A 114,497-nucleotide genomic window follows, 5' to 3' on the forward strand; every position below is an offset into this window, starting at 1 on the left:
GGACAACGGCTTCGCGCTGTGCGTGTCGGAGGGCGTGCACACCGGCGTCGTGCGCCACGACCACCACGGCATCCGGGCCGCCGAGTTCCATCCGGTGACCCTGACCAGCAAGAACGGGCCGCTGCGCGCCTGGCTGCACGGGCCGGTGCCGAGCGGCGCCACGGACCACGGTGGAACGGGGGCGGGGGAAGCCCCGGTGCCGGGCACGTCGGGGGACGTCCCGGCACCGGGGTCGCCGGCCGCCGGGGCCCCGGCGGCACCCGCCCAGGCGCCGTCCACGCCCGCGTCGCCGGGCGCGGGTGGCGTGGTGTTCGACTTCGGCGGCGGGTCGCCCCGGTTCGGCGGCAGCCTGGTGGCCGGGGACCAGCACGGCGTCTCCGGCGGGCAGGTCACCGGGGACGTGCACCTCGGCGGCACGGCGGGTGAGGGCGCATGACGGCTACCGCCGCCGTCGGCGAGCCGGCCCCCGACGAGCAGGCCCCGCCGGTCCGGCCGGTCCCCGACGAGGACCCGTGGCCCGCCGCCGGCCCGGACCCGGAGGAGGAGAACAGCCACGAGGCACGGGCCGCCCAGCGTGAACTGGTGGCGCACACCCCGGGCTTCTTCCTCGGCGAGGACACCCGTTTCGGCGGCAGCCTGGTCGGCGGCTCCCAGCACGGTGTGTCGGGTGGCCGGGTGGACGGCGACGTGTACCTGGGCGGCCGTACCGAGATCCACCACCACGGGCCCGTGGGGACCACGCCCGACGCCTCCGGCGAGGTGCCCCGCGAGCGGATCGAGGAGCTGGCCGCCGTCTTCGCCGAGGGGCCCGCCTTCGCGGCCGCGCTGGAGCGGCTGCGCGAGGAGCGGGTGCTGGTCCTCTCCGGCGCCCACGCCACCGGCCGCAACGCCGCCGCGCTGATGCTGGTGCACCGCCTGGGCGTCCCCGCCGTGCACGCCCTGAGCCCCGAGACCGCGCCCGCCGCGCTGAGCGGCGCGCTCACCCAACCCGGCGGCTACGTCCTGCGGGACCTGCCGCTCAGCCGCAACCGCCCGCTGCGCGACACCCATCTGTTCGCGGCCCGGGACCAGCTGGCCAGGACCGGCGGCTGTCTCGTCGTGACCGTGGAGAACTCGCCGCATCTGCCCGGGGTCACGCCCTGCCCCTGGGCACCGCCGCCCGCCGAGGACGTCGTACGGGCGCTGCTGCGCCGGCACCGGCCCGAAGAGGCCGACGCCCTGCTCGCGCTGGCACCCGTGGCCCGCTTCCTCGCGGACACCGACCGCCGTCCGGCCGAGGCCGCCGCGTTCGCCGGGGCGCTCGCGGCGTACGACGGCAGTCCGCAGGCGCTGGCACGTCTCGCGGACTTCGGGCAGGCCGCCGTCGAGGAGCAGTGCCGCGCCTGGCTCGGCGATCCGGAGCTGGGGCTGCGCGACAAGGCCTTCATCATCGCGCTGGCCGTCTTCGACCAGGCGCCCTACGTGCTGGCCGCCGAACTCGCAGACAAGCTGTTCCTGCACTTCGAACGGTTGCAGCATCCCGAACGGCCGCCCACCGTCCCGGTGTTCGGACCGGCCGCCGAGGACCGCCTCGTCCTCGCGCGGGCCGCCGGCGAGGTACGGCAGGAGCAGACCGAGTGGGGGCCGGTCCCGCAGTTCATGGCCGCCTTCCACGACGAACGCACCCCGCACGTCCTGCTCACCGAGATGTGGACCGGGCACCCCTCGGCCCGCCCGGCCCTGGTGGAGTGGCTGCGGGAACTCGCCCGCGACGGCCGTCCCCTGGTCCGCACCCGCGCCGCCGCGGCCGCCGCGCTGCTCACCGCCGCCGACCTGCCCTCGGCGATCGCGCTGCTCGTCAACGGCTGGGCCACCGCGGAGGCCGTCGGCCCGCGCGTCACCGCCGCCAACACGCTCGCGCTGGCCCAGCTGCTCGACGTGCCGATCGTCCTGCGGCTGCTCAGCCAGTGGTGCACCGACGGCCACCGGGGACGGCGGTGGACCGCCATCCGCGCCCTCGGCCTGCTCGCCCCGCTCCGCCCCGACCTCGCCGGGCCGGTCCTGGAGGCGCTGGCCGCCCGCGCCCGGATCGACGCCAGCAGCCCGGCCGAGCAGGACCACCTCACCGAGTCCGCCGCCCTGCTGCTCTCCGCCGGTCAGCGCCGCGAGGAGGTGCTCGCCGAGTTCGTACGGCTGTCGCAGCGGGACACGCCGGCGGTCCGCGACCTCGCCCTGGCCGCCTTCGCGCGCGCGTGCGACAACGACGAGGAGGGCGCGCTCGTCGGCTGGTACGCCGAGACCGGCATGTACCAGCAGGACGCCGCCCGGGACCTGGCCACCCTGTGGCGCGCCGCGCTCAACGACCGCACCCACACCAGGGCGGCGCTGACCGCCCTGCGGACCTGGGTGCACGTCGCCACCCGCCGCGCGGACGCCGCCACCGCCCTGGAGCTGCTGCTGCCCGCCCTGGTGGTCAGCGCGGACGACCGCAAGCGCCTCGACCACGCACTGCGCACGATGCGCGCGCAGGACGGCGGCCCCCGCCCTCCGATGGCCGAGCACCTGCTCACGGTGCTGCACCCGGCGCCGACGAGCGCTGAACGACCCTGAGAAAACGAGGAGTTGAGTCATGGCGGACTTCCGCCGCCCACCGGAGTGGTCGCAGAACGCCGACCGGCACACCGCGCTGATCGACCCGGTCCTGACCGTGCGCCCGATCTCGCGGTTCGACTACACCGTGCGCCGGCAGGTCGGCGCGATCGACCACGCCCTGGTCTTCGTCACCGCGGGCGGCTCGTACGACGTCTACATGCCCCCGCACCGCCCGAGCCGCGCGGAGGCCACGGCCCGCCGCTACACCTCCGTGTACGAGGTGGACATGGGCAGCCACCCGGTCCGGCTCGAACTCGAACTGCCCAGCGACGACGACGCGTTCTCCTTCAGCGGCACCGCCGACCTCACCTGGCGGGTGGCGGACCCGAAGGCCCTCGTGGCGAGCGGCGAACGGGACGTGCCGACCCGGCTCGCCCGGGAACTGCACCAGGTGGCGCGCCCGGTCACCCGGGGCTTCTCCATCGAGGACAGCCCGGGCGCCGAACGGGCCGTGCAGCAGGCGGTCACGGCTGAGGGCGTCTTCGCCGCGGGCACCGGTCTGCACGTCACCTGCGCGGTGCGGCTGCGACTGGACGACGAGGCGATCGCCCACCGGCGGCGCCTGCGCACCCTGCGCTACGAGTCGGAGATGCTCGATCCCGAGCACGAGTTCCGGATGCGCCGGGCGCAGCTCGACCACCATCTGGAGGTGCTGCGCGAGCAGCAGGCCCAGGAACTGGCCGCCCAGAAGATCGCGTTCTACCGGTACTGGCTCCAGCACGGGGGCGTCGCGACGTGGGCCCTGCACCTCGCGGCCCACCCCGGGGACACCGGGATGGTCGTCGGCAACCTGCAGAAGGAGCAGCTGGGCGCCATCCGCCAGGAACTCGAACTGATCGCGGGCGACACCCTGGAGGACTACGAGAAGGCCGAGGCGGCCCGCTCCGTCCTGCGCTCCGTCGACGACCTCATGCGCGAGCAGTCGGCACCGCCCCAGGCGCTGCCCCCGGCCCCGCCGCAGCCGTACGTCCCCCCGCAGCCCACCATCCCTCCCCCGCCTCCCGGGGCCCCGGCCCCGTACGCCCCGGCCGCACAGGGGTCGGCCGGGGCGTACGGCTCCCCTCCGGGGCCCCCGCGGGACGGGGCGGCCCCCGCCGCCGCACCGCCCGTCCCGCCGCTGCCGCCCCCGCCGGCCGTGCCGCCGGCACCCGGTGCGGCCCCGTGGCGCACGGACACGGACCCGTCCGAGACGGGCGCGCCATGACCACCCCCGACACCACCGCACCGCCGAGCACGCCCGTACGGCACACCGCGGAACGGCTGCTCGGCGAGTTGCGCGACGAGATAGCGCGGGCCGACGCCAAGGCCTCCGTCCTGGTGGCGGCGCTGGGCCTGGCGGCCGGGCTGTTCACCGGGCTGGTCGCCGGGCGGAACTGGTCGCCGGGCCGGCTCTCCGGTCCCGCGGCCACGCTGTGGTGGGCGGGGGCGGCGGGGCTGGCCCTGTCGCTGCTCGCGCTGCTGCTCGCGGTACTGCCCCGCTACCGCGCCGGGTCCTGGGTGGCGGGGCGCCCCCTGTGCTACTTCGGCGACATCCACCAGGCGGTCCGGGAGGGCCGGCTGGCCGAGGCGCTCGCCGACACCGAACGGGACCCGGGCGCCGCCCTGCTCGCGGCGCTCGCCGAGAACAGCCGGATCGCGGCGTCCAAGCACCGGTGGATCCGTACCGGTCTGGTCGCCTTCTCCGCCGGTGTCCTGCTGTTGCCCACCGCCGCGCTCGTCGGCTGACGTCCCCGCACGCGAAGGAGCCCGCTCATGCCCCAGCCGCCGGACACACCACCGCAGTACCCCGAACCACCGGCCCCGCCCGCCTACCCGAACGCGACCGCTCCGGCGGCACCGCCCGCTCGTCCGGGCACGGCCACCCCGCCGACCGCCCCGCCCGCTCGTCCGGGCACGGCCACCCCGCCGACCGCCCCGCCGGCCTGTCCGCCCCAGGCGGCTCCGGCCGCCCCTGAACCGCGGGACGCGGCCACTCCGCTCGCCCCCGGGCCGTCGGCCCCGGCCACCCCGGACCCGCGGAACCCTGCCGCGCCGCCCGCCTACCCGGGCCCGGCCGCCTCCGCGACACCGCCCCCGTACCCCGGCACGGCCACCCCGGCAGCACCGCCGACCTACCCAGGCCCGGAAACCCCCGCGGCACCGCCTGCATACCCGGGCACGGTCACCCCGACAGCACCACCGGCCTACCCGGGCACCCCGACAGCCGCGCCCTTCACCTCCGGGACGACGGCCCCGACCACCCCACCCGCCTCCGCACCGCCCACGTACCCAGGCCCGACCACCCCCGCAGCACCGCCCGCCCACCCGGGCCCGGCACCGGCTTACCCCGGCCCGCCGGCCGCCCCCGTCGCACCGCCGTATCCGAGCGGATACGCGAACCCGCCGGCCCCGCCTCGGTACCCGGACACCACGCCCCCGCTCGCCCCGCCCGCAGGACCGCCCCACCCGGGGCGACCCCCGGCGTACCCGGGGCACCCCGCGGACACCTCGGTCCCCGCCCCGTCGCACCCGGCACGGCCCCCCGCCCACCCCGAGCAACACGCGCCCGCGCTCCCCGGTCGGCCTCCGGCGTATCCGGTCCCGGGAGCCCCGGCGTCGGTCACCGGTGGCGCCGTGCCGCCGATGCCCGCGCTGCCCCCGGGCGCCACCCCGCCCATGCCCACGTTCGCGCCGGACGACCTCGAATACCGTCACCGCGGTGCCCGGGTGCACGTCGCCGAGCACCAGCGGGGGGCCGACATCACGGCGATCGGGCGGCTGGCCGTGCAGGTGCCGGGGGCCCTGGTCAGCCTCGCCCTGGTCGCCACCGTCGCGGTTGGTCTGTTCGGGACGGGCGTGGGAACGGTGGTGGTCCTGGCCTGGGTCGCATCGGGTCTGCTCGTCTTCCACCGGCCGACCGAGCTGGCCTTCGCCCGCATCGTGCTCAAGCTGCGCCGGCCCTCCGAGGAGGAGCGGGCCCGGCTGGAGCCGGTCTGGCACGAGGTGACGGCGCGCGCGGGCATAGAACCGGGCACGTACCAGCTGATGGTGCAGAACAGCGACGACCTGAACGCGGCCGCGGTGGCCGGTCATGTCGTCGCCGTCACGACGTACTCGCTCAACCGGATCCCGAGCAGCAACCTGGCCGCCGTGCTCGCGCACGAGCTGGGCCACCACACCGGCGGCCACGCCTGGGCCGGTCTGCTCGGCTACTGGTACTCCCTGCCCGGCCGGATCGCCTGGGCGGTGACCCGGACGCTGGCGGCGTTCGCGCTCCTGATCACCGGGTACTTCTCCGTCGTCGCGACGCTGGCCCTGGGCCTGTTCATGGCGCTGGCGGTGTTCTGCGCGTTCGTCATCGCCTGGTACATCGTGATCCCGCTCGTGCTCGCCCCGTTCCTGCTGGCCTACGCCGGCCGGCGCGGGGAACTGCGCGCCGACCAGCAGGCGGCCGAGCTGGGCTTCGCCCGCGAGCTGGCCGAGGTCCTGTACCACCTGGAGACCGAGCAGGCCACGAAGAAGGCCGCCCTGGCCGCGCAGGGCCAGAAGCTCAAGGAGCCCGGTCCCCTGGGCCGGCTGCTGTCCTCCCACCCGAGCCACCAGACCCGGCTGACCGCCCTGGGGCACTACGCGGGTCTGCCCCGCTGACGTCCCCCGGACACGCCGAAGGGCGGCCACCCCCCGAGGGGAGTGGCCGCCCTTCAGACTGCCCGCTTACTGGTTGTACGGACCGTAGTCGTAGTCCTCCAGCGGAACGGCCTGGCCGGAGCCGGTGCCGAACGGCGAGTAGTCGATGTCGTCGTAGCCGACGGCCGAGTACATCGCGGCCTTGGCCTCCTCGGTCGGCTCGACCCGGATGTTGCGGTAGCGGGACAGACCCGTACCGGCCGGGATGAGCTTACCGATGATGACGTTCTCCTTGAGGCCGATGAGGCTGTCGGACTTGGCGTTGATCGCCGCGTCCGTCAGGACTCGGGTCGTCTCCTGGAAGGAGGCGGCCGACAGCCAGGACTCCGTCGCCAGCGAGGCCTTGGTGATACCCATCAGCTGCGGACGACCGGAGGCCGGGTGACCGCCCTCCTGGACCACACGACGGTTCTCGGTCTCGAACTTCGAGCGCTCGACCAGCTCGCCGGGCAGCAGCTCCGCGTCGCCCGACTCGATGATCGTCACACGGCGCAGCATCTGCCGGATGATGATCTCGATGTGCTTGTCGTGGATCGACACACCCTGCGAGTTGTAGACCTTCTGGACCTCGCCGACCAGGTGGACCTGGACGGCACGCTGACCCAGGATGCGCAGCACGTCGTGCGGGTTGGTGGCACCCACGGTGAGCTGCTGGCCCACCTCGACGTGCTCGCCCTCGCGGACCAGGACCTTGGCGCGCTTGGAGATCGGGTACGCCGTCTCGTCGCTGCCGTCGTCCGGGGTGACGATGATCTTCTTCGTCTTCTCGGTCTCCTCGATCCGCACGCGGCCGGAGGCCTCGGAGATCGGGGCGACACCCTTCGGGGTACGGGCCTCGAAGAGCTCGACGACACGCGGCAGACCCTGGGTGATGTCGTCACCGGCCACACCACCGGTGTGGAAGGTACGCATCGTCAGCTGGGTACCGGGCTCACCGATGGACTGGGCGGCGATGATGCCGACCGCCTCACCGATGTCGACCAGCTTGCCGGTGGCCAGCGAGCGGCCGTAGCACATCGCGCAGGTGCCGACGGCGGACTCGCAGGTCAGGACCGAGCGGGTCTTGACCGTCTCCACACCGTGCTTGACCAGTTCCTCGATGAGGACGTCGCCGAGGTCGGTGCCGGCCGGGGCCAGGACCTTGCCGTCGACCACGATGTCCTCGGCGAGGCAGCGCGCGTACACGGACGTCTCGACGTTGCCCGTCTTGCGCAGGACACCGTCCTCGCCGCGCTCGGCGATCGCCAGCTTGAGGCCGCGCTCGGTGCCGCAGTCCTCCTCGCGGATGATGACGTCCTGCGAGACGTCCACCAGACGACGGGTGAGGTAACCCGAGTCGGCGGTACGCAGAGCGGTGTCCGCCAGACCCTTACGGGCACCGTGGGTGGAGATGAAGTACTCCAGCACGGACAGGCCCTCACGGAACGAGGCCTTGATCGGACGCGGGATGGTCTCGTTCTTCGCGTTCGACACCAGACCACGCATACCGGCGATCTGCCGCATCTGCATCATGTTTCCTCGGGCACCCGAGTCAACCATCATGAAGATGGGGTTGGTCTTGGGGAAGTTCTCGTTCATCGCCTCGGCGACCTCGTTGGTCGCCTTGGTCCAGATCGCGATGAGCTCCTGAGTGCGCTCTTCCTTGGTGATCAGACCGCGCTCGTACTGCTTCTGGACCTTCTCGTCCTGCGCCTCGTAGCCCTTGACGATCTCCTTCTTCGCCTCGGGAACGACGACGTCGGAGATGGCCACGGTGACACCGGAACGGGTCGCCCAGTAGAAGCCGGCCGCCTTCAGGTTGTCGAGCGTCGCCGCCACGATGACCTTGGGGTAGCGCTCGGCCAGGTCGTTGACGATCTCGGAGAGCTGCTTCTTGCCCACCGAGTAGTCGACGAACGGGTAGTCCTCGGGCAGCAGCTCGTTGAAGAGCGCGCGGCCCAGGGTGGTGGTCAGCCGGAAGCTGTCACCCTGCTGCCACTCGGGCTCGCCCTCCTCACGGGCCGGCGGCGTCCAGCCACGCGGCGGGATGGTGCCCACCGGGAAGCGGATGTCGACCCGCGACTGGAGCGACAGCTCGCCCGCGTCGAACGCCATGGTCGCCTCGGCCGTGGAGCCGAACGCGCGGCCCTCGCCCTTGACGTCGCGCAGCTCGCCGTCCGTGGTGAGGAAGAACAGACCGAGGACCATGTCCTGGGTCGGCATCGTCACCGGGCGGCCGTCGGCCGGCTTGAGGATGTTGTTCGAGGACAGCATCAGGATGCGGGCCTCGGCCTGCGCCTCCGCGGACAGCGGCAGGTGCACGGCCATCTGGTCACCGTCGAAGTCCGCGTTGAACGCGGTGCAGACGAGCGGGTGGATCTGGATGGCCTTGCCCTCGACCAGCTGCGGCTCGAAGGCCTGGATGCCGAGGCGGTGCAGGGTGGGCGCACGGTTCAGCAGCACCGGGTGCTCGGCGATGACCTCTTCGAGGACGTCGTACACGACGGTGCGGCCGCGCTCGACCATGCGCTTGGCCGACTTGATGTTCTGCGCGTGGTTCAGGTCGACCAGGCGCTTCATCACGAACGGCTTGAACAGCTCCAGCGCCATCGCCTTGGGCAGACCGCACTGGTGCAGCTTGAGCTGCGGGCCGACGACGATGACGGAACGCGCCGAGTAGTCGACACGCTTGCCGAGCAGGTTCTGACGGAAACGGCCCTGCTTGCCCTTCAGCATGTCGCTGAGGGACTTCAGCGGACGGTTGCCGGGGCCCGTGACCGGGCGGCCGCGGCGGCCGTTGTCGAAGAGGGCGTCGACCGCCTCCTGGAGCATGCGCTTCTCGTTGTTCACGATGATCTCGGGCGCGCCGAGGTCGAGAAGCCGCTTCAGGCGGTTGTTGCGGTTGATGACACGTCGGTACAGGTCGTTCAGGTCGGAGGTCGCGAAGCGGCCACCGTCCAGCTGCACCATCGGACGCAGGTCCGGCGGGATGACCGGGACGCAGTCCAGGACCATGCCCTTGGGGCTGTTGGAGGTCTGCAGGAACGCGGAGACGACCTTGAGCCGCTTGAGGGCACGGGTCTTCTTCTGGCCCTTGCCGGTGCGGATGATCTCGCGGAGCTTCTCGGCCTCCTCCTCGAGGTCGAAGGACTCCAGGCGCTTCTGCAGCGCCGCGGCACCCATCGAGCCGTCGAAGTACGTGCCGAAGCGGTCACGCAGCTCGCGGTAGAGCAGCTCGTCGCCCTCCAGGTCCTGGACCTTGAGGTTCTTGAACCGGTTCCACACCTCGTCGAGGCGGTCGATCTCGCGCTGCGCGCGGTCGCGCAGCTGCTTCATCTCGCGCTCGGCGCCCTCGCGCACCTTGCGGCGCACGTCCGCCTTGGCGCCCTCGGCCTCCAGCTCGGCCAGGTCGGACTCGAGCTTCTTGGCGCGGGCCTCCAGGTCGGAGTCGCGGCGGTTCTCGATCTGCTGGCGCTCGACCGAGACGTGCGCCTCCAGGGAGGGCAGGTCGCGGGTGCGGCGCTCCTCGTCGACGTACGTGATCATGTACGCCGCGAAGTAGATGACCTTCTCCAGGTCCTTCGGGGCGAGGTCCAGCAGGTAGCCCAGTCGGGACGGGACGCCCTTGAAGTACCAGATGTGGGTGACGGGCGCGGCGAGCTCGATGTGGCCCATCCGCTCACGACGCACCTTGGCGCGCGTGACCTCGACGCCACAACGCTCGCAGATGATGCCCTTGAAGCGGACGCGCTTGTACTTGCCGCAGTAGCACTCCCAGTCCCGGGTGGGGCCGAAGATCTTCTCGCAGAAGAGTCCGTCCTTCTCGGGCTTGAGGGTGCGGTAGTTGATGGTCTCGGGCTTCTTGACCTCGCCGTGGCTCCACTGCCGAATGTCGTCAGCGGTGGCCAGGCCGATCCGGAGCTCGTCGAAGAAGTTGACGTCGAGCACTATGCGTCAATCCCTCTCAGGGTCGTAAGTCTGTGGTCTGAAACGGGGGCCTGGGGGTCGGCGGGGCCCTGTGGGTGAGGGCCCCGCCGGACTCCCGTCAGACCTCTTCGACGCTGCTCGGCTCGCGCCGGGACAGGTCGATGCCGAGCTCCTCCGCAGCGCGGAAGACGTCCTCGTCGGTGTCACGCATCTCGATGGACATACCGTCGCTGGACAGCACCTCCACGTTCAGGCAGAGCGACTGCATCTCCTTGATGAGCACCTTGAAGGACTCGGGGATGCCGGGCTCGGGGATGTTCTCGCCCTTGACGATGGCCTCGTAGACCTTCACGCGGCCGGTGACGTCGTCGGACTTGATGGTCAGCAGCTCCTGGAGGGCGTACGCGGCGCCGTAGGCCTCAAGGGCCCACACCTCCATCTCACCGAAGCGCTGGCCACCGAACTGCGCCTTACCACCCAGCGGCTGCTGGGTGATCATCGAGTACGGGCCGGTCGAACGGGCGTGCAGCTTGTCGTCGACCAGGTGGTGCAGCTTCAGGATGTACATGTAGCCGACCGAGATCGGGTCCGGGAACGGCTCACCGGAGCGGCCGTCGAACAGCCGCGCCTTGCCGGACGGGAGCACCATGCGCTCGCCGTCGCGGTTCGGGATGGTGTGCTGCAGCAGACCCGCCAGCTCGTCCTCACGGGCACCGTCGAAGACCGGGGTGGCGACGTTGGTGCGCGGGGCGACCTTGTCGGCACCGATGGCCTGGAGGCGCTTGGCCCACTCGTCGGCGAGGCCGGAGACGTCCCAGCCGCGGCTGGCGAGCCAGCCGAGGTGGATCTCCAGGACCTGTCCCGGGTTCATTCGGGACGGCACACCCAGCGGGTTGAGGATGATGTCGACCGGGGTGCCGTCCTCCAGGAACGGCATGTCCTCGATCGGCAGGATCTTGGAGATGACACCCTTGTTGCCGTGGCGGCCGGCGAGCTTGTCACCGTCGGTGATCTTGCGCTTCTGCGCGACGTAGACGCGGACCAGCTGGTTCACGCCCGGCGGCAGCTCGTCGCCCTCCTCGCGGTCGAAGACGCGCACGCCGATGACCTTGCCGGTCTCGCCGTGCGGCACCTTCAGCGAGGTGTCGCGGACCTCACGGGCCTTCTCACCGAAGATCGCGCGCAGCAGGCGCTCCTCGGGGGTCAGCTCGGTCTCGCCCTTCGGGGTGACCTTGCCGACGAGGATGTCGCCGGCGATGACCTCGGCACCGATGCGGATGATGCCGCGCTCGTCCAGGTCGGCGAGGACCTCCTCGGAGACGTTCGGGATGTCCCGGGTGATCTCCTCGGGGCCGAGCTTGGTGTCACGGGCGTCGACCTCGTGCTCCTCGATGTGGATCGAGGAGAGGACGTCGTCCTGCACGAGGCGCTGCGACAGGATGATCGCGTCCTCGTAGTTGTGACCCTCCCACGGCATGAACGCCACGAGCAGGTTCTTGCCGAGGGCCATCTCGCCGTTCTCGGTGGCCGGACCGTCGGCGAGGACCTGGCCCTCGACGACCCGGTCGCCCTCGTCGACGATGACCTTCTGGTTGACCGAGGTGCCCTGGTTGGAGCGGGAGAACTTGTGCAGGCGGTACGTGATGTACGTGCCGTCGTCGTTGGCCGTGGTGATGTAGTCCGCGGAGACCTCCTGGACCACACCCGCCTTCTCGGCCTTGACGACGTCGCCGGCGTCGACGGCGGAGCGGTACTCCATGCCGGTGCCGACGAGCGGGGCCTCCGACTTGATGAGCGGAACGGCCTGGCGCATCATGTTCGCGCCCATGAGGGCACGGTTGGCGTCGTCGTGCTCCAGGAAGGGGATCATGGCGGTCGCGACCGACACCATCTGGCGCGGCGAGACGTCCATGTAGTCCACGTCCTCGGGGCCGACGTAGTCGACCTCGCCGCCACGGCGGCGGACCAGCACGCGGGCCTCGGCGAAGCGAAGCTCGTCCGTCAGCGGGGCGTTGGCCTGCGCGATGACGAAGCGGTCCTCCTCGTCGGCGGTCAGGTAGTCGACGTCGTCGGTGACCTGGCCGTCGATGACCTTGCGGTACGGGGTCTCGACGAAACCGAACGCGTTGACCCGGCCGTAGGAGGCGAGCGAGCCGATCAGACCGATGTTCGGGCCTTCGGGCGTCTCGATCGGGCACATGCGGCCGTAGTGCGAGGGGTGCACGTCGCGGACCTCGAAGCCGGCCCGCTCACGGGACAGACCACCGGGGCCGAGCGCCGAGAGACGACGCTTGTGGGTCAGACCAGACAGGGGGTTGTTCTGGTCCATGAACTGCGACAGCTGGCTGGTGCCGAAGAACTCCTTGATGGAGGCGACGACCGGCCGGATGTTGATCAGGGTCTGCGGCGTGATCGCCTCGACGTCCTGGGTCGTCATGCGCTCGCGCACGACGCGCTCCATCCGGGCCAGACCCGTGCGGACCTGGTTCTGGATGAGCTCGCCGACGCTGCGCAGACGGCGGTTGCCGAAGTGGTCGATGTCGTCGGTCTCGACGACGATCGTCTCGCCGTTGTCACCCGTGGTCTCGGTCTCGCCGGCGTGCAGCTGCACCAGGTACTTGATCGTCGAGATGATGTCCTCGACGGTCAGGATGCCGGCGTCCAGCGGGGCGTCGGCGCCCAGCTTCTTGTTGACCTTGTAGCGGCCGACCTTGGCGAGGTCGTAGCGCTTCGGGTTGAAGTAGAGGTTCTCCAGGAGCGTCTGCGCGGCCTCGCGCGTGGGGGGCTCGCCCGGACGCAGCTTGCGGTAGATGTCCAGCAGCGCGTCGTCCTGGCCCTGGGTGTGGTCCTTCTCCAGGGTGGCGCGCATCGACTCGTAGTCGCCGAACTCCTCGAGGATCTGCTCGGTGGTCCAGCCGAGCGCCTTCAGCAGGACGGTGACCGACTGCTTGCGCTTGCGGTCGATGCGCACACCGACCATGTCGCGCTTGTCGATCTCCATCTCCAGCCAGGCACCCCGGGAGGGGATGATCTTGGCGGAGAAGATGTCCTTGTCGGACGTCTTGTCGATGGAGGAGTCGAAGTAGACACCGGGGGAACGGACCAGCTGAGACACCACGACACGCTCGGTGCCGTTGATGACGAAGGTGCCCTTGTTCGTCATGAGCGGGAAGTCGCCCATGAAGACCGTCTGGGACTTGATCTCACCGGTCTCGTTGTTGGTGAACTCGGCGGTGACGAAGAGCGGGGCGGCGTACGTGAAGTCGCGCTCCTTGCACTCGTCGATGGAGTTCTTCGGCGGCTCGAAGCGGTGGTCCCGGAACGTCAGGGACATCGACCCGGAGAAGTCCTCGATCGGGGAGATCTCCTCGAAGATCTCCTCCAGACCGGACTTGGTGGGGACGTCCTGACCGTTCTCCAGAGCCTCCTCGACCCGACTCTGCCAGGCGGTGTTGCCGAGCAGCCAGTCAAAGCTCTCGGTCTGCAGCGCGAGCAGGTTCGGAACCTCGAGAGGCTCCTTGATCTTTGCAAAGGAAATGCGCAGCGGGGCGGTGCTGGCGCCGTTGTTCGTATTCGCGGTCGAGGCGTTGCGCGAGGCGGCCAAGAGGGGGTCCTTCCGAGGGCTCGGACTCACTACGCGCGTACCGGCCCCTCCCTCAAACACAGAGGCGGAAACCCCAGCTCAAGGGGGTTCGGCCATCGGTGCTCGAGTGAGGGCAGACCCCTGGTGACGGGCAGGGGACAGCTAACAGGCAGCGCAAAGGGTCAGTGTAGCCACTTGGCACACTGATGTCCAGTGCGGGTTTGTCGAGACCCTCGCTGTGCTCACCACTCTTGTCGACGCCTTCGGCATGCTGCCCTCAACGCACGTTCATACTGCCCTCTTCGCCGCCGATCCATGCCTCGGATTCGGATCCTTGTGACGACGCGTCCTGAGAATTGCGCGCTGCGTGCGGTTCGTCAAGGGTCTCCCACCGGAACCGGGCCGTCCGGAGACACGACGAAGATCACCATACCTCTCGACACCGCGAGTGCAAGGCAACCGCGACCGGCCCTCCGGATACGCCGAAGAGCGACCACCCGGATGGATGATCGCTCTTCGGTGCGTTCGCGTTACAGCCCTGGAGGGCCGAAATCAGCGCGCGTTCGAGTCCTGCGGACCCGCGAGGTGTTACTTGACCTCGACGGAGGCGCCGGCGCCCTTGAGGGACTCGGCGGCCTTGTCGGCGGTCTCCTTGTTGACCTTCTCGAGGACCGGCTTCGGGGTGCCGTCGACGAGGTCCTTGGCCTCCTTCAGACCCAGCGAGGTCAGCTCACGCACGACCTTGATGACCTGGATCTTCTTGTCGCCGGCGCCGGTGAGGATGACGTCGAACTCGTCCTTCTCCTCGGCGGCCTCGGCGGCGGCGCCACCAGCGGCACCACCGGCGACGACGACCGGCGCGGCAGCGGCGGCGGTGACGTCGAACTTCTCCTCGAAGGCCTTCACGAACTCGGAGAGCTCGATGAGGGTCATCTCCTCGAACTGGGCAAGCAGCTCGTCCTGGGTGAGCTTCGCCATGATGGCGGTCCTTCCACTCAATCGGCAGGTGCCGGATGTACTGGGTAAGGCGGGCGTACGTCGGCCCGCTGCGACCCGCGCCGGACGGTGCGGGTCAGAAAGCGAGCCGAATTACTCGGCACCGCCCTGCTCGGCCTGCTTGGCGCGCAGCGCGTCCACGGTGCGGACGAGCTTCGACGGCAGCGCCTGGAAGAGGGAGGCAGCCTGCGACTGCTTGCCCTTCATGGCACCGGCCAGCTTGCTGAGCAGAACCTCGCGGGACTCGAGGTCCGCAAGCTTCTTGATCTCGTCGGCGGACATCGCCTTGCCGTCAAGGACACCGCCCTTGATGACGAGATTCGGGTTGTCCTTGGCGAAGTCACGGAGACCCTTCGCCGACTCCACCGGGTCACCGGTGACGAAGGCGACGGCCGTCGGACCAGCGAAGAGCTGGTCGTCCAGCGTGATCCCGGCCTCGTTGGCCGCAATCTTGGTCAGCGTGTTCTTCACCACGGCGTACTGGGCGTTCTCACCGAGCGACCGGCGCAGCGTCTTGAGCTGCGCCACGGTGAGACCGCGGTACTCGGTCAGCACGGCGGCGTTGGAGCTGCGGAACTTGTCCGTCAGCTCCGCAACCGCGGCAGCCTTGTCGGGCCTCGCCATAGAGCCTCGGCCTCCTTCCGGGTGATTCGGACCGCGCGGACCCGAAGGAGGACTGGGGAAAACGAAACGCCCCGGCGCAGGCGCACGGGGCGGACTCGACCGGTCGCACACGCGCTGGACGCGCACTCCGGGAGTACTTCCACAGTCACCTGCGCGGGTCGCCCACTTTTCAGCGGATCCTTCGGCCACCGCACCCTTAAAGCGCGCGGCAACGACCAGCGGTCTTTGGCTTCGGGAATGAGCGTACGGGACCGGGGCGCCGCGGAGCAAATCGGGCCCCGGCCGGGCGTCAGGAGAGCATGCCGGAGCCGCCGGACTTCATCAGGTCGGCGAAGTTCTCGGTGTCGGCGGCCGGCGGCGCCACGGGGCTGACCTTCACGCCGTAGTCGCTGTAGTACGTGGTGTTGGTCATGACGCCGTTGGCCGTGTCGGCCCGCTCGGACTTCTTGACCAGCAGGTTCTGGTCGCTGATCCAGACGTCGAGGGTCTCGGTGGTGACGCCGTTCGCCTGGAGCTGCTTCTTGAGGGCGGCCAGCCGGTCAGCGCTCAGGCCGCCGGTCCTGCGGGCGAGGTCGGCGATGTCCAGGGTGCCGGCGTAGTGCGTGGCCCGGACCCCGGAGACGGTCTCGGCGCCGACCTTGTGCACGTCGTGGGAGGCGAGCAGCGCCTGCACGGCCTGGTTCGGCGTGGTGGAGCGCGCCTGCTGCTGGAGGTTGGGCATGGTCCCACCGGTGATCTTGGTGAGGTCGTCGTAGCTGTAGCGGACCCAGTGCTTGCCGGTCGTCCGGGCGAACTTGTCGCTCATCTTCCCGTAAGCGGCGTCCGGCAGGTACCGGGCCTGCGAGGACGTGTTGCCCGCCTTGCGCAGCGCGTCGCCCAGCTTGCCGCCCGTGTAGGTCAGCGTGAGGTCGCCCTTGAGGCCGCCGGCCCAGGACACCTCGCCGTTCGCGGTGAGCGACATGAGGTCGCCCAGGGAGGTGCTGGAGCGCACCTTGGCCGACTCGGCCTTGTCGGTGTTCTGCTCGACGGTGCGCAGCACGGCGGCGACCGGACTGGCGTGGATCGCCGTGCCGCCCCCCGCGGCGCCCTTCCCGGAGCCCGAGGAGCCGCACGCGGCCACCCCGGTCAGCGCCGCCGCCACGGCCACGGAAAGGGTCACCCGGCGTACGGTCGTGCTCTTCATTCGCGTCCTCCCCCTGTGAATGGTCTGTCCGCAGCCTAGACCCGGCCCCCGACAGTCGTACGACGATCAGCTCGTACACGAAGAAGGACGGGCCCCGCACCTCGAAAGGTTGCGGGGCCCGCCCTTCAGTCACGCGTACCGGACGCGGCTACCGGGGTGAGCGGGAGGCTCAGACGGCGGCCGGGTCCTCCTCGACGAGGAGGTTGCGGGTGCGGTTCGGGTCGACCTGGATGCCGGGGCCCATCGTGGTGGTGATGGCGGCCTTCTTGATGTAGCGACCCTTGGCGGCGGACGGCTTCAGACGGAGGATCTCCTCCAGCGCGGCGCCGTAGTTCTCCACCAGCTTGGTGTCGTCGAAGGACACCTTGCCGATGATGAAGTGCAGGTTCGAGTGCTTGTCGACGCGGAACTCGATCTTGCCGCCCTTGATGTCGGTGACGGCCTTGGCGACGTCGGGGGTGACGGTGCCGGTCTTCGGGTTCGGCATCAGACCACGGGGGCCGAGGACGCGGCCGAGGCGGCCGACCTTGCCCATGAGGTCCGGGGTGGCGACGACGGCGTCGAAGTCCAGGCGGCCCTTCGAGACCTCGTCGATCAGCTCGTCGGCACCGACGATGTCGGCGCCCGCGGCACGTGCGGCCTCGGCACGGTCACCGGTCGCGAAGACCAGGACCCGGGCGGTCTTACCGGTGCCGTGCGGAAGGTTCACGGTGCCACGGACCATCTGGTCGGCCTTGCGCGGGTCGACACCCAGGCGGAAGGCGACCTCGACGGTGCCGTCGAACTTGGTCGTGGAGGTCTCCTTGGCGAGACGGACGGCCTCGAGCGGGGCGTACAGCTTCTCCCGGTCGATCTTGGCGTCCGCAGCGCGGAGAGCCTTGCTGCGCTTGCTCACAACTTGCTCCTGTGTGTTCTGAAAGGAGTCGTGGTCCCTGGGCCGAGCAGGCCCTGCCACGTGCGACCGGTCACGGCCGCATTACCTGCTGGTGGTGGGGTCAGCCCTCGACCGTGACGCCCATGGAGCGCGCGGTGCCGGCGATGATCTTCGCCGCGGCGTCCAGGTCGTTCGCGTTCAGGTCGGGCATCTTGGTCTGGGCGATCTCGCGGACCTGCGCCTCGGTGATCTTGGCGACCTTGGTCTTGTGCGGCTCGCCGGAGCCCTTCTCCACACCCGCGGCCTTGAGGATCATCTTGGCGGCCGGCGGCGTCTTGGTGACGAAGGTGAAGGAGCGGTCCTCGTAGACCGTGATCTCCACGGGGATGACCCAGCCACGCTGCGACTCGGTCGCGGCGTTGTAGGCCTTGCAGAACTCCATGATGTTGACGCCGTGCTGACCCAGCGCCGGGCCGACCGGCGGAGCCGGGTTGGCGGCACCGGCCTGGATCTGGAGCTTGATGAGCCCCGTGACCTTCTTCTTCTTGGGAGGCATAGCTCTCCGGGTCCTTTCGATTCGGGTCCTGCCCGCTCCCGGGGACCACCCGGATGCAGGCATACCGCACAACGATAACGGGTATAGATGCGCGGCCAAAAACCGAGCAGGTCAGACGGGCTGTGACAGCCCGTCTGACCTGGCCGGAAGCGATAGGTCCAGAAAGAACTAGTTCTTCTGGATCTGGTCGAAGGAAAGCTCGACCGGGGTCTCGCGGCCGAAGATCTCCACCAGGCCCTTGACCTTCTTGGAGTCGGCGTTGATCTCGTTGATGGTCGCCTGGAGGGTGGCGAACGGGCCGTCGGTGACGGTGACCGAGTCGCCGACCTCGAAGTCCAGCACCTGGACCTCGACCTTGCGCTGCGGGGCGGGCTTGCCCTCGGCCTCGGCGGCCTCGCGGGCGGCCTTCTCCTCGGCCTCCGGGGCGAGCATCTTGACGATCTCGTCCAGGGTCAGCGGGTACGGGTCGTAGGCGTTGCCGACGAAGCCGGTGACGCCCGGGGTGTTGCGGACGACGCCCCAGGACTCGTTCGTCAGGTCCATGCGGACCAGGACGTAACCGGGCAGCTTGTTCTGCTTGATCGTCTTGCGGTCGCCGTTCTTGATCTGGACGACCTCTTCCTGCGGCACCTCGGCCTGGAAGATGTAGTCCTCGACGTTCAGCGAGACGGCGCGCTGCTCCAGGTTGGTCTTCACGCGGTTCTCGTAGCCGGCGTAGGTGTGGATGACGTACCACTCGCCGGGCAGGGTGCGCAGTTCCTCACGCAGGGCCTGGACCGGGTCGACCGGAGCCGCGGGCTCCTCCTCGGCGGCCTCGGCGGCGGCGTCCTCGCCGTCCTCCTCGGCTTCCTCGTCCTCGTCCGCGTCGTCCGCGTCCTCGGTGTGCAGCGCGGCCTCCTCGGCCGGCTCGCCCGCCTCGGCCTCGGCAGCCTCGAACTCGTCCTGCTCGTCCGCGCCCTCGACGATGTCGAGCTCGTCGTCCACCATCTCGGCAGCGTTCCCGCGAGACTCGGTGGCGTCGTCGTTCAGGTTCGGGTCAGACACGATGGCTGCTTCTTCCTGGTTACATAGGGGTGGAACATGCGAAAAGGGGCGCCGGTGCCACGGCGCCCTTCGCTCTTGGCTCAGCCGAAGACGTACTTGGCGGCGTGGTTGAGCCCATAGTCAATCACGGTCACCAGCGCGATCATGATGGCGACGAAGAAGATCACCACGGTGGTGTACGACGTCAGCTGGTTCCGCGTCGGCCAGACGACCTTGCGGAGCTCCGCGACGATCTGGCGGTAGAAGGTGGCCAGGCGCTTCAGCGGGCCCTTCTTGGCGCGCTTGCCGCCCTTGCGGGCCTTCCTGGACTCGGGCACTTCGTCCCGGGCATCAGGCGTGTCGATGGAGCCCACGGCGTCCGTCATAGTCCTCACCTGATCCCGGGTCGTGGCCGTGCCGCGCCCGGTTTCTGAGCCGCACGGCGGTGCATTGCTGTACGTACATGCGCACACATCCTGGCGGTGTGTGTAGCAGGGCCGGAGGGACTTGAACCCCCAACCGCCGGTTTTGGAGACCGGTGCTCTACCAATTGAGCTACGACCCTTTGTGTGTCCCCAACGTACCGCATCCGGCCAGGTGCTCGGTGTGCACCGACCGTGGCGGTGGCCGCTGGAGGCCAACGAGGTGAGAGTGTACGTGGTCCGGCGCCCGGCGTCGAACAGAAAGTGGCCGTCCGGGGTCACCGGACCGAAGATCGTCCAGGCCGGGGGCCGGATTCGGATCCCTGTTCATGCCTCGACCCCTCGATGTTCAGTCTGTGAAACCCGTGTGCCCCGGACATTTCCGGTCTGGAACCATGGGCTCCATGAGCGCTGCAACCCCTCCCACCGAGCGCCGGGTCTCCGCCCGAGTCGGCGCGATCTCCGAGTCCGCCACCCTCGCCGTGGACGCCAAGGCCAAGGCCCTGAAGGCCGCCGGGCGACCGGTGATCGGCTTCGGCGCCGGTGAGCCCGACTTCCCCACCCCGGACTACATCGTCGAGGCCGCGATCGAGGCCTGCAAGAACCCGAAGTTCCACCGGTACACGCCGGCCGGCGGCCTGCCCGAGCTGAAGGCCGCGATCGCCGCGAAGACGCTGCGCGACTCCGGCTGGGAGCCCGACGTCTCCCAGATCCTGGTCACCAACGGCGGCAAGCAGGCCATCTACGAGGCGTTCGCCGCGATCCTCGACCCGGGCGACGAGGTCATCGTCCCGGCGCCGTACTGGACCACCTACCCGGAGTCGATCCGCCTCGCGGGCGGTGTCCCGGTGGAGGTCGTGGCCGACGAGACCACCGGCTACCGGGTCTCCGTCGAGCAGCTGGAGGCGGCGCGCACGGACAAGACGAAGGTCGTCCTGTTCGTCTCCCCGTCCAACCCGACCGGCGCGGTGTACTCCGAGGCCGAGACCGAGGCGATCGGCCGCTGGGCGCTGGAGCACGGCCTGTGGGTGCTGACCGACGAGATCTACGAGCACCTGGTCTACGGCGACGCGGTCTCCGTCTCGCTGCCGGCGCTGCTGCCCGAGCTGCGCGACAAGTGCGTCGTGGTCAACGGCGTGGCGAAGACGTACGCCATGACCGGCTGGCGCGTGGGCTGGGTGATCGGCCCCAAGGACGTCGTCAAGGCCGCGACCAACCTCCAGTCGCACGCCACCTCGAACGTCTCCAACGTGGCCCAGGCCGCCGCGCTGGCCGCCGTCTCCGGTGACCTGGAGGCCGTGGCGAAGATGCGGGAGGCCTTCGACCGGCGCCGCCGGACCATCGTGCGGATGCTCAACGAGATCGACGGCGTGTTCTGCCCGGAGCCCGAGGGCGCCTTCTACGCCTACCCGTCGGTCAAGGCGCTGATCGGCAAGGAGATCCGCGGCAAGCGCCCGCAGGACACGGTCGAGCTGGCCGCGCTGATCCTGGAGGAGGCCGAGGTCGCGGTCGTCCCGGGTGAGGCCTTCGGCACGCCGGGCTACCTGCGGCTTTCGTACGCGCTCGGTGACGAGGACCTGGTGGAGGGCGTGAGCCGGATCCAGAAGCTGCTGGCGGAGGCGCGGGACTGACGTCCGCCCCACGCGCATGGAGGGCCCACCTGCGGATATCCGTAGGTGGGCCCCGTTCGTCTGTGCGAGCAAGACCTCGACCGGGGAAACGGCTACCGGGACACCGGGTGAGTGAGGCAGCATCTGGGAATGGAGCGCGTACGTGATCTCTCTGAGCTGCCGAAGGCCCATCTGCACCTGCATTTCACCGGCTCGATGCGGCCGGGCACCGTACTGGAACTGGCCGACAAGCACGGCGTACGGCTGCCCGAGACGCTGACGGAGGCGTTGACCAGCGGGGAGCCGCCGAAACTCAGGGCGACGGACGAGCGGGGCTGGTTCCGCTTCCAGCGGCTGTACGACGCGGCGCGCTCCTGTCTGCGCGAGCCGGAGGACATCCGGCGCCTGGTGCGGGAGGCCGCCCAGGAGGATCTGCGGGACGGCTCGGGCTGGCTGGAGATCCAGGTGGACCCGACGTCGTACGCGCCCCGGCTCGGCGGGCTGATCCCGACGCTGGAGATCATCCTGGACGCGGTGGAGAGCACCTCGCGGGAGACCGGGCTCGGGATGCGGGTGCTGGTCGCCGCGAACCGGATGAAGCACCCGCTGGACGCCCGCACCCTGGCCCGGCTCGCGGTGCGGTACGCGGACCGGGGCGTGGTGGGCTTCGGGCTGTCCAACGACGAACGGCGGGGCATGGCGCGGGACTTCGACCGGGCCTTCCACATCGCGCGGGAGGGCGGCCTGCTGTCGGCCCCGCACGGCGGCGAGCTGACCGGCCCGGCGTCGGTGCGGGACTGCCTGGACGATCTGCACGCGGCGCGGATCGGGCACGGGGTGCGGGCGGCCGAGGACCCGAGGCTGCTGAAGCGGCTGGCCGACCGCCAGGTGACGTGCGAGGTGTGCCCGGCGTCCAATGTGGCGCTCGGGGTGTACGAGAAGCCCGAGGACGTGCCGCTGCGCACCTTCTTCGACGCCGGTGTCCCGATGGCGCTGGGCGCCGACGACCCGCTGCTGTTCGGCTCCCGGCTGGCCGCGCAGTACGAGATCGCCCGCCATGTGCACGGCTTCTCGGATCCCGAACTGGCGGAGCTGGCCCGCCAGTCGGTGCGCGGCTCGGCCGCCCCGGCGGACGTCAAGGCGCGGCTGCTGGCGGGCGTGGACGACTGGCTGACGCGCCCGCCGGCCTGATCACGGGGCCCTACAGGCCGACGCCCACCATCACCGGCTCGTTGACGAGGGTGATCCCGAACGCCTCGCGCACCCCGGCGACGACCTCGCGGGCGAGGGCGAGCAGGTCCTCGGTGGTGGCCTCGCCGCGGTTGGTGAGGGCGAGGGTGTGCTTGGTGGAGATGCGGGCGGGCCCGGTGCCGTACCCCTTGGTGTAGCCGGCCTTGTCGATCAGCCAGGCGGCGGAGGTCTTCGTACGGCCTTCGCCCGCCGGGTAGGCGGGCGGCTCGACGTCCGCGCCGAGCCGCTCGCGCACGCGTGCCCGGAACGCCGTGAACCGCTCCTCGGTGAGGATCGGGTTGGTGAAGAAGGAACCGGCCGACCAGGTGTCGTGGTCCTCGGGGTCGAGGACCATGCCCTTGCCCGCCCGCAGCTTCAGCACCGTCTCGCGGGCCCGGGCGAGCGGCACCCGGTCCCCGGGCTCCACGCCGAGGGTCCGGGCCGTCTCCGCGTACCTGACCGGCGCGGACAGCCCGCCCGCGTCCTCCAGCTCGAAGCGGACGCGCAGCACGACGTACCGCTCGGGGTCGGCCTTGAAGCGGCTGTGGCGGTACGAGAAGGCGCACTCCTCGTTGGTGAGGGCGACCGTTTCGCCGGCGCGGCGGTCGTAGGCGATCACCTCGGAGATGGTGGCGGAGACCTCCTGTCCGTACGCCCCCACGTTCTGGATCGGCGTGGCGCCCGCGGACCCGGGGATCCCGGCCAGGCACTCGATGCCGGCGAGCCCGGCCTCCACGCTGCGGGCGACGGCGTCGCTCCACACCTCGCCGGCCGCCAGCTCCAGGGTCGTGCCGCGCAGCTCCACCCCGCGGGTGGCGATCCGCAGCGCGGTGCCGTCGAATCCCTTGTCCCCGATGACCAGGTTCGACCCGCCGCCGATGATCAGCAGGGGCGTCCCGCTGTCGTCGGCCTCCCGTACGGCGTCGATCACCTCGGCATCGGTCCCGGCGGTCACCAACCGCGTGGCGGGCCCACCGAGCCGGAAGGTGGTGAGCGGGGCGAGGGGGGCGTCGTGGAGTACGTGCACGGCCCCAAGACTACGAGAACGGGCCGACGGGGCGGGACGAGCGGGGGGCTGGTGGGGTCTGGGACGCCGACCCGCCGGGCCGGCCGTCCCGCACCACACCATCCTGGTAACCGCCCTGAAAGGGCTCAGCCCGCCGAGGCGTACGACACGAAGCGCGCCCACGCACCGGGGGTCAGCGTCAGCCGGGGGCCCTCGGTGTTCTTGGAGTCGCGGACATGCACGGTACCGGGGGAAACGGCCAGCTCGACGCAGGAGTTGCCGTCGTTGCCGCTGCTGTAGCTGCTCTTGAACCACGCCAGCTCGGAGGCGTCCCCGGCCGTGGTCTTGCGGATCATGTTTCTCCCAGCAGTTGCTCGATGAAGGCCAGCGACTCCCGCGGCGAGAGCGCCTGAGCCCGGATGGTGCCATACCGCAGCTCGAGGATGCGCAGGTGTTTGGGGTCGGAGGTCGGACGGCCGTTGAACGCCCCGTCGGAACGGCCTACCGCCGAACCGTCTGCAAACTTCAGAAGTTCGATCTTGCCGTCCATGCCGGAGTGCATCTCGCAGTTCAACGGCATCACCTGAAGCACGACGTTGTGCAACCGCCCCACCTCCGACAGGCGTTCAAGCTGCCGACGCCGCACCATTGTGCCCCCGATAGGGCGCCGCAGAGCCGCCTCCTCCAAGACGAAGCTGAGGGCAGGTGCGGGGGAACGGTCGAAGACCGAAGCGCGAGCCACTCGTGCGGCCACCATCCGTTCCACCTCGTCCGGGGAGTACGGAGGCTGCATGGCCTCGAACAAGGCTTTCGCATGGTCAGCGACCTGCAGCAGCCCGTTGATGCCGTTGCTTTCGTAGATGCCGATCTCCACCGCTTGGGCCTCCAGCTTGGCCAGTTCCCGAACCTGCTTCGGATACCGGACCTTCTTCACGTCCTCCCACGTCGCCGCGATGACGCCGCCCGCCCCCAGCACCCGGTCGGACTCGGCCAGGTACTCGCGCCGGGGGATCCGTTTTCCGCCCTCGACCTTGTAGACCAGGTCCTCGCCGTAGCCGATGGCCGCCCCGAACTCGGCGGCGCGCATGCCCGACGCCTCGCGCAGCAGCTTCAGCTGCCGTCCCACCATGGTGATCACGGCCACGCCCCACTCGTCGTCCGGATCCACCTCCCACCCGGGTTCGTTCGTCTCCGTGCCGGGTCGTACCGCCTCGCCGTCCACCGACATTCCGCACCCCTCCGTAGTCCCGCGCCCTGTCGCGGCGCCCTACCCGTGACAACGGCGCCGACAGCCCGGACAGCACTGGACAACCCGCCGACAGTCACCGCACGCGACCACCCGTTCACTCCGCACGGTAGGTGTTTCCGGTCACGCTGAGCAGCGTGAACCAGAAGATCGCCGCCGGCACGGCCCAACCGCCCGCCCCCTCCCCCGTCTTCAGCCTGCTGCTGTCGTCCACCCGGCGCGGGGCCCGCCTCGCCCGGCTGCTCGCCGAGGCGCAGTTGCGGCAATGGGGGCTGCCCACGGACCCCGCGACGCACCTCGTGGCCGAGCTGGCGGCGAATGCCGTCACGCACGGCCGGGTGCCGGGCCGGGACTTCCGGCTGACGCTCCGCCGCGTCGGCGACCGGCTCCGGATCGAGGTCACCGACCCGCGCGGCGAGCGGCTGCCGGACGTCCGACGGCCCGCCGTGGACGCCGAGTCGGGGCGTGGGCTGCTCCTGGTGGACGCCCTGGCGGACCGTTGGGGGGTGATCGAGGGCCCGTTTCCGTGCAAGACCGTGTGGGCCGAGTGCGTCCCGGGGTGACGTGCCGGCGTCAGCCCGCCCTGGTCTCCAGGGCCGGTGCGGCCGGTTCCGCCGGTGCCGGCCGGGGGCCGCCGGCGCGTGCCGGGATCACCAGCGCGCACAGCGCGGCGAGGGCGACCACCGAGGCGCCGGTGATCAGGGCCGGGCGCAGACCGTCGACGAAGGACCGGGCGGAGGTGTAGCCGCCGTACGCCGAGAAGATCGAGGACATCACCGCGATGCCGAGCGCGCCGCCCACCTCGCGCAGGGCGTTGTTCGCGCCGGAGGCGATGCCCTGTTCCTGCGGGCGCACGCTGGACATCACCAGGGCGGCGGCCGGGGCGAAGTACAGGGCCATGCCGGCGCCGCTGAGGACGAGGGCGGGCAGCTGGTCGGCGTAGGAGGCGTGCGCGGTGACCACACAGGCCAGGTAGCCGAGGCCGGCGGCCTGGAGCAGCAGGCCGGCGGCGACGACCGGGCGGCCGCCCACGCGGTCGGACAGGAACCCGGCGATCGGCGCGACGAGCATCGGCATCCCGGTCCACGGCAGCATCCTGAGCCCGGCGTCCGTGGGCGAGTAGCCCAGCACGTTCTGCATGTACTGGCTGAGCAGGAAGATCGAGCCGAACATGCCGACGAACATCAGCAGGCTCGCCGCGTTGATGCCGGAGAAGGCCCGGGAGCGGAACAGGCGCATCGGCAGCATGGGGTTCGCGGCCCGTGAGCTCCAGCCCACGAAGGCGAGCAGGAGCACGCCGCCGGCCGACAGCGCGGTCAGCACGACCGGGTCCGTCCAGCCGTCGGAAGGGCCCCTGACCAGGCTGTACACGATCCCGAAGAGGCCGCCGCCGGCGAGCAGGGTGCCGGGGACGTCGAGGCGGGCGTCGGCGCCGTACGACTCGGCCAACCGCAGCCGCGCCAGCGGCAGGACGAGCAGGCCGAGCGGGACGTTCAGCCAGAAGATCCAGTGCCAGGACACGTGTTCGGTGAGGCTGCCGCCGATCAGCGGACCGGAGGCGACCGCGAGCCCGTTGACCGCGCCCCATATGCCGTACACCGTGCCGCGCCTGGCCGCCGGTACCGCCGCGGTCAGCAGGGTCAGCGTGAGCGGCATCATCACCGCGGCGCCCACGCCCTGCACCGCGCGCGCGGCGATCAGCGAGCCGATGCCGGGCGCCAGCGCCGCGGCGGCCGAGGCGCCGGTGAAGACGGTGAGTCCGGCGATGAACAGCCGCCTGCGCCCGAACCGGTCGCCGAGCGCGGCGCCGAACATCAGCAGGCAGGCGAAGGTGAGCGTGTACGCGCTCACCGTCCACTCCAGATCATCCAGCGCGCCGCCGAGATCCTGGCGGATCGAGGGCAGGGCGGTGGTGACGACGAGGTTGTCCAGGGCCGCCATGAAGCCGGCGACGCTGGTGACGAGAAGCGCCCAGGCGGCGCTCCTGCGGGTCTGTGACATCGTTCCCCCGGGGATGAGTCCCGTTCGACTGGTTAGTTATTACTGACTAACTTCTGCGGGCGCGGGTCCGCCCATGGGTGTCGCGCGCCTTGCCTACGCCTCGGGTCCGCCCGTTACGCGCCGGAACGGGTCCGCTTCCGCGTGCAGCCCCTCCCACACCCGGTGCTCGGCCGGGAAGCCGAGGGCCACCAGGCAGTTGATGAGCATTCCGCAGGCCATGAAGTGGGTCGTGCCGGTCACGTCGGCGCCGAGCGGCACATGGACGGCGTCCCACAGCCGCATCCACCCGGCCCGCACGGCCTCGCCGAACTCCCGGTCGCCCTCCTGTTCGGCGGCCGCGACGGCCAGGAACATCTGCATCTGCATCATCAGCCGCGAGGGCTGCTCGGCGATGGCCGCCTTGTAGGCCGTGGCCATGGCGTGCAGGGCCTCCTCGCCCTCCAGCCCCTCGGCCGCCTCCTCGAACATGCGGATGGTGTCCTGGATGCAGCGGTCCGCCGCGGCCAGGAAGATCGCCCGCTTCCCCGGGAAGAGCCGGAAGAGGTACGGCTGTGACACGCCGACCCGCTTGGCGATGGCCTCGGTGGAGGTGCCGTAGTAGCCCCCTCGGCCGAACTCCTCCATCGCCGCTCGAACGACGCTTTCGCGCCGCTCTTCCGCACTCATCCTGGGCATGGAAGTAAGTTAGTACTCAATTACTACTTCCACAACCCCGTGATCCCGCCTGGAGACGCGTAAGGGGCGCCCCCAGGGAGGACGCCCCTTACGTCTACCGCTCAGCCGCCGGACCGCGGGCCTGCCGTCAGGCCAGTCGTACGACCGCCCGCGACATGCCCAGCACCTTCTGGCCGCCGCTGGTCGCCGTGAGGTCGACGCGGACGGTGTTGTCGTCCAGCTTGGCCGCGACCTTGCCGCTGACCTCGATCAGGGCGCCCTGGTCGTCGTTGGGCACGACGACCGGCTTGGTGAAGCGGACGCCGTACTCGACCACGGCGCCCGGGTCGCCGAGCCAGTCGGTGACCACGCGGATCGCCTCGGCCATGGTGAACATGCCGTGCGCGATCACGTCCGGCAGGCCCACCTCCTTGGCGAACTTCTCGTTCCAGTGGATGGGGTTGAAGTCCCCGGAGGCGCCCGCGTAGCGCACCAGGGTGGCGCGGGTCACGGGGAAGGTCTGGGCCGGCAGCTCGGTGCCGACCTCGACGTCGTCGTAGCCGATCTTCGCGGTCATCAGCTGCTCACGCCTCCTCGGCCGCGCGGGCCACGAGCTTGGTCCAGGCGGTCACGACGTGCTCGCCCGCCTCGTCGTGCACCTCGCCGCGGATGTCCAGGATGTCGTTGCCCGCGAGGGACTTGATCGCCTCGATGGTCGAGGTGACCGTGAGCCGGTCGCCGGCGCGCACCGGGCGGCGGTAGGCGAACTTCTGGTCGCCGTGCACGACCCGGCTGTAGTCCAGGCCGAGCTGGGGGTCCTCGATGACCTGGCCGGCGGCGCGGAAGGTGATGGAGAACACGAAGGTCGGGGGGGCGATCACGTCGGAGTGCCCGTACGCCTTGGCGGCTTCCGGGTCCGTGAACACCGGGTTGGTCTCCCCCACGGCCTCGGCGAACTCGCGGATCTTCTCCCGGCCCACCTCGTAGGGGGCGGTGGGCGGGTAGGTCCGTCCCACGAAGGACTGGTCGAGCGCCATGGCCCGGCACCTCCTGATGTCTGGTGTGAGGGTCCCAAATTAGCCGGGCCCGACCGCGGGAACGCCGCGAGGCCGCCCCCTCGGAAGGGGACGGCCTCGCGAACGAGCCTATTTATCGCGTTTCGCGGTGCGCGGTGTGCGCGTTGCAACGCGGGCAGTGCTTCTTCATCTCAAGGCGATCCGGGTTGTTACGCCGGTTCTTCTTGGTGATGTAGTTCCGCTCCTTGCACTCCACGCAGGCCAGCGTGATCTTCGGGCGGACGTCGGTGGCAGCCACGTGAGTGCTCCTAGGACGAACGGATGGACTTATTCAACGCAAGAAAGAGTAGCCGATCGAAGGACCGACCCCACAATCGGCTACTGTCAGTAGCGGTGACCGGACTTGAACCGGTGACACAGCGATTATGAGCCGCTTGCTCTACCGACTGAGCTACACCGCTTTGATGAGATCGGAACCCGTCTTGCGACGGGAACCTCTCACACCAGAGCCCCAAAACGGAATCGAACCGTTGACCTTCTCCTTACCATGGAGACGCTCTGCCGACTGAGCTATTGGGGCGAGCGATGAAGACATTACACGGTCCGCCGCCGTTCGCCCAAATCCGTATCCCCCCGGGGGCGGGCGCGCCTCGTGGCGGGCGGCCGGGGTGCGGGTGCGCGGGTGGCGGGGGTGCGGCGAGGGGGCCGAGCGGGTGCGACGGCGCGGCTCGGGAGGGTGCCTGATGCGCCGGCGCGGGGAGCGGCGACGGGCCGCGTCGCTCCGGGGGCCACGCCGGTACGACTATTGCGCTCCTGCGCCGTCCGCGCGGCTCGCCACCCTAGGCTCGGTCCGCCTTGTGTGATCTTGGGACGCCTCCCGGTCACCGGCCCCCGCCCCCTCTGCCCTCCCTGGAGCGCGATGCCCGACAGCCAGCCGCAGCCGCACCCGCCGTCGAACTGGTCGGGGTCCTCGGGCCCGTCCGGGTCCCGGGGACCGGGCGACCCGGGCGGCCTGCTGCTGTGCGGGGCGCGGCTCACCGACGGACGGACCGTGGACGTACGGCTGGACGGCGGGCGGATCGAGGCCGTGGGCACCGCGGGCAGCCTGGCGTCGGGTCCGGCGCGCGCGGGCGTGCAGCGCGTCGACCTGACCGGCTATCTGCTGCTGCCCGCCCCGGCGGAGCCGCACGCCCACGGCGACACCGCCCTGTCCGCCGAGCGCCCGGGCCCGGCCTCGTACGCCCCCGACGACGTCCAGCGCCGGGCCACGGAGTCCGCGCTGCTCCAGCTGGCGCACGGGGCGACGGCCGTACGGGCGCACGTGCGCGTGGGCGACGTGCAGGGGCTGGGCGCGCTGGGTGCCGTTCTGCGGGCGCGGCGGGCGCTGCGCGGGCTCGCGGAGCTGACGACGGTGGCGATGCCGCGGCTGCTGACGGGGGTGGCCGGCGCGGACGGGCTGGCGGTGCTGCGGGACGCGGCGAAGATGGGCGCGGCGGTGGTGGGCGGCTGCCCGGACCTGGACCCGGACCCCACGGGGTACGTGGAGGCGGTGCTGGAGGTGGCCTCGGAGCACGGCTGCCCGGTGGACCTGCACACCGACGCGGCGGACCCGGCCCGGTTGTCCCGGCTCGCGGCGATGGCGGGTGGTCTGCGCCCCGGCGTGACGATCGGGCCGTGCGCCGGTCTCGCGCACCTGCCCGCGGACATCGCCTCCCGCGCCGCCGACCAGCTGGCGGCGGCCGGGGTGACGGTGGTGTGCCTGCCCCAGGGCGGCTGCGGGGGCGCCGACCGCCGGGGGACGGCGCCGGTACGGCTGCTGCGGGCGGCCGGGGTGCGGGTGGCGGCCGGCAGCGGCGCCCTGCGGGACGTGTCGAACCCCGTGGGCCGCGGCGACCCCCTGGAGGCGGCCTATCTCCTCGCCTCCGCCCACGGCCTCGGACCCGAGGACGCCTACGACGCGGTGAGCACCTCCGCCCGGGCCGCGCTCGGCCTGCCCCGGGTCAGCGTGGAGGCGGGCTTCCCGGCCGAACTCCTCGCCGTGCGCGGCGACCACCTCCCCGGCGCCCTCTCCCTCGCCTACAGCCGCATCGTGATCCACCACGGCCGGGTGGTGGCCCGTACCAGCGCGGTCCGCGAGTACCGCAACTCGGCGGTGCCCGCGGAACCCGGGCTGCCCCGGCAGGGGCGGGGAGAGGCACCGTAGGGCCGGCGGGCACGCGCCGCCGGCCGGCCGGAGCGGGGCCAACCCGTGCGGCGGGCGGGGGCCTTCGGGCGTACGGTCGGAAGCATGCGCATTGTCATCGCTGGAGGGCACGGTCAGATCGCGTTGCGGCTGGAGCGGCTGCTCGCCGCGCGTGGATACGAGGTCGCGGGGATCATCCGCGCGGCGGAACAGGCCGGCGACCTGCGCTCGGCCGGCGCCGAGCCGGTGGTGCTGGATCTGGAGTCGGCCTCGGTGGAGGAGGTCGCCGAGCGGCTGCGGGGCGCGGACGCGGCGGTCTTCGCGGCCGGCGCCGGTCCGGGCAGCGGCACGGCCCGCAAGGAGACGGTGGACAAGGGCGCGGCGGTGCTGTTCGCGGACGCGGCCGTGCGCGCGGGCGTACGCCGTTTCGTCGTGGTGTCGTCGATGGGCGCGGACCCGGCGCACCAGGGCGACGAGGTCTTCGACGCCTATCTGCGCGCCAAGGGCGAGGCCGACGCCCACGTGGCCCGCCAGAAGGACCTGGACTGGACGATCCTGCGGCCCGGTTCGCTGACCGACGACGCGGGCACCGGCCTGGTCCGGCTGGAGGCGCACACCGGGCGCGGCATGGTCCCGCGCGACGACGTGGCGGCCGTACTCGCGGAGTTGGTGGACACGTCGGCGACGGCCGGTCTGACACTGGAGCTGACGGGTGGTTCGACGCCGGTGTCGGTCGCGGTGAAGTCGGTGGCCGGCAACTGAGTCCCCGGCAAGGTTAGTTGACGGCGAGTCAGAACAGCGGCAGCTGGCCGGGGAACTCGGGCACGACATAGCCGTCCAACGTCGGCTGCGCCGCTCCGAGTCGGGCCTGCCGCCGGGAGCCCTCGCAGGAGACGAGCCGCGTGCCCTCGCGCGCCCCGGGCGGGTCGTGCCGGGCGAAACGGCCCGCCACGACGGCGATCTCGCGGTGGCACACAGGGCAGGTTCTGCGTCGGGAGGACATACCGCCAGTGTGCCCGGTTCAGGTGCGCGACTCCGCCTCCCAGCGCTCGGGGCCCACCCCGCGCCAGTCGATCAACGGGGAGTCCGCCACCTGCTCGGGCTCGATCTCCAGCCCCGCCCGGCGCAGGAATTCCACCAGGTCCCGCACGTTGTGCGCGAGCCCGAGGATCTCCCCGTCCACCCGGACCCGGCGGCCGCCGGTCGGGGAGGGCAGGTGCACCACGATGGGTCGCTTGCCGGTCATGGCTCCAGCATCGTCCGGACGCGGCACCGCCGCACCCGCACCCGGATCACGGTCCGGATCCGGCCTTCCATATTCGTTCACTCGTTCGATTCTAGTGAATCCTCCGGGCGGGCCCCGGGTGGGGTGGAGGTATCTGGGCACCCGGCGGCCATGGGCACTTCCGCGCCGCCCGGAGCGCCGTCGCGACGGCTGCCTCCGGAACCGAAAAGCGCCGCGATCGCCCGGCGGTTCGTGCGATCGGCGCTCGGGGACGTCGTGCCCGAGCTGCGGGACACCGCCGAACTGCTGGTCGACGAGCTGGTGACCAACGCGGTGATCCACGCGCGCGCCGAAGTGGAGGTGCAGGTCTGGGCCGCCGAGGACCGGGTGTGCGCGCGGATCGGCGATTCCCGGCCGGAGCGCGGTCTGGTGCCGCACGACCGCCACCCGTACGCCTGCACCGGGCGGGGCCTGGCGCTGGTGGAGGAGCTGGCGGCCAGCTACGGCGTCCACAGCGGGGAGGACCGCAAGACGGTCTGGTTCGAGCTGTGGCCCGAGCCCCCGGCGCCGCCGACGTCCGCGTGGGAGACCATGGGGCCCTGCGGCCGGACCGTGACCGTGGCGCTCGACGACGTGCCGTACGCCCTGTACTGGGCCGCGCAGCAGCAGTGGGAGGGGACGCTGCGCGAACTGGTCCTCGCCCCGTCCGCCGCCGACCGGGCCGGCATCCGGCCGAAGGAGCTGCTGGCCGCCCGGGAGATGAGCCAGGTGATCTCCGCCTGCATGACGGCCGCGGTGAAGCAGGAGACGCCCGACACCACGACCCTCTCGCTGGCGGTGGTCTTCCCCGCGGACGCCGCCGCGGACGCGGCGGCCCTGGGCCAGGTACTCGACAGGGCGGACATGGCCGCACGGCGCGGGGACCTGCTCACTCTTCCGGCCCTCCCGCAGATCCGGGCCTTCCGGCGCTGGCTGCTCTCGCAGATCGTCGGCCAGCTGTCCGGGCGGCACCCCACGGCATGGACGCTGGCCCGCGGCGCGCCGGGCGCGATCCCCGCGAAGCTGGCGCCCTGGGACGCGAGCGAGGTGGAGGCCGCCAACGTGCCGACCATCGCGGCCGACGACGGCAACCGGATCATCGCGGTGAACAACTCGGCGGCGAACCTGCTGGGCTGGTCCGCGCACGACCTCGTCGGGCGGCGGCTGACGGTGCTGATCCCCGAGCACCTGCGCGAGCGCCATGTGGCGGGCTTCAGCGCGCTGCTGCTGACCGGTGAGTCCCGCATCCTGGGCCGTTCGATACCGATGCCCGCGCTCCACCACGACGGGCACGCGGTCCCCGTCCGCCTGGCCATCCAGACGCAGGAGGCGATCGACGGGCGCAGCGTGTTCGTCGCCCAGCTCACCACCACGACGGCCGGGCCCGCTCCGCCGTACGCCCCGCCGGGCAGCCGGTTCGCGACCCGGCCCGCGCCGGGACCGGTGCACCTGCCGACCGCCACGAAGAGGGCGCGCAGGGTGACCGTCGACCGGGCGGTGTCCGAGTGGCTGCCTCTGTTCGCCGACACCAGCGCCGCCCTGAACAGCACCCCCGACCTGGGCGAACGGATGCGGCGGGTGTGCCATGTGCTGACCCAGTGGCTGGCCGACTGGTGCGCGGTGGACCTGCTCGACCACGGCGAGGTGGAACGCGTCTGCATCGTCCACCGCGATCCCCACCTCGTGATCCCCGGCGGTCACCTCGGCCGGCTCCCTCCGAGAACCGACACCACGAAGGCTCCGCTGCCCCGGGTGCTGCGCGGCGCGGGTCCGCTGCTGGTGACCGAGATCCCGGCGCCCGGCCGGACGGACAACCCCCTGGACGCCCGGCAGCTGGAGCTGGTGGGGGAGCTGGGCGGCAGCACCGCGGTCATCGCTCCGCTCCGTGGCGACCAGGAGGTCTTCGGCGCGCTGACCCTGGTCCGCACGGATGACGAAGCGCCCTTCACCAAGGACGACATCCCGCTCGTCGCGGAACTGGTCCGCGGCATCGCGGTGGGACTGGACAACGCCCGCCAGCACCAGAACACCCACGCCAACGCCGAACACCTCCAGCGCGCCCTGCTGCCGGAGCTGCCCCGTGCCCGCCATCTGGAACTGGTCGCCCGCTACGTCCCCTCCAGCACCACGGCCAAGATCGGCGGTGACTGGTACGACGCCTTCGCCCTGCCCGGCGGCGACACCGTGCTGGTCATCGGCGACGTGTCGGGCCACGACCTCCAGGCCGCCGTGGCCATGAGCACCCTGCGCAACATGCTCCGCGGCCTCGCCGTCGACCGCCCCGAGCCGCCCGGCGACGTCCTGCACCGCCTGGACCTCGCGAGCCACACCCTCTCCCCGCGCTCCACCGCCACCTGCGTCTACGCCCTGCTGAAGGACGCCGGCGGCACCGGGCACCCGGACCTGCACCACTCGTCAGCGGGTCACCTGCCGCCCCTGCTGGTCACCCCGGAGGGCGGCGCCCACTACCTGGAGTCCGGCCGGGGGCTGCTGATCGGCATGGACCCCGACATCCCCCGACCGTCCGCGTGCGACCCGCTGCCGCCCCACTCCACCCTGCTGCTCTTCACCGACGGTCTCATCGAGCGCCGCGGACAGTCCCTCGACGTCGGCCTGGAGCTCCTGCGCGAGTACGCCGCCACGCTGGCGCGGGACTCCCTCGACGTCTTCTGCGACGAACTGGTCATCAAGTTCGGCGGCGACGCCACGGACGACATCGCCCTGCTCGCACTGCGCCCGTCGGGGTGCCCGCGATGAAGGCCCTGCGGGGTGAGAGCGCGGGCTGCGCGGCCCACTCGCGGGGAACCGTGGACTCGCGGGCACCCCGGGCTGTCAGTCCCTGCGGGTAAGCTGCCCCGCCGCTTCTCGGCTCCGCGGCGATACTCCGCCCGCCCGCCCGCGCCGCAAACGACCAGTGGCGGCACCTCGGTGCCGCCACTCACTCGTTCAGCTTCTTCATCTTCTGATGTGTCCTCGCAGGTCGGAGGCGTCTCCTCGTGGTCGGGGCCCTCCGGGGCACCACCCCCAGAGGAAGCCCCGACAAGCTGCGCTGGACCGGCCAGGCACAACGTCAGCTCCGTTGAATGTAACGGCGGGACGGTCAGAACCATTCCCTAAAGATCGGGAATCCCGAGAGTTACCCGTTAGTAATCCCAGAATTTTACGGAAATGGTTCTTTGCTTCGACACCACAGAGGGAAGAGCTGCAAATCCCTGCCCCAAGGGTGACATTTCCGCGCCACACCGATCGTGCTATATCCTGCCCGATCAAGAGCGTTCCCTCTTATGCCGTACCTCACCAGTCCGGCTGGGGTTCCCTTATGTCCACGTCGCATCGCTGGACCGGCCAATACCTCTGTACAACTTCAGAAGGAACCGAAGGAATGGACTTCCTTACGGCCGCGGTCATGATCGTCGCGATCACGGCCGCCACTGCCGTCCTCACCGTCAAGCTCCTGTCGTCCGCGCCGGCGCGCATCGCGGCCGTCCTCACGGCGATCACCGCGTTGTTCGCCGTCATCCCGCACGTCATCCAGCCGCTCTCCCCCGCCGCGCCCGCGCCGACGCCGTCGACCACGGCGAACGCGACACCAGTCCAGTCGGGCGACGCCGCTTCGGTTCCGTTCTCCAGCCGCCCGACAGGGCCCTCGGGCATCAGCGGCGCCGGGGGTGCTTCCTGATGGACCGGGCAAGACGCGAGCGCGAAGCGGCAGCCGGCGGCGCCCGCACCAAGGGAACGCTGCAACGCATGGTCCTCGGCAACTCCGTGTACACCTTCGACATGGAGACCGGCCGGGTGGGCCATGGCCTGTCCGGCTCGCGCGCTCTGCGCGGGCTCATCGACCTCAACCCGTTCCTGTCCGAGCTGCCGAGGCCCACCCGCCAGGAGTTCGCCAGCACCTTCACGACTCGATCGAGCAGCCGCAACGACCAGTTGAGGGGTTCCGTGGGCTCGACGGTCCACGTGGTCCTCTCCGGCTGCGTGTACGAGGAGTCCTCCTACGGCGAGGACACGACGGTGCGGCTCCATGGCGCCGGCGCCGTGCTCGGTGCCGCCGAGATCTTCAATCCCGAACTCCACGCGCCCACGGCGCGCTGCCTCAACAGCACGCTCACCCTGGCCGTCCCGCTGTCCCGCATGCGCGGCATCGTCGAACACAGCTCGGTCATCGCGGCCTCGCTCGGCAAGGTGCTGGCGGATCAGCTCCTCGTCGCGGAGCGGGTCTACAACCGCCGGAGCCTGCTCCCGGAGCAGCGGCTCGCCGGCCTCTTCGTGCACCTCCTGGACCGGTGCGCCGTGCCGTGCACGACGTACGGCCGGATGATCGAAGGCCCTTCACAGGGAGACCTCGCCGACGCCTTGTCGGTCAGCCGAGCCACTGTCGAGAATGCCCTCAAGGTCCTACGGGACCGCAACCTCGTCACGACCGGATATCGCCGTTACCGATTCCCGAATGAGCGGGAACTCGCCTCCTTCGGCAGGGTCCGCACACTTTCCCAGACCGTCACCGGGGCGACCAAAGTTCAATAGTCAACATTCCCCCCTCTTCCACGCCTCTGGAAAGAACCTTCCAGGGGCGTTTTTACGACACCCTCTTCACTCGCGATCACGCATGATCGATAATTGCCTTGACGTCGAGATAAGCAGCGTCACGCCAGAGCCGCCCGAGGGTCGCCTTTATTTCGCTTTGGCCGCTTCAAATACATTTATCCTTTGCTCGCCGCGGCAAGTGACTTAGGCAGTTTCGTTTGGATCACCGGGCGGACCAGAGGAAGATGCCCGCGATGTGGAGTCCGGCCAGGTAGATGGTGGCGGTCTTCTCGTAGCGGGTGGCGATGCCTCGCCACTGCTTCAGGCGGTTGATGCACCGCTCGACGGTGTTGCGCTGCTTGTAGGTCTCGCGATCGAAGGCCGGTGGCCTGCCGCCCCGGCTGCCCCGACGTAGCCGGTGTCCGCGCTGGTCAGCGTGGACGGGGATCACTGCCCGGATGCCGCGCCTGCGCAGGTGCTCGCGGATCGCACGCGAGGAGTACGCCTTGTCTGCCAGGACCAGGTCCGGCCTGGTGCGCGGCCGTCCGCGCCGACGGGGAACGCGCAGCCGGGCCATGACCTCGGTGAAGGCAGGTGCGTCACCGGCCTGGCCCGCGGTGAGAACGAACGCGAGAGGCCGGCAGCGGGCATCGGCAGCGAGGTGGATCTTCGTGGTCAGCCCGCCCCGGGACCGGCCGATGGCGTGGTCGTCCGGTTCGCCGGCCGGGGCCCCTTTTTGCGGGTTCCAGCCGCGTGCTGGTGAGCCCGCACGATCGTCGAGTCCACCGAGACGGCCCAGTAGAGGTCCTCGTCCGCGTCGGCCCGGGCCACCAGGGCGGTGAAGACCCGCTCCCAGGTGCCGTCGACGGCCCACATCCGCAGCCGGTTGTAGACGCCTCGCCAGTTGCCGTACTTCTCCGGCAGGTGGACCCATTGCGTGCCGGTCTGGAACTCGTAGGCAATCGCGTCAATCACCTCACGATGGTCGCGCCAGCGGCCACCCCGCTTCGGTGTCCGGTCCGGGAGTAACGGCTCGATCCGCGCCCACTGCGCGTCAGTCAACGGCACACCCGGACCAACGACCGACTGATCCAAACGAAACTGCCTAGGTCACTGATGCGAGACCGGGGCATGACCGGGAGCCGTGCCGCGCCGCTGGCGAACGGCGACCGAGCCGGCCGCCCCGCCCGGTAGAGCCCGGGGAGCCCGGATCGGTGCCGGGAACGATCCCGAGATCGGCCTCTCCTCTCCGGGGGACGCCCGGGGGCACACGCGCCTGGCATCGGAAGCGAGCGACACGGGCGAGCCACGGCCGCGCCCGTCCGGACGACTCGCCCCCGACAACGAGAAACCCCCTCTGATCAGGTCGACCTGATCAGAGGGGGTTTCCCTCCGTGTGGCGGCGCCAGGATTCGAACCTGGGAAGGCTGAGCCGGCAGATTTACAGTCTGCGCGAGGTTCTCGCTCTGACGTGCAGGGTGGCTGCAGTTGCCGCCCCGTCGCCCCACAGCACTCAACGCCTCGTGAGCCATTGCATCAGGGGAGGCACCACCGACATGAAGGCGAGGGCGGTCCCCACCGGTACCGCAATGGAAGGGAAGACGTAGACCAGCACTGCTGCGAGAGCTGCTACACCGAGCACGCCCCCTAGAGCGATGGCCCGTCGCCGCCCGCTCCATCCGTGTGGCGTGCCATTAAGACGCTGATCGGCGTCCGCATCCTTCAGCGATGCTGAAATGGGTCGCTCAGTGGGTACAGTCATTACTGACCTTTCTCAGGCTATGGGTTGGGTCAGGGCGGCTCCCGTTCCAGCGGGGGCCGCCTTCACCACACCACCCTGTGCGATCTATTAAGATGACCCGCCCTAAGAACCCGTCATGCAGTATCACCGTCCTCGGCTATCTCACTCTCGACGGGTTCCGTTTCCGCTTGCGGAGCAATGTCAACTAGCACCTTCATTACTTCCTGAGCTATCCGGGACATCACCTCTTCATTGAGAGGGCGATCTCGTTCCTCTTTCAGGACGGACCGCAACGCCTCGTCTAAGCGTCGCGGGACCTTCGCGATAGATCCTTGCGTCGCACGCTTCCACGACTCAGGCGGATTCACCCAGTAGGAGCGAAAGGGCCAGCGCCGCTCACTCGCCGCCCGCTGACGGATATAGACTTCAATCTCCGCGTCCGGAATCCCGTGTTGGTCACCTAGGCGAAACATCTCCGCAACACCGAGTTCTATGAGCTCGCGGGCTTCTGAAGGCAACCTGCGCACCGCGCCCATGTGCCCCGTTCGACTCCGCCGCTCACGCTCGGCGCGCTGCCACGCCTCATCCCAGGCCGTGACAGCTTCTTCCGCTTCCCCGCAGGCACGGACAAGTTCGGCAACCATCCCCCGGCCGAACCTGAACCGACCCCGCAGCGCATCACTGAGGGTGCTTCTGCGTAGGCGTCCGCCCCGCGCCTGTGCTCGACTTACAAGCTGCCGCAGAGACTCACCTTTCTTCTCTAGCAGCTGCGCTAGGGCTTGCCGCAGTTCGCCATGGGATGTTACCGCTTCCGGACCCATCCTGAATGACGGGATCAAACCCATGGGCAAGTCTTGCAGCATTTTGGCCCACTGCCACTGCTCTTCCGCATCCCCAGGGTCCGACCCGCATCCCTTAATGAAGGCATCAAAAATCTCACGTCTAGGCAAACCGGAACCCTGGGTAGCACGGTGCAATGCCGACTTTGACACGAAAGTTCGAGCAGCAAGCTCACTGAAGCTGAGGCCACTTCGACGCTTCTCCCGTAACAGCCAATTCTGCAACGACTCAGGACTGAAATTGTGATTACGCCGACTGCCTTCTCGCATAACTCCCCCCGAGTCCTGCAACATGCCCACCGAATGACTTAAGGAGCTCTCGTAGGCGGGGCTCCGTGGATACAAGAAGCGTGACGCAAGGCGAATCACCGTGTCCACCGCGCAAGATCACCTGTCCGGGACGGGCGGATATTATCGGTAGTGAGAACCACGGCCAGTCCAACATCACTGCAGGTCACAGACCCGTGTGACGGCAAGTCGTCCCAGATGTGTCCGAGGTCAGCCACTACCAAGGGGGACTCTGGGCCATGACGAATAGTCGTTTTTGGCCCCCGCGGGGTCGTGCCGGACGCGCCGCCCGCGCGGCCCGTGCCGCTGTGACCGCCACGTGGTGGCTCTCTACAGCTGGGCGTTCAACGTGAGCCGTCGGGAGCAGGAACCGCCGGAGGAGGTGGCCGCCGTGCTGGCCTGGTTCGAGCGCAAGTCCCTGCCCACGTCCGCGCTGGCCGATCGCATGAAAGTGCGCCCGCTGCCCTGGACGCATTGACCAAAAAACTGGACGGCACCACGGCGTCCGCGTCGACCATCCGCCGGAAGCGAGTCATCTTCCACAACGCACTCGGCTATGCCGTCGACGCCGGCCGTCTGACGAGCACCCCTCTGCCACGGGTGCAGTGGAAGGCTCCGGAGCAAGTGGCGGAGGAGTTGGTCCCCGCATCGGTGCCGGATCCTCGGCAGGCTCTGGCGCTGCTCGATGCCGTGCGCACGCAGAGGCCCCGTGGGCGCCGCCTGGTCGCATTCTTCGGGTGCACGTACTACGCGGCGGCACGGCCAGCGGAAGTCATCGGTCTCCGCAGGACTGCGAACTCCCCCGCCGCGGCTGGGGGACCTTGCGGCTCCAGGAGACCCGCCCCCGCTCGGGGTCGGTCTGGACCGATAGCGGCGAAGCGCACGACCGGCGGGGACTCAAGCACCGGCCACGGAAGGCCGTGCGCCCCGTGCCGATTCCGCCCGATCTCGTGTCCTTGCTGCGGTGGCACGTCACTGCCTACGGCGTCGCTCCGGACGGACGGCTGTTCCGTACGCAGCGCGGCGGCCTCATCCAGGACACCGAATACGGCGCAGTGTGGGCGGAAGCCCGCGCACAGGCTCTCACCCCCTCTCAGTGGGCGTCGCAACTAGGTTCTGTCTCTTTGGTCAGCGTCGGGTCCAGATGAGGATGCCCGCGAGGTGGAGGGCTGCCTGGTAGGCGATCGCGAGCTTGTCGGTTCGTGTAGCCAGGCCACGCCACTGCTTGAGGCGGTTGATGCACCGCTCGACAGAGTTCCGCTGCTTGTACGCCTCGCTGTCGAAGCTGGGCGGGCGGCCGCCGAGCCGGCCTCGCCGCAGGCGGTGGCCGACTTGGTCGGACGGCTGCGGGATGACCGCGCGGATGCCCCGGCGCCGCAGGTGGCTGCGGATGGCACGTGAGGAGTACGCGCGGTCGGCCAGAACGGCCAGGGGCCGGGTCCGGGGCCTGCCCGGACCAGTGCGGGGCACGCGGATGCGGGACATCACCGTCTCGAATGCAGGTGCATCGCCTGCCTGGCCTGCGGTGACGGTGAAGGCGAGGGGTCGTGCGCGGCCGTCTGCCGGCCAGGTGGACCTTGGTGCTCAGTCCGCCGCGGGAGCGTCCGAGCGCGTGATGGGCGGGCTCGCCGGAGTGGGACGCCCCTTGTTGCGTGCTCCGGCAGCGTGTTGGTGGGCCCGGACGACCGTGGAGTCCACAGACACCGTCCAGTCGAGGTCGTCGTCGGCGTCCGCCGCCGCCAGGACCGCTGCGAGGATCCTCTCCCACGTGCCATCGACGGCCCACCTGATCAGCCGCTTGTGAGCGGTCTGGAACGAGCCGAGTTCGTCGGGCAGGTCTCGCCAGGGCGAGTTGGTGCGGTACTTCCACGCGATGGCCTCAAGAGTGCGGCGGTGGTCGGCCCATCGCCGCCCGCGGACCGGATCGGCAGGCATCAGCGGCTCGATCCGGTCCCACATCGCATCGGTGATCACTAATCAGACGGACATATCCGATCAACCGATCAACCCATCAAAGAGACACGCTCTAGCCAAGCGGCCGTATGATCTTCGTCATGCCGCCGTGTCCACGTGGCTCAGCTCGGGCGTGGAAGCGCAGGAAGTGGCCGCTCGCGCCGGCCACAGCGTGGCCGTGCTCTTCCGCGTCTACGCGAAGTGTCTCGATGGAGCGGCAGCCACGGCGAACGCCCGCATTGAAGCCGCCCTAAGTAGCCCCGGGATTTGCCTCAGGTAGATCCGAGAGAGCCGAAGGTCCCGTGATCGGCGTTTCCGCTGATCACGGGACCCTCGGGCTGATGACTAGCGCTTCTGCCAGAAAATCCAGCAGGTAGCGGCGATCACCCCCTGAACCGAAGCCACGACCGCCGAAGCAGTCGAGTCGATCGGGCTACCCGTGACGCCGAGTGCCGCCGCATAGCCGCTGGCGTAACCGGTAGCGAGAGCGACGAGCAGCGCCTTGGGACGCCGGGGCTCCTCACTCCTCGCGGGCAGCGGCTGCATACTGGTCATGACTGCCGTACACCTTTCTTGAGGTGGGTGGTTAGCCGTCGCCCCCGGATGCTGCTGTGAGAGGTGTGCTTTTGGGGGGCGACGGAGTCTTAGAAAGAACTAGCGAACCGTGGTCGACAGGTAGGGGACATGCCCTCTACGACACCACTGAGTCGGTAGGTGGGTCGACCTGCTGCGCCGGGCTCTGCTGGCCGCGGATGCGCGCGAAAGTGGGCGACTTAGCGTCCTCCAGCGCCGTAGCCGTCTTGGAGCCGTTGTCCTTCACACCCCCGGCCACCGAGAGGGCCCCAGATGCAGTGGTCTTACCCGCGATGCCGTTCCAGATCTCCGGGTCCCGCGTCCAGATGACGTCCGAGAGCAGAGCGCTCAACTCCTCCGTGGATCGGTGCGGGGCTTCACTCCAGGGCATGCACCTGTGTCCGACAGCCCCCAGTGCTGCTAGGACCGCCGGAGCAGCAATGACGGTTGATGTGCGGGACGCGAAGTGGTCGGCGAAGCCCCGGAAGAGGGTGCTGGCGACTTGGACAATCGCATCCTCGACGGCCTGCTTGTTGTAGCCCTCCGGCAGGTCCTGCTGCGTGACCGCCCCACTCGTCTTCTCGAACCCGGAGCGACCAAAGATCATCGTGACCGTGAAGGAGCGGAGCGTCGAAAGAGTCATCCACTCCGGATCTGCAATCTTGAGCTGTCTCTTGTTCGTGGCCACCAGCGACTTCAGGGACACCTCCTGTCCAGTCAGCGGGTGCGGCAGGAGCACGCGGTCCATCAACGCGAAGGTGATACTCGTGGCGGCATCGTTCGAGTCCGAATTGAGTGCAACGTTCTTGTTCGGGATCACCCCGAGCAGGTTGCGGTCGTGAAAAATCTGGCGGGCGGCGCTCAGAGGGATGCCATGGTAGATCTCCACGCACACCAGCCGACTCGTGACCTGCTCTCGTGTAATCCCGTAGAGAGCGGGGTTCTCGGACAAGAGGATGTGCGCCAGGTGTTGCGTCTCGGCGTCCATGAGGACGCCGCTCGCATCGAAGGGCAGGTAGGCGATGTGATCGACGCCGAACGGCCCCGCGGCCTCGACGTGCTCAAGCTCCTGAGGGATCCAGAGAGCGAAGGGTGGGGTCGCCCAGCTTTCACCACGGACGCCAGCGATGCCATTCGCGATGTACTGCGCGTAGTCCTTGGCGTTTTCCTTCTTCTTCGTCCCGTGGATCATGCGCTGGATCTCGTTGCGGATCTCCGCCTGCTCACGCTCGGCCGCGGACAGATACGGGAGTGCCTTCGGGTCCTCCGCCCGGCGAGGATCAGGCACGATCCGTGACAGGTGCCCCCAGGTCACCGTGGCCAACGAAAGATGCTCCCTGACCGGCATCACCCGGATGGGCTGCCCCTTTTCGACCTCGATGCGGGTGGCGTACTTGGCCGCGGGCGCCTCCGACATATCAAGCCTCCCAACTAACCTCAGGCATAACTGAACTGAGTGACCGACAGGAATGCCAAAGCTACAGCCGCGGACGATGAGTTCGCAAGCCGCGGCTAAGGTTTCGAGCAGATGGACTGCCCCGCGGCTAGCTCGCGGAGAGCCGCGGGGGGTCCACAGGCGCCACCTGCAACCGGAAGCGACACACCACGTCAGCCAGACTCGGCGCAGCCCGCCGATCTATGGGACTCGCCAGGAGGAAGGCGCGCGCGGAAGCTCATATGAGGCACGCGAAGCACCTCGATGGAGCTGCCGCCATCACGTACGCCCACACGAATGCAGCCCAAGGAACATCACTTGGACCCCTGACTCCTGCCCCACAGGCGCCCCACAGGTACCGGTCACCACGCGAGCCAGGGTGAGACATGCTGGGAAACGCACCCATAGCGGCAAAATCGACCCAATCAACGCCGAAAGGGCCTGCAATCAGCATTGCTGCTGGTCACAGACCCTTTCGGTCTTGTGGCGGCGCCAGGATTCGAACCTGGGAAGGCTGAGCCGGCAGATTTACAGTCTGCTCCCTTTGGCCGCTCGGGCACACCGCCGGGTTTGCTGCCATTCGAACCCCGCTTGCGGCGGTGTTCCCCGGCAACGACGTAAACAATACCCGATCCGCGGGGGTGCTTCGCCACCCGGTTGATCTCCGGCTCCCGGGTCCCGGGGTGGCTAGGCTGGTGCGGATGCGGCCCGGCAGGATGCCGGGCCCGGCGGCCGCCGCCGCACACGCCGGTACGCATGACACGCACCCCGATACAAGGAGCCACAGGACATGGCCGACTCCAGTTTCGACATCGTCTCGAAGGTCGAGCGGCAGGAGGTCGACAACGCCCTCAACCAGACCGCCAAGGAGATCTCCCAGCGTTACGACTTCAAGGGCGTCGGCGCCTCGATCTCGTGGTCCGGGGAGAAGATCCTCCTGGAGGCGAACTCCGAGGACAGGGTGAAGGCGGTCCTCGACGTCTTCGAGTCCAAGCTGATCAAGCGCGGCATCTCGCTGAAGGCGCTGGACGCGGGCGAGCCCCAGCTGTCCGGCAAGGAGTACAAGATCTTCGCCACGATCCAGGAGGGCATCTCCCAGGAGAACGCCAAGAAGGTGGCGAAGATCATCCGCGACGAGGGCCCCAAGGGCGTCAAGGCCCAGGTGCAGGGCGAGGAGCTGCGGGTCAGCTCCAAGAGCCGCGACGACCTCCAGACCGTGATCGCCCTCCTCAAGGGCAAGGACTTCGACTTCGCGCTGCAGTTCGTGAACTACCGCTAGAAAGAAGGAAGAAGGGTGGGCGTCCCGCACGGGAGCCCACCCTTCCATGCTGCCGGGGCTGGTCGTCGCGGAGTGTGCCGGTCAGTCGCGGGAGTTGCCGAAGACCAGGCGGTAGGCGATCAGCAGCACCAGGGAGCCGCCGATGGCCGCGGCCCAGGTGGGGCCGTCGAAGAAGTTCTTGCTGATCTCGTGGTGCAGCCAGCGGGACGAGATCCAGCCGCCGATGAACGCGCCGGCGATGCCGATGACCGTGGTGCCGAGCAGACCGCCGGGGTCGCGTCCCGGCAGCAGGAACTTGGCTATGGCGCCGGCCAGCAGCCCCAGAATGATCCAACCGATGATGCTCATGCCGCGATCCCTGCCCCTTCGTGCCCTGCGCGCACTGCGGCCGGCGTGAGATCTCCGTGAAGATCGGCGGCCCGCCGGCGCGCTTCCGTGCCGTCTCGGAAGGGAGGACGCCGGGGGGCCGGGACGCGGTTGCCCGCGGGTTCGTACCGGAATGTTCCCGATCCCGCTACAACGGCGTCGCCGTGCTCCCCCGTCCCCCGACCGGCTGATACTTGTGGCAGCAGGCAAGACCGGCGGAGCGACCTGGAGAGGTGCCGATCATGAAGGTGTTCCACCTGCTGCTCAACATCCTGTGGCTGGTGTGCTGCGGCCTCTGGATGGCGATCGGCTATCTGATCGCCGCGCTGATCTGCTTCGTGCTGATCGTCACCATCCCGTTCGGCATCGCCTCGCTGCGCATCGCCGGGTTCGTTCTCTGGCCGTTCGGCCGTACCACCGTGGAGCGGCGGGACGCCGGTGCCGGGTCGGTCATCGGCAATGTGATCTGGGTGATCTTCGCGGGCTGGTGGCTCGCGCTGGGGCACCTGATCACCAGCATCCCGCTGTTCCTGTCGGTCATCGGCATCCCCTTCGGCTGGGCCAACCTGAAGCTCGTCCCGATCTCCCTGATGCCGCTGGGGCGTGAGGTCGTCCCCTCGGACCAGGCCTTCGGCGCCCGCTGACCGGGGTGCGGGGCGCCGGCCGCTGATCCAAGTGCGCCGGCGCCGCACCTCCGGAATCATCGGTGGGGAGGAAGCGGGGGAACGGAAGCCTGCCCAGGCTTGGGGGAAGTGCACATCCGGCATCCGTACGGAGTCCTCAGATGCCCAGGCACCACACCGAGGCAGCGGCCACCGCCGGGCCCGCTGCCAGAGAACACGCCCGCCACGGGGGCGTCACCGCCGCCGACGGGGGGCTGCTGCTCCTTCGGCTGGCCTTCGGTCTGCCGCTCGCCGGGCACGGCGCCCAGAAGCTCTTCGGTCTGTTCGGCGGGCGGGGGCTGACGGCGACCGGCAAGTGGTTCGAATCCCTGGGCTACCGCCCGGGCAGGCTCTTCGCCGTCATCGGCGGCCTCTCCGAACTTCTGGGTGGCCTCGGGCTCGCGCTGGGGCTGTTCACACCGCTCGCGGCCGCGGCGATCGTGGGCGTGATGATCAATGCCATGGTGAGCGTGGCCGCCGCCCACGGGCTGTGGATCGACCAGGGCGGGATCGAGTACAACATCGGCATCGCCGTCGCCGCCCTCGCCGTCGCCGCCATCGGCCCCGGTCGGCTGGCCCTCGACCACTATCTGCCCTGGGGCAGGGGCGGCTGGCCGCACGCGGCGCTCGCCCTGGGCCTCGGGGGCCTGGGAGCGGCACTCGCGCTGGCCCTGTGAGCCCGCGCGGGAGCCTACGGCCGGCGCCCCGCCATGTTCTCCAGGCGGGCGATCCGCTCCGCCATCGGCGGGTGCGTGGAGAACATCTTGGACACGCCCTGCCCGGGGCGGAACGGGTTGGCGATCATCATGTGGCTCGCGGTCTCGATCCGGGGCTCGGGCGGCAGCGGCAGCTGCTGGGTGCCGATCTCCAGCTTGCGCAGGGCGCTCGCGAGGGCCAGCGGGTCCCCGGTGAGCTGGGCGCCGGACGCGTCCGCCTCGTACTCCCGGGAGCGGCTGATGGCCAGCTGGATCAGCGAGGCGGCGAGCGGGCCCAGGATCATGATCAGCAGCATGCCGACGAGGCCGGGGCCCTCGTCGTCGTCCGAGCGTCCGACCGGGATCAGCCAGGCGAAGTTCACCAGGAACATGATCACCGAGGCGAGCGCGCCGGCCACCGAGGAGATGAGGATGTCCCGGTTGTAGACGTGGCTCAGTTCGTGCCCGATGACGCCGCGCAGCTCGCGTTCGTCCAGCAGGCGAAGGATGCCCTCGGTGCAGCACACCGCCGCGTTGCGCGGGTTGCGGCCCGTGGCGAAGGCGTTGGGGGCCTCGGTCGGGGAGATGTACAGCCGGGGCATGGGCTGGCGGGCCTGCGTGGACAGCTCGCGCACCATCCGGTACAGCCCCGGCGCCTCGAACTCGCTCACCGGGCGGGCCCGCATCGCCCGCAGGGCCAGCTTGTCGCTGTTCCAGTACGCGTACGCGTTCGTCCCGAGGGCGACCAGGAGCGCCACGATCAGACCGGTGCGCCCGAAGAAACTGCCGATGACGATGATGAGCGCCGACAGCCCCCCGAGGAGTACTGCGGTCCTGAGCCCGTTGTGCCGGCGGTGCACGGTACGCCCTCCAAGTGGTACAGCAGGGAACCCTTCGGTCCAGTGGACCCTCCCGCTCTGGTCAACGCCAGGCGGTGGTGACAAGTTCCCAGGTGGGCAGGGTCACGCGCGGGGGCCGGACGGGTGAAGGGGTTCCCGTGCCTCCTCAGAACAGTCCGGTGGCCGCGAACCGCAGCACCAGCTGGGGCGCCCCCGACAGGGCCACGCCCGCCATCCCGGTGAGGGCGATCGCGGCGGTGAGCGGGGCCGGGACCCGGTGCCGTACCGCCTCGCCCTCCGGGGCGCGGAAGAGCACGGCCGTCCACTGGAGGTAGTAGAAGAGCGCGATCACCACGTTGACGGCCATGACGACCGCGAGCCAGCCCAGGCCCGCGTCGACGGCCGCCGAGAACACGGTGACCTTGGCGAACAGTCCGATGACGCCGGGCGGCAGGCCGGCCAGACAGAGCAGGAAGAAGGCCAGCAGAAGGGCGGTCAGCGGGTTGGTGGCGTACAGGCCCCGGTAGTCGGAGATCCGGTTCGCGGCGCGGCCGCGGCCCACCACGGCGGCCACCGCGAACGCGCCGAGGTTCACGGCGGCGTACATCAGGGCGTACGCGACCGTCGAACCGATCGCCTTCTGCGCGTCCCGGGCGTACCCGGCGGCCGCGATCGGCACGAGGAGGTAGCCGGCCTGGCCGACGGAGGACCAGGCGAGCAGTCGTACGGCGCTGTGGGCGCGGCCGGCCCGCTGGCGCAGCGCGCCGAGGTTGCCGGCGGTCATGGTGAGCGCGGCCAGGACGGCGAGCGCGGGCCCCCACACATCGGCGTACGAGGGGAACGCGACGACGGTGACGAGGATCAGGCCGGAGAAGCCGACCGCCTTGCCGACGACCGACAGGTAGGCGGCGACCGGCAGCGGCGCGCCCACGTAGGTGTCGGGCACCCAGAAGTGGAAGGGCACCGCGGCGGTCTTGAAGGCGAAGCCGATCAGGGTGAGGACGACGCCGGTCTGGGCCAGGGTGTGCAGCTGGCCGCCGGTGTGCGGCAGGCGCTGGGCGACCTGGGTGAGGTAGAGGGAGCCGGTGGCGGCGTAGACGAAGCTGACGCCCATCAGGCTGACCGCGGTCGCGGTGACCGAGGACAGGAAGAACTTCAGGGCGGCCTCGGAGGACCGCTTGTCGCCGTGCCGGATGCCGACCAGGGCGAAGGCGGGCAGCGAGGCGACCTCCAGGGCCACGATCAGGGTGGCCAGGTCGCGGGCGGCGGGCAGCAGGGCGGCGCCGGCCGCGGAGGACAGCAGCAGGAACCAGAACTCCCCGGCGGGCACGCGCCGCCGGTCGTCGTCGACGTTCGTGATCGACAGCAGGGCCGCGAGCAGGGCGCCGCCGAGGACCAGGAGCTGGATGACGAGGGTGAAGCGGTCGGCGGTGTAGCTGCACGCGCGCGGGGTGCCGGTCAGGCAGAAGGTGGCGCGGTCGCCGCCCAGGAGCGGCAGCAGCGTCAGCGCGGCGGAGGCGAGCCCGGCGACCGAGATCCAGCCGAGGACGGCCTTGCGGGCCTCGGGCAGGAACAGGTCGGCGACGAGCACGGCGAGCGCCACCACGGCGGCGATCAACGGCGGCGCGACGGCGAGCCAGTCGACGGACTGGACCAGTGAACCGGCGGACTCGGCAAGGGGCTGGGGGCTCATCGGGTGCCTCCTGCGAGGAGCTGGTGCACGGCCGGGTCGGTCAGGCCGAGCAGGGCGCGCGGCCAGAGTCCGGCGACGACGGTGAGGGCGACGAGCGGGGTCCAGGCGGCGAACTCGTAGCCGTGCACGTCGGCGAGCCGGTGGCCCGTGCCGTCGGCGGTGGGCCCGGCGGTCTCCTCGGCGGCGCCCATGCAGACCCGGCGGACCACGATCAGCATGTACGCGGCGGTCAGCAGGGTGCCGAACGCGCCGATCGCCATGAAGGTGAGGAAGGCGGGGCGGCCGAGGCCGGCGGCGGGCTCGAACGCGCCGAACAGGGACAGCATCTCGCCCCAGAAGCCGGCGAGTCCGGGCAGTCCGAGGGAGGCGACGGCGCCGAAGGCGAGCAGTCCGCCGAGGCGCGGCGCCCTGCCGTACAGGGCGAGTCCCGTCTCCTTGGCCAGCGTGTCGAGGTCGGTGGTGCCGGTGCGGTCCTTCAGGGCGCCGACCAGGAAGAAGAGCAGGCCGGTGATCAGACCGTGGGCGATGTTGGCGAACAGGGCGCCGTTGACGCCGGTCGGGGTCATGGTGGCGATGCCGAGGAGGACGAAGCCCATGTGGCCGACGGAGGAGTAGGCGATCAGCCGCTTGAGGTCGCCCTTCGCGCCCCGCCTGGCCAGGGCCAGACAGGCCAGGGAGCCGTAGACGATCCCGACGACGGCGAGGGCGGCGAGGTAGGGCGCGAAGGTGCGGAAGCCGTGCGGCGCCACCGGCAGCAGGATCCGTACGAACCCGTACGTGCCCATCTTCAGCAGCACCCCGGCCAGCAGCACCGAGCCGGTGGTCGGGGCGGCGGTGTGGGCGTCTGGCAGCCAGCTGTGCAGCGGCCACATCGGGGTCTTGACCGCCAGGCCGAGCCCGATCGCCAGTACGGCGACGACCTGCACGGACGCGGTCAGGGACCGGCCGTTGTCAGTGGCGAGTGCCACCATGTCGAAGGTGCCGGCCTTGATTCCGATCAGGAGCAGGCCGAGCAGCATGACGACGGAGCCGAGCAGCGTGAACAGGATGAACTTCCACGCGGCCCGGGTCCGCCCCTCGCCGCCCCAGCGGGCGATGAGGAAGTACATCGGGATCAGCACGGTCTCGAACGCGAGGAAGAACAGCAGCAGGTCGAGCACGGAGAAGGTCGCGAGGGTGCCGGTCTCCAGCAGGAGCAGCAGCGCGACGAACGCCTTCGGGGACGGGCCCGCGGGCGGCTTGAAGTAGGAGTACAGCGCGCACAGGAAGGTCAGCAGCGCGGTCAGCACGACGAGGGGGAGGGAGATGCCGTCGATGCCGAGGTGGATCCGCACGTCGAGCGCGGGGATCCAGCTGATGTCGGTCGTGGCCTGCATCCTCGACGGATGGTGGTGGTCGAAGCCGAGCGCGAGGACGACCGCGGCGGCGAGGACCGCTCCGGTCACGGTGACACCGTGGCGCAGCACGGCCTGCTCGGGTGACTTCCCCTTCAGCCCGGGCGGGGCCGGCAGGAGAGCGGCGGCGGCGCCGAGGAGCGGGCCGACGACGACGAATGCCAGAAGGAACTGCATCACGGACTCGTTGATATCGATCACGCCTGCTCACGCTCCCGTGGCGACGAGGACGACGGCGACCGCGAGGACGACGGTGCCGGCGAGCAGCGCGCTCACATAGGTCTGCACATTGCCGGTCTGGGCGCGGCGTACGGCGGCCCCGAGCAGCCGGGGCAGCGCGCCGGCGGCGCCGACGTAGGTGTCCACGACCTCGCGGTCGAGGAACCGGACGAGGCTCGCCCCGGCCCGTACCGGGCGGACGAACAGCGCGTCGTAGACCGCGTCCAGGTGGAAGCCGACGGCCGCGTGCCGGTGCAGCGGGCCGAGCAGCACCCGTCCGGGGTCCGCCGGGTCGGGGGCGTAGGCGATGTCGCCGTAGGCCGGGGTGTGGGTGGCGATGGCCTCGGCCTCGACCCGTCCGGCGTCGGCCCCGGGGTGGGCGGCGACCGCGCCGAGCGGGGGGCTGACCAGGTTCCGGGTGGTGCGCTGCCACACGCCGTAGGTGAGCAGCCCGCCGGCCACGGCGAGGCCGGTGCCGAGGACGGAGGTGAGCGCGGTCGGGGCCAGGGACCGGCCGTCGAACCAGCCGGGCAGCGCCCGGTAGGCGAACCCGCCGAAGGCCAGCGAGGGGATCGCGAGGACCCACAGCACCACGGTCATGCTCAGCGGCCGGCGGCCGTGGTCGGGGACCTCGGCGCCCCGGCCGTGGAAGGCCAGCAGCCACAGCCGGGTGGCGTAGGCGGCGGTCAGTACGGCGGTGACCAGTCCGGCCACGAGGACCAGCCACCCGGCCGCGCCGGGCACGTGCGCGGTGTGGCCGCCGGCCGCGTGCTCGGCGGCGCCGAGGACGGACTCCTTGGAGAAGAAGCCGCTGAACGGCGGGATCGCGGCGAGCGCGAGCAGTGCCACGGTCATCGTCCAGTAGGCGTCCGGGACGCGGTCGCGCAGTCCGCGCATGCGGGACATGGCGGCCAGCGAGTTGGTGCCGGTGGCGTGGATGACCACACCGGCGGCGAGGAACAGCAGCGCCTTGAAGGCGCCGTGGGACAGGAGGTGGAAGACGGCGGCACCGCGGTCGCCGACGGCGAGGGCGCCGGTCATGTAGCCGAGCTGGCCGATGGTCGAGTAGGCGAGGACGCGCTTGATGTCGTCCTGGGCGAGGGCGGCCAGTGCGGAGCCGGTCATGGTGACGGCGGCCATCACGGCCAGCACCAGCATCGCGGCCCCGGAGGCCTCGAACACCAGGAGGAGACGGGCGACGAAGTAGACGCCGGCGGCGACCATCGTGGCGGCGTGGATCAGCGCGGAGACGGGTGTCGGGCCCGCCATGGCGTCCGGCAGCCAGGTGTGCAGCGGGAACTGCGCCGACTTGCCCGCCACGCCGGCGAGCAGCAGCAGGGCGACGACGGTCGGGTGGTGCAGGCCGCCGCTCGCGACGGTGCCGAGGACGCTGGTGACGCGGAACGAGCCGGCGTCGGTGGCGAGCGCGAACAGGCCGATCAGGAACGGCACGTCGCCGAGCTTGGTGACCAGGAACGCCTTGAGGGAGGCGGCGCGGGCCTCGGGGGTCTCCCAGTAGTGCCCGACCAGGAAGTAGGAGCAGATGCCCATGACCTCCCAGCCGACCAGCAGCACGATCAGGTCGCCGGAGTAGACGACGAGCAGCATCGCGGAGGTGAACAGGGAGACGAGGGCGGCGTACGAGGGGTAGCGCGGGTCGTGGCGGAGGTAGCCCGTGGAGTAGATCTGCACGCAGGACGCGACGAAGGCGACCAGGATCGCGACGAGCGCGGCGAAGCCGTCGATGTGCAGGGCCAGCTCGACGGGGACCGAGCCGGTGGGGGTCAGCTCCGTGTGGGCGTCCAGGGCCGGTCCGCCGCCCTGGCGCACGGCGACCAGCGCGGCCGACGCCAGCGAGGCCAGCGGGGGCAGCACGGCGAGCGGGCGGACGAAGCCGGGCGCGGTGCGGCCGAGGAGCAGTCCGGCCGCGGCACCGAGGAAGGGCAGCAGGGGGACGAGTACGGCGAGGGTGGTCGTGGTCACGCGGTGGCCTCGGTCTTCTCCGCCGCGGCGGCACTCGGCTCCGCGCCGTCGGGGCGCTCGGCGGTGTCGCGGAGCTTGTCGATGTCGGAGGTGCCGCGGTTGCGGTACACGGCGAGCACGATCGCCAGGCCGATGCCGATCTCGGCGGCGGCGATGGCGATGGTGAACAGGGTCAGCGCCTGACCGGAGTGCAGGGTGTCGCGGGCGGCGCGGCTGAGCCAGACGTCGAAGGCGACCAGGTTGAGGTTGACGGCGTTGAGCATCAGCTCGACCGACATCAGCACCAGGATGGCGTTGCGCCGGGCGAGGACGCCGTACAGGCCGGTGCAGAACAGGAGGGCGGAGAGTACGGCGGGGTAGACGAGGTGCATCAGCGGGCGCCGTCCTTCCCGGCGGGGACGGGTGCCGGCGTGCCGTCGGCCGCCGCGGTGCCGCCGGCGTCCGCCCCGGCCCTGGCCTTGCGGGACAGGACGATGGCGCCGACCAGGGCGGCGAGGAGCAGCACGGACAGCGCCTCGAAGGGCAGCACCCAGTACCGGAACAGGCTCGCGCCGGTGACGTGGGTGGCGCCGGCGGCCGGTCCGCTCAGGTCCATCCAGGTCGCGCGGAAGGCGTCGACGACCACCCACACCAGGGCGACCGCGGCGGCGACGGCGACGCCGAGGGCGGCCCAGCGGTTGCCTGAGTCGGCGTCCGGGGAGCGGCCGATGGGCGCCCTGGTGAGCATCAGCCCGAACAGCAGGAGGACGACGACGGAACCGACGTAGATCAGGACCTGCACCCAGGCGATGAACTCGGCGGTGAGCAGCAGGTACTCCACGGCGAGTCCGCCGAGCGCGACCACCAGCCACAGGGCGGCGTGCACCAGTTGCCGGGTGGTGACGGTGATCAGCGCGGCGCCGAAGGTGACCAGGCCGACCAGGAGGAAGGCGATCTCGACACCGGTCGGCGAGAGGAAGCCGTGCGGGGCCGCGGCGAGGGCGGGGCTCATGCGTCGCCCTCCTCGGCCTCGGTCTTCCGCGCGGCGGCGAGCTTGTCGGCGGTCTTGCGGGCGGCGGCGATCTCCTTCGGCTCCTCCGCGCCCGGGTCGAGGGCGGGCGGCGCCGGGACGGTCCACATCCACTCACGGAGCTTGTCGCGCTCATGGGTGAGGTCGCGGATGTCGGTCTCGGCGTACTCGAACTCCGGGGACCAGAACAGCGCGTCGAAGGGGCAGACCTCGATGCAGATGCCGCAGTACATGCACAGCGCGAAGTCGATGGCGAACCGGTCGAGGACGTTGCGGCTGCGCTCACGGCCGCCGGGGGCGGCGGGCGGGACGGTCTCCTTGTGGGAGTCGATGTAGATGCACCAGTCGGGGCACTCGCGGGCGCACAGCATGCAGACCGTGCAGTTCTCCTCGAACAGCCCGATCACGCCCCGGGTGCGGGGCGGGAGTTCGGGCAGGACGTCCGGGTACTGCTCGGTGCCGTGCTTCCGTGTCATCGTGCGCAGGGTGACGGCCAGGCCCTTGGCGAGTCCGGAACCGGGAATCGGAGCCATGGTTAGCTGATCACCACCTTGACGATGCCGGTGAGGGCGATCTGGACGAGGGAGAGGGGCACGAGGAGGGTCCAGGACAGCTTCTGGAGCTGGTCCTCGCGCAGCCGCGGGTAGGTGACGCGCAGCCAGATGACGACGAAGGCGAGGACCGCGGTCTTCAGCAGGGTCCACACCCAGCCGAGCCCGCCGTCGCCCCAGGGGCCGTGCCAGCCGCCCAGGAAGAGAACGGTGGTCAGGCCGCACAGCACCACGATGCCGGCGTACTCGGCGAGCAGGAACAGGGCGAAGCGCAGGCCGGTGTACTCGGTGTACGCGCCGAAGATGATCTCCGAGTCGGCGACGGGCATGTCGAACGGCGGGCGTTGCAGCTCGGCGAGTCCGGCGACGAAGAAGACGACCGCGCCGATGATCTGCCAGGGCAGCCACCACCAGTGGAAGGCGTGCAGGATGCCTTGCAGGGAGACCGTGCCGGCCGCCATCGCGACGGAGGCCGCGGCGAGCAGCATCGGCAGTTCGTAGGCGAGCAGCTGGGCGGCGGTGCGCAGGCCGCCGAGCAGCGAGAACTTGTTGGCGCTGGCCCAGCCCGCCATGAGCGAGCCGAGCACGCCGACGCCCATCACCGCCAGCGCGAAGAACACACCGGCGTCCAGGGCCTGGCCGACGGCGCCCTCGCCCGGGCCGACGGGGATGACGAGCAGCACGAGCAGGTAGGGCAGCAGGGCCACGGCGGGCGCGAGCTGGAAGACGCGGCGGTCGGCGTCCGCCGGCACCACGTCCTCCTTCTGCGCGAACTTCACGCCGTCCGCGATCAGCTGGGCCCACCCGTGGAACCCGCCCGCGTACATCGGTCCGAGCCGCCCCTGCATATGGGCCATCACCTTGTGCTCGGTCTGCCCCACCACCAGCGGGAAGACCAGGAACACCAGGAACACCGCGACGACCCGCAGCACGACGTCCAGCACACCGCTCACTGCGGGCCTCCTGTCGGGTCGGTCGGCGGGTCGTCGGGGGTGTCGGGGTCGTCCGGGGTGCCGGGGGTGCCGGGAGCGGGTTCGCGCCCGTCCCGGCCGGGGTCGGGCCGGGGCTCGGGCGAGGGTGAGGTCTGCGACTCGGCCGCCTCCGGAGCCGGACTCGACTCGGACGAGCGCGGCTCGGCTGAGGCCGACTCGGGCGAGCCCGGTTCGGTGGAGGCCGGCGTGGGCTGTGGTGCCGCCGGGGCGTCGGGGGCCGGGCGGGCGTGGTGCCACGGGGCGTCGGAGCTGCGCGGGGCCGGGCGGCGGGCCGTGCCGGCCTGGCCGGGCACCGGTTCCGTCGGTTCCGTGGCGCGCTGGGAGGCCGAGCCCTGGGAGGCGCTGCGGTTGCGACGGGGGCGGGCCGGTGCCGGACCGGGCTCGTGCGCCACCGACGCCTCCGCCGCGGGACCCTCGGTCCGCGCGGTCCGCGCGCCGTCCCCCTCGGCCGCGGCCTGCTTCCGCTCCGCCGCGTCCTCGCCCCGCGCCGCCGTCGACGCCTGGCTCACCGAGCCCTCGTTCGCGCTGCGCGTCCTGCGGGGACGCGCCGGGGCGCCCTCCCCCGCCGGTGCCTGACTCGCCGAGCCCTCGCTCGCACTGCGCATCCGGCGCGGGCGGGCGGAAGCGGCGCCCTCGGGCGCCGTCGTCTGGCTCGCCGAGCCCTCGCTCGCGCTCCGCGTCCGGCGCGGGCCCGCCGGAGCGGCGCCCTCGGTGGCGCCGGGCTGCTGCGCCGAGCCCTCCGCCGCCGTGCGGGTGCGGCGGACCGGGCGGTCCCCGGCGGCGCGGGCGGGGCGGGCCGGGGCCGGGGGCAGCTGGCCCTTGAGGGGGCCCCACTCGTTGGGGTCGGGGACGCCCGGCGGCAGCATCTGGCGGCGCTTGGGTCCGCCGTGCTCGGACTCGCCGGGCTCTTTGGCGCCGGGCCACGCCTTGGCGACCCGGGCGGCGAGGACGAAGTCCTTGCGCAGGGGGTGGCCCTCGAAGTTCTCGGGGAGGAGCAGGTGTTCGAGCGAGGGATGGCCCTCGAAGGTCACCCCGAACATTTCGTGGGTCTCCCGCTCGTGCCACGCCGCGCCCGCGTACACGCCCACGGCGGACGGCAGCACCGGCGCCTCGTGCGGAACCGTCGTGCGCAGCAGAAGGCGCCGCACCGGGTGCAGGGCGACCACGTGGGCCGCGACGCGGAAGCCGACGCCGGGTTCGTCCACCGCGCTGAGCCAGTCGAAATAGGTGCAGGTCAGCGTCGTACGGGCCGTCTCCAGGGCGTCCAGCCAGCTGGACGGCGGGACGTCCACGGTCAGGACCTCGTACGACTCCTCGGCCACCGCCTCGGGCCCGAAGAGTTCCCCGGCGGGGGCGGGCAGCCAGCCGGCCGTGCTCATCGCGCGTCCCCCTCGGAGCCGTCTCCCGCCGGGGCCGGCGGCCGCACCAGACCGCTCTGCAGCGCGGCCGCCGACGGACGCCCGGCGCCGGTGCCGTACCGCTCCCCCAGCGACTCGGCCGCGATCTTCTCCTGGAGCTTGAGGATGCCCTGGAGCAGCGCCTCGGGGCGCGGCGGGCAGCCGGGGACGTACACGTCCACCGGGATGATCTGGTCGACGCCCTTGGTGACGGAGTACGAGTCCCAGTACGGCCCGCCGCAGTTGGAGCACGCGCCGAACGAGATGACGTACTTCGGCTCGGGCATCTGTTCGTACAGTCGCTTGACGGCCGGGGCCATCTTGTCCGTGACCGTGCCGGAGACCACCATCAGGTCGGCCTGGCGGGGCCCCGGCGCGAAGGGGATGACGCCGAGCCGGATGAAGTCGTGACGGGCCATCGACGCGGCGATGAACTCGATCGCGCAGCAGGCGAGGCCGAAGTTGAAGACCCAGAGCGAGTAGCGGCGGCCCCAGTTGAGGACCACCTTCATGGGCTCGGGGGCCAGACGGGCCAGCGCGCCGAGCCGCTTGGGCTCCGGGAGGTACACGGGGTCCGGGGTCACGTCCATGTCAGGACGCCCTTCTTGTATGCGTACAGCAGGCCCACGGCGAGGAAGCCGAGGAAGATGAACATCTCCACGAGGGTCGTCGCGCCGTAGCCGGGGGCGGCGAAGACCGTCGCCCAGGGGAACAGGAAGACCGAGTCGACCGCGAAGATCACGTACAGGAAGGCGTAGACGTAGTAGCGGACCTGGGTGTGGGCCCAGCCCTCGCCGACGGGGTCGACGCCGCACTCGTAGGTCAGGAGTTTCTCCGGGGTGGGCACCACGGGGCGCAGCAGCCGGCCGGCGCCGAAGGCGACCGCGACGAACAGCACGCCGACGACGGCGAGCAGTCCCACGGCCGAGTACGACCGGAAGTAGCCGGCCGCGATGACGTGCGCCGTGGCGGCCGTCGAGTCCCCCAGCGTCTCCCGCACGGTCCCGTCCCTCGCTCCCTGACCTCGTGACCTGTACGCACGGGAGTCTAGGCCCTGATAAAGAGGCGGTAAGCAGGCAGTCACGCCGGGAGAGGTCCGCGGCGGGCGGGCGGCGGCGCCCCGGGGCCCCTGGGTGGTGGGGTTTTCCCCCGTCGGCGCAGGGCGGCGCACCGCATGGCGCGAGGGGTGTCCCACACGGCAGGCTGGCCGTTATGACCGCACCCAGCTCCGCCGGCCACCGGCACGGCACCGGCCCCGTCCGGACCGACGGTGCCGACGGCCCCGACGGCTCCGACCGCCTGCCGCCGATCAGGCCGGCCTACGACGCGCACACCTGGAAGGAGATCGCGCACCTCCTGCTGAACCTGCCGGTGACGGTGTTCGGCTTCTGCTACGCGATCACCGTGCTGGCCGTCGGCGGCACCCTCACCCTCACCGTGGTCGGTCTGCCGCTGCTGGCGCTGTCCCTGCTGGGCTCCCGGCAGCTGGGCAAGCTGGAGCGGGCGCGGGCCCGGGCGCTCCTCGGGGTCCGGGTGGAGGAGCCGTCGCCGCTGCCGTTCGCCCGCGCCGAAGGCGTGTTCCAGCGGCTGTGGATGGCCGTCAAGGACCCGGTGGGCTGGCGGACGCTGCTGTACGACGCGATACGGCTGCCCTGGGGCATCTTCACCTTCTGCACCGTGCTGGCCTCGCTGTTCGTGCTGTGGCCGCTGCTGCCGTACCTCGCCAGGGGCCTGGCGAACGCGGACCGGGCGATGGTGCGCGGGCTGCTGTCCCCCTCCGACGAGCTGGAGCGCCGAATAGCGGAGCTGGAGTCGGACCGGGGCGTGGTGGTGGACACCGCCGCCGCCGACCTGCGCCGCATCGAGCGCGATCTGCACGACGGGGCCCAGGCCCGGCTGGTCAACCTGGCCATGGGGCTGGGCCTGGCCAAGGAGAAGCTGCTGGAGGACCCGGACTCCGCGGCGGCGATGGTGGAGGAGGCGCACGGCGAGGTGAAGCTGGCCCTCCAGGAGCTGCGCGACCTGGCCCGGGGCATCCACCCGGCCGTGCTCACGGACCGGGGTCTGGACGCGGCTCTTTCGTCGGTCGCCTCGCGCTGCACCGTGCCGGTGAAGGTGACCGTGGACCTCGCGGACCGCCCCGCCGCGGCCATCGAGGGCATCGCCTACTTCACGGTCTCCGAGCTGCTGCAGAACGTCAGCAAGCACAGCGCGGCCCGGTCCGCCTCGGTCGAGGTGTGGCGTGCGAAGGACCGGCTGCTGATCCAGGTCCAGGACGACGGCCGGGGCGGTGCCCGGCTGGACGGCGGCAGCGGGATGCGCGGCCTCGCGGACCGGCTGGGCGCGGTGGACGGCCTGTTCGCCGTGGCGTCGCCGGCCGGCGGCCCGACGGTGGTCACGGCCGAACTGCCCTGGCGCGACCGCGAGGAGTAGCCGCGCGGGAAGCCGCACGTGCCGCCGCGCGGCGGCGGGCGTGCCGCGCGGTGCGGTGCCGCGCCGGGCGGCGGCCGGGAGGCCGCGGGACCGGGTGGGGTGGGGAAAACCCCCGCTCGAAGAGGCCGATGGTCTCCATGGTCCGCGGGGGTGCGGCGCACGAGTCTTGAGTCAGGGGCGAAAGCGCCGCTCGACGAGGAGAACGGGACGGATTCGATGGCCACGGAGTACGGACACGGCGGGTACGGGCCCGGGCGGGGGTACGACGACTGGGATTCCGGTTGGTCCACCGGCTCCCCCGGGAGCGGTCGCCGCCACCGGCTGCCCGCCGCGCTGCGGGCGCCGGTGGAGGCCCGCACCTGGCGCGAGCTGGGGTACGTCCTGCTGAGCCTGCCGGTCTCGGTGGTGCTGTTCACCTGGACGGTGACGATGGTGTCGCTGGGCGCGGGCCTGCTGGTGACCTTCCTCGGCGTCCCGGTGCTGGCGGCGGCCCTGGCCGGCTGCCGGGGCTTCGGCGCGCTGGAACGGGCCCGGGCGCGGGCGCTGCTGGGTGTGGACGTGCGGGGCCCGGAGCCGCTGCGGGTGCGCAAGCCGGGCGCGCTGGCCTGGATGGGCGCGGTCCTCAAGAGCGGCGCCTCCTGGCGGAACCTGCTGTACACGCTGGTGCAGTTCCCCTGGGCGCTGTTCTCCTTCGTCGTGGCGGCGGCCCTCTACCCGCTCGGCTGGAGCCTGCTGACCTACCCGCTGTGGTTCTGGGTCTTCCCGACGTACGCGGGGCAGGCCGGGCTCCAGCTCTACGGCGACGAGCACCACCGGATCTACCTGGACAACCCGTTCGAGATCACCGTGACCACGCTGGTCGGACTCGGCTTCACGCTGGCCACGCCGTGGCTGGTGCGCGCCCTGACGACGGTGGACGGGTTGCTGGTGCGGGGGCTGCTCGGCCCGTCGCTGCTGTCGGAGCGGGTGGTGGAACTGGAGTCGGACCGGGGTGTCGTGGTGGACACGGCCGCCGCCGACCTGCGCCGCATCGAGCGCGATCTGCACGACGGGGCCCAGGCCCGGCTGGTCGGTCTGGCCATGGACCTGGGGCTGGCGAAGGAGAAGCTGCGGGAGGACCCGCAGGCGGCGGCCCGCATGGTGGAGGAGGCCCACGGCGAGGTGAAGACGGCCCTGCAGGAGCTGCGCGACCTGGCCCGGGGCATCCACCCGGCCGTGCTGACCGACCGGGGCCTGGACGCGGCCCTGTCCTCGGTCGCCTCCCGCTGCACCGTGCCGGTCCGGGTCGAGGTGGACCTGCCGTCCCGCCCGGCGCCGGCCATCGAGGGCATCGCCTACTTCACCGTGTGCGAGCTGCTGCAGAACGTCTCCAAGCACAGCCGGGCACGGTCCGCCTCGGTCGACGTGTGGCGTTCGGAGAACCGGCTGATGCTCCAGGTGAGTGACGACGGCGTGGGCGGCGCGGACGCCGCGGCCGGCTCGGGCCTCGCGGGTCTGCGGGGCCGGCTGGACGCGGTGGACGGCGTGCTGCTGGTCGACTCCCCGGTGGGCGGTCCCACCCGTGTGATCGCGGAGCTGCCCTGGCGTGGCTGACCTGCGGATACAGCCGCCGTCGACAAGTTATCCACAGGGCACGGCACGCTCCCGGCCGTTTCCTGGAATGCTTGGGTCCCGTAAAGGCGCGTCCCCACGAGGGCGTCGTCACGGGACCGGGTGTACGGGGGCATGAGGCGTGGAGAACAGGGTGCGGGTGGTCATCGCCGAGGACTCGGTGCTGCTGCGGGAGGGTCTGACCCGGCTGCTCACCGACCGGGGGCATGACGTGGTGGCCGGCGTGGGGGACGCCGAGGCGCTGGTGAAGACCATCGCCGATCTGGCCGGCGAGGGCGCGCTGCCGGACGTGGTGGTGGCGGACGTGCGGATGCCGCCGACGCACACCGACGAGGGGGTGCGGGCGGCCGTGGCCCTGCGCCGGCGGCATCCCGGCCTCGGGGTGCTGGTGCTGTCGCAGTACGTGGAGGAGCGGTACGCCACCGAGCTGCTGGCCGGTTCCTCCCGGGGCGTGGGCTATCTGCTCAAGGACCGGGTCGCGGAGGTCCGCGAGTTCGTGGACGCGGTGGTGCGGGTCGCCGAGGGCGGTACGGCGCTGGACCCGGAGGTGGTCGCGCAGCTGCTGGGCCGCAGCCGCAAGCAGGACGTGCTGGCCAAGCTCACCCCGCGCGAGCGCGAGGTGCTGGGACTGATGGCGGAGGGGCGTACGAACTCGGCGATCGCCCGGCAGCTCGTGGTCAGCGACGGCGCGGTGGAGAAGCACGTCAGCAACATCTTCCTCAAGCTCGGCCTGGCGCAGAGCGACGGCGACCACCGGCGCGTGCTCGCCGTGCTCACCTATCTGAACTCCTGATCGGCCCCGTCCCGGCGCCGGCCGGGGGCCACGGCGTCAGGGGCGCGTCAGAGCCTCCGGCTTCCGTGGGAAAGACGGGTACCCGGCAGGGGAGCGGAGGAGGGAAGCGGGGAAGGAAGCCCTGACATGTCAGCGCGACACGCCGTCTCGAAACGTCGTCCCAATCTGCGGATGACCGCGGGAAGGCGACCCTAACCGACGTAGGGTTGATCCTGGGATGGTCCGTGGTGCGACCACGCCCCGGACAGCCGCCTCGAAGGAGGTCCAGTTCAGTGACCAGCCAGGTCAGTAGCCAGGCGGAGCAGGCCGACGGATCAGTAGTCGGGGAGCAGCGCAAACCGGGCGGCACGAAGGACGTGCGCCGCCTGGACCGGGTGATCATCCGGTTCGCGGGGGACTCGGGTGACGGCATGCAGCTCACCGGGGACCGATTCACCTCGGAGACCGCTTCCTTCGGCAACGACCTCTCCACCCTCCCGAACTTCCCCGCCGAGATCCGTGCCCCCGCAGGCACCCTCCCCGGCGTCTCCTCGTTCCAGCTCCATTTCGCCGACCACGACATCCTCACCCCGGGTGACGCGCCGAACGTCCTCGTCGCGATGAACCCGGCGGCCCTGAAGGCCAACATCGGGGATCTGCCGCGCGGCGCCGAGATCATCGTGAACACGGACGAGTTCACCAAGCGGGCCCTGCAGAAGGTGGGCTACGACACCTCGCCGCTGGAGGACGGGTCGCTCGACGGCTACGGCCTCCACCCGGTGCCGCTGACCACCCTGACGGTGGAGGCCCTCAAGGAGTTCGACCTGTCCCGCAAGGAGGCCGAGCGAAGCAAGAACATGTTCGCCCTCGGCCTGCTGAGCTGGATGTACCACCGGCCCACCGAGGGCACCGAGAAGTTCCTGAAGTCGAAGTTCGCGAAGAAGCCGGAGATCATGGCGGCGAACATCGCCGCGTTCCGCGCGGGCTGGAACTTCGGCGAGACCACGGAGGACTTCGCGGTCTCCTACGAGGTCGCCCCGGCCGCCAAGGCCTTCCCGGTGGGCACCTACCGGAACATCTCCGGCAACCTGGCCCTGGCCTACGGCCTGATCAGCGCGTCCCACCAGGCGGAACTCCCGCTGTTCCTGGGCTCGTACCCGATCACCCCGGCCTCCGACATCCTGCACGAGCTGAGCAAGCACAAGAACTTCGGCGTGCGGACCTTCCAGGCGGAGGACGAGATCGCGGGCATCGGCGCGGCGCTGGGCGCGGCGTTCGGCGGTTCGCTCGCGGTCACCACGACGTCCGGCCCCGGTATCGCGCTGAAGAGCGAGACGATCGGCCTGGCGGTCTCCCTGGAGCTGCCGCTGCTGGTGGTGGACATCCAGCGCGGCGGTCCGTCCACGGGTCTGCCGACCAAGACCGAGCAGGCGGACCTGCTCCAGGCGATGTACGGCCGCAACGGCGAGGCGCCGGTCCCGGTGATCGCGCCCAGAACCCCGGCCGACTGCTTCGACGCGGCCCTGGAGGCGGCCCGGATCGCACTGACGTACCGCACCCCGGTGATGCTGCTCTCCGACGGCTACCTGGCCAACGGCTCCGAGCCGTGGCGCATCCCCGAGGTGGACGAACTGCCGGACCTGCGCGTCCGGTTCGCCTCCGGCCCGAACCACACGCTGGCCGACGGCACCGAGGTCTTCTGGCCGTACAAGCGGGACCCCCGGACCCTCGCCCGCCCCTGGGCGGTGCCGGGCACCCCGGGCCTGGAGCACCGCATCGGCGGCATCGAGAAGCAGGACGGCACGGGCAACATCTCCTACGACCCGGCCAACCACGACTTCATGGTCCGCACCCGCCAGGCCAAGATCGACGGCATCGAGGTCCCGGACATCGAGGTGGACGACCCGCACGGCGCGAGGACCCTGGTCCTCGGCTGGGGCTCGACGTACGGCCCGATCACGGCGGCGGTACGGCGGCTGCGTACGGCCGGCGACGCGATCGCGCAGGCGCATCTGCGCCACCTCAACCCCTTCCCGCGCAATCTCGGCGCGGTGCTCGCGCGCTACGACAAGGTCGTGGTCCCGGAGATGAACCTGGGGCAGCTCGCGACGCTGATCCGGGCGAAATACCTGGTCGACGCCCATTCGTACAACCAGGTCAACGGTATGCCGTTCAAGGCGGAGCAGCTCGCCACGGCGCTGAAGGAGGCCATCGATGACTGACACCGCGGGCGGACTGCTGCAACTGGTCCCCAAGGCCGAGGCCAAGCAGTCGATGAAGGACTTCAAGTCGGACCAGGAGGTGCGCTGGTGCCCGGGCTGCGGTGACTACGCGATCCTCGCCGCCGTACAGGGCTTCATGCCCGAACTCGGCCTGGCCCGGGAGAACATCGTCTTCGTCTCCGGCATCGGCTGCTCCTCCCGCTTCCCGTACTACATGAACACCTACGGGATGCACTCCATCCACGGCCGCGCCCCCGCCATCGCCACCGGCCTCGCCAGTTCCCGCCGCGACCTCAGCGTGTGGGTGGTCACCGGCGACGGCGACGCGCTGTCCATCGGCGGCAACCACCTGATCCACGCCCTGCGCCGCAACGTCAACCTCAAGATCCTGCTCTTCAACAACCGGATCTACGGCCTCACCAAGGGCCAGTACTCGCCCACCTCCGAGGTCGGCAAGATCACCAAGTCCACGCCGATGGGCTCGCTGGACGCGCCCTTCAACCCGGTGTCCCTGGCCCTCGGCGCGGAGGCGTCCTTCGTGGCCCGGACCATCGACTCCGACCGCAAGCACCTCACCGAGGTGCTGCGCGCCGCCGCCGAGCACCCGGGCACCGCGCTGATCGAGATTTACCAGAACTGCAACATCTTCAACGACGGCGCGTTCGACGCCCTCAAGGACCGCGAGCGGGCCGAGGAGGCACTGATCCGGCTGGAACACGGCCGGCCCATCCGCTTCGGCCCCGACGGCACGCGCGGCGTCGTCCGCGACCCGCGGACCGGGGACCTGGAAGTGATCACCGTGACCGCGGAGAACGAGGCGGACCTCCTGGTCCACGACGCCCACGCCGCGTCCCCGACCACCGCCTTCGCCCTCTCCCGGCTGGCCGACCCGGACACCCTGCACCACACCCCGATCGGCGTCTTCCGCTCCATCGAGCGGCCGGTCTACGACGTCCAGATGAGCGACCAGCTGGATGCCGCGATCGAGCAGAAGGGCAAGGGCGACCTGGCCGCGCTGCTCGCGGGCGGCGACACCTGGACGGTCGTCGGCTGACGGTCCACAGCCCCACCGCACCACCGGCTGCGCCGCTCGGCGCCTCGCGAGGCCCGGGACCCCCGTCCCGGGCCTCGACGCGTGTCCGGCGGCTCCCCGGGGGTGCCGCTTCTCTCCCGCCCCGCCTGTCATGACCGTATTCCGAAACGGACATGACAGGCGGGGGCGCCCGGCGCTACCTTCGTCCCCGCGCGTACGCCGACGCGTGGAGGAGTCAGAGGGAGGGTCCGTGGCCGGGGCATCCAAGGGTGAGCACCGCATAGGTCTGCTGAACGGTTTCGCCGCCTATGGCGCGTGGGGCCTGGTCCCCCTCTACTGGCCGCTGCTGAAGCCGGCCGGGGCGGTGGAGGTCCTGGCCCACCGCATGGCGTGGTCCCTGCTCTTCGTCGTCGCGGCCCTGCTGTTCGTACGGCGCTGGGCCTGGGTCGGCGAACTGCTGCGCCAGCCGAGGCGGTTGGCGCTCATCGCGGTGGCGGCGGCGGTGATCACCGTCAACTGGGGTGTCTACATCTGGGCGGTGAACTCCGGCCATGTGGTCGAGGCGTCCCTCGGCTACTTCATCAATCCGCTGGTCACCATCGGCATGGGTGTGCTGCTCCTGAAGGAGCGGCTGCGGCCCGTGCAGTGGGCGGCGGTCGCGACCGGCTTCGCCGCCGTCGTCATCCTGACCATCGGCTACGGCCGCCCGCCGTGGATCTCGCTCTGCCTCGCCTTCAGCTTCGCCACCTACGGGCTGGTGAAGAAGAAGGTCGCGCTCGGGGGCATCGAGTCACTGGCCGCGGAGACCGCGATCCTGTTCCTGCCCGCGCTCGGCTACCTGCTGTGGCTCACGGCGCAGGGCCGTTCCACCTTCACGACGGAGGGCGTGGGCCACGGGGCCCTGCTCGCCTCCACCGGCGTCGTCACCGCCCTCCCCCTGGTCTGCTTCGGCGCGGCGGCGATCCGCGTCCCGCTGTCCACCCTGGGCCTGCTCCAGTACCTGACCCCGGTCTTCCAGTTCCTCCTGGGCATCCTCTACTTCCACGAGTCCATGCCCCCCGAGCGCTGGGCCGGTTTCGCCCTGGTGTGGGTGGCCCTGCTGCTGCTGACGGGCAGCGCGCTGCACACGGCGCGCGGGCAGCGGAAGGCGGCGGTCGTGCCGGCCGCCGCGGTGGAGACGTCCGGGGCGAAGTCCCCGGACCAGGCGTCGCTGGAAGCCTGACGGCCCCGGCCGGTCACCCGGCCGCGCGGGCGGCCCGGTCGGTGAGGCGGAGCATGCGGGCGCGGGCGGACTCCAGGGGGCGGGGGTCGTCGGCCGCGGGGCCCGGCTCGGCGGCCAGGTCCGTCCAGAGGCCGATCAGGTCACGCCCCAGCCGCAGGCCCTCCTCCGGGTCGCGCACGGCACGCCAGGCGGTCGACGCGCTCTGCACGTTGCCGTACGCCGCCTCGGCGTCCCCGGCGGTCCGGCGCAGCCGGGCCAGGTCGAGGGAGAGCCGGCAGGCGCGCACCGGCTCGCCCGCCAAGTAGGCGATGTAGGCGGCCAGTTCGCGCAGGTGCAGCACCTCGGCGTGCCGGGGGCCCAGCACGGTGGCGGCCTCCTCGACCGTGCGCTCGACGAGTTCGGCCGCGGCGTCGATCCGGCCCGCCCGCACGGCCTCGTTGATCCGCGTCATCGGCTCGGTGAGCAGTTCCGCGCCCTCCCGCGTCTCCGTGACCGGGCCGTCGCCCAGCACCTCCTCGGCCACGGCGTCGAACCCGCGGGGCGGGGTGGGGGTGGCGGTGGTGGGCGCGGAGGACTCGGTGGGCCAGTCGGTGGTGGTGGGGGACTCGGAGGCCGGGGGTCCGGCGGTGACGACGGCGTCCGTGAGCGGTTCCGGCCCTTCCACGACCGGCACCGGCACGGCGGGCACGGACACGGGCACGGCGGGCACGGCGGGCGGTGGCACGACGGTCACGGCGGGCGGTGGCACGACGGTCACGGGCGCCGGAGAGGCGGGTGCCGGGGCCGAAGAGGCGGGTGCCGGGGCCGGAGAGGCGGGTGCCGGGGCCGCCATGACGGGGGCCGGGCCGAACGCGCCCCTGGGCGTGCGCGGCCTCCCCGAGGGCGCGAACTCCGGGGACTCCGCCGGGGCCACCCGTACGGCCTTCCCCGTGACCCGGCTGGAGCCGTCCGCCGAGACCTCCAGCGGGACGACACAGCCGGCGCGGTCGTCCTGGATGGTGGCGCGTATGGGGGCGCCGAGGCTGATGGCCAGGCGCTGGAGGTGGTTCAGCACGGCCTGCTGGATCTCCTCGCCCGGCTCCGCCACGACGGCCGTACCGCCCACGGAGGCGCCGCCCGCGCCGTACACCCGCACGGGCACCGCCGCCGGGTGGGCCACGGGCCCCGGCGCCCGCTTCTTCTCGAAGCTCAGTCGAGCCATCGGTCCTTCCCTCACTCCCCCGTGCCGCGATCCGGCCGTACGCATCCTGCCGACCAGTGTGCTGGTTCCACCCCGGCCCCCGCGTCACCACGACGTCACAGCCTCGTCCCAACGGACCGGCGCCGCAGGTCCGCGGCTCGCCGGGGGCCGCGCGGGGTACTGCTCAACGACGCGGCGGCGGACCCGGTGCGCCGCCGGGAGGGGCACATGCGAAAGGGAGCCGACGGCGCTGCCTCGGCTCCCTCGCGGACCGCTGCGGGCTACTTGCCCGCGTCCGCCGCCTTCACCAGCGCGTCCTTGGTGACCGCGCCGGCGTAGACCTTGCCGTCGTCGGTGATCAGGGCGTTGACCAGGCGGGTGGAGAAGACGGTGCCCTTGCCGAACGAGCCGGAGACCTTCTCGCCCAGGGATCCGAGGAAGCCGGCCGCGTCGCCGCCCTTGGCCCCGGTGGGCAGACCGCCCTTGGCGCCGGTGTCGAAGGTGGCGATGGAGGTCCAGCCCTTGCCGAGGACGGTCGGTCCCGCGGCGCCTTCCAGACCCTTGCCCCGGATACCCTCCAGCCCCTTGCCGGGCCGCTGCGCGCCCTTGCCCGGCGCGTCCTCGCGCTCGGTGACCTTCGCGCCCTTCGGCGGGGTGAAGGCGAAGGCCGAGGCGGCCGGGCGGGCGAAGGAGACCTCGGTGAAGCCCGCGTCGAGCACCGCGGCGCCGCCGCTCTTCGGGGTCAGCGTGAACTTCAGCGGCATGCCCGTCCTGGCGTCCACCGCGATGCTGATCGCGCCGACCGTGGTGCCGGACTGCCGGGGCTTGATCAGCAGCTTGTAGGCGTCGCGCCCGGCTACGTGGGCGGTGCCGTCGACGGTCACGGACGTGGTGTCGTCCACCGACTTCAGGGCCTCGTCGGCGAAGTCCTTGGGCGTGGCCGGGGGCTCGGCCCGCCGGTCCTGGCCGGCCGGCGCGGTGCCGTGGGAGACCTGGTTGCTCTTGCTGTCGTAACCCCAGACGTCCTTGCCGTTGTGGATGACGCTGTACTCGGCGCCCTGCTCGACGAGCGTCAGCTTCTGCCGGTCGGGGCCGTCGGCGGCGACGCGCAGGGTGTGCGTGCCGGTGACCAGCTCGGTGAGGCGGGACTGCGGGTCGGCGGGACCGGACCCCGCGCCGCGGGTCATGCCGGAGGTGAGGCCGCTCTCCAGGCCTCCGAGGTCGGGCAGGCCCAGGTCGGTGCCGACCTTCACGGTGCCGGACAGCCGCTGCACGTCGGACGCGGCGATCTTCTGGATGAGCTGCTGGGCGGTGATCCGGGGCAGGTCGGGGTCGCCGGAGTCGGCGAGGGCCGGGACCAGCCCGATCGTGGCCGCCGCCACCCCCACCACCGCGACCGGGACGGCGTACCGGGCGGCCCTGCGGCGGCCCGAGCGCGCTTCCTCGGCCCGGTCGGCGCCCTGTGCGTCGTCGGATTCGTACGGTGCCATGTGTGCCTTACCTCCGTCGTCGGCGGCGGCTGCTCTCACGCTGGTCCACCCGAGCCGCCGGTCTCACCCGAATCGGTGAGGAGTGGTGATGTCCGTGGTGTCCATACGACCAAATCCGCGCTGAGGAATCGTCAGACCACGGAGGCAACTCGGCGTACGACTGCGGTATGACACGCAAGGGACACCCCTAGGGGCTCGAACGGATCCCTATGGGCAGGATGGAGCACCCGGGCGGGCACGGCCACCCGGTGGGCGCCGGACGGGTCGGTCCCCGGCGTCCACCGGACCGGCCGGTCACCCGGTGCGGTGCACCACCGCGTCGCACAGCTCGATCAGCGCGACCTTGGCGTCGCACTCGCGCAGCGGCGCCAGCGCGGCGCGTGCCTCCTCGGCGTAGCGCACGGTGTCCCGGCGGGCCTGCTCCAGTGCCGGGTGGGCGCGCAGCGCGGTCAGCGCCTCGGCGTGCCGGGCGTCGTCGCTGAGGTCGGAGTCCAGCAGCTCGCACAGGGCGATGTCCTCCGGCAGGCCGAGCCGGGCGGCGCGCTCGCGCAGCCGGAGCACGGGGAGGGTCGCGATGCCCTCGCGCAGGTCGGTGCCGGGGGTCTTGCCGGACTCGTGGGAGTCGGAGGCGATGTCCAGGTAGTCGTCGGCGAGCTGGAAGGCCACGCCGAGCCGCTCGCCGTACTGGGTGAGCACGTCCACGACCGTCTCGTCGGCGCCGGACATCATCGCGCCGAACCGGCAGGAGACCGCCACCAGGGAGCCCGTCTTGCCGGCGAGCACGTCCAGGTAGTGCTCCACCGGGTCACGGCCGTCGGTGGGGCCCGCGGTCTCCAGGATCTGGCCGGTGACCAGCCGTTCGAACGCGAGGGCCTGCACCCGGACCGCCTCGGGGCCGAGGTCGGCGAGGATCTGGGAGGCGCGGGCGAAGAGGAAGTCGCCGGTGAGGACCGCGACGGAGTTGCCCCAGCGGGTGTTGGCGCTGTCCACGCCCCGGCGTACGGCGGCCTCGTCCATGACGTCGTCGTGGTACAGCGTGGCGAGGTGGGTCAGCTCCACCACCACGGCCGACGGCACCACTCCGGGCGCGTAGGGGTCGCCGAACTGCGCCGCGAGCATCACGAGCAGCGGCCTGAACCGCTTCCCGCCGGCCCGTACGAGGTGCTGCGCGGCCCCGGTGATGAACGGGACCTCGCTCTTGGTGGCCTCTAGCAGGCCTTCCTCGACAGCCGCCAATCCGGCCTGGACATCGGCTTCGAGAGCCTGGTCCCGCACGCTCAGCCCGAACGGCCCGACGACGGTCACGAGGGGTCTCCTGTCTGCTGGTGTCTGCTGGCGATTACACGGTTTGTCGATAGGTCGCTGCCATCACTCAAGTCAGCGTATCCGGTCCGGTTTCGATCACCGATAGCGCCCACCCGTCCAGCCCGGGCGGTATCGGAGCACATCCGGCACCCCTTCGATCGGATGAGAAGAACAGACATTTCTCGACTTAACAGGAAAATCCGAGCTTCGTCGCGAGCCCCGAGGTGAGCGGAGCATCCGCGCCACCCCACCGGGGGACGAATGCCGGGAATCCCCCATGCCCGATTTAACACAGTTTGCCATTTGGTGAATTGGGCCACACCCGCCCCCTGCCGCCGGCCGGCCACCCGGGACCCCCTATCGCCTTGCCCGGCAAGCGAGTTGAACGTTGGCAATCGCAAAGGATCAAGTACCCCATAGGCTAATGATCAAGGTCAAATGCCTCATCGGATGAATCCGGCACTTGTTCCCGACATGTGCTCTCGCATACGTTCCCGACCCATCGGGCGGACGCCGAATCCTGCCGCCGCCCGTACACCCATCAACGAACTCATTCGTACGGCAGGAGCGGGGGACCCAGGTAAGTCGCCGGACCGGACGACACACGTGACGCAGCGCATGCCGCGACACGCGGTCGCACCGGGTCGGCTTGGGGTTAAGCCGTGCCTCTCGCGGGGCACGGCCGGGCACCTCCCCGCCCGAACCCGACAGCTCACCTCGCAGGCGTAGGAGAGGAACGTCCCCATGCCTGCTGCCGTTCAGTCGCGCCGCACCCGCACCAACCGCGTCGTCCGTATGCTCGCCGTCGCCGGCACCGGCGCCGCCGTGATCGCCATGCCGCTCGTGGGGGCCGCCAGCGCCTCCGCGGCCACCGCCACCACCTCGGCCTCCGTCACCACCGCCGGGTACCCGAACAACCTCGACGGCTGGATCCGCGAGTCCCTGGCGATCATGAGCCAGAAGGGCATCCCGGGCTCCTACAACGGCATCTACCGCAACATCATGCGCGAGTCCTCGGGCAACCCGAACGCCATCAACCTGTGGGACTCCAACGCCGCCAAGGGCATCCCGTCCAAGGGCCTGCTCCAGGTGATCGACCCGACCTTCAACGCGTACCACGTGGCCGGAACCTCCTGGAACATCTACGACCCGGTCGCCAACATCACCGCCGCCTGCAACTACGCGGCCCACCGCTACGGCTCCATGGACAACGTCAACAGCGCCTACTGACCGGCGCCCGCCCGGGTCGACGGCACCCCGTCAACCCGCCGGGAACAGTCTTTCGAGGACGACGGCGATGCCGTCGTCCTCGTTCGACGTGGTGACCTCGTCGGCCACCGCCTTCAGCTCCGGATGGGCGTCGGCCATGGCGACCCCGTGCGCCGCCCACCGGAACATCGGGACGTCGTTGGGCATGTCGCCGAAGGCCAGCGAGCGTTCCGCGGCGACACCGAGCCGCTCGGCGGCCAGCGCCAGACCGGTCGCCTTGGTCACCCCGCACGGCTGGAGCTCCACCGTCCCCGGACCCGACATGGTGACCGTGGCCAGCGGCCCCACCACCGAGCGCGCCACCGCCGCCAACTCGTCGTCGGACAGGGTGGCGTGGCGCAGCAGCACCTTGCTGATCGGCGCCCCCCACAGATCGTCGCGCCGGCCCACCCGCACCGCGGGCAGCGTCGGATGGGGCATCCGGTAGCCCGGCTCGATCAGCGTGAGCCCCTCCACCCCGTCCTGGTCGACGGCCGCGTACACCTGCCCCACCTCGGCCTCGATCTTGCCGAGCGCGGCCTCGGCCTGCTCCCGGTCGAGCCGCACCGACCACAGCAGGCGGTCGGCCCCGGCGTCGTAGACCTGCGCCCCCTGCCCGCACACCGCGAGCCCCGTGCAGCCGAGGGCCGCCAGCAGCGGCCGCACTCTGGGGGCCGGACGGCCGGTCACCACCAGGTGCCGGGCGCCGGTCCGGGCCGCCCGCGCGAGCGCCGAGAGCGTGCGCTCGGAGACGGTGTCGTCGCCGCGCAGCAGCGTCCCGTCCAGGTCGGTGGCGATCAGTGCGTACGCGGGGGAGGGTGCCATGAGCAGAGAATACGGATCCCGCGACTCCGCCGACTCATCCGTCGTCGCGCGTACTTGCGTGCCGACCGCCCCCAAGTGCGCGCCGTGGCGCCCCTGATGGGGACCTGCCGCGGGCCGCGGCCGGATGTGCCGCCGGGCGCGCGGCACGGTCCGGGGGCCCGGCCCGGCCGGCCGGGGCGCGGCCGGGGCGCCCCCGGCGGGCACTGCCCAAGAGGCGCGTCGCGGCCGTAACGTGTGGCCGACCACATGGAACAGCGCCATGCATGGCCCGGATGAGAGCGAGGCAGTACCCCATGCCCCCCTTCGACGTCCCCGAGGGCGACCCCTTCGGTCCGCACAACCTTCCCTATGGCGTGTTCTCGCCCTCCGGCAGCCGGGAGCGCCGGGTCGGCGTCCGGCTCGGGGACCAGGTCCTCGACGCGGGCGCCGCGGCCGCCGCCCTGGGCTCGCCGCACCACGCGCTGCTCGCCCGCCCCACCCTCAACCCACTGCTCGCGGCGGGCCGCGCCGCCTGGTCCGAGGTGCGCGCCGCGATCACCTCCTGGGTCACCGACCCCGCGCACCGCGAGACCCTGGAGCCGCTCTTCCACCCGCTGTCCGAGGTGGACCTGCACCTGCCCTTCGAGGTCGCGGACTACGTCGACTTCTACGCCTCGGAGAACCACGCCCGCAACGTCGGCAAGATCTTCCGCCCGGACGCCCCGGACTCCCTCACCCCGAACTGGAAGCACCTGCCGATCGGCTACCACGGCCGCGCCGGCACCGTGGTGGTCTCCGGCACGGACGTCGTACGGCCCTCCGGGCAGCGCAAGGGCCCCGCCGACCCGGCGCCCGTGTTCGGGCCGTCGATCCGGCTGGACATCGAGGCCGAGGTCGGCTTCGTCGTGGGCGTGCCGACCGAGCTGGGGTCCCCGGTCGCGCTCGGCGACTTCCGGGAGCACGTCTTCGGGCTGTGCCTGCTCAACGACTGGTCGGCGCGGGACATCCAGGCCTGGGAGTACGTGCCCCTCGGCCCGTTCCTCGGCAAGTCGTTCTCGACCTCGGTGTCGGCGTGGATCACCCCGCTGGAGGCCTTGGAGCACGCCAAGACGGCCCCGCCCGAGCGCACCCACCCGCTGCTCCCCTACCTGGACGACGCCGCCCCCGGCATCGAGCCCGGCGGCTACGACCTGCGGATCTCGGTCGCCGTCAACGGCCACGTGGTGTCCGAGCCGCCGTTCTCCACCATGTACTGGACCGCCGCGCAGCAGCTCGCCCAGATGACGGTCAACGGCGCCTCGCTGCGCACCGGCGACCTGTACGGCTCCGGCACCGTCAGCGGGCCCGACGAGCGGCAGCGCGGCTCGCTGCTGGAGCTGACCTGGAACGGCCGTGACCCCCTCGACCTCCCCGACGGCAAGCGCGCCTTCCTGGAGGACGGCGACGTGGTGACGCTGTCGGCGTGGGCCCCGGGCCCGAACGGGACCAGCGTCGGACTCGGCGAGGTCACCGGGCGGATCGTGCCGTCGGTCTGATCCGGCACCGGGCGCCGCGCGCGGATGCCGGAGCGGACGGTCTGTGTTCCGGTACCTGACTCGCGGCGCCCCTCTTCGTCATACTGGCGAGGACAGGCACCACACCCCGGCGGGCGCCCGCGCGCACCGCCCCACGCCGCACCACCCGTACCCGCACCGCCCCTTTCCTTCCCGCCCCTCTCGGACCAGGAACCGGAGCCCCGGCATGACCGTCTGCCTGCTCCTGCTGAGCGTCGTCGCACTGACGGCGGCCGTACCGGCACCGCGCGCGCTGACCCGGGCCGACTGGCCCGAACGGGAACCCGTGGTCGCGCTGTGGGTGTGGCAGTGCCTGGTCGCCACCGTCCTGCTGTGCTGTCTGGCCGGGCTGACCCTCGGCGCCGCGGCCGTCTTCCGCACCGTGCGCGACCATGTGTTCGCCCCCGCGCCGCCCGCCGTCACGGCCGCCTACGACCTCTCCGCGGCCCCGGTGTGGGCCGCCCTGCTCACCGTGGGGCTGGCCTGCGGGGCCGCCTGGACGACCGCGATGCTCGGCCGGGAACTGGTGGAGGTCCGCCGCAGCCGGGGCCAGGCCCGCGCCCAACTGCGGGAGCGGGCGCCGGATCTGCCGGCCGGGCTGCCGGCCGCGCGCGGCCCGATGCTGGTCCTGGAGGACGAGTATCCGGACGCCTGGTGGCTGCCGGGCCACCCCCCGCAGCTGGTGGTGACCACCGGGGCGCTGCACCGGCTCACCGGCCATCAGCTGGACGCCGTCCTCACCCATGAACGCGGCCACGCGCGCGCCCACCACGACTGGCTGCTGCACCTGTCCGCCGCGCTCGCCGCGGGCTTCCCCCGGGTGCCGCTCTTCGCCCACTTCCGCGACCAGACCCACCGTCTGGTGGAACTGGCCGCCGACGACGCCGCCTCCCGGCGCTGCGGCCATCTGACCACCGCCCTCGCGCTGATCGAGCTCAACCAGCACCGGGGCGTCCTGTCCTGCGCCTCCAGCCGCCGGCTGCTGGGCGAGCGGGTGGACCGCCTGCTGGAGCCGCCCCCTCGGCTGCTGCGCCGCCACCGGGCCCTGACCACGACGGTGGCCGCGCTGGTGCCGCTCCTGCCGCTGCTGATCACCTTCGCGCCGGGGCTGACGGCGCTGTCCTGAACCGGTCGTGACGAGGGCCCGGCGACTCTTGCCGCCGGGCCCTGACGAAGCGTCACATGCGTGGGGGAAAGCCCTCGGACTACACCGCGGCGTGCATCGTCCGGGCCGCGGAGAGCGCCCCCACGATGTCGTCGACCCGTGCCTTGGCGTCGCCGAAGAGCATCTGGGAGTTCTCCCGGAAGAACAGCGGGTTCTGCACACCCGCGTAACCGGTGGCCATGGAGCGCTTGAAGACGACGACGTTCCGCGCCTCCCAGACCCGCAGCACCGGCATGCCCGCGATCGGGCTGGCGGGGTCCTCGGCCGCGGCCGGGTTGACGGTGTCGTTGGCGCCGATGACCAGGACGACGTCGGTCTCGGCCAGGTCGTCGTTGATCTCGTCCATCTCCAGCACGATGTCGTAGGGCACCTTCGCCTCCGCCAGCAGCACGTTCATGTGCCCGGGGAGCCGCCCGGCGACGGGGTGGACGCCGAAGCGGACGTCGACACCGCGCTCGCGCAGCAGGCGGGTCAGCTCGGCCACCGGGTACTGCGCCTGGGCGACGGCCATGCCGTAACCCGGCGTGATGACCACGCTCGACGCGGCGGCCAGCAGTTCGGCGGTCTCCTCGGCCGAGATCTCGCGGTGCTCACCGTGCGCGCCGCCGTCGGAGGCCGTGGCCTCGATGCCGAAGCCGCCGGCGATGACCGAGATGAACGACCGGTTCATCGCCTTGCACATGATGTAGGAGAGGTAGGCACCGGAGGAGCCGACCAGGGCGCCGGTGACGATCAGCAGGTCGTTGTCGAGCAGGAAGCCCGAGGCCGCCGCGGCCCAGCCGGAGTAGCTGTTGAGCATCGAGACCACGACCGGCATGTCACCGCCGCCGATGGAGGCGACCAGGTGCCAGCCCAGGGCCAGGGCGACCAGGGTGATCAGCCCGAGCACGAGCGTGCCCGTGCCGTCGGTCCGGTCGTGGGAGACGACGACGTAGGCCGCGGTGAGCCCTGCGAAGACGACGAGCGCGCCCACGTTGATGAGGTTCTTGCCCGGCAGCATCAGCGGGGCGCCCTTGATCCGCGCCGACAGCTTGAGGTTGGCCACGATCGAGCCGGTGAAGGTGACCGCACCGATGAAGATGCCGATGGCGATCTCGGCGTTGTGGATGTGCCACAGCGAGATCGGCGACTCGGACGGTGCGCGGGCCAGCAGGCCCTCGCGGTGGCCGACCCAGCCGATCAGCACGGCGGCCAGGCCGACGAAGGAGTGCAGCAGCGCGATCAGCTCGGGCATGCCGGTCATCCGGACGATCCGGGCACGCCACAGGCCGATCACCGCGCCGACCAGGACGGCGACGAACATCAGGACGATGCCGAGCGTGCTGTTGTCGCCGGCCTGGTCGTGGCCGTCCTCGATGACGTGGACGATGGTGGCGACCAGGGCGACGCCCATGCCGGTGACGCCGTAGACCCAGCCCTGCCGGGCGCTTTCGTGTCTGGACAGTCCGGCGAGGCTGAGGATGAAGAGCAGCGCGGCGATGATGTACGCCGCGGTGGCCATGGCGGAGACGGTCATGTCGTCAGTTCCCCCTGCTGAACATGGCGAGCATGCGGCGGGTCACCGCGAAGCCACCGAAGATGTTGATGGAGGCGAGCAGGACGGCGAGGACGCCGAGCGCCTGCATGAGGTGGTCGGGGAACCACACCTTCAGCAGCGCGCCCACGACGACGACGCCGGAGATGGCGTTGGTGACGCTCATCAGCGGGGTGTGCAGGGCGTGGTGGACCTTGCCGATCACGTAGTAGCCGATGACGATCGCGAGCATCAGCACGGTGAAGTGCTGCGGCAGCGGCGCCGGGGCGAAGGCGACCACCAGCCCGAAGACGAGGATGCCGGCCAGGGTCAGGGCGACCCTGGTGCCGGCGCCCATCGGCGCCTTCTCCTCCCTGGCGGGTGCCTCGGGGGCCGGCCGCGGCTCGGCGGCGGGCGCCGCCGAGACCTGCACGGGCGGCGGCGGCCACAGCTTCTCGCCGTCCTTGACCACGGTGATGCCGCGCTGCACGACGTCGTCGAGGTCGAGCACGGTCCTGCCGTCCTTGCCCGGGGTGAGCAGCTTCATCAGATTGACCAGGTTGGTCCCGTACAACTGCGAGGCCTGGGTGGGCAGACGGCCGGCGAGGTCGGTGTAGCCGAGGATGATCACGCCGTTGCCGGTGACGATCCGCCGCCCGGGTTCGCTGCCCTCGACATTGCCGCCCATGCCGGCGGCCATGTCGACGATCACCGAGCCCGGCTTCATGCTCGCCACGTCGGCGGCCGTGATCAGCCGCGGTGCCGGGCGCCCCGGGATCAGCGCGGTGGTGATGATGATGTCGACGTCCGCGGCCTGCTCGGAGTAGAGCTTCGCCGCGGCCTCGTTGTAGCGGTCCGAGGTGGCCTTCGCATAGCCGTCGGACGACCGCTGCGCCTCCTCCTCGACCACCACCGGGAGGTACTCGCCGCCCAGCGACTTCACCTGATCGGCCACCTCCGGGCGGGGGTCGGTCGCGCGCACCACCGCGCCCAGCGAGGAGGCCGCGCCGATCGCGGCCAGACCGGCCACACCCGCGCCCGCGACGAGCACCTTCGCCGGTGGCACCTTGCCTGCGGCGGTCACCTGGCCGGTGAAGAAGCGGCCGAACTCGTGGGCCGCCTCGACCACCGCCCGGTAGCCGGCGATGTTGGCCATGGACGAGAGCACGTCCAGTGACTGGGCGCGGCTGATGCGCGGCACCGCGTCCATCGCCAGCACGGTGATCGGTCTCGCCGCGAGCGCGTCGACCAGTTCGGGGTTGAGGGCCGGCGCGAGTGTGGCGATCAGGGTGGCGCCGTCCTTCGGCTTGTCCACCTCGTCCATCGACGGGCCGTTGACCCGGAAGACGATGTCGGCGCCCCACGCCTCCTCGCCCGTGCCGATCCGCGCCCCTGCCTCCGCGTACGCCGCGTCGGCGAAGGCGGAGAGTGCCCCGGCTCCCGACTCGACGAGCACGTCGTACCCGAGTGCCGTCAGTTGTCCGACCGTCGCCGGTGTCGCGGCGACGCGTGTCTCCCCTGCTGGTTCGCGAGGGACTCCAATGCGCATGGGAGTACTCCAATTCAGCTCGGTTGCGCCTCCGAGCGGAGTGGTGCGCGGTCGGCTCGGAGGCGCCGGCGGGGTCCCGCACAGGATGCAGGTCGGCGGACCCGCGTGTCACTAAGCAGTCACCGTTGCCGGTGACTTCGTGAGGTGCCGCGGGAGGCGGCCGTTGCAGGTGTGGTGGAAGCCCGTGGCCCGCCGGTGGGGCGGGGGCACAGGTCGACGGCGTGGCGGGCGCCGGGGTGCGGGTGTGGCCCGGCGGTGACGTGGTGGGCACGCGGGCGCGCGGCATGCCGGATCTCGTGGGCTGTGCCTGGGCTGTTCGGGGTGGTCGCCCGCTATGGCGCGGGTGGGGCGCGGGCGCCGCGAGGCCGTGCGGACCGCCGAGTCGTCTCGCTGCGCCTCGGCACGGGCGGCCGGGGCCGGCGGCCGGGAGGCGGGCGTGTCGGAGCGGGCCGGGCCGGTGGACCGGCCCGCTCCGTCGCGCGGCGGAGGTGGGAGGGGAGGCGGTTACTCCCAGAAGTCCGGCTCGTCCTCCGGGGCCGGCCAGTCGTCGTCCGCCGGTGCCTCCTCGGGGACGGGCGCGGCGGCGGGCGCGGCGGGGCCGTCCAGGGAGGCCAGCACGGCGAGGACCTCGTCGCCGTACGTCACCAGCTTCTTCTCGCCGACCCCGCTGACCGTGGCCAGTTCCGCGATGGAACGCGGCATCAGGGAGACGATCGCGCGCAGGGTGGCGTCGTTGAAGATGATGTACGGCGGAACGCCCTGCTCCCGGGCCTGCCCGGTGCGCCAGGCCCGCAGGGCCTCGAAGGCGGGGAGCAGTTCCTCGGGCAGCTCGGCCGCGACGGCCTTGGCCTTGCCCCCGCCCGACCCGCCGGCCGGCCTGGACCGGGAGGCGGCCGGCCGCTTCGGCTCCTTGCGCAGCGGCACCTCCCGCTCGCCGCGCAGCACCGAGCCGCTCGCCTCGGTGAGCACCAGCGTGCCGTACTCCCCCTCGACCGCGAGCAGGCCCTGGGCCAGCAGCTGCCGGATGGTGCCGCGCCACTCGCCCTCTTCGAGATCCTTGCCGATGCCGAAGACGGACAGCTGGTCGTGGTCGAACTGGATCACCTTGGCGGTGCGCTTGCCGAGCAGGATGTCCACGATCTGGAGGGCGCCGAACTTCTGTCCGCGCTCGCGCTGCAACCGCACCACCGTCGACAGCACCTTCTGCGCGGCGACGGTGCCGTCCCAGGTCTCCGGCGGGGTCAGGCAGGTGTCGCAGTTGCCGCAGCCCGTCGCGTCCGGCTCCTGGCCGAAGTAGGCGAGCAGCTGGCCGCGCCGGCACCGGGCGGTCTCGCACAGGGCGAGCATCGCGTCGAGGTGGGCGGCCGCACGGCGCCGGAACGCCTCGTCGCCGTCGCCGGACTGGATCAGCTTGCGCTGCTGCACCACGTCGTTGAGGCCGTACGCCATCCAGGCCGTGGACGGCAGCCCGTCGCGGCCCGCGCGGCCGGTCTCCTGGTAGTAGCCCTCGATGGACTTGGGCAGGTCCAGGTGGGCCACGAAGCGGACGTCGGGCTTGTCGATGCCCATGCCGAAGGCGATCGTCGCCACCACGACCAGGCCGTCCTCGCGCAGGAACCGGGACTGGTGGGCGGCGCGGGTGCCCGCGTCCAGGCCCGCGTGGTACGGCACCGCCTCGATGCCGTTGGCGGTCAGGAACTCCGCGGTGCGCTCCACCGAGTTGCGCGAGAGGCAGTAGACGATGCCCGCGTCGCCCTGGTGCTCCTCGCGCAGGAAGGTGAGCAGCTGCTTCCTCGGGTCGGCCTTGGGGACGATCCGGTACTGGATGTTGGGCCGGTCGAAACTGGCCACGAAGTGGCGGGCCGCGGGCAGGTTCAGCCGCTGGGTGATCTCCTCGTGGGTGGCCCGGGTCGCGGTGGCCGTCAGGGCGATCCGCGGGACGTCCGGCCAGCGCTCGCCGAGCAGGCTCAGACCGAGGTAGTCGGGGCGGAAGTCGTGGCCCCACTGGGAGACGCAGTGCGCCTCGTCGATCGCGAAGACGGAGATCTTGCCGCGTGAGAGCAGGTCCAGGGTGCTGTCCAGGCGCAGCCGCTCCGGCGCCAGGTACAGCAGGTCCAGCTCGCCGGCCAGGAACTCGGCCTCGACCGTCCGCCGCTCGTCGAAGTCCTGGGTGGAGTTGACGAAGCCGGCCCGCACCCCGAGGGCGCGCAGGGCGTCCACCTGGTCCTGCATCAATGCGATCAGCGGCGAGACGACCACGCCGGTACCCGGTCTGACCAGGGCCGGGATCTGGTAGCACAGCGACTTGCCGCCGCCGGTCGGCATGAGCACCAGGGCGTCACCGCCCGCCACCACATGCTCGATGATCGCTTCCTGCTGGCCCCGGAAGGCCTCGTACCCGAAGACCCGGTTCAGGGTGGCCAGCACCTCGCTGCCGGCCGCGCCCAGCTCTTCGGTCACCGTTGGCATCTCGCTGATCCCGCCCGTCGCATCCATCGTCCTGTCCCCCGCCGGTCCCCCGCGCGCCGCCCTTCGACCACTGCCTCAACGATAGGGGGCCGCACCGACAGTCCCGCAGTTGTCCACAGCGCGCGAACACCAGTGCGATTCGAGGCGGCGGAAAGGGGCCCGGCGATGGCCACCGCCGGGCCCCGCCCGGCTAGTGCCCGGCCGCCGCGATCTCCCGTACCAGCCTCGTCGTCACCGGCACCGGTACGCCGTGGCGGTCGGCGGCCCGCAGCAGTGCGCCGCCGATGGCGTCCAGCTCCAGGGGCCGGCCCGCCTCCGCGTCGCGCTGCATGGAGGACCTGGTCTCGGGCGGGAAGGCGTCGTAGCGGGCCAGGGCGCCGGCGGGGTCGACGGGGCAACCGCAGGCGCGGCTCACCGCGGCGGTCTCCGCGACCAGCCCTTCCAGCTCCTCCCGGTGGCGGGTGCGGGCCTCGCCGAGCGGGAGGCCGTACCGGGTGGTGAGCAGGGCGAAGGGGGCGAGGAAGGACATCTTCTCCCACAGTGTCCTAGTCTCGTCCGCCACCACCCGGGCCGTCGTCCCCGCCTCCGACAGCGCCTTCGCGAGGGCTTCGAGGCGGGCGCGGTCGGCCGGGCCGGCGGCCAGGTCGATCTCGGCGAACGGGCTGCCGTGTTCGATCACGACGGGGCCGGTGCCGTCGGACGGCAGACGGGTGGACTCCACCCGGATCGCCGCGGGGGCCACCCGGTCGGCACCGTAGCGGGCGCGCAGGGCGGCGGGGTGCTCGACGCCGTTCAGGAACGGCACGACCAGGGCGTCGCCGAGCGCGGCGGGCGTCACCCGGGTGAGCGCGTCGTCCAGCGTGGTGTGCTTCACGGTGACCAGGCAGGCGTCCACCGGCTCGCGCAGTTCGGTGTCCGCCTCCACCGCGGCCCGGAAGTCGCCGAACCGCCGGCTGCGGACCTCGATCCCGCCGTCGCGCAGGGCGTCGGCCGTGGCCTCGCGGGCCAGGCAGACGACCCGGTGGCCGGAGCGGGACAGCAGGGCGGCCAGCAGACCGCCGACGCCCCCCGCGCCCAGGATGGCCACGGTGGGCTTGCTCGTCGTGAGCGTCATGACATCGTCCTCTCGTCGGTCGGCCCCGATGACCGGTGGCCGCCTTCACGGCGATCTTGCCAAAGCCGTGCGCCGTTCGGGTGAGAAGCGGGAGAAACGATCCGGGCCCCGCGTCACCCGAACGGCCGCCCCGGATGGCCCGGTGACCTGCCCCGGCACAAGCTGCTCGGTGCGACCCCGTCTCCTCCCCAAGGAGCCCCGCACGATGCCCGCTCACCTCGTCAAGGCCGCCCTCGCCCTCGTGTCCACCGCAGGCCTCACCCTCGTGACGACCCCCGTCCACGCCGACCAGGGCCCCGTCGACGCCTCCGTCTGGAAGCAGCTGGCGCCCACCGTGTCGGCCACCGCGAAGTACCGGTACATCCCCCTCGCGCTGGCCGCCGGGTACAAGCCCAACCCCTGCACCATGGACATGAACGACGGCAAGGGCGCCATGGGTTACCACTACATCGACCCCAAGCTCTACGGCTCCCTCGACCCGGTGAAGCCCGCCGCCCTGCTCTACGAGGACGACGGCAGGGGCGGGCGCCGGCTCACCGGGGTGGAGTGGATCGTGAAGGCCGACAAGAACACCGCGCGGCCCACGATGTTCGGGCGGAAGTTCGAGGGCCCGGTCACCGCGCACCACAACTCGACCATTCCGACCCACTACTCGCTGCACGCCTGGCTCTACAAGAAGAACCCCAGCGGGCTGTTCTACGAGTGGAACCCCGACGTGAAGTGCCCCTACCCGGGCGCGCCGGGCTGACCGTACGACGGCCGGCCGTACGGCCGCGCGAAGGCCCGTTGCCCCAGGCGTGGTTCCGTAGCGCGCCGCACAGGCCCCCACGGCACGCGAGGGCCCCGGCTCCGCGGGGAACCGGGGCCTTCGCGCCGTGCGGCGGCGGCTCAGCGCACGAACACGCCCGCCTGGCTCGCCAGATCGAGGAAGTACTGCGGCGCCACGCCCAGCACCAGCGTCACCGCCACCCCGATGCCGATCGCCAGCGTGGTCAGCGGTGACGGCACGGCCACGGTCGGGCCCTCGGCCTTGGGCTCGCTGAAGAACATCAGCACGATCACGCGGATGTAGAAGAAGGCCGCGATCGCCGAGGAGATCACACCGATGACCACCAGCGGGACCGCGCCACCGGCCGCCGCCGCCTTGAACACGGCGAACTTCCCCGCGAAGCCGGACGTCAGCGGGATGCCCGCGAAGGCCAGCAGGAACACCGCGAAGACCGCCGCGACCAGCGGGGAACGCCGGCCGAGCCCCGCCCACTTGGACAGGTGGGTCGCCTCGCCGCCCGCGTCCCGCACCAGGGTGACCACCGCGAACGCGCCGATGGTCACGAACGAGTAGCCGGCCAGGTAGAAGAGGACCGACGACACACCGTTCTTCGAGGTGGCGATGACACCCGCGAGGATGAATCCGGCGTGCGCGATGGACGAGTACGCCAGCAGCCGCTTGATGTCGGTCTGGGTGATCGCGACGATCGCGCCGCCCAGCATGGTGACGATCGCCACCGCCCACATCACCGGCCGCCAGTCCCAGCGCAGCCCCGGCAGCACGACGTAGAGCAGCCGCAGCAGCGCGCCGAACGCGGCCACCTTGGTCGCCGCCGCCATGAAGCCGGTCACCGGGGTGGGCGCGCCCTGGTACACGTCGGGCGTCCACATGTGGAACGGCACCGCGCCGACCTTGAACAGCAGGCCCATCACGAGCAGGGCGCCGCCGATGAGCAGCAGCGCGTCATTGCCCATGGTGCCGGCCAGCGCCGGGCTCACATCGGTGACCGAGCCGTCCACGACCCGGGCGATGCGCCCGTACGACACCGAGCCCGCGTAGCCGTACAGCAGCGCGATGCCGAACAGGGTGAACGCGGAGGCGAAGGCGCCGAGCAGGAAGTACTTGACCGCGGCCTCCTGCGACATCAGCCGCTTGCGGCGGGCCAGCGCGCACAGCAGGTACAGCGGCAGGGAGAAGACCTCCAGCGCGACGAACAGCGTCAGCAGGTCGTTCGCCGAGGTGAACACCAGCATGCCGGCGACGGCGAAGAGCAGCAGCGGGAAGACCTCGGTGGTGGTGAACCCGGCCTTGACCGCGGCCTGTTCGCCCTCGCCGCCCGGCACCGCGGCGGCCTGCGCGGCGAAGGAGTCGACCCGGTTGCCGTGGGCCGCCGGGTCCAGGCGCCGTTCGGCGAAGGTGAACAGCCCCACCAGTCCGGCCAGCAGGATGATGCCCTGGAGGAACAGCGAGGGGCCGTCGACCGCGATGGCGCCCATGGCGGCGATGTGCGCCTTGGTGGTGCCGTACCCGTCGGCGGCGAGCCCGACGACCGCCGCGAACGCGGCGCACAGGGCGACGACCGACACGAACACCTGGGCGTAGTAACGGGATCTGCGCGGGATGAACGCCTCGACCAGCACCCCGACCAGCGCGGCGCCGATGATGATCAGCGTCGGCGACAATTGTCCGTACTCGATCTTCGGCGCGCCGATCTGGGGGATGCGGTCCGCCGCGGTTGTCCACAGGCTGTGGACGGCTGGGGTGCTCACTTGGCCGCCTCCACCTCGGGCTTGGGGTCCTTCTTCTGGACGTCGGACATGGTGTGCCGCACCGCCGGGTTGACGATGTTCGTCACGGGCTTCGGATAGACACCCAGGAAGATCAGCAGCACGATCAGCGGCCCGACGACCAGCAGTTCGCGCACCTTCAGGTCGGGCATCGCCGACACCTCGGGCTTCACCGGGCCCGTCATGGTCCGCTGGTAGAGCACCAGGGTGTAGAGCGCGGCGAGGACGATGCCGAAGGTGGCGATGATGCCGATCACCGGGTAGCGCGTGAACGTGCCGACCAGGACCAGGAATTCACTCACGAACGGCGCCAGGCCGGGCAGTGACAGGGTGGCCAGGCCGCCGATCAGGAACGTGCCGGCGAGCACCGGGGCGACCTTCTGCACCCCGCCGTAGTCGGCGATGAGCCGCGAGCCGCGCCGGGAGATCAGGAAACCGGCGACCAGCATCAACGCGGCCGTGGAGATACCGTGGTTGACCATGTAGAGGGTGGCGCCGGACTGGCCCTGGCTGGTCATCGCGAAGATGCCCATGATGATGAAGCCGAAGTGGGAGATCGACGCGTACGCCACCAGGCGCTTGATGTCCCGCTGGCCGACGGCGAGCAGCGCGCCGTAGACGATGCTGATCAGGGCCAGGACGAGGATCACGGGCGTCGCCCACCGGCTGGCCCCGGGGAACAGCCCGAGGCAGAAGCGGAGCATCGCGAAGGTGCCCACCTTGTCGACCACCGCCGTGATGAGGACGGCGACCGGGGCGGTGGACTCCTGCATGGCGTTGGGCAGCCAGGTGTGCAGCGGCCACAGCGGCGCCTTCACCGCGAAGGCGAAGAAGAAGCCGAGGAACAGCCAGCGTTCGGTGCTCGTCGCCATGTGCAGCGAGCCGTTCGCGCGGGCCTCGGCGATCTGCTGGAGGGAGAAGTTCCCGGCGACCACGTAGAGGCCGATCACCGCGGCCAGCATGATCAGACCGCCGACCAGGTTGTAGAGGAGGAACTTCACGGCCGCGTACGACCGCTGGGTGGACGCCGCCTGCTCGCCCTGGGCGTGGGCCCGGTCCCCGAAGCCGCCGATGAGGAAGTACATCGGGATCAGCATGGCTTCGAAGAAGATGTAGAACAGGAAGACGTCGGTGGCCTCGAAGGAGATGAGGACCATCGCCTCGACCGCCAGGATCAGCGCGAAGAAGCCCTGGGTGGGGCGCCAGCGGCGGCTGCCGGTCTCCAGCGGGTCGGCGTCGTGCCAGCCCGCCAGGATGATGAACGGCATCAGCACGGCGGTCAGCGCGATCAGCGCGACCCCGATGCCGTCCACCCCCAGTTCGTAGCGCACCCCGAAGTCGCTGATCCAGGAGTGGGACTCGGTGAGCTGGTAGCGGGCGCCGCCCGGGTCGAAGCGGACCAGGACGGTGATCGCGAGCGCGAGCGTGCCGAGCGAGACGAGCAGGGCCAGCCACTTGGCGGCGGTGCGCCTCGCGGCCGGTACGGCGGCCGTGGCGACGGCTCCCACGGCCGGGAGCGCCGCCGTCGCTGTCAGCAGGGGAAAGGACATCGGTATCAGACCGCCCTCATCAGCAGGGTCGCGGCGACCAGGAGGGCCGCACCGCCGAACATCGAGACCGCGTAGGAGCGGGCGAAGCCGTTCTGGAGCCGGCGCAGCCGCCCGGACAGACCGCCGAAGCCGGCCGCCGTGCCGTTGACGACGCCGTCGACCAGCGAGTGGTCGAGATAGACCAGGGAGCGCGTCAGGTGCTCGCCGCCGCGCACCAGGACCACGTGGTTGAAGTCGTCCTGGAGCAGATCGCGGCGGGCGGCGCGGGTGAGCAGGGAGCCGCGCGGGGCGACGGCCGGGACCGGTTTGCGGCCGTACTGCGCCCAGGCGATGGCCACGCCGATCACCAGGCAGACCATGGTGGCCGCGGTGACCTCGCCCGCGCTGACCGGGGAGTGGCCCTCGCTGTGTCCGGTGACCGGCTCCAGCCAGTGCAGGAAGCGGTCGCCGATGCTGAAGAAGCCACCGCCGAGGACCGAGCCGACGGCCAGCACGATCATCGGGATCGTCATGACCTTCGGGGACTCGTGCGGGTGCGGTTCGGTGTGCTCGCCGCGGTGCTCGGCGGCGGGCTCGGCGCTGGGCGCCTCGGGCGAGCGGGTGGGCCGGTTCTTCCAGCGCTCCTCGCCGAAGAAGGTCATGAGCATCACGCGCGTCATGTAGAACGCGGTGATGGCCGCGCCCAGCAGGGCGGCGCCGCCGAGGATCCAGCCCTCGGTGCCGCCCTTGGCGAAGGCCGCCTCGATGATCTTGTCCTTGGAGAAGAAGCCGGACAGACCCGGGAAGCCGATGATGGCGAGGTAGCCGAGGCCGAAGGTGACGAAGGTGACCGGCATGTACTTCCTGAGGCCGCCGTACTTGCGCATGTCGACCTCGTCGTTCATGCCGTGCATCACGGAGCCCGCGCCGAGGAACAGCCCGGCCTTGAAGAAGCCGTGCGTCACCAGGTGCATGATCGCGAAGACGTAGCCGATGGGGCCGAGCCCCGCGGCCAGCACCATGTAGCCGATCTGCGACATGGTCGAGCCGGCCAGCGCCTTCTTGATGTCGTCCTTGGCGCAACCGACGATCGCACCGAAGAGCAGCGTGACCGCGCCGACCACGGTGACGGCGAGCTGCGCGTCCGGCGCCGCGTTGAAGACGGCCGCCGAACGGACGATCAGGTAGACGCCCGCGGTCACCATGGTCGCCGCGTGGATCAGGGCCGAGACCGGGGTCGGGCCCTCCATCGCGTCGCCCAGCCAGGACTGGAGCGGCACCTGGGCGGACTTGCCGCACGCGGCGAGCAGCAGCATCAGGCCGATCGCGGTGAGCTTGCCCTGGGAGGCGTCACCCACGTGGCCGAAGACCGGGCCGAAGGCGAAGCTGCCGAAGGTGGTGAACATCAGCATGATCGCGATCGACAGGCCCATGTCGCCGACGCGGTTGACCAGGAACGCCTTCTTGGCGGCCGTGGCGGCGCTGGGCTTGTGCTGCCAGAAGCCGATCAGCAGGTAGGAGGCGAGGCCGACGCCCTCCCAGCCGACGTACAGCAGCAGGTAGTTGTCGGCGAGGACCAGCAGCAGCATCGCCGCGAGGAACAGGTTCAGATAGCCGAAGAAGCGGCGGCGGCGCGCGTCGTGCTCCATGTACCCGACCGAGTACAGGTGGATCAGCGAGCCGACGCCGGTGATCAGCAGCACGAAGGTCATCGACAGCTGGTCGAGGCGGAGGGTGACGTCCGCCTGGAAGCCCTCGACCGGGATCCAGCTCCACAGGTGCTGGATCAGGGTGCGGTGTTCGGCGTTCTTGCCGAGCAGGTCGGCGAAGAGGAGCAGGCCGAACACGAAGGACGCGGTGGACAGCAGGGTGCCGATCCAGTGGCCGACGCGGTCCAGGCGCCGGCCGCCGACCAGGAGGACGGCCGCTCCGAGCAGGGGCGCCGCGACGAGCAGCGCGATCAGTTTCTCCACGATTCTCCCGACCCCTTACAGCTTCATCAGGCTGGCGTCGTCGACCGAGGCCGAGTGGCGGGTACGGAACAGCGACACGATGATCGCGAGGCCCACCACGACCTCCGCGGCGGCCACGACCATCGTGAAGAAGGCGAAGACCTGGCCGTCGAGGTTGCCGTGCAGCCGGGAGAAGGTGACGAACGCGAGATTGCACGCGTTCAGCATCAGCTCGACGCACATGAAGACCACGATCGCGTTGCGCCGGATCAGTACGCCGGTCGCGCCGATGGTGAACAGCAGACCGGCGAGGTACAGGTAGTTGACCGGGTTCACTTCGACGCCTCCTCGGGCCGCTTGAACGTCTCCGGTTCGATCGGCGTCCGCTCCAGGCGTTCCTCGGAGCGCTGTTCCAGCGCCCGCAGGTCGTTGAGGGCGTCGGCGGACACGTCCCGGATCTGGCCGCGTTCGCGCAGCGTCTTGCTGACGGTCAGCTCGGAGGGGGTGCCGTCGGGCAGCAGACCCGCGACGTCCACGGCGTTGTGCCGGGCGTAGACGCCGGGGGCGGGCAGCGGCGGCACGTACTTCCCCTCGCGCACGCGCTGTTCGGACAGCTCGCGCTGGGTCTTGGCGCGCTCGGTGCGCTCGCGGTGGGTGAGCACCATCGCGCCGACGGCCGCCGTGATCAGCAGGGCGCCGGTGATCTCGAAGGCGAAGACGTACTTGGTGAAGATGAGGGCGGCGAGTCCCTCCACATTGCCGTTGGCGTTGGCCTGGCCGGTGCCGGCGAAGTCCTTCAGGGAGGCGTTGGCGATCCCGGCGAGCAGCAGCACGCCGAAGCCGACGCCGCACAGCAGGGCCAGCCAGCGCTGGCCCCTGATGGTCTCCTTCAGCGAGTCCGCGGCCGTGACGCCGACGAGCATCACCACGAACAGGAACAGCATCATGATCGCGCCCGTGTAGACGACGATCTGCACGATGCCCAGGAAGTAGGCGCCGTTGGCGAGGTAGAACACCGCCAGCACGATCATGGTGCCGGCGAGGCTGAGCGCGCTGTGCACGGCCTTCTTCATGAAGACGGTGCACAGGGCGCCGATCACCGCGACGGTGCCGAGGACCCAGAACTGGAAGGCCTCGCCGGTGGAGGTCGTGTAGGCGGCGAGCTGCGCGCTCATGCGTCCACCCCCTGGTCCTCTTCCTTCTCCCCCTTGGAGACGGCGACCTGGCGGACCGTGCCGGGCGCGGCCTGGGTGACCAGGCCCCGGTAGTAGTCCTCCTCGGTGGTGCCGGGGAAGATCGAGTGCGGCGTGTCGACCATGCCCTCTTCGAGGCCGGCCAGCAGCTGCTCCTTGGTGTAGATGAGGTTGGCGCGGCTGGAGTCGGCCAGCTCGAACTCGTTGGTCATGGTCAGCGCGCGGGTGGGGCACGCCTCGATGCACAGCCCGCACAGGATGCAGCGGGCGTAGTTGATCTGGTAGACGCGGCCGTAGCGCTCACCGGGCGAGTAGCGCTCCTCGTCGGTGTTGTCGGCGCCCTCCACGTAGATGGCGTCGGCGGGGCAGGCCCAGGCGCACAGCTCGCAGCCGACGCACTTCTCCAGGCCGTCCGGATGGCGGTTGAGCTGGTGCCGTCCGTGGAAACGCGGAGCGGTGGTCTTCTTCTGCTCCGGGTACTGCTCGGTCAGCCGCTTCTTGAACATGGCCTTGAAGGTCACGCCGAAGCCGGCCACCGGGTTCTGGAAACCGGGCTTGATCTCCTTGGGCTCCTCAGCCATCGGACGCCTCCTTTCCATCCGTGGTTCCGTCCGAAGTTCCGTCACCGACAGTGTCGGGCCCGCCACTGACAATCAGCTCCCGCTCCCGGCGCGGGCGGCGCCTGGGCACCGGCGGCAGCTCCTGTCCGGGCATCGGCGGCACCGGGAAGCCGCCCGCCATCGGGTCGAAGCCGCCCGGTGCGGGGGCGGTCCGCCCCTCGGCCTGCCCCCGCTCGCGGAACATGTCGACGACGAAGGAGATCAGCAGCAGGGCGAGCACTCCGCCGCCCACGTAGAGGGCGATGTCGGCGAAGTCGTAGTGCTGGTTGCGCAGCGCCCGCACCGAGGCGACCAGCATCAGCCAGGTCACCGAGACCGGGATCAGCACCTTCCAGCCGAGCTTCATCAGCTGGTCGTAACGGACCCGCGGCAGGGTGCCGCGCAGCCAGATGAAGAAGAACAGCAGCAGCTGCACCTTGACGACGAACCAGAGCAGCGGCCACCAGCCGTGGTTGGCACCCTCCCAGAAGGTGCTGATCGGCCAGGGGGCGCGCCAGCCGCCGAGGAAGAGGGTGGTGGAGACGGCGGAGACCGTCACCATGTTCACGTACTCGGCGAGCATGAACATCGCGAACTTGATGGACGAGTACTCGGTGTTGAAGCCGCCCACCAGGTCGCCCTCGGACTCCGGCATGTCGAAGGGGGCCCGGTTGGTCTCGCCGACCATGGTGACGATGTAGAGCAGGAAGGAGACCGGCAGCAGCAGGATGTACCAGCGGTCGTGCTGCTGGGCCACGATGGTCGACGTCGACATGGAGCCCGAGTAGAGGAACACCGAGGCGAACGCGGCGCCCATGGCGATCTCGTACGAGATCATCTGCGCGCAGGACCGCAGGCCGCCCAGGAGCGGGTACGTCGAGCCGGAACTCCAGCCCGCCAGCACGATCCCGTAGATGCCGACCGAGGCGACCGCGAGGATGTAGAGCAGGGCGATCGGCAGGTCGGTCAGCTGCATCGTCGTACGGGTGCCGAAGACGGAGATCTCGTGGTCGGCGGGGCCGAACGGGATCACCGCGATCGCCATGAAGGCCGGGATGGCCGCGACGATCGGCGCGAGGACGTAGACCACCTTGTCCGCGCGGCGGACGATCAGGTCCTCCTTGAGCATCAGCTTCACGCCGTCGGCGAGCGACTGGAGCATGCCCCAGGGGCCGTGCCGGTTGGGTCCGATGCGCAGCTGCATCCAGGCGACGACCTTGCGCTCCCAGACGATGGAGAACAGCACGGTCACCATCAGGAAGGCGAAGCAGAAGACGGCCTTGACGACGACCAGCCACCAGGGGTCGCGGCCGAACATCGAGAGGTCTTCAGCGGCGAGGTACGGGCTCATGCCTCCACCTCCTGGGGGGCGGTGTCGGCGGGGGCCGCCGGGCCGATGCGGACGAGGTTGCCGGGCTGTGCCCCGGTGTCGGAGGCGACACCGCCGCCGACGGAGTTCAGCGGGAGCCAGACCACCCGGTCGGGCATCTCGGTGATCAGGAGCGGGAGTTCGACGGTTCCGGCGGGGCCGGTGACGGCGAGCACGGCGCCGTCCGCGACGCCGGCCTCGGCTGCCGTGGCGGCCGACAGGCGCGCGCGTGCGGCGTGCCGGGTGCCGGCCAGCGCCTCGTCGCCCTCCTGGAGGACGCCCTGGTCGAGCAGCAGCCGGTGCCCGGCGAGCACGGCCTCGCCCGCGGCCGCGCGGGGCGGCGCGCCCGCGGACTCGCGGGGCTCCGCGGCGCGCGGGCCGTTCCAGGGGCCGAGCCGGTCGATCTCCGAGCGGACGGTGCGCAGGTCCGGCAGCCCCAGGTGGACGTCCATGGCGTCGGCCAGCATGTGCAGGACGCGCGCGTCGGCCGGGGGCAGGCGGCGGGTCATCTGGTCGGGCTTGAGTGCGGCCTCGAAGGAGCGCACCCGGCCCTCCCAGTCGAGGAAGCTGCCGGGCTTCTCGGCGACCGCGGCGACCGGCAGGACGACGTCGGCGCGTTCGGTGACCTCGCTGGGCCGCAGCTCCAGCGAGACCAGGAAGCCGACGTTGTCCAGCGCCTCGCGCGCGCGGGCCGGGTCGGGCAGGTCGGCGACCTCCACCCCGGCGACCACCAGGGCCGACAGCAGGCCGTCGGCGGCGGCCTCGACGATCCGGCCGGTGTCGCGGCCGTAGCCGAGCGGCAGGTCGGCGAGGCCCCAGGCGGCGGCGACCTCCTCGCGGGCGCGCGGGTCGGTCGCGGGGCGGCCGCCCGGCAGCAGCGCGGGCAGCGCGCCGGCCTCCAGGGCGCCGCGCTCACCGGCCCGGCGCGGAATCCACACCAGGCGGGCGCCGGTCGCGGTGGCGGCCCGTACCGCGGCGGTGAACCCGCCGGCGACCGAGGCCAGCCGCTCCCCCACGACGATGACGGCGCCCTCGCCGCGCAGCGCCTCGGCGGCCCGGGTGCCGGGCGCCTCCAGGCCGACGCCGCTCGCGAGCGCGTCCAGCCACTCGGTCTCGGTGCCGGGCGCGGCCGGCAGCAGCGTGCCGCCCGCCTTCTCCAGGCCCCGGGTCGCGTGTGTGGCCAGCGAGAACACCTGCTGCTTGTGCTTGCGCCAGGCCTTGCGCAGCCGCAGGAAGACGCCGGGCGCCTCCTCCTCCGACTCGAAGCCGACGAGCAGGACGGCGGGCGCCTTCTCCAGGGCGGTGTACGTGACGCCCGTGCCGTCGAGGTCGACGCCCCGGCCCGCCACCCGGGAGGCGAGGAAGTCGGCCTCCTCGGCGCTGTGCGCGCGGGCGCGGAAATCGATGTCGTTGGTGTCGAGGGCGACGCGCGCGAACTTGCTGTACGCGTAGGCGTCCTCGACGGTCAGCCGGCCGCCGATCAGCACGCCGGCCCGGGAGCGGGCGGCGGCCAGACCGCGCGCGGCGGTCTCCAGCGCCTCCGGCCAGGACGCGGGCTCCAGGTCCCCGTCGGCGTTGCGCACCAGCGGGGTGTCGAGGCGGTCTCCCAGCTGCGCGTAGCGGAACGCGAAGCGTCCCTTGTCGCAGATCCACTCCTCGTTGACCTCGGGGTCGTTGGCAGCCAGCCGCCGCATGACCTTGCCGCGCCGGTGGTCGGTGCGGGTGGCGCAGCCGCCCGCGCAGTGCTCGCACACCGACGGCGAGGAGACCAGGTCGAACGGGCGGGAGCGGAAGCGGTACGCCGCCGAGGTGAGCGCCCCGACCGGGCAGATCTGGATGGTGTTGCCGGAGAAGTACGACTCGAAGGGGTCGCCCTCGCCGGTGCCGACCTGCTGGAGGGCGCCGCGCTCGATCAGCTCGATCATCGGGTCGCCGGCGATCTGGTTGGAGAAGCGGGTGCAGCGGGCGCACAGCACGCAGCGCTCGCGGTCCAGCAGCACCTGGCTGGAGATCGGCACCGGCTTCTCGTAGGTCCGCTTGCGGCCGTCGAAGCGGGACTCGGCGTTGCCGTGCGACATGGCCTGGTTCTGCAGCGGGCACTCGCCGCCCTTGTCGCAGACCGGGCAGTCCAGCGGGTGGTTGATGAGCAGCAGCTCCATCACCCCGTGCTGGGCCTTCTCGGCGACCGGCGAGGTCAGCTGGGTGCGCACCACCATGCCGTCGGTGCAGGTGATGGTGCAGGACGCCATGGGCTTGCGCTGGCCCTCGACCTCCACGATGCACTGCCGGCAGGCACCCGCCGGGTCGAGCAGGGGGTGGTCGCAGAAGCGGGGGATCTCGATGCCGAGCTGTTCGGCGGCCCGGATGACCAGGGTGCCCTTGGGCACGCTGATCTCGATGCCGTCGATCGTCAGCGTGACGAGGTCGTCCGGCGGGAGGGCCGCCTCTCCGCCACCCGCGGGAGCGTTGGTGGTCACGGTCATGCGTTCACCTCCGGGCGGTCCGCCCAGGCCGTCGACTTGGCCGGGTCGAAGGGGCAGCCCCGGCCCGTGATGTGTTCCTCGTACTCCTCGCGGAAGTACTTCAGCGAGGAGAAGATCGGCGAGGCCGCGCCGTCGCCGAGGGCGCAGAAGGACTTGCCGTTGATGTTGTCGGCGATGTCCGCGAGCTTGTCGAGGTCGGTCTTCGCGCCCTTGCCCGCCTCGATGTCCCGCAGCAGCTGCACCAGCCAGTACGTCCCTTCACGGCAGGGGGTGCACTTGCCGCAGGACTCGTGGGCGTAGAACTCGGTCCAGCGGGTGACCGCCCGCACCACGCAGGTCGTCTCGTCGAAGCACTGGAGCGCCTTGGTGCCGAGCATGGAGCCGGCGGCGCCGACGCCCTCGTAGTCGAGGGGGACGTCGAGGTGTTCGGCGGTGAACATGGGGGTGGAGGAGCCGCCCGGCGTCCAGAACTTCAGCCGGTGGCCGGGGCGCATCCCGCCGCTCATCTCCAGGAGCTGGCGCAGGGTGATGCCGAGCGGGGCCTCGTACTGGCCGGGGCTGGCGACGTGGCCGCTGAGCGAGTAGAGCGTGAAGCCCGGGGACTTCTCGCTGCCCATCGACCTGAACCATTCTTTCCCGTTTTTCAGGATGGCGGGAACCGACGCGATCGACTCGACGTTGTTCACCACAGTGGGGCAGGCGTAGAGGCCCTCCACCGCGGGGAAGGGGGGACGCAGTCGCGGTTGTCCACGGCGGCCTTCGAGCGAGTCCAGCAGCGCGGTCTCCTCGCCGCAGATGTACGCGCCGGCGCCGGCGTGCACGGTGAGGTCGAGGTTCAGTCCGCTGCCGAGGATGTTCTCGCCGAGGTAGCCCGCCGCGTAGGCCTCGCGTACGGCCTCGTGCAACCGCCGCAGTACGGGGACCACTTCGCCCCGGAGGTAGATGAAGGCGTGCGACGACCTGATGGCGTAGCACGCGATCACGATGCCCTCGATGAGGCTGTGCGGGTTCGCGAAGAGGAGCGGGATGTCCTTGCAGGTCCCCGGCTCCGACTCGTCGGCGTTGACCACCAGGTAGTGCGGCTTTCCGTCCCCCTGGGGGATGAACTGCCACTTCATCCCGGTGGGGAAGCCCGCGCCGCCGCGGCCGCGCAGACCGGATTCCTTGACGTAGGCGATCAGGTCGTCCGGCGACATGGCGAGCGCCTTGCGCAGGCCCTCGTACCCCTCGTGCGCCCGGTAGACGTCCAGGGTCCAGGAGCGGTCCTCGTCCCAGAAGGCCGACAGCACCGGTGCCAGCAGCTTCTCGGGGCTGGAGTCCTTGAGTTCGGTGGCCACGGTCATCACTCCCCCTCCTCGGCGGTAGGCCCTGCCGGGTGCGCGGGATCGGAGGCCGAGGTCTGCTGCGGCGCGTCATGGGAGCTGAGGTGCTCGGCCGGGGACGGCTCGTGCACCGCGTCCCGCCGGTCCGCCGGGCCGCCGCGCGGATGGACCACGCGCGCGGACTCGGTCTCCCCCTTGGCCAGGCGGAGGCCCACCAGCGAGGCGGGTCCGGCGCTGCCGCCCTCCTCGACGGCCCCGGGCCGTTCGTCGGGGAAGCCGGCCAGGATGCGCGCGGTCTCCTTGAAGGTGCACATCCGCGCTCCGCGCGTGGGCTGTACGGGCCGTCCCGCGCGCAGGTCGTCCACCAGCCGCTTGGCGCCGGCGGGCGTCTGGTTGTCGAAGAACTCCCAGTTGACCATCACGACCGGCGCGAAGTCGCAGGCCGCGTTGCACTCGATGTGCTCCAGGGTGATCTTGCCGTCGTCGGTGGTCTCGCCGTTGCCGACGCCCAGGTGCTCCTGGAGGGCCTCGAAGATGGCGTCGCCGCCCATCACCGCGCACAGGGTGTTGGTGCACACCCCGACCTGGTAGTCGCCGGAGGGCCGGCGCCGGTACATGGTGTAGAAGGTGGCCACCGCGGTGACCTCGGCGGTGGTCAGGCCGAGCATCTCGGCGCAGAACCGCATTCCGGTGCGCGTGACGTGGCCCTCCTCCGACTGCACGAGGTGGAGCAGCGGCAGCAGGGCGGAGCGGGAGTCCGGGTAGCGCGCGATCACCTCGCGCGCGTCCGCCTCCAGACGGGCCCGTACGTCGTCCGGGTAGGCGGGCGCGGGCAGTTCGGGCATGCCCAGGCTGACGCCGTGCTCCGAAGAAGAGGTGGTCACCGGTCGACGCCTCCCATCACGGGGTCGATGGACGCGACGGCGACGATCACGTCGGCGACCTGGCCGCCCTCGCACATCGCCGCCATGGCCTGAAGATTGGTGAAGGACGGGTCGCGGAAGTGGACCCGGTAGGGGCGGGTGCCGCCGTCGGAGACGGCGTGCACGCCGAGTTCGCCCTTGGGGGACTCCACGGCCGCGTAGGCCTGGCCCGGCGGGACCCGGAAACCCTCGGTGACCAGCTTGAAGTGGTGGATCAGGGCCTCCATGGAGGTGCCCATGATCTTCTTGATGTGGTCGAGGGAGTTGCCGAGTCCGTCCGGTCCCAGGGCGAGCTGGGCGGGCCAGGCGATCTTCTTGTCGGCGACCATGACCGGTCCGGGCTGGAGCCGGTCCAGGCACTGCTCGACGATCCTGAGCGACTGGCGCATCTCCTCGATGCGGATCAGGAAGCGGCCGTAGGCGTCGCAGCTGTCGGCGGTCGGGACCTCGAAGTCGTAGGTCTCGTAGCCGCAGTACGGCTGGGTCTTGCGCAGGTCGTGCGGCAGGCCGGTGGCGCGCAGGATCGGCCCGGTGGCGCCGAGGGCCATGCAGCCGGCCAGGTCGAGGTAGCCGATGTCCTGCATGCGGGCCTTGAAGATGGGGTTCCCGGTGGCGAGCTTGTCGTACTCCGGGAGGTTCCTGCGCATCTTCTTGACGAACTCGCGGATCTGGTCGACCGCGCCGGGCGGCAGGTCCTGGGCGAGTCCGCCGGGGCGGATGAAGGCGTGGTTCATCCGCAGGCCGGTGATCAGCTCGTAGAGGTCGAGAATCATTTCACGATCACGGAAGCCGTAGATCATGATCGTGGTGGCGCCGAGTTCCATGCCGCCGGTGGCGATGGCCACCAGGTGGGAGGACATCCGGTTCAGCTCCATCAGGAGCACTCGGATGATCTTGGCGCGCTCGGTGACGTCGTCCTCGATGCCGAGGAGTTTCTCGACGGCGAGGCAGTAGCCGGTCTCGTTGAAGAAGGACGTCAGGTAGTCCATGCGCGTGACGAAGGTGGTGCCCTGCGTCCACGTGCGGAACTCGAGGTTCTTCTCGATGCCGGTGTGCAGGTAGCCGATGCCGCAGCGGGCCTCGGTGACCGTCTCGCCCTCGATCTCCAGGATCAGCCGGAGCACCCCGTGGGTGGAGGGGTGCTGGGGACCCATGTTGACGACGATGCGCTCGTCGTCGGCGCGGGCCGCGGACTGGACGACCTCGTCCCAGTCGCCACCGGTGACCGTGTAGACGGTGCCCTCGGTGGTTTCCCGGGAGGCTGCTGACTGGGTGCTGCTCACGAGTACGACCTCCGCTGGTCCGGAGCCGGGATCTGGGCGCCCTTGTACTCGACGGGGATGCCGCCGAGCGGGTAGTCCTTGCGCTGCGGGTGGCCCTGCCAGTCGTCCGGCATCATGATCCGGGTGAGGGCCGGGTGGCCGTCGAAGACGATCCCGAAGAAGTCGTAGGTCTCGCGTTCGTGCCAGTCGTTGGTGGGATACACGGAGACCAGGGACGGGATGCGCGGGTCGGCGTCGGGGGCGCTGACCTCCAGGCGGATCAGCCGGTTGTGGGTGATGGAGCGCAGGTGGTAGACGGCGTGCAGCTCGCGGCCCTTGTCGTGCGGGTAGTGGACGCCGCTGACGCCGGTGCACAGCTCGAAGCGCAGGGCGGGGTCGTCGCGCAGGGTGCGGGCGACGCGGACCAGGTGCTCGCGTTCGATGTGGAAGGTGAGTTCGCCGCGGTCGACGACCGTCTTCTCGATGGCGTTGTCCGGGAGCAGGCCCTGTTCCTCCAGGGCGCCCTCCAGCTCGTCGGCGACCTCGTCGAACCAGCCGCCGTAGGGCCGGCTCGCCGGTCCCGGGAGGCGGACCGAGCGGACCAGTCCGCCGTAGCCGGAGGTGTCGCCGCCGTTGTTGGCGCCGAACATGCCGCGCTGGACGCGGATCTCCTCGCCGCCCTGGCCGCGCTGACCGGGGAGGTTGGAGGCGGACAGGTCCTTCTCCGGGTTCACCCCGTTCGCCCCGCCGTGGGTGCCGTTCGCGTCGCTCACCGCAGCAGCCCCTTCATCTCGATGGTGGGCAGGGCCTTGAGCGCCGCCTCCTCCGCCTCGCGGGCCGCTTCCTCCGCGTTGACGCCGAGCTTGGTGGACTGGATCTTCTGGTGGAGCTTGAGGATCGCGTCCATCAGCATCTCGGGGCGCGGCGGGCAGCCGGGGAGGTAGATGTCGACCGGGACGATGTGGTCGACGCCCTGGACGATCGCGTAGTTGTTGAACATGCCGCCCGAGGACGCGCAGACGCCCATGGAGATGACCCACTTGGGGTTCGGCATCTGGTCGTAGACCTGCCGCAGGACCGGCGCCATCTTCTGGCTGACCCGGCCGGCCACGATCATCAGGTCCGCCTGGCGCGGCGAACCCCGGAACACCTCCATGCCGAAGCGCGCCAGGTCGTAACGGCCGGCGCCGGTGGTCATCATCTCGATGGCACAGCAGGCCAGGCCGAAGGTGGCCGGGAAGACGGACGCCTTGCGCACCCAGCCCGCGGCCTGTTCGACGGTGGTCAGCAGGAAGCCGCTCGGCAGCTTTTCTTCGAGTCCCATGTCTTATATGGCCCCTCAGTCCCATTCCAGGCCGCCGCGCCGCCATACGTACGCGTACGCGACGAAGACGGTGAGCACGAAGAGCAGCATCTCCACGAGCCCGAAAAGCCCCAGGGCGTCGAAGGTGACGGCCCAGGGGTAGAGGAAGACGATCTCGATGTCGAAGACGATGAAGAGCATCGCCGTCAGGTAGTACTTGATGGGGAAGCGCCCGCCGCCGGCCGGCGTGGGGGTCGGCTCGATACCGCACTCGTAGGCTTCGAGCTTGGCGCGGTTGTACCGCTTCGGACCGATCAGCGTGGCCATGACCACGGAGAAGATCGCAAAGCCTGCCCCGAGGGCTCCCAGTACGAGGATGGGCGCATACGCGTTCACCGCTCCTCGCTCCTCTCAGTCGGCACTGACTGCTGGCGGTTCACTGGGCTCACGTCCGCCTCACCGGCCCCACGAACCACGCTCGTCCCGGCGAAGATCGAGAACATGTGAAGCAGGTCACAAGCCCAACTGCCTCGCATCTTATGCCCGCCGCTCTGTGATCTGCGACACGGGGTATTCCACAAGCTTTGTGATCTCCACCACCTGACGAAGGATCATGAAGTCGGATGATGGGTGATCTTCATACGCGAAGCGTTCAGTTGATCACCAGAAGTGACAATCCGGCTCGTCGTCGCAGGCTGGAAGGGGCGTCTCAATATCAAGAGAGTTCGCCTGCATGCAAATTCGCCTTGGACGCCCACTCTTGATAGTGGACCGCGTTCACACGTCAGGGGGAGCTGGAGGGGGTGATGTGGACGGAGTGAAACCACGTGCGCGCGTTCACGAGCTCCGCACGCGCGGGACGCCGGCTCCCGGGTGACCGTTCCGTGACCTCCGCCACACCGGTAACAAGCCGTCAACCGCCGGGCTTGGCCAACGACCCCAACCAGTGGTAGGCAGGGGGCAATTCGGGCGTAATGATCAAAGACCGTGATCAAGGGCTTGATCACGGGCGTCCGCAATGTCCGTTACGGCGTCAATAAAGAGCGACACGCCCGGGGTTCAAGGTCTCGATTGGGCAACTGTGGCGCAGGACACGTTTCTTGAAGATACGGAGGAGCCCCTGATACCGGTTGTTCCCATGTCCCACACCGCTCACATACGCAGCCACCGGAAGCCCCGCCGCAGCGCGTCGTCCCTCGCGATGCGGGCCGGAGTTGCCGGTGGCGTCCTCAGCACCCTGGCAGTCGCCGGGGCCGCCGGTTCGGCCAGCGCCGCCGAGCCGGTGACGCAGACCCTCGAACTGCCCACCCTGACGGCCGACCTGGCCGCCCAGGCGGCCCAGTCCGCGGACGCCACGCAGCAGGCCGCCGCGAACTACCAGCTCCAGGCCGAGCGCGACGCGGCCGCCGCGAACGCCGCGAAGCAGGCCAAGGCGGACCTCGCGGACGCCAAGCAGAAGGCGGCCGAGGCCAAGAAGAAGGCCGAGGAGGCCGCCCGCAAGGCCGCCGCCGAGCGCGCCTCGCGCAGCGAGGCCCGTACGACGCTCGCCGCCTCCACGGGCGGCTCCGGCTCCGTCTCCACCGGCGTCGACACCGGCTCCTCCACGGCCACCGGCTCCGCCGCGGCCGTCGTCAGCTTCGTCAAGTCGCAGCTGGGCAAGGCGTATGTCTCCGGCGCCACCGGCCCGTCCGCGTACGACTGCTCGGGCCTCGTGCAGACGGCCTTCAAGCAGGTCGGCGTGAGCCTGCCGCGCGTCTCCCAGGACCAGTCGACCGCCGGCACCCAGGTCTCGCTGAGCAACCTCCAGCCGGGCGACATCCTGTACTGGGGCAGCGCGGGCAGCGCGTACCACGTCGCGGTGTACGTGGGCGGCGGTATGTTCGTCGGCGCGCAGAACCCGTCGGACGGCGTCGCGGAGCACCCGCTCTCGTACGACCAGCCGACCGGCGCCGTGCGGGTGCTCTGAACCGACCCGCACCTCTCACGACGCTTCAGGCGTTCTTTCGCAGGGCCGCAGCCGCTCGGGGGCAGCGGCCCTGCGGCGTTCCCTGGCATGCTCGGGGCCCGGGCCGCCGTCCGGCGGTCCGTCCACGAGCGAAGGAGAAGCCGCGATGCCACGCGTCTTCGTGCAGGGCGGCCCCGTGGCCGCGTTCCCCCGTTACGCCCCCGAGTCCGGGCGCGGCAGGGTCCGCCGGATCACCGAGGTCGGCGAGGAGGTGCTGCACAAGCCGTGCCGGGACGTCACGGAGTTCGGTCCCGACCTCGCCGCGCTCGTCGACGACATGTTCCGCACCATGTACGTCGCCGAGGGAGCGGGTCTCGCCGCGAACCAGGTCGGGGTCGATCTGCGTCTTTTCGTGTACGACTGCCCCGACGACGACGGTAACCGGCATGTCGGACACATCGTCAATCCCGTGCTGGACACGCCCCTGGCCGGGCGGCGGCTGCTGGACGAGGGCGAGGGCTGCCTGTCGGTGCCGGGCGCGGTGATGGCGCTGCCCAGGCCGGCCCGCGCCGTCGTGCGCGGCCAGGACCGGGACGGCAACCCGCTGGAGATCGAGGGCACGGGCTACTTCGCGCGCTGCCTCGCCCACGAGACGGATCACACCAACGGGTACATCTACCTGGACCGGTTGACGAAACGGGAGAAGAAGGACGCGCTGCGGCAGATGGCCGACCGGCGGGCGGAGGTCCATGCCCGCCGGTCGGCCAGGGAAGCCGAGCTGAACGCCTAGGGTCTTTCGTTTGGATCAGGCCGGATCAGGGAGCGGGGTCTGGTGCGTGCAGATGCAAGGCGGAGGAGGGAGTCAACGCGATGGGGGTGCCCCCGCGCGAGCGAAGCCGAGCGTGGGGGAGTTGGCGACCGACGACAACGCCGCAGATGTGCGTGCCAGACCCCGCGAGCCCGGCATGATCCAGACGAGAGGCCCTGGTCAGGCCTTCGGGGTCACCTTCGTCAGGCCGTTGATGATGCGGTCCATCGCGTCGCCGCCCGTGGGATCGGTCAGGTTCGCCAGCAGCTTCAGGGTGAACTTCATCAGGATCGGGTGGGTCAGACCGCGCTGGGTGGCGATCTGCATGACCTTCGGGTTGCCGATGAGCTTCACGAAGGCGCGGCCGAGGTTGTAGTAGCCGCCGTAGGTGTCCTTGAGGACCTGCGGGTAGCGCTGGAGGGCGATCTCGCGCTGGGCGGGCGTGGCCCTGGCGTGGGCCTGGACGATGACGTCGGCGGCGATCTGGCCGGACTCCATGGCGTAGGCGATGCCCTCGCCGTTGAAGGGGTTCACCAGGCCGCCGGCGTCGCCGACGAGCAGCAGGCCGCGGGTGTAGTGCGGCTTGCGGTTGAAGGCCATGGGCAGGGCGGCGCCGCGGATCGGGCCGGTCATGTTCTCCGGGGTGTAGCCCCAGTCCTCGGGCATGGAGGCGCACCAGGCCTTGAGGACCTCGCGCCAGTCCAGCTCCTTGAACGCGGCGGAGGTGTTGAGCACGCCGAGGCCGACGTTGGAGGTGCCGTCGCCCATGCCGAAGATCCAGCCGTAGCCGGGCAGCAGCCGGTCCTGGGGGCCGCGCCGGTCCCACAGCTCCAGCCAGGACTCAAGGTAGTCGTCGTCGTGGCGGGGCGAGGTGAAGTACGTGCGCACCGCGACGCCCATCGGACGGTCCTCGCGCCGGTGCAGGCCCATCGCGAGGGACAGCCGGGTGGAGTTGCCGTCGGCGGCGACGACGAGCGGCGCGTGGAAGGCGGCCTCGCGCTTCTCCTCGCCGACCTTGGCGGTGACACCGGTGATCCGGCCGGTGCGCTCGTCCACGATCGGGCCGGTGACGTTGCAGCGCTCGTACAGGCGCGCGCCCGCCTTCTGGGCGTTGCGGGCCAGGATCTCGTCGAAGTCGTCGCGCTTGCGGACGAGTCCGTAGTTCGGGTAGGCGGCGAGATCCGGCCAGTCGAGCTGGAGGCGGGAGCCGCCGCCGATGATGCGCAGGCCCTTGTTGCGCAGCCAGCCCGCCTCCTCGGAGATGTCGATGCCCATGGCGACGAGCTGCTTGACGGCGCGGGGGGTGAGGCCGTCACCGCAGACCTTCTCGCGGGGGAACTCGGTCTTCTCCAGGAGCAGTACGTCGAGACCGGCCTTCGCGAGGTGGTACGCGGTCGCGGAGCCGGCTGGCCCCGCGCCCACGACGATCACATCGGCGGTGTGGTCGGAGAGGGGCTCGGTCACGGCGGGATCTCCCCAAGTTCGAAATCTGCGTGCCGACGGGCACTGGACATGGGCAGTCTATTCAGCGGACTTGATCACCCGGCTGAAGGGCTGCCCTGTGAACCGATCTCTCCCCGCTGTGCGGCTGCGCGTTCCCACCCACGAGGACGCCCTCGCCTGGCACCGCCTCTTCGCCGACCCCGAGGTGATGGAGTTCCACGGCGGCAAGCCCGCGGCGCTGTCGGTGTACGAGGAACTCACCGCGCGCCAGCGGCGGCACGACGCCGAACTCGGCTTCTGCCTGTGGACGATCCTGGACGAGTCCGGCGAGGCCCTCGGCTTCACCGGCGCCCAGCCCTGGCAGCCGGCCTGGGGACCGGTGGGTGCCACGGAGATCGGCTGGCGGCTCGGCCGGGAGCACTGGGGCAAGGGGTACGTCACCGCCGCCGCGCGCGAGACCCTTCAGCGGGTACGGGCGGCGGGGGTGCCGGAGGTGGTGGCGATGGTGCGGCCGGGCAACGCGCGCTCCATCGCGGTGACCCGGCGTCTGGGCATGCGCCCCGCCGAGACCTACCCGCACCCCACCCTGGACGAGGACGCGCTCTGCTTCCGGCTGAACCTCGACTCGACTGACGCACTGTAGTCGTCTGTCACAGAATGCCACCGGCTCCTTCCGGCCGGTGGGCGCCGGGGCTACCCTGCCAGTACCGCTGGGGGTGACATCTGTGCGCACAACACCCGAAGTGCGTGTGCCGCGGCTGGTCGGGCTGATGGCCGTGGACGCGCGCGAGACCGCCCGGGCGAGGGGCCTGTCATTGGCCGCGCCGGACCGCCCGGACTTCCACCGCACGGTGGTCGACTACGTCGTGCGCCAGTACCCGCGGCCCGGCGCGGAGGTGCCGGCGGAGTCGATGGTGTACGTGTGGTTCGACTTCGCGGAGGGCGAGGGCGGCGGGGGCGTCCGCGAACCACGCGTGCCCGGTCCGCCGACGGGCGGACTCCAGCGGGAACTGGGGGAGCCGGGGGACGCGTTCGAGATGATCGGCCGGTGAGCGGCCCGGGGCTCAGTCCTTGAAGCCCCGGTGCAGCGCGACCACACCGCCCGTCAGGTTGCGCCAGGCGACCCTGGACCAGCCGGCCCCGCGCAGCCGTGCGGCGAGGCCGGGCTGGTCGGGCCAGGCGCGGATGGACTCGGCCAGATAGACGTACGCGTCCGGGTTCGAGGACACCGCGCGGGCCACCGGGGGCAGGGCGCGCATCAGGTACTCGGTGTAGACGGTCCGGAAGGGCGTCCAGGTCGGGTGCGAGAACTCGCAGATCACCACGCGTCCACCGGGCCGGGTCACCCGGTACATCTCCCGCAGGGCCGCGTCCGTGTCCTGCACGTTGCGCAGGCCGAAGGAGATGGTGACGGCGTCGAAGGTGTCGTCCTTGAACGGCAGCCTGGTCGCGTCGCCGGCCGTGAACGGCATCCAGGTGTGGCGCTTCTTGCCGACCTGGAGCATGCCGAGGGAGAAGTCGCAGGGCACGACGTAGGCGCCCGTGCGGGCGAAGGGGAGGGACGAGGTGGCGGTGCCGGCGGCGAGGTCCAGGACCTTCTGCGCGGGGCGCGCGTCGACGGCGGCGGCGACCTCCTTGCGCCAGCGGCGGTCCTGTCCCAGGGACAGCACGTCGTTGGTCAGGTCGTACCGTTCCGCCACGTTGTCGAACATCGAGGCGACTTCGTGCGGCTGCTTGTCCAGGGATGCGCGGGTCACCCGGCCATTGTCGCAGCAGGGTCCGGCCGGAGTCCTCCGGGTCGGGGAGTCGGTGTGCCGGGCACCGCGCGGCTCACCGGCGGCGGTACAGCAGCCGGCCGCCGATGACCGTCGCCACGCACGTCGACGCGCCGCGCTCGGCCAGTTCCGCCTCGTCGGCGACGTCGAAGACGGCGAAGCACGCGGCGCTGCCGGTCTTCCGGGCCGGAGGCGTCCGGGTCGGCAGCCCGGAGGCGAACGGGTCCAGCGAGGGCACCCCGCCGGGGCGTCCCCGCCGTTCCACCACGTCCAGCCCGGTGCGCCGTACCGCGTCCCGGACCGCCCGGTTGCGCAGCGGGTCGCACGCCGCCGCCACCGTGCCGTGCGCCAGCATCCGCTGGACGCCGCGCCGCGCGCTTCCGCCCCAGCGCACGTCGTCCGGCGCCAGCGCGGCGAGCGCGGCGCCCGTCAGCGGCTCGGTGCCGAGGGCGTCGGCCTCCCTGGGATCGGGGTGGTACGCCTCCTCCAGCAGCTCGGTGCCGTGGAGGTTGACGAAGCCGGGCGTGAGGATGCCGGCCCAGCGGCGCACCCGCGCCCGCGGATACCCGACGGTCAGTTCCGCCAGGTCCCCCGCGCCCACGACGACCTCGCCCTCGACGGCGAGCGCGGACCCCCTGGAGTCGGCGTGGATCGTCAGCACGGCGGGCTCAGTTGGCGGGGAGCAGCTTCAGCTCGGGGTGGGCGGTGCCGCCCTCGATGGCGGTGGAGGAGATGTGGGAGACGACGCGGTCGTCCACCGGGTCGTTCGCCGGGTCGTCGTGCACGACGAGGTGCTCGTACGTCGTGGCCCGCTGTGCCGGCACCCGGCCCGCCTTGCGGATGAGGTCGATGATCTCCAGCCGGTTGGAGCGGTGCTTCGCGCCGGCCGAGGACACCACGTTCTCCTCCAGCATGATCGAGCCGAGGTCGTCCGCGCCGTAGTGCAGGGACAGCTGGCCGACCTCCTTGCCCGTGGTGAGCCAGGAGCCCTGGATGTGCTGCACGTTGTCGAGGAACAGCCGGGCGATGGCGATCATCCGCAGGTACTCGAAGATCGTCGCCTGGGTGCGGCCCTTGAGGTGGTTGTTCTCCGGCTGGTACGTGTACGGGATGAACGCGCGGAAGCCGCCCGTGCGGTCCTGGACGTCGCGGATCATCCGCAGGTGCTCGATGCGCTCGGCGTTGGTCTCGCCGGTGCCCATCAGCATGGTGGAGGTGGACTCGACACCCAGGTTGTGCGCGGTCTCCATGATCTCCAGCCAGCGCTCGCCGCTCTCCTTCAGCGGGGCGATGGCCTTGCGGGGCCGCTCGGGCAGCAGTTCGGCGCCGGCGCCGGCGAAGGAGTCGAGGCCGGCCTCGTGGATCCGGGTGATGGCCTCCTCGACCGACACGCCGCTGATCCGGGCCATGTGCTCGACCTCGGACGCGCCCAGCGAGTGGATCACCAGCTGGGGGAAGGCGTCCTTGATGGCCTTGAAGTGCTTCTCGTAGTACTCGACGCCGTAGTCCGGGTGGTGGCCGCCCTGGAACATGATCTGGGTGCCGCCCAGCTCGACGGTCTCCGCGCAGCGGCGCAGGATGTCGTCGAGGTCGCGGGTCCAGCCCTTCTCCTTGTCCTTGGGGGCCGCGTAGAAGGCGCAGAACTTGCACGCCGTGACACACACGTTCGTGTAGTTGATGTTGCGCTCGATGATGTACGTCGCGATGTGCTCGATACCGGCGTACTTGCGGCGGCGCACGGCGTCGGCGGCGGCGCCCAGCGCGTGCAGGGGGGCGTCGCGGTAGAGGGCGACGGCCTCTTCCGGGGTGATCCGCCCACCGGCGGCGGCACGGTCGAGGACGGACTGGAGGTCGGCCTTCTCGGTCACCGGGGGCTTCCCTTTCTGAAGGGGCGAGGACGGACCGGACCAGCCTACGCCAGCGCCCCATACCCGCCGATCAGCACCCCGACCAGCGCTCCGCCCAGCAGGAACGGCCCGAACGGGATCACCGACCCCCGCCCGGCCCGCCGCACCACGACGAGCGCGCCGCCGTACAGGGCTCCGAGCAGGAACCCGGCGAACGTGCCGAGCAGCACCACGGGCCAGCCGTACCACCCGAGGACGGCACCCGCCGCGAGGGCCAGTTTCACGTCGCCGAAGCCCATGCCGGCCGGGTTCACCAGGTGCAGCACGGCGTAACCGGCCGCGAGCACGAGGGACGCGCACAGCGCGGTGGGCCAGTGGCCGCGGTGGCCGGGCAGCAGCGAGGCGAGCCCCAGCAGGGCGAGCGCGGCGGCGGCCAGGGGCAGCGTGAGCACGTCGGGCAGCCGCCGCACCCGGGCGTCGACCACCCCGAGCAGCACCCCCGCCGGGGCGAGCGCCAGCCAGGCCCCCGCCTCGGGCCGGGGGCCGGTCGCGGCGGCGAGGGCGGCGCAGACCAGGGCGGTGACGGCGGGCAGGAGGGGGCCGGTGGCGGACGCGCACCGCCGGCACACCCTGCGGCCCAGCCAGCCCCGGAGCGGGTGGCCCTCTGCGCAGTGCGCGCGCCGGGGTTCTCCCGCCGGTACGGCGAGCCGGTGCGCCGCGCGGGGCAGCAGGGCGCCCGCGAGCGCGCCCCACAGCAGGGCGCCGAGCACGAAGGCCCCGGTCACCCGCCGACCTTGGACATACGGGAGGTGGGGTGGCCCTCGGCCGCGCTGTCGGAGGTGTAGGTGAGGTCGTCGCCGGTCGGGGTCAGTTCGATCTGGTGGGGTGCGGGGTCGCAGCCGGGGTGGTTGTCCTTCGCGCCCACCGAGGTGACGAGGAGCCGGGTGCCGGTGACCTTCTTCAGGGTGAGGAGGTCGGTGCAGACGGCGCCGACGGTGTCGGTCTGGCGCAGCTTCCCCAACGGCCGTCCCGGCGCGGCCTGGTGGACGGTGAGCCGGAAGGTGCCCATGGGCAGGGTGCCGCCGAGGCCGCTGGCCGGGCCCTCCCAGGTGCCGATGTACCGCGCCGGGACGGCGCCGGACGCCGGGGTTCCGGCGGAGGGGTCGGACGCGCCGGGCGGGGGTTCGCCGACGGCGCCGTCGCTGGGGGCCGTGCTCGGGGCCGGGGTGTGGGCGCCGCCCGCCTCGTCGTGTCCGCCGCCGTCGGAGCCGTACCACGGGCGCAGCAGCGTGCCGAGGCCCACCGCCGCCAGGGCGAGGGCGCCCGCGACCGCCAGGGCGACGGTGCAACTCAGCCTGCGGCCGCGGCCGTTCTCCGTGGGGGCCGCGTTCGCCGCGACGCTCACCGAGAGCTTGCCGGGGCGGGGGCCGGGGACGGCGGCCGGGGGGACGGGGGCGTAGGCCGGCCGGGGCGGCGGGGTCTGCGGCGCGGGCGGGGTCATGACCGGGGCCGGGCCGAACCGCCCTGCCGGGGACGGAGGGTGCGTTCCGCTCACCGACGGCCCGTCGAACGCCACCGGTCCCGAGTGGACCGTCTCCCCCGTGTCCAGGTTGAGCAGGTGGACCGCGCTCCTGCTGACCTGCTCCACCAGCGGCCCCGGCAGCCAGCCGCCGGCGACGAGGCGGGCGGCGCCGCCGGGGGCGAGGCGCCGGGCGACATCGGCCGGGGAGGGACGGGCCGCCGGGGACTTGGCCAGGCAGGCGGCGGCGACCTCCCGCAGTTCCCCGCTCAGCGCGCCCAGTTCGGGGTCCTCGTGGACGACCTTGTAGAGGAGCGCGGCGGAGGAGTCGCCCGGGAACGGGGACCACCCCGTCGCCGCGTACGTGAGGACCGCGCCCAGGGAGAAGACGTCCGCCGCGCCGGTGACGGTCCCCCCGAGGATCTGCTCCGGGGACATGTAGCCCGGTGAGCCGACCGACGCGCCGGTGGCGGTGAGGGAGGCGGTGCCGTCCGTGGCGCGGGCGATGCCGAAGTCGATCAGCAGGGGGCCGTCCAGGGTGAGCAGCACGTTGGACGGCTTGACGTCCCGGTGGACCAGGCCCAGGGCGTGGACGGCGGTCAGCGCCTCGGCGAGGCCCGCGGCCAGCGCCCGTACCGTGTGCTCGGGCAGCGGCCCGTTCTCGGTGACGGCCGTGGCGAGGGAGGGGCCGGCCGCGTAGGCGGTGGCGACCCAGGGCACCGGGGCGTCCGGGTCCGCGTCCAGCACCGGCGCGGTCCAGGCGCCGCCGACCCGGCGGGCGGCCTCGACCTCGCGCCGGAAGCGGGCCCGGAACTCCTCGTCCAGCGCGAAGTGCGGATGCACGATCTTGACCGCGACGGTGCGGCCCCCGGCGCTGCGCCCGAGGTAGACCCGCCCCATGCCCCCGGCTCCGAGCCGCCCGAGCAGCCGGTACGGTCCCACGGCCGCCGGCTCGTCCCCGGCGAGCGCCCGCACGACCGGGCCGTCACCGCGGGAACGGTCCACCGGCCCGCCGGCACCGGAGCGGCCCACCGGGCCGTCGGAGGCGGAACCGCTCGCACCGGCACCCGGACCGCTGAACTCACCCTCCCCCGGGCCGAAGGCGCCGGCCCCGGCCCGGTCGGCCGGCCCACCGGCCGCAGCGCCGCCGACCGGGCCACCGACCGCGAAGCCATCCGCGGGACCACCGGCCCCGAAGCAGCCGCCCGGGCCGTCGGAAGCGGAACGAGCCGCACCGGCGCCCGCCCCGGAAAGCGCACCGGGGACACCGGCCCCCGGGCGGCCCACCGGGCCGTCGGAGGCGGAACCGCTCGCACCGGCACCCGGCCCGGTGAACTCGCCCTCCCCCGGGCCGAAGGCACCGGTCCCGGGCCGGTCACCCGGTTCTTCCCGGCCGGCCGGGCCGCCGGGCCTGTCCTGGTCGTTCCCGCCCGTGTGCTCCGGCCGCATGGCGGTCCCCCTCCCCGTTCACCACCCGCAGCGTAGTGACTACGGCTGGAGCAGATCCACCTTCACATCGGCGGGGAAGCCGGTCGTCGGGCCCACCCGGCGGGCGAACTCGGAGACGGCCGCCAACTGGGGGGCGCCGAAGCTGAAGTCGAGGGTGGTGAAGTACTGGGCGAGGGTCGCCGCGTCGAAGGCCTCCCAGTGGGCCGCCTGCTCCGCGACCTTGTCGACCTCCTCCAGGGACAGCGCCTTGGACTCCAGGAAGGCCTGGTGGACCTGGCGGGTGATGTCCGGCTCCCGCTCCAGGTAGTCGCGCCGGGCCGCCCACACCGCGAAGACGAACGGCAGGCCGGTCCACTCCTTCCACAGCGCGCCGAGGTCGTGCACGTCGAGGCCGTAGCGCGGGCCGTCGTGCAGGTTGGCGCGCAGGGCCGCGTCCCCGATGAGGACGGCGGCGTCCGCCTCCCGCATCATCAGGCCGAGGTCGGGCGGGCACGTGTAGTACTCGGGCTGGACGCCGTAGCGCTCGGCGAGGAGGAGCTGCGCGAGCCGGACCGACGTGCGGGAGGTCGAGCCGAGGGCCACCTTCGCGCCGTCCAGCCGGTCCAGCGGGACCTGCGAGACGATCACGCAGGACATCACCGGGCCGTCGCAGCCTACGGCGATGTCCGGGAAGGCGACCAGGTCGTCCGCGTTCTTCAGGAACTCGACCAGGGTCACCGGTCCGATGTCGAGATCACCCTGCACCAGTTGCTCGCTGAGCTTCTCCGGGGTGTCCTTGGTCAGCTCGAAGTCGAGGAGGGTGCCGGTTCTCGCGAGCCCCCAGTAGAGGGGCAGGCAGTTCAGGAACTGGATGTGGCCGACGCGCGGCCGGGTGCGAGAATTGTCCACATCGCGGGACTCTAGACCCCGCCTGGTACGGTGCAGAGACCGGCCCCACCGTCAAACGGGTTACCGCGTTCAAACATCCGGGTGAAGTGATCTTGCCCTCTATTGCTTTCGGCTGCCCGCGTGCTAGGCTCGCCGCAAGTTGCAGTTTGGTTTCCCTTGCAGTACAGAGCCTGCGGAGCATGTGACCGCGGGCTCTCGTCGTTTTCAGACGTATGCAGTGGTGCAGCACGTTTTCGCACTTGCAGGTTCTGGAGCAGGGCAACCCTTTTGAGCCCAAGGAGGGCTTATGGCTACCGGAACCGTTAAGTGGTTCAACGCCGAAAAGGGCTTTGGCTTCATCGCCCAGGAGGGCGGCGGCCCCGACGTCTTCGTTCACTACTCCGCGATCAACGCCACCGGCTTCCGCTCCCTTGAGGAGAACCAGCAGGTGACCTTCGACGTGACGCAGGGTCCGAAGGGCCCGCAGGCGGAGAACGTCACCCCCGCCTGATCACTGCCTGATCGCAGAACCTGAGAGCAGTACCCAAGGAGCCCCACGCCGCTCGCGGCGACGGGGCTCCTGCCTTTGCCCGGATACTGCCGGTGGCCAATTCCGGATGAACTCCGGACGAATTCCACGGGTCCGGGCCCGCTATTCGTTCATGGCGCCCCGGCGAGGATCGCGCGCCGCGCGGGAATCCGTTTGCCCCGCCGCGGCCTGCGGCCGCTACCTTCCATGCGCATGACCGAGACCCGGGACTTCCTGACCGACACCCGCACCTTCTACGACACCGTCGCGGAGGACTACGCCGAGCACTTCCGCGACCCGCTCGCCGGCATGCCGCTGGAGCGGGCCCTGCTCGCCGCGTTCGCGGAGGAGGTGGGGCCGGGCGGCCGGGTGGCCGACCTCGGCTGCGGGCCCGGCGAGGTCACCGCGCACCTCGCCGCCCTGGGCCTGGACGCCTTGGGCCTCGACCTCTCCGCGTCCATGCTCGCCGTGGCCCGCCGCGACCACCCCGGCCTGCGCTTCGAGCAGGGCTCCATGCTGGACCTCCCGTTCCCCGACGGTTCCCTCGCCGGGGCGCTCTCCTGGTACTCCTCCATCCACACCCCGGACGAGCGGCTCCCGGACCTGTTCGCCGAGCTGTACCGCGTCCTCGCGCCCGGCGGGCAGCTGCTGGTGGCGTTCCAGGTCGGCCGGGACTCCCTGCGCCTGGAGAGGCCCTGGGACCACGCCGTCACGCTGGACTTCCGGCGGCGGCTCCCGGAGGACGTGGCGCGGCTGCTGGCGGACGCCGGGTTCCGGTTCGCCTCCCGTACCGTGCGCGAGCCCGACGGCCGGCTCGGCAAGGGCGTCGCCCAGGTCCCGCAGGCCTTCCTGTGGGTCGTGAAACCCAGCTGACACCCATTCCCACCTGCGGGATCGACCAGGAGTACCGACGTCCTACCCGGACCCGGTACCCAGCGGGGAAGGCTTGGGGACCGGGGGCCCGGAACATCGGTCGTGGCGTCGGGGAGGGCCCGGCGACCGGAACACGATCCGTCTCTCTCTGGGGGTCATCATGCGTGCCATCACTCTGCGTACGAAGACTGTTCTGGCCGCTCTCGCCGGCGCCGGCGTCCTCGCCCTGGGCGCCGCCGCCACCGTCCCCGCCACCGGCCTGCACCAGGCCCTGGTGCACGGCAACAGCAGCCACTCCCGCTCCGTTCTGGCCGACGACCGTGGCCCGGGCCTCGTCCACTCCTGACCGCCCGTCCGCCGCGGCGGACGCACACGGCACCCGTCGAACACCCCGTACGCAGCACGCACGAGCACGCCGACGGCACCGGCCGGGTCACACCCACCGGTGCCGTCGCCTTGTCCGGGGCACCGGCGGAACGCCGGGTACGGCGACCGGCACGGAGGGAACCTCCCGCGCAGGTTCTACAGCCGCCGTCCCGCTTCCGTGACCCCCATCGCGTCGTACAGCGCCTTCGCCTGCGCGTGATGCCGCTCCGCCGTCTTCTCGTCGTCGAGCGCCTGCGCGGCCTCCGCCATCCCGTGCAGGGCGTGCGCGATCTCGATCCGGTACCCGTGCCGGGAGGCCAGCTCGTGGGCCTGGCCGTGCAGTTCCATCGCGCGGTCGGGAGCGCCGCTGCGCAGATGCACGAGCCCGACCACGTTGGAGACGGTCGCCTGGCGCAGCGCCGTGCCTTCCGCGGAGACCAGGTCGAGGGCGCGCTCGGCGTGCTCGGCGGCGGAGCGGACGTCGCCGAGGCGCTGGCAGACCCGGGCCCAGTGGGCGAGGACGACGGCGACGTTGGCTGGCTTGCGGGACTCGTCGCACAGTTCCAGGGCCTGGGCGAGACAGGCGCGGGCGCGCTCGTCCTCGCCGGTGCCGAGGTGGGCGAGGGCGAGGAAGGTCAGGGAGTGGATCTCGTTGCTGCGCTCGCCCAGGCGCCGGTTCAGTTCGGTGGCGCGGGCCGCGTTGCGGGCGCCCTCGGCGTAGTGACCGGTCCAGATCTGCACGGTGGACAGGTTGACCAGCGCCTGCGCCTCCATCCGGGACAGTCCCAGCTCCCGGTGCAGGGCGATGCCCTGGTCCAGGTAGGCGCGGGCCTGTTCGAAGTTGCCGAGGGAGCCGTGCAGCAGGCCGAGCACGTCCAGGCACATCGCCTCGGAGCGCCCGTCGCTGCCCCTGGAGTGCTCCAGGCCCTCCTGGGCGGTGGTGATGCCGTCCTGGAAGTCGCCGAGCCACCAGTGGGCGACGGCCAGGTTGCACAGGCTGATGCCGAGCAGCGCGGGGTCGTCCAGCTGGCGGCAGGCGGCGACCCCGATCCGGCCGACCACCCGGAACTCCTCGTAGCGTCCGCGCAGGTCCAGGTAGAAGAGCAGGTTGCGGGCGAGCAGCGCGGCCGGGCGGTGCAGTCCCTGGGTGCCGGCCTGGGCGACCACCGCGAGCAGCGCCTCGTACTCCCGGTCGAACCAGCGCAGCGCCTGCTCGCCGTCGTCCAGCCGGGGCAGGTCGGGCTCCGCGGCGGGGGCGTCGCCGTAGCGGCTGCGGCCGGGGAAGAGGGTGTCGCAGGCCAGGTCCGTGGCCTGGATGTAGTAGGCGACCAGCCGCTCGACGGCGGCCTCCTCGTCGTCCTCCACCTCGCGCACGCTCAGCGCGTACGTGCGCACCAGGTCGTGGAAGCCGTACAGGCCCGCCTCGTGCTGCTCCAGCAGGTGGGCGTCGAGCAGGCCCTCCAGGATGTCCTCGGCGTCGCGGCCGTCGGTGCCGAGCAGGGCGGCGGCGGAGTGCACGTCGATGGCGCTGCCGGGGTGCAGCCCGAGCAGCCGGAACGCGCCGCGCTGGTCCTCGTCCATGGCCTGGTACGACAGTCTCAGCGTGGCCTCGACGCTCCGCTCCCCCGCGCTCAGCTCGCGCAGCCGCCGGGTCTCGTCGGCGAGCCGGTCGACCAGGTACTGCACGGTCCAGCGCGGCCGGTTGCGCAGCCGTGCGGTGGTGATGCGCAGGGCGAGCGGCAGGCCGCCGCACAGCCGGGCGAGCTGGTCCACGGCCCGGGGTTCGGCGGCGGTGCGGCCGGCGCCGAGCATCCGGGTGAGCAGGGTGGTGCTGTCGCCCGCGGAGAGCAGCCCGAGGGACAGCCATTCGGAGCCGTCGAGGTCGAGCATGCGGACCCGGCTGGTGAGGATGGCGAGGCAGTTCTCGGAGGCGGGCAGCAGGGGTCGTACCTGGGCGGCGTCGGCGGCGTTGTCGAGCAGCAGGAGCAGTTTCCGCTGGGCGGAGACGGTGCGCCAGAAGGTGGTACGGCGCTCCAGGTCGTCCGGTATTCGGTCGTCCGGTATGCCGAGCGTGTGGAGTAAGGAGTGCAGCACGGCGCCCGGTTCCTGGGCCTTCTCGCCGGGGCTGAAGCCGCGCAGGTCCACGAAGAGCTGCCCGTCGGGGTAGTCGGGGGCGAGCAGGTGGGCGGCGTGCACGGCGAGCGCGGTCTTGCCGCTGCCGCCCATGCCGTCGACGCCGACGATCCGGGCTCCGCCCCCGGCCGGGGCGCGGCCCACGGTGACCAGCCGGGCCAGCTCGTCGTCGCGGCCGGTGAAGTCGGGCAGGTCGTAGGGCAGGGTGCAGGGCGCGGGCTCGGTGCCGGAGGACTGGGTGGTGTACGGCGCGGGGACCAGCAGCGCGGCCCGGTCGGCCACCGACTGCGGTACCCGGGGCGCCACTTCGGGGCTGTCGCGCAGGATCGCCTCGTACAGTCTGGTGAGTTCGGCGCCGGGGTCGATGCCCAGCTCCTCCACCAGCAGGTCGCGCACCCGGCCGAACTCCTCCAGCGCCTCGGCCTGCCGGCCGGCCCGGTACAGCGCCAGCATCAGCCGGCCGCGCAGGGTTTCCCGCAGCGGGTGCGCCGTGACCAGTTCGCGCAGCGGGCCGACCAGTTCGCCGGACTGGCCCAGTTCAAGCTGGAGTTCGAAGTACTGCTCGGCGACCGCCATGTGGCGCTCCTCCAGCGCCGCCGAGGCCGCGCTGATCACCGAGCCGCCCGCGCCCGCCATGACCGGGCCGCGCCACAGGTCGAGACAGGCCCGCAGATGCCCGACGGCGTCCTCGGGCCGCCCGGCCGCCACCGCCTGCCGGGCCTGTCTGGACCATTCGGTGAACTCGTGCAGGTCCAGCTGGTGTTCGCCGAGCATGGCCCGGTACCCGGCCCCGTCGGTGACGATCAGCGCCGCGCCGTCCGGGATGCGGGTGCGCAGCGCGGCGACGCACTTGCGGATCTGGTGGCTTGCCGTCTGCGGTGGCTCGTCGTCCCAGGCCGCTGCGATCAGCCGGGACATCGGCACCATGCGGCCGGGTTCGAGGAGCAGGGTGACCAGAACACGTTCCTGGGTCGGACTGCCCAGCCGCAACCGGCGGTCGCCGCAGAAGCCTTCCAGCGAGCCGAGGATGTTGAAGCGCACGACAGGACGACCGGATGCCGCCGATTCCACGAACCCGTCCCCTCCGCCCCCGCCGCACCGCTCGGCCCGAGTTGTTCGGGACCACCCTAGGTTGTACCCGAACGAACAGCACGGAGGAGGCGTTTCCGGCTACCTGGGGTTTCCCCCGGTCCTGGCGAACAGGCTAACCACCTCAGGCGATCTGGAGGAGGGTGGAACGCGCATCACCGACGAGCGCGGGATCATGACGGAGTATCGCGCTCTCCACGCGGCGCAGCGCGGGCGAGGGCTGGATGCCGAGTTCCTCGTCGAGCTGGCGGCGCATCCGGCGGTACACGTCGAGGGCGTCGGCCTGCCGTCCTGAGCAGTACAGGGCGACCATCAACTGCTCGCAGAAACGCTCGCGCAGCGGGTGGTTGGAGTGGGCCTCGGCCAGTTCGGCGAGGACGGACGCATGCCGTCCCAGCCGCAGTTCCGCGTCGAAGCGCAGCTCCATGGCCCGCATCCGGTACTCCTCGTACCGCGCCCCGGCCAGCTGGCAGAGGGTGCCTCCGGGGAACCCTCCGAAGACCGGTCCGCGCCACAGCGACAGGGCCTGCCCGAGCATCCGGGCGGTGCCTTCCGCGTCGTACGCCGAG

100 protein-coding genes, 5 tRNA genes, 2 pseudogenes and 1 riboswitch (2 of these 108 cut by a window edge) are annotated in these 114,497 nt (G+C 71.3%); of the genes and pseudogenes, 35 read left to right on the top strand and 72 right to left on the bottom strand.

Annotated elements, in window-relative coordinates:
- The 5 genes from HZZ00_RS33480 to HZZ00_RS33500 all read left to right on the top strand — a co-directional run.
- Positions 1–436 carry the 3' portion of a hypothetical protein gene (locus HZZ00_RS33480; RefSeq protein WP_180329838.1) on the top strand. 419 nt of this gene lie to the left of the window's left edge, so only the last 436 of its 855 coding nucleotides appear in the window; its start codon lies off the left edge, out of view; its stop codon occupies positions 434–436.
- A complete protein-coding gene (locus tag HZZ00_RS33485) occupies positions 433–2,589 on the top strand; it encodes a hypothetical protein (protein ID WP_180329839.1) in 2,157 nt (718 codons plus the stop codon). The genes HZZ00_RS33480 and HZZ00_RS33485 overlap by 4 nt, the downstream gene beginning before the upstream one ends.
- A gap of 19 nt (positions 2,590–2,608) precedes the next feature.
- Positions 2,609–3,835 carry a PE-PGRS family protein gene (locus HZZ00_RS33490; protein ID WP_180329840.1) on the top strand — a complete coding sequence of 409 codons (1,227 nt, stop codon included), beginning with the start codon at positions 2,609–2,611 and terminating at the stop codon, positions 3,833–3,835.
- Entirely contained in the window at positions 3,832–4,356 is a 525-nt protein-coding gene (locus HZZ00_RS33495) for a Pycsar system effector family protein (RefSeq protein WP_180329841.1), read from the top strand. The genes HZZ00_RS33490 and HZZ00_RS33495 overlap by 4 nt, the downstream gene beginning before the upstream one ends.
- Before the next feature lie 897 nt (positions 4,357–5,253).
- Positions 5,254–6,258, top strand: coding sequence for a M48 family metalloprotease (locus HZZ00_RS33500; RefSeq protein ID WP_180329842.1), 1,005 nt, complete (start codon positions 5,254–5,256; stop codon positions 6,256–6,258).
- A 66-nt stretch (positions 6,259–6,324) separates the two neighbouring features.
- Here the strand turns inward: HZZ00_RS33500 and HZZ00_RS33505 are convergent, their stop codons facing one another.
- The 10 genes from HZZ00_RS33505 to HZZ00_RS33550 all read right to left on the bottom strand — a co-directional run bounded on the left by HZZ00_RS33505 (position 6,325) and on the right by HZZ00_RS33550 (position 19,607).
- Positions 6,325–10,224, bottom strand: coding sequence for a DNA-directed RNA polymerase subunit beta' (locus HZZ00_RS33505; RefSeq protein ID WP_070026329.1), 3,900 nt, complete (start codon positions 10,222–10,224; stop codon positions 6,325–6,327).
- A 97-nt stretch (positions 10,225–10,321) separates the two neighbouring features.
- Positions 10,322–13,807, bottom strand: coding sequence for a DNA-directed RNA polymerase subunit beta (gene rpoB, locus HZZ00_RS33510; RefSeq protein WP_070026330.1), 3,486 nt, complete (start codon positions 13,805–13,807; stop codon positions 10,322–10,324).
- Positions 13,808–14,374: 567 nt separating this feature from the next.
- Complete coding sequence (gene rplL, locus HZZ00_RS33515) at positions 14,375–14,764, bottom strand: 50S ribosomal protein L7/L12 (RefSeq protein ID WP_180329843.1); 390 nt, start codon at positions 14,762–14,764, stop codon at positions 14,375–14,377.
- 111 nt (positions 14,765–14,875) lie between these two features.
- Complete coding sequence (gene rplJ / locus HZZ00_RS33520; protein WP_070026331.1) at positions 14,876–15,406, bottom strand: 50S ribosomal protein L10; 531 nt, start codon at positions 15,404–15,406, stop codon at positions 14,876–14,878.
- Positions 15,407–15,695: 289 nt separating this feature from the next.
- Positions 15,696–16,589, bottom strand: coding sequence for a hypothetical protein (locus HZZ00_RS33525; protein WP_180329844.1), 894 nt, complete (start codon positions 16,587–16,589; stop codon positions 15,696–15,698).
- A gap of 169 nt (positions 16,590–16,758) precedes the next feature.
- Positions 16,759–17,484 (bottom strand): 50S ribosomal protein L1, encoded by a 726-nt coding sequence (rplA, locus tag HZZ00_RS33530; RefSeq protein WP_070026333.1) that lies wholly within the window; start codon positions 17,482–17,484, stop codon positions 16,759–16,761.
- A 100-nt stretch (positions 17,485–17,584) separates the two neighbouring features.
- Positions 17,585–18,019 (bottom strand): 50S ribosomal protein L11, encoded by a 435-nt coding sequence (gene rplK / locus HZZ00_RS33535; RefSeq protein ID WP_030747472.1) that lies wholly within the window; start codon positions 18,017–18,019, stop codon positions 17,585–17,587.
- Between the two features lie 168 nt (positions 18,020–18,187).
- The gene (nusG, locus tag HZZ00_RS33540) at positions 18,188–19,063 is read right to left on the bottom strand and encodes a transcription termination/antitermination protein NusG (RefSeq protein ID WP_070026334.1); all 876 of its coding nucleotides are present in this window, start codon (positions 19,061–19,063) and stop codon (positions 18,188–18,190) included.
- A gap of 80 nt (positions 19,064–19,143) precedes the next feature.
- Positions 19,144–19,428 (bottom strand): preprotein translocase subunit SecE, encoded by a 285-nt coding sequence (gene secE, locus HZZ00_RS33545; RefSeq protein ID WP_180329845.1) that lies wholly within the window; start codon positions 19,426–19,428, stop codon positions 19,144–19,146.
- Positions 19,429–19,534: 106 nt separating this feature from the next.
- Positions 19,535–19,607, bottom strand: a tRNA-Trp gene (locus HZZ00_RS33550).
- A 261-nt stretch (positions 19,608–19,868) separates the two neighbouring features.
- Here HZZ00_RS33550 and HZZ00_RS33555 point away from each other — a divergent pair.
- Positions 19,869–21,095, top strand: coding sequence for a pyridoxal phosphate-dependent aminotransferase (locus HZZ00_RS33555; protein WP_180329846.1), 1,227 nt, complete (start codon positions 19,869–19,871; stop codon positions 21,093–21,095).
- A 129-nt stretch (positions 21,096–21,224) separates the two neighbouring features.
- Positions 21,225–22,265, top strand: coding sequence for an adenosine deaminase (locus tag HZZ00_RS33560; protein ID WP_180329847.1), 1,041 nt, complete (start codon positions 21,225–21,227; stop codon positions 22,263–22,265).
- A 10-nt stretch (positions 22,266–22,275) separates the two neighbouring features.
- Here the strand turns inward: HZZ00_RS33560 and HZZ00_RS33565 are convergent, their stop codons facing one another.
- From HZZ00_RS33565 to HZZ00_RS33575, 3 genes are all read right to left on the bottom strand, one after another.
- A complete protein-coding gene (locus HZZ00_RS33565; RefSeq protein ID WP_180329848.1) occupies positions 22,276–23,331 on the bottom strand; it encodes a UDP-N-acetylmuramate dehydrogenase in 1,056 nt (351 codons plus the stop codon).
- Positions 23,332–23,456: 125 nt separating this feature from the next.
- Positions 23,457–23,666: a DUF397 domain-containing protein gene (locus tag HZZ00_RS33570; RefSeq protein WP_180329849.1), complete on the bottom strand. Its 210-nt coding sequence runs from the start codon at positions 23,664–23,666 to the stop codon at positions 23,457–23,459.
- Positions 23,663–24,538 (bottom strand): helix-turn-helix transcriptional regulator, encoded by an 876-nt coding sequence (locus HZZ00_RS33575; protein WP_180329850.1) that lies wholly within the window; start codon positions 24,536–24,538, stop codon positions 23,663–23,665. Before HZZ00_RS33575 ends, HZZ00_RS33570 begins: the two co-directional genes overlap by 4 nt.
- A 155-nt stretch (positions 24,539–24,693) precedes the next feature.
- On the opposite strand from HZZ00_RS33575, the gene HZZ00_RS33580 reads away from it, so the two are divergent.
- Complete coding sequence (locus tag HZZ00_RS33580) at positions 24,694–25,119, top strand: ATP-binding protein (RefSeq protein ID WP_180329851.1); 426 nt, start codon at positions 24,694–24,696, stop codon at positions 25,117–25,119.
- Positions 25,120–25,129: 10 nt separating this feature from the next.
- On the opposite strand, the gene HZZ00_RS33585 is transcribed toward HZZ00_RS33580, so the two are convergent.
- The 7 genes from HZZ00_RS33585 to HZZ00_RS33615 all read right to left on the bottom strand — a co-directional run bounded on the left by HZZ00_RS33585 (position 25,130) and on the right by HZZ00_RS33615 (position 28,807).
- Positions 25,130–26,557, bottom strand: coding sequence for an MFS transporter (locus HZZ00_RS33585; RefSeq protein ID WP_180329852.1), 1,428 nt, complete (start codon positions 26,555–26,557; stop codon positions 25,130–25,132).
- Between the two features lie 93 nt (positions 26,558–26,650).
- On the bottom strand, positions 26,651–27,232 hold the full coding sequence (locus HZZ00_RS33590) for a TetR/AcrR family transcriptional regulator (protein WP_180329853.1): 582 nt from the start codon (positions 27,230–27,232) through the stop codon (positions 26,651–26,653).
- Positions 27,233–27,359: 127 nt separating this feature from the next.
- Positions 27,360–27,788: a MaoC family dehydratase gene (locus tag HZZ00_RS33595; protein ID WP_180329854.1), complete on the bottom strand. Its 429-nt coding sequence runs from the start codon at positions 27,786–27,788 to the stop codon at positions 27,360–27,362.
- Positions 27,789–27,795: 7 nt separating this feature from the next.
- Positions 27,796–28,248, bottom strand: a complete 453-nt coding sequence (locus HZZ00_RS33600) for a MaoC family dehydratase N-terminal domain-containing protein (protein WP_070026347.1) — start codon at positions 28,246–28,248, stop codon at positions 27,796–27,798.
- A gap of 112 nt (positions 28,249–28,360) precedes the next feature.
- Positions 28,361–28,525, bottom strand: a complete 165-nt coding sequence (gene rpmG, locus HZZ00_RS33605) for a 50S ribosomal protein L33 (RefSeq protein WP_003948671.1) — start codon at positions 28,523–28,525, stop codon at positions 28,361–28,363.
- Between the two features lie 90 nt (positions 28,526–28,615).
- Positions 28,616–28,688: transfer RNA gene (locus HZZ00_RS33610), tRNA-Met, on the bottom strand.
- 46 nt (positions 28,689–28,734) lie between these two features.
- Positions 28,735–28,807 (bottom strand) — tRNA-Thr (locus HZZ00_RS33615).
- Between the two features lie 339 nt (positions 28,808–29,146).
- On the opposite strand from HZZ00_RS33615, the gene HZZ00_RS33620 reads away from it, so the two are divergent.
- Together HZZ00_RS33620 and HZZ00_RS33625 are read left to right on the top strand one after the other, a co-directional pair.
- Positions 29,147–30,430 carry an amidohydrolase family protein gene (locus tag HZZ00_RS33620; RefSeq protein ID WP_180329855.1) on the top strand — a complete coding sequence of 428 codons (1,284 nt, stop codon included), beginning with the start codon at positions 29,147–29,149 and terminating at the stop codon, positions 30,428–30,430.
- Between the two features lie 84 nt (positions 30,431–30,514).
- The gene (locus HZZ00_RS33625; protein ID WP_180329856.1) at positions 30,515–31,171 is read left to right on the top strand and encodes an SDR family oxidoreductase; all 657 of its coding nucleotides are present in this window, start codon (positions 30,515–30,517) and stop codon (positions 31,169–31,171) included.
- A 28-nt stretch (positions 31,172–31,199) separates the two neighbouring features.
- Here the strand turns inward: HZZ00_RS33625 and HZZ00_RS33630 are convergent, their stop codons facing one another.
- Together HZZ00_RS33630 and HZZ00_RS33635 are read right to left on the bottom strand one after the other, a co-directional pair.
- Positions 31,200–31,412 (bottom strand): hypothetical protein, encoded by a 213-nt coding sequence (locus tag HZZ00_RS33630; protein ID WP_070026350.1) that lies wholly within the window; start codon positions 31,410–31,412, stop codon positions 31,200–31,202.
- Between the two features lie 18 nt (positions 31,413–31,430).
- Positions 31,431–31,655 (bottom strand): hypothetical protein, encoded by a 225-nt coding sequence (locus HZZ00_RS33635; RefSeq protein WP_177330156.1) that lies wholly within the window; start codon positions 31,653–31,655, stop codon positions 31,431–31,433.
- A 150-nt stretch (positions 31,656–31,805) separates the two neighbouring features.
- Here HZZ00_RS33635 and HZZ00_RS33640 point away from each other — a divergent pair, with 150 nt between their 5' ends.
- The 3 genes from HZZ00_RS33640 (at position 31,806) to HZZ00_RS33650 (ending at position 36,203) form a co-directional block, all read left to right on the top strand.
- On the top strand, positions 31,806–34,430 hold the full coding sequence (locus HZZ00_RS33640; RefSeq protein ID WP_180329857.1) for a SpoIIE family protein phosphatase: 2,625 nt from the start codon (positions 31,806–31,808) through the stop codon (positions 34,428–34,430).
- 625 nt (positions 34,431–35,055) lie between these two features.
- Complete coding sequence (locus HZZ00_RS33645; protein WP_180329858.1) at positions 35,056–35,352, top strand: hypothetical protein; 297 nt, start codon at positions 35,056–35,058, stop codon at positions 35,350–35,352.
- Positions 35,352–36,203, top strand: a complete 852-nt coding sequence (locus HZZ00_RS33650) for a Crp/Fnr family transcriptional regulator (RefSeq protein ID WP_180329859.1) — start codon at positions 35,352–35,354, stop codon at positions 36,201–36,203. The genes HZZ00_RS33645 and HZZ00_RS33650 overlap by 1 nt, the downstream gene beginning before the upstream one ends.
- A 223-nt stretch (positions 36,204–36,426) precedes the next feature.
- Here the strand turns inward: HZZ00_RS33650 and HZZ00_RS33655 are convergent.
- From HZZ00_RS33655 to HZZ00_RS39305, 3 genes are all read right to left on the bottom strand, one after another.
- Positions 36,427–37,298 (bottom strand): IS5 family transposase gene (locus HZZ00_RS33655; RefSeq protein ID WP_374028500.1). Its coding sequence is split into 2 segments (ribosomal slippage): positions 36,427–36,932 and positions 36,932–37,298, totalling 873 coding nucleotides; the frame shifts between segments, so codons are not numbered across the junction.
- 302 nt (positions 37,299–37,600) lie between these two features.
- Positions 37,601–37,707 (bottom strand) — tRNA-Tyr (locus tag HZZ00_RS33660).
- 371 nt (positions 37,708–38,078) lie between these two features.
- Positions 38,079–39,077 (bottom strand): helix-turn-helix domain-containing protein, encoded by a 999-nt coding sequence (locus HZZ00_RS39305; RefSeq protein ID WP_374028575.1) that lies wholly within the window; start codon positions 39,075–39,077, stop codon positions 38,079–38,081.
- Positions 39,078–39,393: 316 nt separating this feature from the next.
- Here HZZ00_RS39305 and HZZ00_RS38910 point away from each other — a divergent pair, with 316 nt between their 5' ends.
- Entirely contained in the window at positions 39,394–39,549 is a 156-nt protein-coding gene (locus HZZ00_RS38910; protein WP_257585513.1) for a hypothetical protein, read from the top strand.
- 650 nt (positions 39,550–40,199) lie between these two features.
- Here the strand turns inward: HZZ00_RS38910 and HZZ00_RS33670 are convergent.
- Positions 40,200–41,030: pseudogene (locus HZZ00_RS33670) on the bottom strand (IS5 family transposase).
- 67 nt (positions 41,031–41,097) lie between these two features.
- On the opposite strand from HZZ00_RS33670, the pseudogene HZZ00_RS38915 reads away from it, so the two are divergent.
- Positions 41,098–41,304: pseudogene (locus tag HZZ00_RS38915) on the top strand (site-specific integrase); the annotation flags it as partial.
- Between the two features lie 65 nt (positions 41,305–41,369).
- Here HZZ00_RS38915 and HZZ00_RS33675 read toward each other — a convergent pair.
- From HZZ00_RS33675 to HZZ00_RS33685, 3 genes are all read right to left on the bottom strand, one after another.
- Positions 41,370–41,579 (bottom strand): hypothetical protein, encoded by a 210-nt coding sequence (locus tag HZZ00_RS33675; protein ID WP_180329860.1) that lies wholly within the window; start codon positions 41,577–41,579, stop codon positions 41,370–41,372.
- 136 nt (positions 41,580–41,715) lie between these two features.
- Positions 41,716–43,014: a DNA sulfur modification protein DndB gene (locus HZZ00_RS33680; protein WP_180329861.1), complete on the bottom strand. Its 1,299-nt coding sequence runs from the start codon at positions 43,012–43,014 to the stop codon at positions 41,716–41,718.
- Positions 43,015–43,516: 502 nt separating this feature from the next.
- A tRNA-Tyr gene (locus HZZ00_RS33685) sits at positions 43,517–43,598 on the bottom strand.
- Between the two features lie 224 nt (positions 43,599–43,822).
- Between HZZ00_RS33685 and HZZ00_RS33690 the strand changes: the two genes are divergently transcribed.
- Positions 43,823–44,311 (top strand): YajQ family cyclic di-GMP-binding protein, encoded by a 489-nt coding sequence (locus HZZ00_RS33690; protein ID WP_070026353.1) that lies wholly within the window; start codon positions 43,823–43,825, stop codon positions 44,309–44,311.
- An 81-nt stretch (positions 44,312–44,392) separates the two neighbouring features.
- On the opposite strand, the gene HZZ00_RS33695 is transcribed toward HZZ00_RS33690, so the two are convergent.
- On the bottom strand, positions 44,393–44,659 hold the full coding sequence (locus tag HZZ00_RS33695; protein ID WP_180329862.1) for a GlsB/YeaQ/YmgE family stress response membrane protein: 267 nt from the start codon (positions 44,657–44,659) through the stop codon (positions 44,393–44,395).
- A gap of 260 nt (positions 44,660–44,919) precedes the next feature.
- Between HZZ00_RS33695 and HZZ00_RS33700 the strand changes: the two genes are divergently transcribed.
- Both HZZ00_RS33700 and HZZ00_RS33705 read left to right on the top strand, forming a co-directional pair.
- A complete protein-coding gene (locus HZZ00_RS33700; RefSeq protein ID WP_180329863.1) occupies positions 44,920–45,321 on the top strand; it encodes a YccF domain-containing protein in 402 nt (133 codons plus the stop codon).
- Positions 45,322–45,461: 140 nt separating this feature from the next.
- Positions 45,462–46,016, top strand: a complete 555-nt coding sequence (locus HZZ00_RS33705; RefSeq protein WP_180329864.1) for a DoxX family protein — start codon at positions 45,462–45,464, stop codon at positions 46,014–46,016.
- A gap of 14 nt (positions 46,017–46,030) precedes the next feature.
- Here the strand turns inward: HZZ00_RS33705 and htpX are convergent, their stop codons facing one another.
- The 11 genes from htpX to HZZ00_RS33760 form a co-directional block, all read right to left on the bottom strand.
- The gene (htpX, locus tag HZZ00_RS33710; RefSeq protein WP_180329865.1) at positions 46,031–46,894 is read right to left on the bottom strand and encodes a zinc metalloprotease HtpX; all 864 of its coding nucleotides are present in this window, start codon (positions 46,892–46,894) and stop codon (positions 46,031–46,033) included.
- A gap of 145 nt (positions 46,895–47,039) precedes the next feature.
- Positions 47,040–48,566: an NADH-quinone oxidoreductase subunit N gene (locus HZZ00_RS33715; protein WP_180329866.1), complete on the bottom strand. Its 1,527-nt coding sequence runs from the start codon at positions 48,564–48,566 to the stop codon at positions 47,040–47,042.
- The gene (locus HZZ00_RS33720) at positions 48,563–50,161 is read right to left on the bottom strand and encodes an NADH-quinone oxidoreductase subunit M (protein ID WP_180329867.1); all 1,599 of its coding nucleotides are present in this window, start codon (positions 50,159–50,161) and stop codon (positions 48,563–48,565) included. The genes HZZ00_RS33715 and HZZ00_RS33720 overlap by 4 nt, the downstream gene beginning before the upstream one ends.
- 6 nt (positions 50,162–50,167) lie before the next feature.
- Entirely contained in the window at positions 50,168–52,162 is a 1,995-nt protein-coding gene (locus tag HZZ00_RS33725; RefSeq protein ID WP_180329868.1) for an NADH-quinone oxidoreductase subunit L, read from the bottom strand.
- Positions 52,159–52,533: an NADH-quinone oxidoreductase subunit NuoK gene (gene nuoK / locus HZZ00_RS33730; protein WP_180329869.1), complete on the bottom strand. Its 375-nt coding sequence runs from the start codon at positions 52,531–52,533 to the stop codon at positions 52,159–52,161. Before nuoK (HZZ00_RS33730) ends, HZZ00_RS33725 begins: the two co-directional genes overlap by 4 nt.
- Positions 52,533–53,153 carry an NADH-quinone oxidoreductase subunit J gene (locus HZZ00_RS33735; protein WP_180329870.1) on the bottom strand — a complete coding sequence of 207 codons (621 nt, stop codon included), beginning with the start codon at positions 53,151–53,153 and terminating at the stop codon, positions 52,533–52,535. The genes nuoK (HZZ00_RS33730) and HZZ00_RS33735 overlap by 1 nt, the downstream gene beginning before the upstream one ends.
- Complete coding sequence (locus HZZ00_RS33740; protein WP_180329871.1) at positions 53,150–53,704, bottom strand: NADH-quinone oxidoreductase subunit I; 555 nt, start codon at positions 53,702–53,704, stop codon at positions 53,150–53,152. The genes HZZ00_RS33735 and HZZ00_RS33740 overlap by 4 nt, the downstream gene beginning before the upstream one ends.
- Positions 53,705–53,706: 2 nt before the next feature.
- Entirely contained in the window at positions 53,707–54,675 is a 969-nt protein-coding gene (locus HZZ00_RS33745) for a complex I subunit 1 family protein (RefSeq protein WP_070026362.1), read from the bottom strand.
- Positions 54,672–56,093, bottom strand: a complete 1,422-nt coding sequence (locus HZZ00_RS33750) for an NADH-quinone oxidoreductase subunit C (protein ID WP_180329872.1) — start codon at positions 56,091–56,093, stop codon at positions 54,672–54,674. The genes HZZ00_RS33745 and HZZ00_RS33750 overlap by 4 nt, the downstream gene beginning before the upstream one ends.
- Complete coding sequence (locus HZZ00_RS33755) at positions 56,090–56,701, bottom strand: NADH-quinone oxidoreductase subunit B (protein WP_070026364.1); 612 nt, start codon at positions 56,699–56,701, stop codon at positions 56,090–56,092. The genes HZZ00_RS33750 and HZZ00_RS33755 overlap by 4 nt, the downstream gene beginning before the upstream one ends.
- Positions 56,692–57,111, bottom strand: a complete 420-nt coding sequence (locus HZZ00_RS33760; protein ID WP_070026365.1) for an NADH-quinone oxidoreductase subunit A — start codon at positions 57,109–57,111, stop codon at positions 56,692–56,694. Before HZZ00_RS33760 ends, HZZ00_RS33755 begins: the two co-directional genes overlap by 10 nt.
- Positions 57,112–57,323: 212 nt before the next feature.
- On the opposite strand from HZZ00_RS33760, the gene HZZ00_RS33765 reads away from it, so the two are divergent.
- From HZZ00_RS33765 to rarD, 6 genes are all read left to right on the top strand, one after another.
- Complete coding sequence (locus tag HZZ00_RS33765) at positions 57,324–58,544, top strand: sensor histidine kinase (RefSeq protein ID WP_180329873.1); 1,221 nt, start codon at positions 57,324–57,326, stop codon at positions 58,542–58,544.
- A 216-nt stretch (positions 58,545–58,760) separates the two neighbouring features.
- Positions 58,761–60,137: a sensor histidine kinase gene (locus HZZ00_RS33770; RefSeq protein ID WP_180329874.1), complete on the top strand. Its 1,377-nt coding sequence runs from the start codon at positions 58,761–58,763 to the stop codon at positions 60,135–60,137.
- A gap of 151 nt (positions 60,138–60,288) precedes the next feature.
- Entirely contained in the window at positions 60,289–60,948 is a 660-nt protein-coding gene (locus tag HZZ00_RS33775) for a response regulator transcription factor (RefSeq protein WP_306856200.1), read from the top strand.
- 272 nt (positions 60,949–61,220) lie between these two features.
- Positions 61,221–63,149, top strand: a complete 1,929-nt coding sequence (locus tag HZZ00_RS33780) for a 2-oxoacid:acceptor oxidoreductase subunit alpha (RefSeq protein WP_180329876.1) — start codon at positions 61,221–61,223, stop codon at positions 63,147–63,149.
- The gene (locus tag HZZ00_RS33785) at positions 63,142–64,203 is read left to right on the top strand and encodes a 2-oxoacid:ferredoxin oxidoreductase subunit beta (protein WP_180329877.1); all 1,062 of its coding nucleotides are present in this window, start codon (positions 63,142–63,144) and stop codon (positions 64,201–64,203) included. Before HZZ00_RS33780 ends, HZZ00_RS33785 begins: the two co-directional genes overlap by 8 nt.
- A 229-nt stretch (positions 64,204–64,432) precedes the next feature.
- Entirely contained in the window at positions 64,433–65,404 is a 972-nt protein-coding gene (gene rarD, locus HZZ00_RS33790; protein ID WP_180329878.1) for an EamA family transporter RarD, read from the top strand.
- Positions 65,405–65,417: 13 nt separating this feature from the next.
- On the opposite strand, the gene HZZ00_RS38920 is transcribed toward rarD, so the two are convergent.
- The 3 genes from HZZ00_RS38920 to HZZ00_RS33805 form a co-directional block, all read right to left on the bottom strand.
- On the bottom strand, positions 65,418–66,605 hold the full coding sequence (locus HZZ00_RS38920) for a hypothetical protein (RefSeq protein WP_257585514.1): 1,188 nt from the start codon (positions 66,603–66,605) through the stop codon (positions 65,418–65,420).
- A 260-nt stretch (positions 66,606–66,865) separates the two neighbouring features.
- On the bottom strand, positions 66,866–68,074 hold the full coding sequence (locus tag HZZ00_RS33800; RefSeq protein WP_180329879.1) for an outer membrane lipoprotein carrier protein LolA: 1,209 nt from the start codon (positions 68,072–68,074) through the stop codon (positions 66,866–66,868).
- 294 nt (positions 68,075–68,368) lie between these two features.
- Positions 68,369–69,379 carry a polyprenyl synthetase family protein gene (locus HZZ00_RS33805; RefSeq protein ID WP_180329880.1) on the bottom strand — a complete coding sequence of 337 codons (1,011 nt, stop codon included), beginning with the start codon at positions 69,377–69,379 and terminating at the stop codon, positions 68,369–68,371.
- Between the two features lie 501 nt (positions 69,380–69,880).
- Positions 69,881–70,120, top strand: a riboswitch (cyclic di-AMP (ydaO/yuaA leader).
- A 3-nt stretch (positions 70,121–70,123) separates the two neighbouring features.
- Between HZZ00_RS33805 and HZZ00_RS33810 the strand changes: the two genes are divergently transcribed.
- Positions 70,124–70,609: a transglycosylase SLT domain-containing protein gene (locus tag HZZ00_RS33810; RefSeq protein ID WP_070025347.1), complete on the top strand. Its 486-nt coding sequence runs from the start codon at positions 70,124–70,126 to the stop codon at positions 70,607–70,609.
- 30 nt (positions 70,610–70,639) lie between these two features.
- Here HZZ00_RS33810 and HZZ00_RS33815 read toward each other — a convergent pair whose 3' ends face one another.
- Complete coding sequence (locus HZZ00_RS33815; protein WP_180329881.1) at positions 70,640–71,452, bottom strand: HAD family hydrolase; 813 nt, start codon at positions 71,450–71,452, stop codon at positions 70,640–70,642.
- A gap of 293 nt (positions 71,453–71,745) precedes the next feature.
- Here HZZ00_RS33815 and fahA point away from each other — a divergent pair, with 293 nt between their 5' ends.
- Positions 71,746–72,966, top strand: a complete 1,221-nt coding sequence (gene fahA / locus HZZ00_RS33820) for a fumarylacetoacetase (protein ID WP_180329882.1) — start codon at positions 71,746–71,748, stop codon at positions 72,964–72,966.
- Positions 72,967–73,171: 205 nt separating this feature from the next.
- Complete coding sequence (locus HZZ00_RS33825) at positions 73,172–74,110, top strand: M56 family metallopeptidase (protein ID WP_180329883.1); 939 nt, start codon at positions 73,172–73,174, stop codon at positions 74,108–74,110.
- Positions 74,111–74,189: 79 nt separating this feature from the next.
- On the opposite strand, the gene pntB is transcribed toward HZZ00_RS33825, so the two are convergent.
- From pntB to HZZ00_RS33845, 4 genes are all read right to left on the bottom strand, one after another.
- Positions 74,190–75,665, bottom strand: a complete 1,476-nt coding sequence (pntB, locus tag HZZ00_RS33830; protein WP_180329884.1) for a Re/Si-specific NAD(P)(+) transhydrogenase subunit beta — start codon at positions 75,663–75,665, stop codon at positions 74,190–74,192.
- Positions 75,666–75,669: 4 nt separating this feature from the next.
- Positions 75,670–77,211, bottom strand: coding sequence for a Re/Si-specific NAD(P)(+) transhydrogenase subunit alpha (locus HZZ00_RS33835; protein ID WP_180329885.1), 1,542 nt, complete (start codon positions 77,209–77,211; stop codon positions 75,670–75,672).
- Positions 77,212–77,715: 504 nt separating this feature from the next.
- Positions 77,716–79,707 (bottom strand): DNA helicase RecQ, encoded by a 1,992-nt coding sequence (gene recQ, locus HZZ00_RS33840; RefSeq protein ID WP_180329886.1) that lies wholly within the window; start codon positions 79,705–79,707, stop codon positions 77,716–77,718.
- Positions 79,708–79,870: 163 nt separating this feature from the next.
- On the bottom strand, positions 79,871–80,794 hold the full coding sequence (locus HZZ00_RS33845) for a ketopantoate reductase family protein (protein WP_180329887.1): 924 nt from the start codon (positions 80,792–80,794) through the stop codon (positions 79,871–79,873).
- 205 nt (positions 80,795–80,999) lie between these two features.
- Between HZZ00_RS33845 and HZZ00_RS33850 the strand changes: the two genes are divergently transcribed.
- The gene (locus tag HZZ00_RS33850; RefSeq protein WP_180329888.1) at positions 81,000–81,542 is read left to right on the top strand and encodes a hypothetical protein; all 543 of its coding nucleotides are present in this window, start codon (positions 81,000–81,002) and stop codon (positions 81,540–81,542) included.
- 140 nt (positions 81,543–81,682) lie between these two features.
- Here the strand turns inward: HZZ00_RS33850 and nuoN are convergent, their stop codons facing one another.
- From nuoN to HZZ00_RS33920, 14 genes are read right to left on the bottom strand one after another with little or no spacing between them, the layout of a single operon-like run.
- Positions 81,683–83,332 carry an NADH-quinone oxidoreductase subunit NuoN gene (gene nuoN, locus HZZ00_RS33855; protein WP_180329889.1) on the bottom strand — a complete coding sequence of 550 codons (1,650 nt, stop codon included), beginning with the start codon at positions 83,330–83,332 and terminating at the stop codon, positions 81,683–81,685.
- On the bottom strand, positions 83,329–84,900 hold the full coding sequence (locus HZZ00_RS33860) for an NADH-quinone oxidoreductase subunit M (protein ID WP_180329890.1): 1,572 nt from the start codon (positions 84,898–84,900) through the stop codon (positions 83,329–83,331). The genes nuoN and HZZ00_RS33860 overlap by 4 nt, the downstream gene beginning before the upstream one ends.
- Before the next feature lie 5 nt (positions 84,901–84,905).
- On the bottom strand, positions 84,906–86,852 hold the full coding sequence (gene nuoL / locus HZZ00_RS33865; protein ID WP_180329891.1) for an NADH-quinone oxidoreductase subunit L: 1,947 nt from the start codon (positions 86,850–86,852) through the stop codon (positions 84,906–84,908).
- Positions 86,853–86,867: 15 nt separating this feature from the next.
- A complete protein-coding gene (gene nuoK / locus HZZ00_RS33870; RefSeq protein WP_070025335.1) occupies positions 86,868–87,167 on the bottom strand; it encodes an NADH-quinone oxidoreductase subunit NuoK in 300 nt (99 codons plus the stop codon).
- Entirely contained in the window at positions 87,164–88,006 is an 843-nt protein-coding gene (locus HZZ00_RS33875) for an NADH-quinone oxidoreductase subunit J (protein WP_180329892.1), read from the bottom strand. The genes nuoK (HZZ00_RS33870) and HZZ00_RS33875 overlap by 4 nt, the downstream gene beginning before the upstream one ends.
- Positions 88,003–88,605: an NADH-quinone oxidoreductase subunit NuoI gene (nuoI, locus tag HZZ00_RS33880; RefSeq protein ID WP_180329893.1), complete on the bottom strand. Its 603-nt coding sequence runs from the start codon at positions 88,603–88,605 to the stop codon at positions 88,003–88,005. The genes HZZ00_RS33875 and nuoI overlap by 4 nt, the downstream gene beginning before the upstream one ends.
- Positions 88,598–89,974 (bottom strand): NADH-quinone oxidoreductase subunit NuoH, encoded by a 1,377-nt coding sequence (gene nuoH / locus HZZ00_RS33885; protein WP_180329894.1) that lies wholly within the window; start codon positions 89,972–89,974, stop codon positions 88,598–88,600. The genes nuoI and nuoH overlap by 8 nt, the downstream gene beginning before the upstream one ends.
- The gene (locus HZZ00_RS33890; protein WP_180329895.1) at positions 89,971–92,475 is read right to left on the bottom strand and encodes an NADH-quinone oxidoreductase subunit G; all 2,505 of its coding nucleotides are present in this window, start codon (positions 92,473–92,475) and stop codon (positions 89,971–89,973) included. The genes nuoH and HZZ00_RS33890 overlap by 4 nt, the downstream gene beginning before the upstream one ends.
- Complete coding sequence (gene nuoF, locus HZZ00_RS33895; protein ID WP_180329896.1) at positions 92,472–93,821, bottom strand: NADH-quinone oxidoreductase subunit NuoF; 1,350 nt, start codon at positions 93,819–93,821, stop codon at positions 92,472–92,474. The genes HZZ00_RS33890 and nuoF overlap by 4 nt, the downstream gene beginning before the upstream one ends.
- The gene (gene nuoE / locus HZZ00_RS33900) at positions 93,818–94,681 is read right to left on the bottom strand and encodes an NADH-quinone oxidoreductase subunit NuoE (RefSeq protein WP_180329897.1); all 864 of its coding nucleotides are present in this window, start codon (positions 94,679–94,681) and stop codon (positions 93,818–93,820) included. The genes nuoF and nuoE overlap by 4 nt, the downstream gene beginning before the upstream one ends.
- Positions 94,678–96,003 carry an NADH-quinone oxidoreductase subunit D gene (locus tag HZZ00_RS33905; protein ID WP_070025328.1) on the bottom strand — a complete coding sequence of 442 codons (1,326 nt, stop codon included), beginning with the start codon at positions 96,001–96,003 and terminating at the stop codon, positions 94,678–94,680. The genes nuoE and HZZ00_RS33905 overlap by 4 nt, the downstream gene beginning before the upstream one ends.
- Complete coding sequence (locus HZZ00_RS33910; protein WP_180329898.1) at positions 96,000–96,755, bottom strand: NADH-quinone oxidoreductase subunit C; 756 nt, start codon at positions 96,753–96,755, stop codon at positions 96,000–96,002. Before HZZ00_RS33910 ends, HZZ00_RS33905 begins: the two co-directional genes overlap by 4 nt.
- Positions 96,752–97,306 (bottom strand): NADH-quinone oxidoreductase subunit B family protein, encoded by a 555-nt coding sequence (locus HZZ00_RS33915; protein WP_009190037.1) that lies wholly within the window; start codon positions 97,304–97,306, stop codon positions 96,752–96,754. Before HZZ00_RS33915 ends, HZZ00_RS33910 begins: the two co-directional genes overlap by 4 nt.
- Before the next feature lie 15 nt (positions 97,307–97,321).
- On the bottom strand, positions 97,322–97,681 hold the full coding sequence (locus tag HZZ00_RS33920; RefSeq protein WP_030494815.1) for an NADH-quinone oxidoreductase subunit A: 360 nt from the start codon (positions 97,679–97,681) through the stop codon (positions 97,322–97,324).
- A 742-nt stretch (positions 97,682–98,423) separates the two neighbouring features.
- Between HZZ00_RS33920 and HZZ00_RS33925 the strand changes: the two genes are divergently transcribed.
- Together HZZ00_RS33925 and def are read left to right on the top strand one after the other, a co-directional pair.
- Positions 98,424–99,251 carry a C40 family peptidase gene (locus HZZ00_RS33925; protein ID WP_079172392.1) on the top strand — a complete coding sequence of 276 codons (828 nt, stop codon included), beginning with the start codon at positions 98,424–98,426 and terminating at the stop codon, positions 99,249–99,251.
- 145 nt (positions 99,252–99,396) lie between these two features.
- A complete protein-coding gene (gene def, locus HZZ00_RS33930; protein WP_180329899.1) occupies positions 99,397–100,020 on the top strand; it encodes a peptide deformylase in 624 nt (207 codons plus the stop codon).
- Between the two features lie 198 nt (positions 100,021–100,218).
- Here the strand turns inward: def and HZZ00_RS33935 are convergent, their stop codons facing one another.
- The gene (locus HZZ00_RS33935) at positions 100,219–101,502 is read right to left on the bottom strand and encodes a geranylgeranyl reductase family protein (protein WP_180329900.1); all 1,284 of its coding nucleotides are present in this window, start codon (positions 101,500–101,502) and stop codon (positions 100,219–100,221) included.
- 97 nt (positions 101,503–101,599) lie between these two features.
- Between HZZ00_RS33935 and HZZ00_RS33940 the strand changes: the two genes are divergently transcribed.
- Both HZZ00_RS33940 and HZZ00_RS33945 read left to right on the top strand, forming a co-directional pair.
- A complete protein-coding gene (locus tag HZZ00_RS33940; protein ID WP_180329901.1) occupies positions 101,600–102,124 on the top strand; it encodes a GNAT family N-acetyltransferase in 525 nt (174 codons plus the stop codon).
- A gap of 127 nt (positions 102,125–102,251) precedes the next feature.
- Positions 102,252–102,533: a PASTA domain-containing protein gene (locus HZZ00_RS33945; RefSeq protein ID WP_257586032.1), complete on the top strand. Its 282-nt coding sequence runs from the start codon at positions 102,252–102,254 to the stop codon at positions 102,531–102,533.
- A gap of 12 nt (positions 102,534–102,545) precedes the next feature.
- Here HZZ00_RS33945 and HZZ00_RS33950 read toward each other — a convergent pair whose 3' ends face one another.
- The 6 genes from HZZ00_RS33950 to HZZ00_RS33975 form a co-directional block, all read right to left on the bottom strand.
- Positions 102,546–103,238: a demethylmenaquinone methyltransferase gene (locus HZZ00_RS33950; RefSeq protein ID WP_070025324.1), complete on the bottom strand. Its 693-nt coding sequence runs from the start codon at positions 103,236–103,238 to the stop codon at positions 102,546–102,548.
- A gap of 73 nt (positions 103,239–103,311) precedes the next feature.
- Positions 103,312–103,917 (bottom strand): hypothetical protein, encoded by a 606-nt coding sequence (locus tag HZZ00_RS33955; RefSeq protein WP_180329903.1) that lies wholly within the window; start codon positions 103,915–103,917, stop codon positions 103,312–103,314.
- A gap of 7 nt (positions 103,918–103,924) precedes the next feature.
- Positions 103,925–105,124 carry a cyclic dehypoxanthinyl futalosine synthase gene (gene mqnC, locus HZZ00_RS33960; protein ID WP_180329904.1) on the bottom strand — a complete coding sequence of 400 codons (1,200 nt, stop codon included), beginning with the start codon at positions 105,122–105,124 and terminating at the stop codon, positions 103,925–103,927.
- A 44-nt stretch (positions 105,125–105,168) separates the two neighbouring features.
- The gene (locus tag HZZ00_RS33965) at positions 105,169–105,888 is read right to left on the bottom strand and encodes an A24 family peptidase (RefSeq protein ID WP_180329905.1); all 720 of its coding nucleotides are present in this window, start codon (positions 105,886–105,888) and stop codon (positions 105,169–105,171) included.
- Entirely contained in the window at positions 105,885–107,597 is a 1,713-nt protein-coding gene (locus tag HZZ00_RS33970) for a serine/threonine-protein kinase (RefSeq protein WP_180333817.1), read from the bottom strand. The genes HZZ00_RS33965 and HZZ00_RS33970 overlap by 4 nt, the downstream gene beginning before the upstream one ends.
- A 513-nt stretch (positions 107,598–108,110) precedes the next feature.
- Positions 108,111–108,959, bottom strand: a complete 849-nt coding sequence (locus HZZ00_RS33975; RefSeq protein WP_180329906.1) for a menaquinone biosynthetic enzyme MqnA/MqnD family protein — start codon at positions 108,957–108,959, stop codon at positions 108,111–108,113.
- Between the two features lie 286 nt (positions 108,960–109,245).
- On the opposite strand from HZZ00_RS33975, the gene HZZ00_RS33980 reads away from it, so the two are divergent.
- From HZZ00_RS33980 to HZZ00_RS33990, 3 genes are all read left to right on the top strand, one after another.
- Positions 109,246–109,449 carry a cold-shock protein gene (locus tag HZZ00_RS33980; protein WP_006133199.1) on the top strand — a complete coding sequence of 68 codons (204 nt, stop codon included), beginning with the start codon at positions 109,246–109,248 and terminating at the stop codon, positions 109,447–109,449.
- A gap of 231 nt (positions 109,450–109,680) precedes the next feature.
- Positions 109,681–110,340, top strand: coding sequence for a class I SAM-dependent methyltransferase (locus tag HZZ00_RS33985; protein WP_180329907.1), 660 nt, complete (start codon positions 109,681–109,683; stop codon positions 110,338–110,340).
- A 160-nt stretch (positions 110,341–110,500) separates the two neighbouring features.
- Positions 110,501–110,686, top strand: coding sequence for a hypothetical protein (locus tag HZZ00_RS33990; RefSeq protein ID WP_070025319.1), 186 nt, complete (start codon positions 110,501–110,503; stop codon positions 110,684–110,686).
- Between the two features lie 176 nt (positions 110,687–110,862).
- Here the strand turns inward: HZZ00_RS33990 and HZZ00_RS33995 are convergent, their stop codons facing one another.
- Together HZZ00_RS33995 and HZZ00_RS34000 are read right to left on the bottom strand one after the other, a co-directional pair.
- Entirely contained in the window at positions 110,863–113,880 is a 3,018-nt protein-coding gene (locus HZZ00_RS33995) for a BTAD domain-containing putative transcriptional regulator (RefSeq protein ID WP_265537667.1), read from the bottom strand.
- A gap of 172 nt (positions 113,881–114,052) precedes the next feature.
- Positions 114,053–114,497, bottom strand: partial view of an AfsR/SARP family transcriptional regulator gene (locus tag HZZ00_RS34000; protein WP_180329909.1) — the 3' portion only. Its footprint extends 350 nt past the window's final position; the window shows 445 of its 795 coding nt (coding positions 351–795); the start codon falls outside the window, past its right edge; the stop codon is at positions 114,053–114,055.

This window comes from Streptomyces sp. NEAU-sy36 (assembly GCF_013423905.1).
Taxonomy (GTDB): domain Bacteria; phylum Actinomycetota; class Actinomycetes; order Streptomycetales; family Streptomycetaceae; genus Streptomyces; species Streptomyces misionensis.

Coding starts and splice junctions, on each gene's coding strand:
- HZZ00_RS33625 (WP_180329856.1), top strand. CDS start 30,515: ATGCGCATTGTCATCGCTGGAGGGCACGGTCAGATCGCGTTGCGGCTG.
- HZZ00_RS33980 (WP_006133199.1), top strand. CDS start 109,246: ATGGCTACCGGAACCGTTAAGTGGTTCAACGCCGAAAAGGGCTTTGGC.
- pntB (WP_180329884.1), bottom strand. CDS start 75,665: ATGACCGTCTCCGCCATGGCCACCGCGGCGTACATCATCGCCGCGCTG.
- HZZ00_RS33560 (WP_180329847.1), top strand. CDS start 21,225: ATGGAGCGCGTACGTGATCTCTCTGAGCTGCCGAAGGCCCATCTGCAC.
- fahA (WP_180329882.1), top strand. CDS start 71,746: ATGCCCCCCTTCGACGTCCCCGAGGGCGACCCCTTCGGTCCGCACAAC.
- HZZ00_RS33915 (WP_009190037.1), bottom strand. CDS start 97,306: ATGGGACTCGAAGAAAAGCTGCCGAGCGGCTTCCTGCTGACCACCGTC.
- HZZ00_RS33575 (WP_180329850.1), bottom strand. CDS start 24,538: ATGTCGGTGGACGGCGAGGCGGTACGACCCGGCACGGAGACGAACGAA.
- HZZ00_RS39305 (WP_374028575.1), bottom strand. CDS start 39,077: ATGTTGCAGGACTCGGGGGGAGTTATGCGAGAAGGCAGTCGGCGTAAT.
- HZZ00_RS33825 (WP_180329883.1), top strand. CDS start 73,172: ATGACCGTCTGCCTGCTCCTGCTGAGCGTCGTCGCACTGACGGCGGCC.
- HZZ00_RS33875 (WP_180329892.1), bottom strand. CDS start 88,006: ATGAGCGCGCAGCTCGCCGCCTACACGACCTCCACCGGCGAGGCCTTC.
- HZZ00_RS33850 (WP_180329888.1), top strand. CDS start 81,000: ATGCCCGCTCACCTCGTCAAGGCCGCCCTCGCCCTCGTGTCCACCGCA.
- HZZ00_RS33620 (WP_180329855.1), top strand. CDS start 29,147: ATGCCCGACAGCCAGCCGCAGCCGCACCCGCCGTCGAACTGGTCGGGG.
- recQ (WP_180329886.1), bottom strand. CDS start 79,707: ATGGATGCGACGGGCGGGATCAGCGAGATGCCAACGGTGACCGAAGAG.
- HZZ00_RS33985 (WP_180329907.1), top strand. CDS start 109,681: ATGACCGAGACCCGGGACTTCCTGACCGACACCCGCACCTTCTACGAC.
- HZZ00_RS33555 (WP_180329846.1), top strand. CDS start 19,869: ATGAGCGCTGCAACCCCTCCCACCGAGCGCCGGGTCTCCGCCCGAGTC.
- HZZ00_RS33770 (WP_180329874.1), top strand. CDS start 58,761: ATGGCCACGGAGTACGGACACGGCGGGTACGGGCCCGGGCGGGGGTAC.
- HZZ00_RS33735 (WP_180329870.1), bottom strand. CDS start 53,153: ATGAGCCCCGCCCTCGCCGCGGCCCCGCACGGCTTCCTCTCGCCGACC.
- HZZ00_RS33630 (WP_070026350.1), bottom strand. CDS start 31,412: ATGTCCTCCCGACGCAGAACCTGCCCTGTGTGCCACCGCGAGATCGCC.
- rplK (WP_030747472.1), bottom strand. CDS start 18,019: ATGCCTCCCAAGAAGAAGAAGGTCACGGGGCTCATCAAGCTCCAGATC.
- HZZ00_RS33600 (WP_070026347.1), bottom strand. CDS start 28,248: ATGGCGCTCGACCAGTCCTTCGTGGGACGGACCTACCCGCCCACCGCC.
- HZZ00_RS33640 (WP_180329857.1), top strand. CDS start 31,806: ATGGGCACTTCCGCGCCGCCCGGAGCGCCGTCGCGACGGCTGCCTCCG.
- HZZ00_RS33740 (WP_180329871.1), bottom strand. CDS start 53,704: ATGGCTCCGATTCCCGGTTCCGGACTCGCCAAGGGCCTGGCCGTCACC.
- nuoH (WP_180329894.1), bottom strand. CDS start 89,974: ATGAGCCCGTACCTCGCCGCTGAAGACCTCTCGATGTTCGGCCGCGAC.
- HZZ00_RS33945 (WP_257586032.1), top strand. CDS start 102,252: ATGGCCGTGGACGCGCGCGAGACCGCCCGGGCGAGGGGCCTGTCATTG.
- nuoI (WP_180329893.1), bottom strand. CDS start 88,605: ATGGCTGAGGAGCCCAAGGAGATCAAGCCCGGTTTCCAGAACCCGGTG.
- HZZ00_RS33890 (WP_180329895.1), bottom strand. CDS start 92,475: ATGACCGTGACCACCAACGCTCCCGCGGGTGGCGGAGAGGCGGCCCTC.
- HZZ00_RS33570 (WP_180329849.1), bottom strand. CDS start 23,666: ATGATCCGCAAGACCACGGCCGGGGACGCCTCCGAGCTGGCGTGGTTC.
- HZZ00_RS33750 (WP_180329872.1), bottom strand. CDS start 56,093: ATGAGCACGGCCGGCTGGCTGCCCGCCCCCGCCGGGGAACTCTTCGGG.
- HZZ00_RS33500 (WP_180329842.1), top strand. CDS start 5,254: ATGCCCGCGCTGCCCCCGGGCGCCACCCCGCCCATGCCCACGTTCGCG.
- HZZ00_RS33490 (WP_180329840.1), top strand. CDS start 2,609: ATGGCGGACTTCCGCCGCCCACCGGAGTGGTCGCAGAACGCCGACCGG.
- HZZ00_RS33800 (WP_180329879.1), bottom strand. CDS start 68,074: ATGGCACCGTACGAATCCGACGACGCACAGGGCGCCGACCGGGCCGAG.
- HZZ00_RS33785 (WP_180329877.1), top strand. CDS start 63,142: ATGACTGACACCGCGGGCGGACTGCTGCAACTGGTCCCCAAGGCCGAG.
- HZZ00_RS33755 (WP_070026364.1), bottom strand. CDS start 56,701: ATGGACGTGACCCCGGACCCCGTGTACCTCCCGGAGCCCAAGCGGCTC.
- rplJ (WP_070026331.1), bottom strand. CDS start 15,406: ATGGCGAGGCCCGACAAGGCTGCCGCGGTTGCGGAGCTGACGGACAAG.
- HZZ00_RS33635 (WP_177330156.1), bottom strand. CDS start 31,655: ATGACCGGCAAGCGACCCATCGTGGTGCACCTGCCCTCCCCGACCGGC.
- rplL (WP_180329843.1), bottom strand. CDS start 14,764: ATGGCGAAGCTCACCCAGGACGAGCTGCTTGCCCAGTTCGAGGAGATG.
- HZZ00_RS33645 (WP_180329858.1), top strand. CDS start 35,056: ATGGACTTCCTTACGGCCGCGGTCATGATCGTCGCGATCACGGCCGCC.
- HZZ00_RS33925 (WP_079172392.1), top strand. CDS start 98,424: ATGTCCCACACCGCTCACATACGCAGCCACCGGAAGCCCCGCCGCAGC.
- HZZ00_RS33815 (WP_180329881.1), bottom strand. CDS start 71,452: ATGGCACCCTCCCCCGCGTACGCACTGATCGCCACCGACCTGGACGGG.
- HZZ00_RS33990 (WP_070025319.1), top strand. CDS start 110,501: ATGCGTGCCATCACTCTGCGTACGAAGACTGTTCTGGCCGCTCTCGCC.
- HZZ00_RS33680 (WP_180329861.1), bottom strand. CDS start 43,014: ATGTCGGAGGCGCCCGCGGCCAAGTACGCCACCCGCATCGAGGTCGAA.
- HZZ00_RS33835 (WP_180329885.1), bottom strand. CDS start 77,211: ATGCGCATTGGAGTCCCTCGCGAACCAGCAGGGGAGACACGCGTCGCC.
- HZZ00_RS33690 (WP_070026353.1), top strand. CDS start 43,823: ATGGCCGACTCCAGTTTCGACATCGTCTCGAAGGTCGAGCGGCAGGAG.
- HZZ00_RS33845 (WP_180329887.1), bottom strand. CDS start 80,794: ATGACGCTCACGACGAGCAAGCCCACCGTGGCCATCCTGGGCGCGGGG.
- HZZ00_RS33675 (WP_180329860.1), bottom strand. CDS start 41,579: ATGACCAGTATGCAGCCGCTGCCCGCGAGGAGTGAGGAGCCCCGGCGT.
- HZZ00_RS33525 (WP_180329844.1), bottom strand. CDS start 16,589: ATGAAGAGCACGACCGTACGCCGGGTGACCCTTTCCGTGGCCGTGGCG.
- def (WP_180329899.1), top strand. CDS start 99,397: ATGCCACGCGTCTTCGTGCAGGGCGGCCCCGTGGCCGCGTTCCCCCGT.
- HZZ00_RS33705 (WP_180329864.1), top strand. CDS start 45,462: ATGCCCAGGCACCACACCGAGGCAGCGGCCACCGCCGGGCCCGCTGCC.
- nuoK (WP_180329869.1), bottom strand. CDS start 52,533: ATGCACCTCGTCTACCCCGCCGTACTCTCCGCCCTCCTGTTCTGCACC.
- HZZ00_RS33810 (WP_070025347.1), top strand. CDS start 70,124: ATGCCTGCTGCCGTTCAGTCGCGCCGCACCCGCACCAACCGCGTCGTC.
- HZZ00_RS33700 (WP_180329863.1), top strand. CDS start 44,920: ATGAAGGTGTTCCACCTGCTGCTCAACATCCTGTGGCTGGTGTGCTGC.
- HZZ00_RS33585 (WP_180329852.1), bottom strand. CDS start 26,557: ATGTCACAGACCCGCAGGAGCGCCGCCTGGGCGCTTCTCGTCACCAGC.
- HZZ00_RS33485 (WP_180329839.1), top strand. CDS start 433: ATGACGGCTACCGCCGCCGTCGGCGAGCCGGCCCCCGACGAGCAGGCC.
- HZZ00_RS33695 (WP_180329862.1), bottom strand. CDS start 44,659: ATGAGCATCATCGGTTGGATCATTCTGGGGCTGCTGGCCGGCGCCATA.
- HZZ00_RS33590 (WP_180329853.1), bottom strand. CDS start 27,232: ATGCCCAGGATGAGTGCGGAAGAGCGGCGCGAAAGCGTCGTTCGAGCG.
- secE (WP_180329845.1), bottom strand. CDS start 19,428: ATGACGGACGCCGTGGGCTCCATCGACACGCCTGATGCCCGGGACGAA.
- HZZ00_RS33765 (WP_180329873.1), top strand. CDS start 57,324: ATGACCGCACCCAGCTCCGCCGGCCACCGGCACGGCACCGGCCCCGTC.
- HZZ00_RS33495 (WP_180329841.1), top strand. CDS start 3,832: ATGACCACCCCCGACACCACCGCACCGCCGAGCACGCCCGTACGGCAC.
- HZZ00_RS33595 (WP_180329854.1), bottom strand. CDS start 27,788: ATGACCGCGAAGATCGGCTACGACGACGTCGAGGTCGGCACCGAGCTG.
- HZZ00_RS33860 (WP_180329890.1), bottom strand. CDS start 84,900: ATGTCCTTTCCCCTGCTGACAGCGACGGCGGCGCTCCCGGCCGTGGGA.
- HZZ00_RS33715 (WP_180329866.1), bottom strand. CDS start 48,566: ATGAGCCCCCAGCCCCTTGCCGAGTCCGCCGGTTCACTGGTCCAGTCC.
- HZZ00_RS33650 (WP_180329859.1), top strand. CDS start 35,352: ATGGACCGGGCAAGACGCGAGCGCGAAGCGGCAGCCGGCGGCGCCCGC.
- HZZ00_RS38920 (WP_257585514.1), bottom strand. CDS start 66,605: ATGGCTCGACTGAGCTTCGAGAAGAAGCGGGCGCCGGGGCCCGTGGCC.